The organism is Pseudomonas sp. JS3066, assembly GCF_036328175.1.
Classification (GTDB): domain Bacteria; phylum Pseudomonadota; class Gammaproteobacteria; order Pseudomonadales; family Pseudomonadaceae; genus Metapseudomonas.
The window spans coordinates 4,026,639-4,141,981 of record NZ_CP143312.1 but is presented as its reverse complement, the minus strand read 5'-3'; the positions used below and the strand labels follow the sequence as shown (position 1 = coordinate 4,141,981).

General features: G+C 64.0%; 95 protein-coding genes and 2 tRNA genes (2 of these 97 cut by a window edge). 53 read left to right on the top strand and 44 right to left on the bottom strand.

What is annotated here, in order from left to right; translation table 11 throughout:
• The 9 genes from tolQ to SA496_RS19440 all read left to right on the top strand — a co-directional run.
• Positions 1-31: the final stretch of a protein TolQ gene (gene tolQ / locus SA496_RS19480; protein ID WP_120654948.1), read on the top strand. 665 nt of this gene lie to the left of the window's left edge; only the last 31 of its 696 coding nucleotides appear in the window; its start codon lies beyond the left edge, outside the window; the stop codon is at positions 29-31.
• 34 nt (positions 32-65) lie between these two features.
• A complete protein-coding gene (tolR, locus tag SA496_RS19475; protein WP_120654949.1) occupies positions 66-524 on the top strand; it encodes a protein TolR in 459 nt (152 codons plus the stop codon).
• A complete protein-coding gene (tolA, locus tag SA496_RS19470) occupies positions 524-1,561 on the top strand; it encodes a cell envelope integrity protein TolA (protein ID WP_330114332.1) in 1,038 nt (345 codons plus the stop codon). The genes tolR and tolA overlap by 1 nt, the downstream gene beginning before the upstream one ends.
• Positions 1,558-2,862 (top strand): Tol-Pal system beta propeller repeat protein TolB, encoded by a 1,305-nt coding sequence (gene tolB / locus SA496_RS19465; protein WP_330114331.1) that lies wholly within the window; start codon positions 1,558-1,560, stop codon positions 2,860-2,862. The genes tolA and tolB overlap by 4 nt, the downstream gene beginning before the upstream one ends.
• A gap of 57 nt (positions 2,863-2,919) precedes the next feature.
• On the top strand, positions 2,920-3,417 hold the full coding sequence (gene pal / locus SA496_RS19460) for a peptidoglycan-associated lipoprotein Pal (RefSeq protein ID WP_028627602.1): 498 nt from the start codon (positions 2,920-2,922) through the stop codon (positions 3,415-3,417).
• 6 nt (positions 3,418-3,423) lie between these two features.
• Positions 3,424-4,248 carry a tol-pal system protein YbgF gene (ybgF, locus tag SA496_RS19455; RefSeq protein WP_330114330.1) on the top strand — a complete coding sequence of 275 codons (825 nt, stop codon included), beginning with the start codon at positions 3,424-3,426 and terminating at the stop codon, positions 4,246-4,248.
• 125 nt (positions 4,249-4,373) lie between these two features.
• Complete coding sequence (queE, locus tag SA496_RS19450) at positions 4,374-5,021, top strand: 7-carboxy-7-deazaguanine synthase QueE (RefSeq protein WP_120655375.1); 648 nt, start codon at positions 4,374-4,376, stop codon at positions 5,019-5,021.
• Between the two features lie 70 nt (positions 5,022-5,091).
• The gene (gene queC / locus SA496_RS19445; RefSeq protein WP_330114329.1) at positions 5,092-5,766 is read left to right on the top strand and encodes a 7-cyano-7-deazaguanine synthase QueC; all 675 of its coding nucleotides are present in this window, start codon (positions 5,092-5,094) and stop codon (positions 5,764-5,766) included.
• Between the two features lie 58 nt (positions 5,767-5,824).
• Positions 5,825-5,900: transfer RNA gene (locus tag SA496_RS19440), tRNA-Lys, on the top strand.
• A gap of 136 nt (positions 5,901-6,036) precedes the next feature.
• Here the strand turns inward: SA496_RS19440 and SA496_RS19435 are convergent.
• The 3 genes from SA496_RS19435 to SA496_RS19425 form a co-directional block, all read right to left on the bottom strand.
• Positions 6,037-7,620, bottom strand: coding sequence for an aldehyde dehydrogenase (NADP(+)) (locus tag SA496_RS19435; protein WP_330114328.1), 1,584 nt, complete (start codon positions 7,618-7,620; stop codon positions 6,037-6,039).
• Between the two features lie 185 nt (positions 7,621-7,805).
• Positions 7,806-9,590 (bottom strand): IlvD/Edd family dehydratase, encoded by a 1,785-nt coding sequence (locus tag SA496_RS19430; protein WP_153920896.1) that lies wholly within the window; start codon positions 9,588-9,590, stop codon positions 7,806-7,808.
• 47 nt (positions 9,591-9,637) lie between these two features.
• Positions 9,638-10,819, bottom strand: coding sequence for a fumarylacetoacetate hydrolase family protein (locus SA496_RS19425; protein WP_330114327.1), 1,182 nt, complete (start codon positions 10,817-10,819; stop codon positions 9,638-9,640).
• Between the two features lie 129 nt (positions 10,820-10,948).
• On the opposite strand from SA496_RS19425, the gene SA496_RS19420 reads away from it, so the two are divergent.
• From SA496_RS19420 to nadA, 3 genes are all read left to right on the top strand, one after another.
• Positions 10,949-11,899 (top strand): LysR family transcriptional regulator, encoded by a 951-nt coding sequence (locus SA496_RS19420; RefSeq protein ID WP_120654957.1) that lies wholly within the window; start codon positions 10,949-10,951, stop codon positions 11,897-11,899.
• Positions 11,900-12,141: 242 nt separating this feature from the next.
• Positions 12,142-13,539 (top strand): MFS transporter, encoded by a 1,398-nt coding sequence (locus tag SA496_RS19415; RefSeq protein ID WP_330114326.1) that lies wholly within the window; start codon positions 12,142-12,144, stop codon positions 13,537-13,539.
• A gap of 230 nt (positions 13,540-13,769) precedes the next feature.
• On the top strand, positions 13,770-14,828 hold the full coding sequence (gene nadA, locus SA496_RS19410; RefSeq protein WP_120654959.1) for a quinolinate synthase NadA: 1,059 nt from the start codon (positions 13,770-13,772) through the stop codon (positions 14,826-14,828).
• Between the two features lie 75 nt (positions 14,829-14,903).
• Here nadA and SA496_RS19405 read toward each other — a convergent pair whose 3' ends face one another.
• Positions 14,904-16,337, bottom strand: a complete 1,434-nt coding sequence (locus SA496_RS19405) for a M48 family metalloprotease (protein ID WP_120654960.1) — start codon at positions 16,335-16,337, stop codon at positions 14,904-14,906.
• Positions 16,338-16,493: 156 nt separating this feature from the next.
• Between SA496_RS19405 and SA496_RS19400 the strand changes: the two genes are divergently transcribed.
• The gene (locus tag SA496_RS19400) at positions 16,494-16,745 is read left to right on the top strand and encodes a sulfurtransferase TusA family protein (protein ID WP_120654961.1); all 252 of its coding nucleotides are present in this window, start codon (positions 16,494-16,496) and stop codon (positions 16,743-16,745) included.
• 36 nt (positions 16,746-16,781) lie between these two features.
• Complete coding sequence (locus tag SA496_RS19395) at positions 16,782-17,852, top strand: AI-2E family transporter (protein WP_120654962.1); 1,071 nt, start codon at positions 16,782-16,784, stop codon at positions 17,850-17,852.
• 91 nt (positions 17,853-17,943) lie between these two features.
• On the opposite strand, the gene SA496_RS19390 is transcribed toward SA496_RS19395, so the two are convergent.
• A complete protein-coding gene (locus SA496_RS19390; protein ID WP_153920901.1) occupies positions 17,944-18,417 on the bottom strand; it encodes a peroxiredoxin in 474 nt (157 codons plus the stop codon).
• A 13-nt stretch (positions 18,418-18,430) separates the two neighbouring features.
• The gene (locus SA496_RS19385) at positions 18,431-18,988 is read right to left on the bottom strand and encodes a glycine cleavage system protein R (protein ID WP_120654964.1); all 558 of its coding nucleotides are present in this window, start codon (positions 18,986-18,988) and stop codon (positions 18,431-18,433) included.
• A 178-nt stretch (positions 18,989-19,166) separates the two neighbouring features.
• On the opposite strand from SA496_RS19385, the gene dapA reads away from it, so the two are divergent.
• The 4 genes from dapA (at position 19,167) to SA496_RS19365 (ending at position 22,394) form a co-directional block, all read left to right on the top strand.
• A complete protein-coding gene (dapA, locus tag SA496_RS19380) occupies positions 19,167-20,045 on the top strand; it encodes a 4-hydroxy-tetrahydrodipicolinate synthase (RefSeq protein ID WP_120654965.1) in 879 nt (292 codons plus the stop codon).
• Between the two features lie 18 nt (positions 20,046-20,063).
• A complete protein-coding gene (gene bamC, locus SA496_RS19375; protein ID WP_330114325.1) occupies positions 20,064-21,182 on the top strand; it encodes an outer membrane protein assembly factor BamC in 1,119 nt (372 codons plus the stop codon).
• Between the two features lie 95 nt (positions 21,183-21,277).
• Positions 21,278-22,147: a phosphoribosylaminoimidazolesuccinocarboxamide synthase gene (locus SA496_RS19370; RefSeq protein WP_153920903.1), complete on the top strand. Its 870-nt coding sequence runs from the start codon at positions 21,278-21,280 to the stop codon at positions 22,145-22,147.
• 157 nt (positions 22,148-22,304) lie between these two features.
• Positions 22,305-22,394, top strand: a tRNA-Ser gene (locus SA496_RS19365).
• Positions 22,395-22,515: 121 nt separating this feature from the next.
• Here the strand turns inward: SA496_RS19365 and SA496_RS19360 are convergent.
• The 4 genes from SA496_RS19360 to SA496_RS19350 form a co-directional block, all read right to left on the bottom strand.
• Positions 22,516-25,689 (bottom strand): efflux RND transporter permease subunit, encoded by a 3,174-nt coding sequence (locus SA496_RS19360; RefSeq protein ID WP_330114324.1) that lies wholly within the window; start codon positions 25,687-25,689, stop codon positions 22,516-22,518.
• A 27-nt stretch (positions 25,690-25,716) separates the two neighbouring features.
• On the bottom strand, positions 25,717-26,889 hold the full coding sequence (locus SA496_RS19355) for an efflux RND transporter periplasmic adaptor subunit (protein ID WP_120654982.1): 1,173 nt from the start codon (positions 26,887-26,889) through the stop codon (positions 25,717-25,719).
• A 171-nt stretch (positions 26,890-27,060) separates the two neighbouring features.
• Entirely contained in the window at positions 27,061-27,189 is a 129-nt protein-coding gene (locus tag SA496_RS29305; RefSeq protein ID WP_371924297.1) for a co-regulatory protein PtrA N-terminal domain-containing protein, read from the bottom strand.
• A gap of 175 nt (positions 27,190-27,364) precedes the next feature.
• Positions 27,365-27,805 carry a carboxymuconolactone decarboxylase family protein gene (locus tag SA496_RS19350; RefSeq protein ID WP_120654983.1) on the bottom strand — a complete coding sequence of 147 codons (441 nt, stop codon included), beginning with the start codon at positions 27,803-27,805 and terminating at the stop codon, positions 27,365-27,367.
• Between the two features lie 112 nt (positions 27,806-27,917).
• Here SA496_RS19350 and SA496_RS19345 point away from each other — a divergent pair, with 112 nt between their 5' ends.
• The gene (locus SA496_RS19345; RefSeq protein WP_153920920.1) at positions 27,918-28,832 is read left to right on the top strand and encodes a LysR family transcriptional regulator; all 915 of its coding nucleotides are present in this window, start codon (positions 27,918-27,920) and stop codon (positions 28,830-28,832) included.
• A 95-nt stretch (positions 28,833-28,927) separates the two neighbouring features.
• Here SA496_RS19345 and SA496_RS19340 read toward each other — a convergent pair whose 3' ends face one another.
• Positions 28,928-29,317, bottom strand: a complete 390-nt coding sequence (locus SA496_RS19340) for a hypothetical protein (protein ID WP_120654985.1) — start codon at positions 29,315-29,317, stop codon at positions 28,928-28,930.
• 291 nt (positions 29,318-29,608) lie between these two features.
• On the opposite strand from SA496_RS19340, the gene SA496_RS19335 reads away from it, so the two are divergent.
• Positions 29,609-29,851 (top strand): hypothetical protein, encoded by a 243-nt coding sequence (locus SA496_RS19335; RefSeq protein WP_153920922.1) that lies wholly within the window; start codon positions 29,609-29,611, stop codon positions 29,849-29,851.
• An 18-nt stretch (positions 29,852-29,869) separates the two neighbouring features.
• Here SA496_RS19335 and SA496_RS19330 read toward each other — a convergent pair whose 3' ends face one another.
• Positions 29,870-30,571, bottom strand: a complete 702-nt coding sequence (locus SA496_RS19330; protein ID WP_153920924.1) for an SOS response-associated peptidase — start codon at positions 30,569-30,571, stop codon at positions 29,870-29,872.
• Between the two features lie 283 nt (positions 30,572-30,854).
• Between SA496_RS19330 and SA496_RS19325 the strand changes: the two genes are divergently transcribed.
• The 4 genes from SA496_RS19325 to SA496_RS19310 all read left to right on the top strand — a co-directional run bounded on the left by SA496_RS19325 (position 30,855) and on the right by SA496_RS19310 (position 37,790).
• Entirely contained in the window at positions 30,855-32,468 is a 1,614-nt protein-coding gene (locus SA496_RS19325; protein ID WP_153920926.1) for a M28 family metallopeptidase, read from the top strand.
• Positions 32,469-32,675: 207 nt separating this feature from the next.
• The gene (imuA, locus tag SA496_RS19320; protein ID WP_120654988.1) at positions 32,676-33,290 is read left to right on the top strand and encodes a translesion DNA synthesis-associated protein ImuA; all 615 of its coding nucleotides are present in this window, start codon (positions 32,676-32,678) and stop codon (positions 33,288-33,290) included.
• Between the two features lie 7 nt (positions 33,291-33,297).
• Positions 33,298-34,713, top strand: coding sequence for a Y-family DNA polymerase (locus tag SA496_RS19315; protein WP_330114323.1), 1,416 nt, complete (start codon positions 33,298-33,300; stop codon positions 34,711-34,713).
• Positions 34,710-37,790: an error-prone DNA polymerase gene (locus tag SA496_RS19310; RefSeq protein ID WP_330114322.1), complete on the top strand. Its 3,081-nt coding sequence runs from the start codon at positions 34,710-34,712 to the stop codon at positions 37,788-37,790. Before SA496_RS19315 ends, SA496_RS19310 begins: the two co-directional genes overlap by 4 nt.
• Before the next feature lie 494 nt (positions 37,791-38,284).
• On the opposite strand, the gene SA496_RS19305 is transcribed toward SA496_RS19310, so the two are convergent.
• Both SA496_RS19305 and SA496_RS19300 read right to left on the bottom strand, forming a co-directional pair.
• Positions 38,285-38,689, bottom strand: a complete 405-nt coding sequence (locus tag SA496_RS19305) for a hypothetical protein (RefSeq protein ID WP_330114321.1) — start codon at positions 38,687-38,689, stop codon at positions 38,285-38,287.
• A 29-nt stretch (positions 38,690-38,718) separates the two neighbouring features.
• Positions 38,719-39,201: a GreA/GreB family elongation factor gene (locus SA496_RS19300; protein WP_120654993.1), complete on the bottom strand. Its 483-nt coding sequence runs from the start codon at positions 39,199-39,201 to the stop codon at positions 38,719-38,721.
• 574 nt (positions 39,202-39,775) lie between these two features.
• On the opposite strand from SA496_RS19300, the gene SA496_RS19295 reads away from it, so the two are divergent.
• Positions 39,776-40,186, top strand: coding sequence for a tetratricopeptide repeat protein (locus SA496_RS19295; RefSeq protein ID WP_120654994.1), 411 nt, complete (start codon positions 39,776-39,778; stop codon positions 40,184-40,186).
• 166 nt (positions 40,187-40,352) lie between these two features.
• Positions 40,353-41,717, top strand: a complete 1,365-nt coding sequence (gene rmuC / locus SA496_RS19290; protein ID WP_178123548.1) for a DNA recombination protein RmuC — start codon at positions 40,353-40,355, stop codon at positions 41,715-41,717.
• Between the two features lie 220 nt (positions 41,718-41,937).
• Here rmuC and SA496_RS19285 read toward each other — a convergent pair whose 3' ends face one another.
• Together SA496_RS19285 and SA496_RS19280 are read right to left on the bottom strand one after the other, a co-directional pair.
• Positions 41,938-42,819 carry a metal-dependent hydrolase gene (locus SA496_RS19285; RefSeq protein ID WP_120654996.1) on the bottom strand — a complete coding sequence of 294 codons (882 nt, stop codon included), beginning with the start codon at positions 42,817-42,819 and terminating at the stop codon, positions 41,938-41,940.
• Between the two features lie 10 nt (positions 42,820-42,829).
• Positions 42,830-43,765 (bottom strand): alpha/beta fold hydrolase, encoded by a 936-nt coding sequence (locus SA496_RS19280; RefSeq protein WP_153920934.1) that lies wholly within the window; start codon positions 43,763-43,765, stop codon positions 42,830-42,832.
• A gap of 323 nt (positions 43,766-44,088) precedes the next feature.
• Between SA496_RS19280 and SA496_RS19275 the strand changes: the two genes are divergently transcribed.
• Positions 44,089-44,898 (top strand): MerR family transcriptional regulator, encoded by an 810-nt coding sequence (locus SA496_RS19275; RefSeq protein WP_153920936.1) that lies wholly within the window; start codon positions 44,089-44,091, stop codon positions 44,896-44,898.
• A 4-nt stretch (positions 44,899-44,902) separates the two neighbouring features.
• Here SA496_RS19275 and SA496_RS19270 read toward each other — a convergent pair whose 3' ends face one another.
• On the bottom strand, positions 44,903-46,159 hold the full coding sequence (locus SA496_RS19270) for an MgtC/SapB family protein (protein WP_153920938.1): 1,257 nt from the start codon (positions 46,157-46,159) through the stop codon (positions 44,903-44,905).
• A 62-nt stretch (positions 46,160-46,221) separates the two neighbouring features.
• Here SA496_RS19270 and SA496_RS19265 point away from each other — a divergent pair, with 62 nt between their 5' ends.
• Complete coding sequence (locus SA496_RS19265; RefSeq protein ID WP_330115658.1) at positions 46,222-46,746, top strand: aldehyde dehydrogenase family protein; 525 nt, start codon at positions 46,222-46,224, stop codon at positions 46,744-46,746.
• A gap of 4 nt (positions 46,747-46,750) precedes the next feature.
• On the opposite strand, the gene SA496_RS19260 is transcribed toward SA496_RS19265, so the two are convergent.
• On the bottom strand, positions 46,751-48,022 hold the full coding sequence (locus tag SA496_RS19260) for an MFS transporter (protein ID WP_330114320.1): 1,272 nt from the start codon (positions 48,020-48,022) through the stop codon (positions 46,751-46,753).
• 193 nt (positions 48,023-48,215) lie between these two features.
• On the opposite strand from SA496_RS19260, the gene SA496_RS19255 reads away from it, so the two are divergent.
• Entirely contained in the window at positions 48,216-49,268 is a 1,053-nt protein-coding gene (locus tag SA496_RS19255) for an aldo/keto reductase (protein WP_120655000.1), read from the top strand.
• An 18-nt stretch (positions 49,269-49,286) separates the two neighbouring features.
• Complete coding sequence (locus SA496_RS19250; RefSeq protein WP_330114319.1) at positions 49,287-50,273, top strand: quinone oxidoreductase family protein; 987 nt, start codon at positions 49,287-49,289, stop codon at positions 50,271-50,273.
• A gap of 95 nt (positions 50,274-50,368) precedes the next feature.
• Here SA496_RS19250 and ppnN read toward each other — a convergent pair whose 3' ends face one another.
• From ppnN to SA496_RS19235, 3 genes are all read right to left on the bottom strand, one after another.
• Positions 50,369-51,766, bottom strand: coding sequence for a nucleotide 5'-monophosphate nucleosidase PpnN (gene ppnN, locus SA496_RS19245; RefSeq protein ID WP_120655002.1), 1,398 nt, complete (start codon positions 51,764-51,766; stop codon positions 50,369-50,371).
• Positions 51,767-52,019: 253 nt separating this feature from the next.
• Positions 52,020-53,066, bottom strand: coding sequence for a class I SAM-dependent methyltransferase (locus SA496_RS19240; RefSeq protein WP_120655003.1), 1,047 nt, complete (start codon positions 53,064-53,066; stop codon positions 52,020-52,022).
• A 221-nt stretch (positions 53,067-53,287) separates the two neighbouring features.
• On the bottom strand, positions 53,288-53,791 hold the full coding sequence (locus SA496_RS19235) for a hypothetical protein (RefSeq protein ID WP_120655004.1): 504 nt from the start codon (positions 53,789-53,791) through the stop codon (positions 53,288-53,290).
• A 207-nt stretch (positions 53,792-53,998) separates the two neighbouring features.
• Between SA496_RS19235 and SA496_RS19230 the strand changes: the two genes are divergently transcribed.
• Positions 53,999-58,396 carry a DEAD/DEAH box helicase gene (locus SA496_RS19230; RefSeq protein WP_330114318.1) on the top strand — a complete coding sequence of 1,466 codons (4,398 nt, stop codon included), beginning with the start codon at positions 53,999-54,001 and terminating at the stop codon, positions 58,394-58,396.
• Between the two features lie 227 nt (positions 58,397-58,623).
• Here the strand turns inward: SA496_RS19230 and SA496_RS19225 are convergent, their stop codons facing one another.
• A complete protein-coding gene (locus SA496_RS19225; protein WP_120655006.1) occupies positions 58,624-59,382 on the bottom strand; it encodes a Mut7-C RNAse domain-containing protein in 759 nt (252 codons plus the stop codon).
• Between the two features lie 54 nt (positions 59,383-59,436).
• Complete coding sequence (locus SA496_RS19220; RefSeq protein ID WP_120655007.1) at positions 59,437-60,090, bottom strand: peroxiredoxin; 654 nt, start codon at positions 60,088-60,090, stop codon at positions 59,437-59,439.
• 317 nt (positions 60,091-60,407) lie between these two features.
• Here SA496_RS19220 and SA496_RS19215 point away from each other — a divergent pair, with 317 nt between their 5' ends.
• Positions 60,408-60,695: a GYD domain-containing protein gene (locus tag SA496_RS19215; protein ID WP_120655008.1), complete on the top strand. Its 288-nt coding sequence runs from the start codon at positions 60,408-60,410 to the stop codon at positions 60,693-60,695.
• A gap of 51 nt (positions 60,696-60,746) precedes the next feature.
• Here SA496_RS19215 and SA496_RS19210 read toward each other — a convergent pair whose 3' ends face one another.
• On the bottom strand, positions 60,747-61,466 hold the full coding sequence (locus SA496_RS19210; protein WP_330114317.1) for an EthD domain-containing protein: 720 nt from the start codon (positions 61,464-61,466) through the stop codon (positions 60,747-60,749).
• A 271-nt stretch (positions 61,467-61,737) separates the two neighbouring features.
• On the opposite strand from SA496_RS19210, the gene fusA reads away from it, so the two are divergent.
• Complete coding sequence (gene fusA / locus SA496_RS19205; RefSeq protein ID WP_330114316.1) at positions 61,738-63,840, top strand: elongation factor G; 2,103 nt, start codon at positions 61,738-61,740, stop codon at positions 63,838-63,840.
• A gap of 182 nt (positions 63,841-64,022) precedes the next feature.
• On the opposite strand, the gene SA496_RS19200 is transcribed toward fusA, so the two are convergent.
• Positions 64,023-65,150, bottom strand: a complete 1,128-nt coding sequence (locus tag SA496_RS19200; RefSeq protein ID WP_120655011.1) for an LLM class flavin-dependent oxidoreductase — start codon at positions 65,148-65,150, stop codon at positions 64,023-64,025.
• 217 nt (positions 65,151-65,367) lie between these two features.
• Complete coding sequence (locus SA496_RS19195) at positions 65,368-66,552, bottom strand: flavin-dependent monooxygenase (RefSeq protein WP_120655012.1); 1,185 nt, start codon at positions 66,550-66,552, stop codon at positions 65,368-65,370.
• Between the two features lie 267 nt (positions 66,553-66,819).
• Between SA496_RS19195 and SA496_RS19190 the strand changes: the two genes are divergently transcribed.
• From SA496_RS19190 to SA496_RS19165, 6 genes are all read left to right on the top strand, one after another.
• Entirely contained in the window at positions 66,820-67,326 is a 507-nt protein-coding gene (locus SA496_RS19190; RefSeq protein WP_120655013.1) for a flavin reductase family protein, read from the top strand.
• A gap of 9 nt (positions 67,327-67,335) precedes the next feature.
• Entirely contained in the window at positions 67,336-69,012 is a 1,677-nt protein-coding gene (locus SA496_RS19185) for an FAD-binding protein (RefSeq protein WP_120655014.1), read from the top strand.
• Positions 69,009-69,767: a glucose 1-dehydrogenase gene (locus SA496_RS19180; RefSeq protein WP_153920951.1), complete on the top strand. Its 759-nt coding sequence runs from the start codon at positions 69,009-69,011 to the stop codon at positions 69,765-69,767. Before SA496_RS19185 ends, SA496_RS19180 begins: the two co-directional genes overlap by 4 nt.
• 13 nt (positions 69,768-69,780) lie before the next feature.
• Entirely contained in the window at positions 69,781-70,839 is a 1,059-nt protein-coding gene (locus SA496_RS19175) for a ferredoxin--NADP reductase (RefSeq protein ID WP_120655016.1), read from the top strand.
• A gap of 282 nt (positions 70,840-71,121) precedes the next feature.
• Positions 71,122-71,895 (top strand): SDR family NAD(P)-dependent oxidoreductase, encoded by a 774-nt coding sequence (locus SA496_RS19170; protein WP_120655017.1) that lies wholly within the window; start codon positions 71,122-71,124, stop codon positions 71,893-71,895.
• Between the two features lie 65 nt (positions 71,896-71,960).
• A complete protein-coding gene (locus SA496_RS19165; protein ID WP_330114315.1) occupies positions 71,961-73,529 on the top strand; it encodes a FadD3 family acyl-CoA ligase in 1,569 nt (522 codons plus the stop codon).
• 141 nt (positions 73,530-73,670) lie between these two features.
• Here SA496_RS19165 and SA496_RS19160 read toward each other — a convergent pair whose 3' ends face one another.
• From SA496_RS19160 to SA496_RS19145, 4 genes are all read right to left on the bottom strand, one after another.
• Positions 73,671-74,834: a helix-turn-helix transcriptional regulator gene (locus SA496_RS19160; protein ID WP_330114314.1), complete on the bottom strand. Its 1,164-nt coding sequence runs from the start codon at positions 74,832-74,834 to the stop codon at positions 73,671-73,673.
• Between the two features lie 224 nt (positions 74,835-75,058).
• Entirely contained in the window at positions 75,059-76,933 is a 1,875-nt protein-coding gene (cysN, locus tag SA496_RS19155) for a sulfate adenylyltransferase subunit CysN (RefSeq protein ID WP_330114313.1), read from the bottom strand.
• A complete protein-coding gene (gene cysD / locus SA496_RS19150) occupies positions 76,933-77,862 on the bottom strand; it encodes a sulfate adenylyltransferase subunit CysD (RefSeq protein ID WP_330114312.1) in 930 nt (309 codons plus the stop codon). Before cysD ends, cysN begins: the two co-directional genes overlap by 1 nt.
• 70 nt (positions 77,863-77,932) lie before the next feature.
• Positions 77,933-78,403 carry an SRPBCC domain-containing protein gene (locus SA496_RS19145; protein ID WP_120655022.1) on the bottom strand — a complete coding sequence of 157 codons (471 nt, stop codon included), beginning with the start codon at positions 78,401-78,403 and terminating at the stop codon, positions 77,933-77,935.
• 258 nt (positions 78,404-78,661) lie between these two features.
• On the opposite strand from SA496_RS19145, the gene SA496_RS19140 reads away from it, so the two are divergent.
• The 4 genes from SA496_RS19140 (at position 78,662) to SA496_RS19125 (ending at position 82,851) form a co-directional block, all read left to right on the top strand.
• A complete protein-coding gene (locus SA496_RS19140) occupies positions 78,662-79,774 on the top strand; it encodes a DUF1214 domain-containing protein (RefSeq protein ID WP_330114311.1) in 1,113 nt (370 codons plus the stop codon).
• Entirely contained in the window at positions 79,771-80,952 is a 1,182-nt protein-coding gene (locus tag SA496_RS19135; protein ID WP_330114310.1) for a sulfotransferase family protein, read from the top strand. Before SA496_RS19140 ends, SA496_RS19135 begins: the two co-directional genes overlap by 4 nt.
• 119 nt (positions 80,953-81,071) lie before the next feature.
• Positions 81,072-81,860 carry an SDR family oxidoreductase gene (locus SA496_RS19130; protein ID WP_120655025.1) on the top strand — a complete coding sequence of 263 codons (789 nt, stop codon included), beginning with the start codon at positions 81,072-81,074 and terminating at the stop codon, positions 81,858-81,860.
• Positions 81,861-81,876: 16 nt separating this feature from the next.
• The gene (locus SA496_RS19125; RefSeq protein WP_120655026.1) at positions 81,877-82,851 is read left to right on the top strand and encodes an acetyltransferase; all 975 of its coding nucleotides are present in this window, start codon (positions 81,877-81,879) and stop codon (positions 82,849-82,851) included.
• Positions 82,852-82,934: 83 nt separating this feature from the next.
• Here SA496_RS19125 and SA496_RS19120 read toward each other — a convergent pair whose 3' ends face one another.
• The 5 genes from SA496_RS19120 to SA496_RS19100 form a co-directional block, all read right to left on the bottom strand.
• Positions 82,935-83,633: a transglutaminase-like cysteine peptidase gene (locus tag SA496_RS19120; RefSeq protein WP_330114309.1), complete on the bottom strand. Its 699-nt coding sequence runs from the start codon at positions 83,631-83,633 to the stop codon at positions 82,935-82,937.
• A gap of 298 nt (positions 83,634-83,931) precedes the next feature.
• A complete protein-coding gene (locus SA496_RS19115; protein WP_120655028.1) occupies positions 83,932-84,231 on the bottom strand; it encodes a hypothetical protein in 300 nt (99 codons plus the stop codon).
• 499 nt (positions 84,232-84,730) lie between these two features.
• Positions 84,731-86,164, bottom strand: a complete 1,434-nt coding sequence (locus SA496_RS19110; protein WP_330114308.1) for an AdeC/AdeK/OprM family multidrug efflux complex outer membrane factor — start codon at positions 86,162-86,164, stop codon at positions 84,731-84,733.
• Positions 86,161-89,295, bottom strand: a complete 3,135-nt coding sequence (locus SA496_RS19105) for an efflux RND transporter permease subunit (RefSeq protein ID WP_153920965.1) — start codon at positions 89,293-89,295, stop codon at positions 86,161-86,163. Before SA496_RS19105 ends, SA496_RS19110 begins: the two co-directional genes overlap by 4 nt.
• 11 nt (positions 89,296-89,306) lie before the next feature.
• On the bottom strand, positions 89,307-90,449 hold the full coding sequence (locus SA496_RS19100; RefSeq protein ID WP_120655031.1) for an efflux RND transporter periplasmic adaptor subunit: 1,143 nt from the start codon (positions 90,447-90,449) through the stop codon (positions 89,307-89,309).
• 204 nt (positions 90,450-90,653) lie between these two features.
• On the opposite strand from SA496_RS19100, the gene SA496_RS19095 reads away from it, so the two are divergent.
• The 4 genes from SA496_RS19095 to SA496_RS19080 all read left to right on the top strand — a co-directional run bounded on the left by SA496_RS19095 (position 90,654) and on the right by SA496_RS19080 (position 96,087).
• Complete coding sequence (locus SA496_RS19095; protein ID WP_153920966.1) at positions 90,654-91,295, top strand: TetR family transcriptional regulator; 642 nt, start codon at positions 90,654-90,656, stop codon at positions 91,293-91,295.
• A gap of 345 nt (positions 91,296-91,640) precedes the next feature.
• On the top strand, positions 91,641-93,377 hold the full coding sequence (locus SA496_RS19090) for a type I secretion system permease/ATPase (protein WP_120655033.1): 1,737 nt from the start codon (positions 91,641-91,643) through the stop codon (positions 93,375-93,377).
• 6 nt (positions 93,378-93,383) lie between these two features.
• A complete protein-coding gene (locus tag SA496_RS19085; RefSeq protein WP_330114307.1) occupies positions 93,384-94,727 on the top strand; it encodes an HlyD family type I secretion periplasmic adaptor subunit in 1,344 nt (447 codons plus the stop codon).
• A 1-nt stretch (position 94,728) separates the two neighbouring features.
• Positions 94,729-96,087 (top strand): TolC family outer membrane protein, encoded by a 1,359-nt coding sequence (locus SA496_RS19080; protein ID WP_330114306.1) that lies wholly within the window; start codon positions 94,729-94,731, stop codon positions 96,085-96,087.
• Positions 96,088-96,174: 87 nt separating this feature from the next.
• Here SA496_RS19080 and metR read toward each other — a convergent pair whose 3' ends face one another.
• The 9 genes from metR to SA496_RS19035 all read right to left on the bottom strand — a co-directional run bounded on the left by metR (position 96,175) and on the right by SA496_RS19035 (position 108,838).
• Positions 96,175-97,092 carry a transcriptional regulator MetR gene (metR, locus tag SA496_RS19075; protein WP_120655036.1) on the bottom strand — a complete coding sequence of 306 codons (918 nt, stop codon included), beginning with the start codon at positions 97,090-97,092 and terminating at the stop codon, positions 96,175-96,177.
• A gap of 538 nt (positions 97,093-97,630) precedes the next feature.
• Positions 97,631-98,605, bottom strand: coding sequence for a lipoyl synthase (lipA, locus tag SA496_RS19070; RefSeq protein ID WP_330114305.1), 975 nt, complete (start codon positions 98,603-98,605; stop codon positions 97,631-97,633).
• 104 nt (positions 98,606-98,709) lie between these two features.
• Positions 98,710-99,828 carry a glycine cleavage system aminomethyltransferase GcvT gene (gcvT, locus tag SA496_RS19065; protein ID WP_330114304.1) on the bottom strand — a complete coding sequence of 373 codons (1,119 nt, stop codon included), beginning with the start codon at positions 99,826-99,828 and terminating at the stop codon, positions 98,710-98,712.
• A gap of 127 nt (positions 99,829-99,955) precedes the next feature.
• Positions 99,956-101,332: an L-serine ammonia-lyase gene (locus SA496_RS19060; protein WP_330114303.1), complete on the bottom strand. Its 1,377-nt coding sequence runs from the start codon at positions 101,330-101,332 to the stop codon at positions 99,956-99,958.
• 22 nt (positions 101,333-101,354) lie between these two features.
• Positions 101,355-102,608, bottom strand: a complete 1,254-nt coding sequence (gene glyA / locus SA496_RS19055) for a serine hydroxymethyltransferase (protein ID WP_330114302.1) — start codon at positions 102,606-102,608, stop codon at positions 101,355-101,357.
• Between the two features lie 135 nt (positions 102,609-102,743).
• Positions 102,744-105,608 (bottom strand): aminomethyl-transferring glycine dehydrogenase, encoded by a 2,865-nt coding sequence (gcvP, locus tag SA496_RS19050; protein WP_330114301.1) that lies wholly within the window; start codon positions 105,606-105,608, stop codon positions 102,744-102,746.
• Between the two features lie 13 nt (positions 105,609-105,621).
• A complete protein-coding gene (gene gcvH / locus SA496_RS19045) occupies positions 105,622-105,999 on the bottom strand; it encodes a glycine cleavage system protein GcvH (RefSeq protein WP_120655042.1) in 378 nt (125 codons plus the stop codon).
• A gap of 369 nt (positions 106,000-106,368) precedes the next feature.
• Positions 106,369-107,904: a sigma-54-dependent transcriptional regulator gene (locus SA496_RS19040; protein ID WP_330114300.1), complete on the bottom strand. Its 1,536-nt coding sequence runs from the start codon at positions 107,902-107,904 to the stop codon at positions 106,369-106,371.
• A gap of 22 nt (positions 107,905-107,926) precedes the next feature.
• Positions 107,927-108,838: a LysR family transcriptional regulator gene (locus SA496_RS19035; protein WP_120655044.1), complete on the bottom strand. Its 912-nt coding sequence runs from the start codon at positions 108,836-108,838 to the stop codon at positions 107,927-107,929.
• A 154-nt stretch (positions 108,839-108,992) separates the two neighbouring features.
• Here SA496_RS19035 and speB point away from each other — a divergent pair, with 154 nt between their 5' ends.
• The 6 genes from speB to SA496_RS19005 all read left to right on the top strand — a co-directional run.
• Positions 108,993-109,964: an agmatinase gene (gene speB / locus SA496_RS19030; protein ID WP_120655045.1), complete on the top strand. Its 972-nt coding sequence runs from the start codon at positions 108,993-108,995 to the stop codon at positions 109,962-109,964.
• A 20-nt stretch (positions 109,965-109,984) separates the two neighbouring features.
• Positions 109,985-111,493, top strand: coding sequence for an aldehyde dehydrogenase family protein (locus tag SA496_RS19025; RefSeq protein ID WP_120655046.1), 1,509 nt, complete (start codon positions 109,985-109,987; stop codon positions 111,491-111,493).
• A 98-nt stretch (positions 111,494-111,591) separates the two neighbouring features.
• A complete protein-coding gene (locus SA496_RS19020) occupies positions 111,592-111,765 on the top strand; it encodes a hypothetical protein (RefSeq protein WP_162945877.1) in 174 nt (57 codons plus the stop codon).
• Positions 111,766-111,768: 3 nt separating this feature from the next.
• The gene (locus SA496_RS19015; RefSeq protein WP_330114299.1) at positions 111,769-113,250 is read left to right on the top strand and encodes a purine-cytosine permease family protein; all 1,482 of its coding nucleotides are present in this window, start codon (positions 111,769-111,771) and stop codon (positions 113,248-113,250) included.
• Positions 113,243-114,928, top strand: coding sequence for a choline dehydrogenase (betA, locus tag SA496_RS19010; protein WP_120655048.1), 1,686 nt, complete (start codon positions 113,243-113,245; stop codon positions 114,926-114,928). The genes SA496_RS19015 and betA overlap by 8 nt, the downstream gene beginning before the upstream one ends.
• Positions 114,929-115,198: 270 nt before the next feature.
• Positions 115,199-115,343, top strand: partial view of an alpha/beta fold hydrolase gene (locus tag SA496_RS19005; RefSeq protein WP_153918843.1) — the 5' end (the start) only. Its footprint extends 854 nt past the window's final position; 145 of the gene's 999 nt are visible here — the first part of the coding sequence; the start codon lies at positions 115,199-115,201; its stop codon lies off the right edge, out of view.

The following is a 115,343-nucleotide window of genomic DNA, read 5'->3' as shown; positions in this document are numbered from 1 at the left end:
GCACCGCAAAGTGCACACCAGCGACGAGTAAGTCGCCGGGTCCCTGATAGGAAAGGTTTCAAGTCATGGCCAGAGTCCGCCACAAACGCAAACCGGTCGCCGAGATGAACGTCGTGCCTTACATCGACGTCATGCTCGTGTTGCTGGTGATTTTCATGGTCACCGCGCCCATGCTCAACCAGGGCGTAAAGGTCGACCTGCCGAAGGTTTCCAGCGAGGCCCTGCCGCAGGACAACAATGCCCGTGTCCTGACGATCTCGATCAAGGCCGACAAGTCCTACTACTGGAACATGGGCGAAGAAGTACAGACCGACCAGACCCGCAAGAGCGAGACCTCGGTCTCTCTGGATGCTCTGGTTCAGGCAGCCTCCGGCATCATGGCCGAGAACAGCCGCCAGGGTAAGACGGTCCAGGTATTCGTCCGTGGCGACAAAACGGTCGACTACGGCGCCGTGATGGCCGTGATGGGCGGCCTGCAGAAGGCCGGCGTGGCCAACGTCGGGCTGATCACCGAGGCGCCCTGATGCAGCAGCAGAGCGAACGCTCCTCCTCGGAAAGTTACTTCTGGCCGACCGTCTGGGCTGTGTCTCTGCACGTCCTGATGTTCGGCATGTTGTTCGTCAGCTTCGCCTTCACTCCGGAACTGCCTCCGTCCCGTCCGATTGTCCAGGCCACTCTGTACCAGCTCAAATCCCAGAGTCAGGCCACTACCCAGACCAACCAGAAGATCGCCGGCGAGGCCAAAAAGACTTCTGCGCCGCAGTTCGAAGCCGAGCAGATGGAGCAGAAGAAGGCCGAGGAGCAGAAGGTAGCGGCGGCCAAGGCCGCGGAACAAAAGAAAGCTGACGAAGCTCGAAAGGCCGAAGAGGCGGAACAGAAAGCTGAGGAAGCCAAGCAGGCGGCCGAAGCCAAGAAGGCTGATGAAGCGAAGAAGGCCGAAGAGAAGAAACAGGCCGATTTCGCCAAGAAAAAAGCCGAAGAGGAAGCCAAGAAAAAGGCGGCCGAAGAAGCGAAGAAGAAAGCCGCTGAAGAGGCCAAGAAAAAGGCTGCGGAAGAGGCGAAGAAGAAGGCGGCAGCCGAGGCAGCGAAGAAGAAGGCCGCCGAGGATGCCAAGAAGAAAGCGACCGCTGACGCCGCGAAGAAGAAAGCGGCCGAGGAAGCCAAACGCAAGGCCACCGAGGACAAGAAGGCCGCCGCTCTGGCCGAGTTGTTGTCCGAGGAAGTGGGCCGCCAGCAAGCGTTGGCCGACGAAGTCGGCGACCAGGTAGCAGGCAGCCTCGACGATTTGATCATCAAACTGGTCAGTGAGCAGTGGCGCCGTCCGCCATCGGCACGTAACGGCATGAGCGTAGAGGTACTGATCGAGATGCTGCCCGATGGCACCATTACCAACGCCAGCGTCACCCGCTCCAGCGGTGATTCGCCCTTTGACAGCTCGGCCGTGAGTGCGGTGCGCAGCGTGGGGCGCATCCCCGAGATGCAACAATTGGATCGCGCTACCTTTGACCAGATGTACAGGCAGCGCCGCATCATCTTCAAACCGGAGGATTTAGGTCTGTGAATACCCTCATTCGTATCGTCCTGGTCGGGGTGGCCATGCTGGTCGGCTCCGTCCAGGCCGCCGACCCGCTGGTAATCACCAGTGGTACCGACCGGGCGACCCCGATTGCCGTAGTACCCTTTGGCTGGCAGGGCGGTACCGTGCTACCCACTGAAATCTCAGAGGTGGTCGGCAACGACCTGCGCAACTCGGGCTATTTCGAGCCGATCCCGCGCCAGAACATGATCAGCCTGCCGACCCAGGCCAGCGAAGTGATCTACCGCGACTGGAAGGCCCTTGGCGCCCAGTACGTGCTGGTAGGCAGCGTCGTCCCGTCCGGCGGCCGTCTGCAGGTGCAGTTCGCCCTGTTCAACGTAACCACCGAGCAACAGGTCATGGCCGGCAACGTCAGCGGCTCGACCGACCAGCTGCGTGACATGGCGCACTACATCGCCGACCAGTCGTTCGAGAAACTCACCGGCATCAAGGGTGCGTTCTCCACCCGCATGCTCTACGTGACCGCCGAGCGTTTCTCGGTGAACAACACCCGCTACACCCTGCAGCGTTCCGACTACGACGGCCAGCGTGCGGTGACCCTGCTGCAGTCCCGCGAGCCCATCCTGTCGCCGCGCTATGCGCCTGATGGTCGCCGTATCGCCTACGTGTCCTTCGAGCAGCGTCGTCCGCGTATCTTCGTCCAGCACATCGACACCGGTCGCCGCGAGCAGATCACCAACTTCGAAGGCCTGAACGGTGCGCCTGCATGGTCTCCTGAGGGCAGTCGCCTGGCGTTCGTGCTGTCCCGCGATGGCAACCCGGAGATCTACGTGATGGACCTTGGCAGTCGCCAGATGCGTCGCGTGACCAACAACATGGCCATCGACACCGAACCGTTCTGGGGCGCGGACGGCCAGACCATCTATTTCACCTCGGATCGCGCCGGCAAGCCGCAGATCTACAAGGCCAACATCAATGGCGGCGAACCGCAGCGCGTGACCTTCGTGGGCAACTACAACGCCAACCCGAAGCTCTCGGCTGACGAGAAGATGCTAGTGATGATCCATCGTCAGGATGGCTTCACCAACTTCAAGGTGGCTGCCCAGGATCTGACCCGCTCGGGCAGTGCTCCGCGCATCCTTTCCGGCACCACGCTGGACGACTCGCCCACTGTTGCGCCTAATGGCACCATGCTAATCTACGCAACTCGCCAGCAGGGGGGCGGCGTGCTGATGCTCGTGTCTACAAACGGGCGCGTACGAGTCCCGATTCCCACAGTTCAGGGCGACATTCGCGAACCTTCTTGGTCGCCGTACCTGAACTGAAGCGGTCTTTAAAAATACCTTTGCTAAACACACCTGGGGTTCATTAGGAGTTACATGATGGAAATGCTGAAATTCGGCAAATTTGCCGCTCTCGCTCTGGCCATGGCCGTAGCTGTTGGTTGCTCGTCCAAAGGCGGCGAAGGCACCGGTGAAGGCGCTGTTGACCCGAACGCTGGCTACAACGCCGGTGGCAGCGGTGTAGACGGCAGCATGAGCGAAGAAGCCGCTCTGCGCGCTATCACCACCTTCTACTTCGAGTACGACAGCTCCGACCTGAAGCCGGAAGCCATGCGCGCTCTGGACGTACACGCCAAGGACCTGAAAGCCAACGGCAACCGCGTTGTCCTTGAAGGCCACACCGACGAGCGCGGTACCCGCGAGTACAACATGGCTCTGGGTGAGCGTCGTGCCAAGGCCGTTCAGCGCTACCTGGTTCTGCAGGGCGTTTCCCCGGCTCAGGCTGAGCTGGTTTCCTACGGCGAAGAGCGTCCGGTTGCCACTGGCAACGACGAGCAGTCCTGGGCGCAAAACCGCCGCGTAGAACTGCGTAAGTAATTCGCTATGCGCAAGTCCAGTCGTGCTCTGACCATCCTGGCCCTCTCCAGCCTGCCGTTCGCGGCTCTGGCTGAGGTTCCCGTTGTGGATAACGACGCCGGTTACGGTGGCAGTTACCCTCCGGCCGGTTACGGCACGACTGGTGCCGCCTACGCAGGGACCGGGGCCCCCGCGGCCCCTGTCTCTGCGCAGGGCGAGCTGTTCATGCAGCTGCAGCAAATGCAGGAAGAGATCGCTCGCCTGCGCGGCATGCTCGAAGAGCAGCAGTACGAAATCCAGCGCCTGAAACAGGAAAGCCTGGAGCGATACCAGGATCTTGATCGCCGTCTTTCCGGTGGTGCCGCAGCCGGCGCGCCGGTATCTCCGAATTCCCCTGCCGCTGGCGCACCTGCAGCCAACGGCGCCCCAGCCGCCCCGCCGCAGCAACCGGCTGCCAGCAGCGAACCGGGCGACCCTGCGAAGGAAAAGCTCTACTACGACGCTGCCTTCGACCTGATCAAAGCAAAGGATTTCGACAAGGCCAGCCAGGCCTTCACCGCTTTCCTGCGCAAGTATCCGAACAGCCAATATGCTGGCAACGCACAGTACTGGCTGGGCGAGGTAAACCTCGCCAAGGGCGACCTGCAAGGCGCTAGCCAGGCTTTTGCCCGCGTTGGCCAGGCTTATCCACAGCACCCGAAAGTGCCGGACTCCATGTATAAGCTGGCGGATGTTGAGCAGCGCCTGGGTAACACCGACAAGGCTAAGACCATTCTCCAGCAGGTCGTCAGCCAGTTCCCTGGCAGCTCGGCCGCCCAGTTGGCCCAGCGCGACCTGCAGCGCCTGCCCTGAGGTTCTGCCTCCGGATCACGAAAACCCGCGCCAGCCGCGGGTTTTTTCGTTAGAATCGCCGCCCCAAACCTTCATTCCCGCAACGGAGGCGGATGGCCTGTTTCGCCGTCACGCCCGTGGCTGATATGCATCAAACCCTGCGAATTACCGAGATTTTCTACTCGTTGCAGGGGGAAACACGTACCGCCGGCTTGCCGACGGTCTTCGTGCGCCTGACCGGCTGCCCCCTGCGTTGTCAGTACTGCGACACCGCCTACGCCTTCAATGGCGGTGAGATCATGACGCTCGACGCCATCCTCGAACGCGTCGCCGCCTACAAGCCGCGCTATATCTGCGTCACCGGTGGTGAGCCGCTTGCCCAGCCGAATTGCATCCCGCTGCTGCAGCATTTGTGCGACGCCGGCTATGAGGTGTCCATCGAGACCAGCGGTGCGCTCGATGTCTCCGCTGTGGATCCTCGAGTGAGCAAGGTCGTTGATCTCAAGACTCCGGGCTCGGCGGAAGTCGGTCGTAACCGCTACGAAAACATTGCCCACCTCACGGCAAATGATCAGGTGAAGTTCGTCATCTGCTCCCGCGAGGACTATGACTGGGCGGTGTCCAAGCTGATCGAGTACCGCCTCGACCAGCGCGCCGGTGAGGTGCTGTTCTCTCCTAGTCACAAGGAGGTGAGTGCCCGCGACCTGGCGGACTGGATCGTCGCCGACAACCTGCCAGTGCGCCTGCAGCTGCAGTTGCACAAAATCCTCTGGAACGACGAACCGGGTCACTGATCCGGCTCCATTGCGCACCTTGCCTCCCAGCGCCTTGCGTGCGGGGTAGGCCGATTTCGAGGGATATCCCATGAGCGAGAAAAAAGCGGTCATCCTGCTGTCCGGGGGCCTGGATTCGGCCACCGTAGTCGCGCTGGCCCGCGCCGAAGGCTATGCCTGTTACACCATGAGCTTCGACTACGGCCAGCGGCATCGCGCCGAGCTGAGCGCAGCCGAGCGCGTCGCCCGCCAGTTGGGCGTGGTGGAGCACAAGGTGATCGGTCTCAATCTGAATGGAATTGGTGGCTCGGCCCTGACGGACGCCTCAATCGACGTGCCTGAAAGCCCGACCGAAGGTATTCCAGTGACCTATGTGCCGGCGCGCAATACCGTGTTCCTGTCGCTGGCACTGGGTTGGGCCGAGGTGCTGGGCGCGCGCGACATCTTCATCGGTGTCAACGCAGTCGACTATTCCGGCTACCCGGATTGCCGCCCCGAATTCGTCGAAGCGTTCGAGCGCATGGCCAACCTGGCCACTAAGGCTGGTGTGGAAGGCAATGGATTCCGAATCCAGGCGCCGCTACAGAACCTGAGCAAGGCCGACATCGTCCGTGCTGGGCTACGTCATGGCGTGGACTACGGGTTAACGGTGTCTTGCTACCAGGCTGACGACGACGGCCGCGCCTGCGGCAAGTGCGACAGCTGCCGGCTGCGTGCGGCAGGCTTCACCGCTGCCGGTGTTGAGGATCCGACCCGCTACCAGTAATTTTTTTCACGAGGGGTGTTGAATTCCTGAATAAAATCAGTATCATGCGCCTCGCGTTGGGTCGTTAGCTCAGTCGGTAGAGCAGTTGGCTTTTAACCAATTGGTCGTAGGTTCGAATCCTACACGACCCACCATCTCCAAAAGCCCGCCTTGAAAAAGGCGGGCTTTTACGTTTCCGCCTCCCAGTATTCGCCCCCGCCCATTGCTCTCGTTCGCTCCCGGCGGCACCGATGCCGCGCCGTTGCCAGCGCGGCATAGAGCAGCAAGGGCTTAGTTCAGCGCGTCGCGGCTGTAGACGCCATCCACCAGGCGCAGGATGCCCAGCGGGTTGGCGTCCCGCAGGGCCTCGGGCAGGACATCGTCCGGATAGTTCTGGTAGCACACCGGGCGCAGGAATCGGTTGATTGCCAAGGTACCCACCGAGGTGCCACGGGCATCCGAAGTCGCCGGGTAGGGGCCACCATGCACCATCGCGTCGCAGACCTCGACACCGGTCGGGTAGCCGTTGAGCAGTACGCGCCCGGCCTTCTCTTCCAGCAAGCCGATCAGCTCGCGGTAGGCCAGCAGGTCGTCCCGTTCGGCGATCAGGGTGGCTGTTAGTTGCCCGTGCATGCTCCGCAGCGCGCGGGTCAGTTCGTCGCGGTCGGCGACCTCCACCACAATGGTGGTCGGGCCGAACACCTCCTCCTGCAGCAGGGGGTCGCCGCGCAGCAGCATGTCCACATCCGCCTTGAACAGTTGGGGTACGCCCTGTTGGCCGTTCTGCTCGGTACCGGCCAGATGGCTGACCTGTGCGTTGGCGTGCAGGCGGGCGACGCCGGCGGCGTAGCTGCGCAGGGTGCCGGGGTTGAGCATGGTCTGCGCCGGTTGCGTGGCGATGGCGTCCCCCAGTTGGGCCAGGAAGTCGCTGAACGCCGCCGAGCGGATGCCCAGGACCAGGCCGGGGTTGGTGCAGAACTGGCCGCAGCCTAGCGCCACCGAAGCCGCCAGTTCCCTGGCCACGGTCGCGCCGCGTGCCTGCAGCGCGCCGGGCAGTACCACCACCGGGTTGACGCTGGACATCTCCGCGAACACCGGGATCGGTTGCGGGCGTGCGGCCGCCAGATCGCACAAGGCCCGGCCACCTTTGAGCGAGCCAGTGAAGCCGACGGCCTGGATGGCCGGATGCCGGACCAGCGCTTCGCCCACGCCGGAGCCGAAAATCATGTTGAACACACCTTTCGGCATATCAGTCTTTTGCGCCGCGCGAATGATGGCATCGGCAACGCATTCGGCGGTCGCCATGTGCCCACTGTGCGCCTTGAACACCACCGGGCAACCGGCGGCCAGGGCCGAAGCGGTGTCGCCGCCGGCAGTGGAGAAGGCCAGGGGGAAGTTGCTCGCGCCGAACACGGCGACCGGACCAACGCCGATCTGATACTGGCGCAAGTCCGGACGGGGCAGTGGCTGACGCTCGGGCTGCGCGCGGTCAATACGCGCCCCGAGGAAGTCGCCGCGCCTTAGCACCTTGGCGAACAGACGCATCTGGCCACTGGTGCGGCCACGCTCACCCAGGATACGCGCCGTCGACAGTGCGGTTTCGCGGGTCACCAGGGCGATGAACTCGTCGCCCAGGGCGTCCAGCTCGTCAGCGATGGCGTCGAGGAATTCGGCGCGGCGCACTGCCGACAGATTGCGGAACCTCGGATAGGCGGCCGCCGCAGCCTCGGCGGCGGCGTCAACTTCCTCCGGGGTGGCCTGGATGAAGCGGTAGGGCAGCGCCTGGCCGGTGCCCGCGTCGAGGCTATGGTGGGTGATGTCGCCTGCGGCTCGGCGGGCACCGCCGATGTAGTTGTGGCCAATCAGATTGAGCATGGGGTTCTCCTGCCCGGGGGCGAGGTTGGGATCGAAGGGAGGCCCCGGCCGTGTGGGCCGAGGCATGGCAGCCGTCGAATGCGGCGCCCAGACTAGTCCAGATGAAAAAGCGCCCGTCCCCCTCGTAGGGGGAGGGGCGTGCCTGCGGTTGGTCGGGTGCGAGAGGGAGGGGTTGCCTCCCGACCTCAATGGGAGTGACGCGGTTCGCCGTTGCTGGTGATCACCTTCATGTACAGGGTCGCCGGCTCCAGGCAGCCGCCGGTGGACAGCTGGCCGACCATCTGCCGGTAGATCTCCTGCCAGGGCGTTTGCGACGGCGGCATGCTGGGTTTGCTGTTCTGCCGACGACGCTCCAGTTCACCCGCGTCCACCAGCAGTTCGACCCGGCGGGCGTTGAGGTCGATGTGCAGTCGGTCGTCGGTTTGCAGCAGGGCGAGGCCGCCGCCGACCGCCGCTTCCGGCGACATGTTGAGGATCGAGGGGCTGGCCGAGGTACCGCTCTGACGTCCGTCGCCCAGGCAGGGCAGGGAGGTGACGCCGCGTTTGATCAGTTCTGCCGGCGGATCCATGTTGACCACCTCGGCGCTGCCGGGGTAGCCCACTGTGCCGGCGCCGCGGATCACCAGGATGCAGCGCTCGTCGATGTCCAGGGCCGGGTCGTCGATGCGCGCGTGGTAGTCCTCCGGTCCTTCGAAGACGATGGCCCGCGCCTCGAAGCTGTTCTCCGCGCCGGGGGTGGACAGGTAGGTCTTTCGGAACGCCTCGCCCACCACCGACATTTTCATGATGGCGTTATCGAAGAAGTTGCCGCCCAGCACGATGAAGCCGGCGCCGTGCTTGAGGGGCGCCTCGTAGGGCAGGATCACGTCGGCGTTGCTGGTGGCGGCGTCGCGGACTATCTCACCGATGCGCTTGCCGCTGACCGTGTTGCAGGCCTCATGCAGGCGTCCGGCTTTCTGCAATTCGTGCATCACCGCCGGCACGCCACCGGCGCGGTGGAAGCCTTCGCCCAGGTACTTACCCGCCGGCATGCAGTTGACCAGTAGCGGCACATCGACGCCGACGCGTTGCCAGTCATCCAGCGTCAGCTCCACACCCATATGTCGCGCGATGGCGATCAGGTGCGGCGGGCAGTTGCTCGAGGCGCCCAGGGCCGAGGCCACGGCTATGGCGTTCTCGAAAGCTTCGCGGGTCATGATCTGCGACGGTCGCACGTCCTGCAGGACCAGGTCACAGATGCGCTTGCCGGTGGCGTAGGCCATCTGCCCACGCTCGCGATAGGGTGCCGGGATGCTGGCGCAACCAGGTAGCGACATGCCCAAGGCCTCGGCCAGGGCGTTCATCGACAGGGCCGTGCCCATGGTGTTGCAGTGCCCCACCGAGGGGGACGCCGCGGTGGTCATTTCCATGAAACCTTCGTAGTCGATTTCCCCCGCCGCCAGCAGCTTGCGGGCATGCCAGAGCACGGTGCCCGAGCCGATCAGCTCGCCCTTGTGGTGGCCGTCGAGCATAGGGCCGCCGGAGAGCACGATGGCCGGCAGGTCGGTGGTGGCCGCCGCCATCAGGCAGGCTGGGGTGGTCTTGTCGCAACCGGTGGTCAGCACCACACCGTCCAGTGGGTAGCCGTGGAGGATTTCCACCAGGCCCAGGTAGGCCAGGTTGCGGTCCAGGGCCGCGGTTGGCCGGCGGCTCTGCTCGGCGATCGGATGCACCGGGAATTCCATGGGAATGCCGCCCGCATCGCGGATGCCGGCCTTGACCCGCTGCGCCAGCTCCAGGTGGTGGCGGTTGCAGGGCGCCAGGTCGCTGCCGGTCTGGGCGATGCCGATGATTGGGCGGCCGGACTGCAGCTCGTCACGGGTCAGCCCGTAGTTCATGTAGCGCTCGACGTAGAGCGCGGTCATATCGGCGTGGGCCGGGTCGTCGAACCATTGCTGGCTGCGCAGGCGGCGTACGGTAGTCGATGTCATGGGCGTTGCTCTCTTGTTCTGGTGGGGCGGCCGGCGCGGAGCTGGGATCAGCGTGGCAGCAGTCCGCGTGCGGTCAGGTTGCGCATCAGGGCGCCGAGGCCGAAGGTCCAGGGCCGGGCTGCGTCGCTGTGGGTCACTTCGTTGTGCAGTCCGCCCAGCAGCGGGCTGCTGATGCTGACGCGGTCACCGGGCTTGTGGGTGAAGCCGGCGCCAGGGTGGTCACGGTCCTCGGTGGGTGCGAACAGCGTGCCGAGGAACAGCATGAAGCCGTCAGGATACTGGTGATTGCGATTCACGGTCTGCGCCACCAGCTCCAGCGGATCGCGGCTGATCTGCTCCATCGAGCTGGAACCGCGCAGCTGATAACCATCGAGCCCCTGGACTTCCAGGTCCACCACACAGCGGCGCACCGCATCCAGGTCGAAACCTTCGTCGAACAGGCGGATGAAGGGCCCGATGGCGCAGGAGGCGTTGTTGTCCTTGGCCTTGCTCAACAGCAGGGCGCTACGTCCCTCGAAGTCCCGCAGGTTGACATCGTTGCCCAGGGTGGCGCCGTGGATCTGGCCACGGCTGTTGACCGCCAGTACCACCTCGGGTTCCGGGTTGTTCCATTGCGAATGCGGGTGGACGCCGATCAGGCTGGCGCTGCCCACGGCGGCGAGGACAGGCGCCTTGGTGAAAATCTCGGCGTCCGGGCCGATGCCGACTTCCAGGTACTGCGACCACATGCCCCGCTCGATGAGCACTTCCTTCAGGCGTTGCGCCTGCTCGGAGCCTGGCCGGATCGAACGCAGGTTGTCGCCGATCACCTCGCGCACCACCGCCCGCACCCCTTCGGCCAGGGCCGCATCGCCACCGGCTTTTTCCTCGATCACCCGTTCCACCATGCTGGCGGCGAAGGTCACGCCGGCGGCCTTGATCACCTGCAGATCCAGAGGGGCCAGCAGGTGGGGTTTTTCCGGGTCGGCATCCGCGCCGCTATTGGCCAACAGCTCCTCGATGCTGGTCAGGAAGGTGCCGGGGGTCTGGCGCAATGCCTGCAGCGGTACGTCCAGCTCCAGCAGCTCGCTGAGGGTGGCGAAACGTCCGGACAGGTCGAAGACGCCATCGGCGCGCAGCACGATGGGCGAGGGGCCTGGCACCGGACCGGGAATCCAGGCGCGGCCAACCAGGGTGGCGGACAGGCCATCGACGGGCAGGGTGTTCGCAGGCGTGAGGCGGATCGACATGGTGAAAGCTTCCTGATGCGTGAAGCCTGCACGCTAGGTGGTGGCGTAGATAAACTCCAATGGCATATTCTCAATATTCGATAACCGTTGGTTATTGGGTAGTCCCATTCATCCCATCGTGGAAGCACCATGTCGGACCTGTCGTTCTCGACCTTCTGCAGCTGGCTCAAGTTCAGGCACCTGGTGCTCATCGATACCCTGGGTCGGACCCGCAACATGCACCTGGCCGCCCAGCAGATGAGCCTCAGCCAGCCGGCCCTGAGCAAGATGCTCAAGGAAATCGAAAGCCTGCTGGGCTTCGCCGTCTTCGAGCGCCAGCCGCGCAGCATGACGCCCACCGCGCTGGGCGAGCAGGTGCTGCGCTACGCCCAGCTGGCGTTGAACGACGCTCGCAGCTTCGTCGAGCAGATCAACAACCTGAGTTCCGGCGGCCACGGCCACCTGAAGGTCGGGGCCATCTTCGCCGCCACCGCAGTGGTGCTGCCGGAGGCCATAGTGCAGATCAAACAGCGCTGGCCCCTGCTGGCGATAGAAGTGGTGGAGCAGACCAGCGATCACCTGATGGAAATGCTCGAGGAGCACACCCTGGACCTGGCCATCGGTCGGTTCACCGAGCAGGGCCAGCAGCGGCGCTACGATTTCCGCGCCCTGGCGCCGGAGCCGTTCTCCATCGTGGTCAACAGCCGCCATCCGCTCTGCGAGGCTGGGCCCATGTCCCTGCAGGAGCTGGTGGAATGGCCCTGGATTCTCTATCCCAAGGGCACGCCGATCCGTGGGCGCATGGAGGATGCCTTCGCCAAGGCCCAGGTCGCCGAGCCGCGCAACACCATCGAAACCATCTCCATGCAGACCTTCCTCCAGGTCCTGCAGAGCGGCCCGATGATCGGCATGTTGCCCCGCGTGATGGTGGAGCCGCACCTCAGGAGCGGTTCGTTGAAAACCCTGGACACTCCGCTGTACCTGGCGCCCCAGGATTACGGCATTCTCACCCGCAAGGGCGAGCCGCTGGTGGGGCGCGCCCTGGAGTTCGCCGAGATCCTGCTGGAGAACGCCCGCCGTACGCAGGTAGCCCAAGACTAAAATCAATAACCCTGCGTTATCGATTAATCCAAAAATGCCATTGGGATTGCATCGATCGGTCACCTAGATTAGCGGCCATCGCTTTCGATTGGTCAGAACGCCCGCCTGTCCACGCCGTCCGCTGCACGCCACGCCTCCCGTGGGCAGGGCAGCGCCAGGGCGATCAGCGCAGGTGAAATGCGCAATCGGCGACCCTGTTAATAACAACAATCAGGCATGTCACGTGCCTAAGGGTTAGCACAATGCAAAGAGTCCCAGAACACTCGCACGCCCCCGTTGGCGCTCCTGACCTCGCCAGCGAGGACCGGCTCTATCGCAAGGTCATCCTGCGTACGCTGCCCATCCTGCTGTTGTGCTACATCGCGGCCTATCTCGATCGGGTCAATATCGGATTCGCCAAGCTCGACATGCTCGGCGACCTGCAATTCAGCAATACCGTCTATGCCCTCGGCGCCAGCGTGTTCTTCTGGGGCTATTTCATCTTCGAAGTTCCCAGCAACCTGCTGCTGCATCGCTTCGGCGCGCGCTTCTGGATCACCCGGATCATGATTACGTGGGCCGTGGTGTCGATGGCCGTGGCCTTCACAGCGCCCCTGGCGGCGTTCTTCCACGTCGAGGCCAGCACCATGTTCTATGTGCTGCGCTTCCTGCTCGGTATCTGCGAAGCCGGCTTCTTCCCCGGGGTCATCCTCTATCTCAACTACTGGTTCCCGACCCACCGGCAGAGCCGGGTGATGTCCGGCTTCCTGATCGCCCTGCCCATCAGCCTGACCCTGGGCGGCGTGCTATCGGGCTGGCTGATGACCTCCATGAATGGTGTGCACGGCCTGTCCGGTTGGCAGTGGATGCTGCTCATAGAAGGCCTGCCGTCGATCGTCATGGCCGTGGTGGTGTTCACCTTCCTCTGCGACGGTATCGATTCGGCCAAGTGGCTGTCGGCCGCCGAAAAGGCCGTGCTCAAGGCCAACCTCAAGCAGGACGACCAGGGCAAGGCCTCACGCCTGGGCGAGGTGTTCTTCAACCCGCGCGTCTGGCTGCTGGTACTGATCCTGCTGACCTTCAATACCGGCTTCTACGGCTTGGCGTTCTGGATGCCGTCGATCATCAAGAGCACCGGCGTTGCCAACACCCTGCACATCGGCCTGCTTACCGCCATTCCCTATGGTGTGGCGCTGGTGGCGATGCTGCTCAACGCCCGGCACTCCAACCGCACCGGCGAGCGCCGGCTGCACGCGGCGATTCCGGCCTTCATCGGCGGCACCGGGCTGATCCTCAGCGCCGTGTTCGCCCACAGCCCGGTGCTCTCGGTGCTGTTCCTCACCGTGGCCGCCTCGGGCATCCTCAGCCTGATGCCGATCTACTGGACCTTGCCGGGCAGCGTGCTTTCCGGTGTCGCCGCAGCCGCCGGCATCGGCATGATCAACGCCTTCGGCAACCTGTCCGGCTTCACCGGCTCGATGATCACCGCCATGGCGGAATCCCTGACCGGCGACATCAACAACGGCACCTACGTCCTGGCCCTGTGCCTGTTCGTCAGCGGTGGCCTGATCCTGGCGATTCCCGCCAGCATGCTCGGCAGGTCCGCCGAACGCCGGCCCGCATGCCAGACGGAAGGGGATATGGCGGTGAGCCAAGCATGAGCCCTGGGGCTCGCCACTGACCACAAGGCCCGCCTCCAGGCGGGCCTTTGCGTTTCTCCAGGGGGGCGGCTGTCCGCCCAGGGCCGGCTACGACAGACAGACGGCGCTTGCCAGCGTTGTGCCGACGCCGCCAAATCTGCGTTATTATCCGCCGCCCTCCCGTGGCCCTTTGGCTGTATAGGCGGATGTATAATTGTTTTCGCGCCATCGCGCTCGCAGGTTCAGCTCCCATGACACAGCTTTCCGAACGCTTTCTGGTCCAGGCCCATCTTGCCGCCAAGCAGCCCAAGCCGCTGACGGCCGAGGAGGAGGCGCACTACCGTGCCGCCATTGCTGCTGAGCTGAAGGCCAGGGACGCGGTACTGGTCGCGCACTATTACTGCGATCCGGTGATCCAGGCGCTGGCTGAGGAAACCGGTGGTTGCGTCTCCGACTCCCTGGAGATGGCCCGCTTCGGCAACCAGCATTCGGCGCAGACCGTGGTGGTTGCCGGCGTGCGCTTCATGGGCGAGACCGCGAAGATTCTCAACCCGGAAAAACGCGTGCTGATGCCGACCCTGGAGGCCACCTGCTCCCTCGACCTGGGTTGCCCGGTGGACGAGTTCTCGGCGTTCTGTGACCAGCATCCCGAGCGCACCGTGGTGGTCTACGCCAATACCTCGGCCGCGGTGAAGGCACGTGCCGATTGGGTGGTGACTTCCAGTTGTGCGCTGGAGATCGTCGAGAGCCTGATGGACAACGGCGAAACGATCATTTGGGCACCGGACCAGCACCTGGGCCGATACATACAGCGTGAAACCGGTGCCGACATGCTGCTCTGGGATGGTGCCTGTATCGTTCACGAAGAGTTCAAGGCCAAGCAGCTACAGGATATGAAGGCGCTGTATCCGGATGCAGCGGTGCTGGTGCACCCTGAATCCCCTGAAGCGGTGATCGAGCTGGCCGACGCGGTCGGTTCCACCAGCCAACTGATCAAAGCGGCGCAGACCCTGCCGAACAAGATGTTCATCGTCGCAACCGATCGCGGCATCTTCTACAAGATGCAGCAGCTGTGCCCGGACAAGCAGTTCATCGAGGCCCCCACAGCTGGCAATGGCGCGGCCTGCCGCAGTTGCGCCCACTGCCCGTGGATGGCCATGAACACCCTGGAGCGCACCCTGCAATGCCTGCGCGAAGGCACGAACGAAATCTTCGTCGATCCGGCCTTGGTTCCGAAGGCGATCAAACCGCTCAAGCGAATGTTGGACTTCACCCAGGCTGCACGAATGAAACAGGCCGGTAACGCCTGATTCCTCTCCATGAAAAAGCCCGGACTCGTCCGGGCTTTTTTGTATCTGGGCTGAGCCTGGGGCTTGATGCGGCGATCAGCGCATCATCTGTTTAAGCATCCTCTGTTGCTCAGCCAGTTCCTGCTGGCGGGCGTCTATGCGTGCGGCAAGCGGGAAGTTGCCACTGGCGCGACGCTTGGCGAAGTCCAACTGCTCGATCGCCTGATCGTAGTCGCCCACCAGGGCGAAGAATTCGGCGCGGGCCTGGTGCAGGCCAATGGTATTGCCGGCCAGGCCACGCACTTCCGCCACCTGGTACCACACATCCGGATCGTTCGGCCGGCTCTTGAGCAGGCCGTCGAGCACCTTCTCGGCGTCCTTCGGTTTGTTCTGCTTGATCAGCAGGTCGCTACGCATCTGTTTCAGCGGGTAGTTATTGGGGTATTGCGCGAGCAGGCGGTCGACGCGCTGTTGGGCATCAGGCAATCGATTGGCGGTGATGTCGAGGTCGACCTGAGCCAGGTTGTAGACGATCTCGTTCGGCGCCTTGGCCAGGAGCGGCGCCAGGTTGTCGCGAGCCTGATTGAGCTGTCCACCCTTGATCTGGGCGATCGCCAGGCCGTAGCGGGCTGCGTCCAGCTTCGGGTCTTCGTCGAGCTGGGCGCGGAAGCGCTTGGCAGCGATGCCCGGGGTCTCCTCGAACATGAGTTGCACGCGAGCGCGCATCAGCTGGTAGCGCAGGCTGTTCTCGACGCCCCCCGGCGGCAACTGTTCGGCGCGGTTGCGCGTGTCGGCGATACGATTCTCGGTCACCGGGTGGGTGAGGAGGAATTCCGGCGGTTTGGCGTCATAGCGGTACTGACGCATCAGGCGTTCGAACATGCGTGGCATGGCGCGCGGGTCGTAGCCAGCCTTTTCCAGATTGAGCAGACCGATGCGGTCGGCCTCCTGTTCGTTCTGCCGGGAGAAGCGGCGTTGTTCCTGAATGGCAGCGGCCTGTGTGCCCATGATCGCGGCCATGCCGGCATCGCCAGCGCCGGCTGCGGCGGCAACGATGCCCGCGAGCATCGCAGCCATCACCGGAATCTGCATGCGCTGTTGGGCCTCTACGCCACGGGCGAAGTGGCGTTGCGACAAGTGCGCCAATTCGTGCGCCAGTACCGAGGCGTACTCGGCTTCGGTAGGGGCGTAGAGGAAGAGACCGCCGTTGACACCGATGATCCCGCCGGGGGCGGCGAAGGCGTTCAACTGCGGGCTATTGAGCAGGACGAACTCCAGGCGGCGGTCCTGCAACTGGCTGGTTTCGGCCAGGCGATAGACGCTGGTCTCCACGTAGTCTTTAAGCTGCGGGTCATTGAGTTGCGGCACTTGGCCACGCAGCAGACTCAGCCAGGCGCGGCCGAGTTGATGTTCCTGTTCCGGAGAGACGATCGAAGAGCTGGAGTCCCCCAGCGACGGCAGGTCGTCGGCCATGAGGGGGGGAGCGAGAAAACAGGCAAGCGTCAGCAGAGTGGGGCGCAGAAGATTCATGCACTGGGCTCGTTGGCGGCAAAGGCCTAACTGTAGCCTCCGGCGCTGCTGGCTGGCCAGCGGAGCTCTGCCTTCTGTATCCTAACCGCCCGCTCAAGTATTCCCGCCCCGCGACCTTCCCGAGCGACCCGCCAGGCGCCCTTCCGGAGACTCACCATGACTGACGCTGCCAGTCGAACCGATGATTTCGACGTCGAACTGGATGCCAGTGGCCTGAACTGCCCCTTGCCCCTGCTCAAGGCCAAGCTCGAGCTCAATCGCCTGAACAGCGGAGCGGTGCTCAAGGTGATCGCTACCGACGCTGGTTCCCAGCGCGATTTCCGCGCCTTCGCACAATTGGCCGGGCACCAGTTGCTGCGTGAAGAGGTCGAAGACGGCGTATTCCGCTACTGGTTGCGCAAGGCCTGACCACGGCTTGTCGAGTGGGTCTTTCAAGGATTTTTGATGCTCAAGGTGCTTCGCGATTGGGTCCAGCGCTACTTCTCTGATGAAGAAGCCGTGGTGCTGGCTGTGGTCCTCGTTCTCGGCTTCACGATCGTTCTGACTCTTGGCAACATGCTGGCGCCTGTGTTGGCGGGCATGGTCCTGGCGTTCCTCATGCAGGGGCTGGTCAACCTATTGGAGCGTCTGCGACTGCCGCAAACGCTGGCGGTCTGGATCGTCTTCGCGCTGTTCATCGGTGCCCTGGCCTTGATTCTCGGCGTGCTGGTGCCGTTGCTCTGGCAACAGTTGAGCAAGTTGTTCCAGGAGCTGCCAGGCATGCTTGGCGAATGGCAGTCGTTGCTGCTGCTCCTGCCCGAGCGCTATCCGCATCTGGTGACCGATGAGCAGGTACTGAAGGCCATCGAGGTGACCCGCAGTGAAGTCGCCAAGTTCGGCCAGTGGGCACTGACCTTCTCCCTGTCCAGCCTGCCGCTGCTGGTCAACATCATGATCTACCTGGTCCTGGTGCCGATCCTGGTGTTCTTCTTCCTCAAGGACAGGGTGATGATCGGGCGCTGGATCAGCGGCTACCTGCCACGCGAACGCGGATTGATGACGCAGGTCTGGGACGAAGTGAACATCCAGATCGCCAATTACATTCGAGGCAAGGTGATCGAGATCGTCATCTGCGGATCGGTGACCTATGTGGCATTCGTCTGGCTTGGCCTGAACTATGCGGCGCTGCTGGCCCTGCTGGTGGGGCTCTCGGTGGTCGTGCCCTACATCGGCGCCGTGGTGGTAACCGTGCCGGTCGCCCTGATTGCCCTGTTCCAGTGGGGCTGGAGCGACCAGTTCATCTACCTGATGGTGGTCTACACCGTGATCCAGACCCTGGACGGCAATGTCCTCGTGCCGTTGCTGTTCTCCGAAGCAGTGAACCTGCACCCGGTGGCGATCATCTGCGCCGTGCTCCTGTTCGGCGGACTCTGGGGCTTCTGGGGGGTGTTCTTCGCCATTCCCCTGGCTACCTTGTTCAAGGCTGTACTGGATGCCTGGCCGCGAGCCGACCCGAGAAATGCCATGGCGCAGTAAATGGGTCTGGAAAGCGCATTTCCATGCGCACATCCCTTGATCGGATAAACGAAAAAGGCCGCGATTGCGGCCTTTTCTCATTGGGGCAGGGTCAGCCCTTGTTTAACGCCTCGGCAGCGGCGAGCACCGCATCCACGTGACCGGGTACCTTCACGCCGCGCCACTCCTGGCGTAGTACACCGTCCTTGTCGATCAGGAAGGTGCTGCGGTCCACGCCCATGTACTCCTTGCCATAGAGCTTCTTCAGCTTGATCACGTCGAAAAGCTGGCAGAGCGATTCATCCTTGTCGGAGATCAGCTCGAAGGGGAACTCCTGCTTGCACTTGAAGTTCTCGTGAGACTTCATGCCATCGCGGGAGATGCCGAAAATGGCGGTGTTCGCAGCCAGGAAGGCGGCATGCCGGTCACGAAAACCCTGGCCTTCGGTGGTGCAGCCGGGGGTGCTGTCCTTCGGGTAGAAATAGAGCACTACCTGCTTGCCCTTGAGCGCGGACAGGCTGACCTCCAGGCCGCTGGTGGCCTGGGCGGTGAAGTCGGCGACGGGTTGGTTCAGGGAAACGGCCATGTCTGCTTGCTCCTCAGGGGTGTTGCGGGCGCCAGGGTTCGATCAGGGCGTCCAGGTTCAGTGCATCGGCGAAGTCAAGGAACTGGTCGCGCAGCCAGCTGATTTGGGTGCCGGCGGGCAGAGTCACGGTAATCGTGGCGTTGAGCATGGTGCCGCCAGTCTGCGGTGCCTGGTAGGTATCGCAGGTGAGGTTTTCCAGCTCGACACGGTGATCGATGAAAAACTGGCACAGCTCGTTGAGGATGTCCGGGCGATAGGCTGCGCTGATGTAGGCCACGTAGGGCAGTGCCTGGGGGCGAGTTTCCATGGCGCTGCTGCGGGTCATGTTGGCGGTAAAGCCATGGCGCTTGGCCAATGCCGCCACACCTGACTCCAGGCGCGCCAGGCCATCCCAACTACCGGAAACTTGCAGCACCAGGGCGCTGAACTCGCCGTGGCGGGTCAGGCGGCTGCTGACCACGGCGCAGCGGTTTTCCTGGCTGGCGCGGCACAGCACGTTGGTCAGCTCCATCGGGTTGCGGCCCAGGGCACTGATCAAAAGGAATTGTTCGCGGGGCGGGGTGGTGGACATGCAGCATTCCTAGAGCGAGGGGAGGGCGGCCGAGGCCACACTGTTCAAACGGGGAAGGTTAGCGAAAAGCGTCGCCGAGGGAAATGCTGTAACCGCCTGACGGCGCTTGCGTTCACCTTGTGCAAGGCCAGAGCCGACAGTACCATTACGGCTCACTTTTTCCGGCAGGAGCGGTTGCATGATTGCGGGCAGTATGGTGGCACTGGTTACGCCCATGGATGCGCAGGGTCAATTGGACTGGGACAGCCTTTCCAAACTCGTTGACTTCCATCTTCAAGAGGGCACCAACGCCATAGTCGCCGTCGGCACCACGGGCGAGTCCGCCACACTCGACGTCAACGAGCACGTCGAAGTGATCCGCCGCGTCGTCGACCAGGTCAATGGCCGCATCCCGGTAATCGCCGGCACCGGTGGCAATTCCACTCGTGAGTCGGTCGAACTGACCGCTGCTGCCAAGCAAGTCGGCGCCGATGCCTGCCTACTGGTGACCCCTTACTACAACAAGCCGACGCAGGAAGGCCTGTACCAGCACTTCCGCCATATCGCCGAAGCCGTGGCCATTCCGCAGATTCTCTACAACGTTCCCGGCCGTACCGTATGCGACATGCTTCCGGAAACCGTTGAGCGCCTGTCGAAGATCGGCAACATCATCGGCATCAAGGAAGCCACTGGCGACCTGCAGCGCGGCCAGGAAGTACTGAACCGAGTCAGCAAGGATTTCCTCGTTTATTCCGGTGACGACGCTACTGCCGTCGAACTGATGCTGATGGGCGGCAAGGGCAATATCTCGGTTACCGCCAACGTTGCCCCGCGCGCCATGGCTGATCTCTGCGCTGCCGCCATGCGTGGCGAAGCCGAAGCCGCTCGCGCCATCAATGACAAGCTGATGCCGCTGCACAAGGCTCTTTTCATCGAATCGAACCCGATCCCGGTGAAATTCGCCCTGCACGAAATGGGTCTGATTCCCGACGGCATTCGCCTGCCGTTGACCTGGCTCAGCCCGCGTTGCCATGAGCCTCTGCGCCAAGCCATGCGCCAGTCCGGCCTACTTGCCTAATCCAAGGAAACATTCCGCATGAAGCGACTGGCCGGACTCTCCGCTCTCGCCCTGATCATTTCCAGCACCAGCGGTTGCGGCTGGCTCTGGGGCCAAGATGGCTATTTCCGTGATCGCGGTAGCGATTACCTGGAAGCACGCCAGACGGCCCCCATGCAGCTTCCGCCGGACGTTGATTCCAAGCTGCTCGACCCGTTGCTCCCGGTACCGATGAACGTTGCCGACAGCCGCGCTGAAGGTGAATACGAGGTACCGCGCCCTCAGGCCCTGCAGGGCAAGGGTGAAGTCAGCGACTACAGCCTGCAGAAGAGCGGTGACTCCCGTTGGGTGGTTGCCCAGCGCGTACCGGCCGAAGTCTGGCCTGTAGCCCGCCAGTTCTTCGAGAACGGTGGTTTCCGCATTGCCGACGAGCGTCCGCAGACCGGCGAGTTCAGCACTGACTGGCAGCGCCTCGACCAGCTCTCCGGTCCCCTGGCCCGTCGCCTGGGTAGCCGTGTCAGCGGAGTCGAGCCGGACAGCGAAGTCCGTGCTCGCGTACGTATCGAGCCGGGTGTTCAGCGCAACACCAGCGAAATCTTCGTTACCACTGTCAGCCGTCCAGCTGGCAGCACTGCCGACACCGGTTGGCCCAGCCGTTCCGACAACGCGAGCCTGGAAGCCGCGCTGCTGGATGAAATGCTGGCCAGCATGGCCCGCAGTTCCGAACAGGGCGGATCCGTGTCGTTGCTCGCCGCCCGCGACTTCGATGCGCCGAGCCGCGTGACCCTTTCCGAAGATGGCAACGGCAACCCCATGCTCAGCCTAGGCGCCGACTTCGATCGTTCCTGGTCCAGCGTCGGTCGTGCCCTGGAAACCGGCGACGTCCGCGTCGACGACATCAACCGCAGCCTGGGTGTCTACTACATCAACCTCGCCGAAGGCGCCGAGAAGAAAGACGAGAAGCCCGGCTTCTTTAGCAGCCTTTGGGGTAGCGACGCCAGCGAGGAAGAAATCGAAGCCCGCGCCGAACGCTACCAGGTCCGCCTGACCCGCGTTGGCGATAGCGTTCAGGTAACCGTGGAGAAGGACATCAACACCGTGGCCCCCGCCGATGTGGCGCGCCGCGTGCTGACCCTGATTCAGGAAAACCTCGGCTAAGAGCAAAAGGTGCGCCGCGTAGCGGCGGATCGTGGAAACAAGAAGGCGAAACCCCCGGGTTTCGCCTGTTTCGTTTGATAAAGGCGGAAAACGACATGAGCACACCCACCACCCTCAGCCTGAAGAAGATCTACTCGGGGAAGGTTCGCGACCTCTACGAAATCGACGACAAGCGCATGCTGATGGTCGCCACTGACCGCCTTTCCGCGTTCGACGTGATCCTCGACCAGCCCATTCCAGAGAAAGGCAAGATCCTTACTGCCATCTCCAACTTCTGGTTCGACAAGCTATCCGACGTCGTTCCCAACCACTTCACCGGTGACAAGGTCGAAGACGTCGTTCCCGCCGCCGAATTGCCCTTGGTGGAAGGCCGCGCGGTAGTAGCCAAGCGCCTTAAGCCCGTTGCTGTCGAAGCCATCGTGCGCGGCTACATCGTTGGCTCCGGCTGGAAGGAGTACCAGAAGAGCGGCACCGTCTGCGGCATCCAGCTGCCGGCCGGCCTGAAGGAAGCTTCCAAGCTGCCGCAACCCATCTTCACCCCCTCGACCAAGGCTGCCGTCGGCGACCACGACGAGAACATCTCTTTCGAGCAGTGCGAAGCCATCATCGGCAAGGAACTGGCCGCCAAGGTCCGTGACACCGCCATCGCCCTGTACAGCACCGCCGTCGAGTACGCCGCCACCCGCGGCATCATCATCGCCGACACCAAGTTCGAGTTCGGCATCGACGAAGACGGTACCTTGACCCTGATGGACGAAGTGCTGACTCCCGATTCCAGCCGCTTCTGGCCGGTGGAAAGCTACGTCGAAGGCAAGAACCCGCCGAGCTTCGACAAACAGTTCGTGCGCGACTGGCTGGAGTCTACCGGCTGGAACAAGGAGCCGCCGGCACCTGCCGTACCCGCCGACGTCGCCCAGAAGACCGCTGACAAGTACCGCGAAGCGCTGACCAAGCTGACTTCCTGATCCATGCGTACCCCTCTCACTGTGGGAGAGGGGCTGCGGTGAGGGGTTGCCCGCACCTCGAATTTCCCCTCATTACCGCAACCATCTGAAACCACGCGAAAAAATCTCGCCACGGGCTTCGCCAATGGCCGATGAACTGGTATGATGCGCGCCGTTCGGGAAGATGCCGGAGTGGCCGAACGGGACGGATTCGAAATCCGTTGTGTCAGCAATGGCACCTAGGGTTCAAATCCCTATCTTCCCGCCATACATAGAAAGCGCAAAGCCCCTGATTTCATAGAAGAAATCAGGGGCTTTGTGTTTTAGGGCGCGGAATTTGGGCTCCTACATCCCGCTGCTACTGCTGCCTTCTCCCATGGATCACCCGGTTAGCGGTGAGCCGCAAAGATTGGCGCGTTCTCCTCTTCGGTGCGTGCGAGTGATTCTCCGGACAATTTTCGTATGACCACATAAAAAATGGGGGTCAGGAAGAGTCCGAAGAACGTAACCCCCAGCATGCCGGCGAAGACCGTTACTCCGGTTGCCAGCCGAATCTCTCCGCCTGCACCCTGGCCCAGCAGCAGAGGCACGGAGCCAGCGATGAACGCAATCGACGTCATGATGATGGGGCGCAGACGCAGGCGACATGCCTCGATGGTGGCGTCGATGGTCGCGCGCCCCTGCATTTCAAGCTCGCGTGCGAACTCCACGATCAGGATGGCGTTCTTGCAGGCGAGTCCCATCAGGACGACAAGGCCGACCTGCACGAAAATGTTGTTGTCGCCGCCGGTCATCCAGACGCCGAACAGGGCCGAGAAGATCGAGGCTGGGACGATCAGGATCACCGAGAAGGGCAATATCCAGCTTTCGTACAGCACGGCCAGCGTGACGAAGACCAGCAGGATCGCAACCGGGAAGACGATGATGGCGGAGTTGCTCTGGGTGACCTCCTGATAACTGAGGTCTGTCCATTCCAGTTCGATCCCTTGCGGCAGCACCTTCGCGGCAATCTCGGTGATCTTTTCGATTGCCTGGGATGACGACAGGATGCTCGGGTTCGTTCCTCCGATGAGGTCGGCAGCGGGGTAGCCGTTGTAGCGGATGACCGGGTCCGGTCCGAAGCTCTGTTCAACGCGCACTACCGAGGAGATGGGCACCATTGCGCCGCTGGTGTTCCTCACGCGCAGGTTCTCGATGTCGCTGATCTGCTGCCGGTGCGCGGCATCCGCCTGGACCATGACTCGGTACACGCGACCAAATTTGTTGAAGTCGTTGACATACACCGCACCGAGATAGGTCTGCAGCGTCTCGAATATCTCCTTGACCGAAACGCCCTGGACCTTGGCTTTCACGCGGTCCACGACCACTTCAAGCTGCGGGATGTTGGCCTGGTAGGACGTCACCGGATAGGACATCCCGGGCGTCGCGGCGATCGCCGCCTGAAGCTTGGTCAAGGCGTCGTTGAGGGCGGGATATCCGAGGCCCCCACGGTCTTTCAGATACAGCGAGTAGCCCGAACCGTTGCCAAGCCCCTGGATTGGTGGCGGCATCAAGGCGTAGGTGTAACCACCTTTGATCTTCGAGAATTTCTCGTTCAACTCTGCATTTATCGCTTCTGCGCTCCTGGTTCGCTCTGCGAAGGGTTTCAGCACCACGTAAGAAGCGGAGACATTGGGCGTGTTTACCGTTTGCAGTGCGTTGAAGCCAATGTAGTCGGAGACTAGTTCGACCCCTTCGGTGGAGCGGGCAGCATCGCTCATCTGCCGAGCAACCTCCGCTGTCCTGGAAAGGGATGCGCCACCTGGGAGCTGGGCGCCACTGAACAGGTAGAGCTTGTCCTGGGTAGGAATGAAGCCGCTGGGAACCTGGTTGAACAGCAGCGCCGTGCCGCCCAGGAGTACGACGTAGAACGCCATGAACATGCCGCGCCGCCCCAGCGATCTGCCCACCGCGGAACCGTAGCCGTTGGAGCTTTTCAGGAAGAAGCGGTTGAAGGGGGTGAACAGCCAGCCGAAGCAGCCGGCGAGCAATCTTTCGAACCGGTCCTTGGGCGCGGAGTGGGGGACGAGCAGCTTGGCCGCCAGGGCGGGAGAAAGGGTGAGGGAGTTGATCGCGGAGATCACAGTGGAGATGGCGATGGTCACTGCGAACTGCTTGTAGAACTCGCCCGTGATCCCCGAGAGGAAGGCCATCGGCACGAAAACGGCGCACAGGACCAGTGCAATGGCGATGATCGGCCCGGAAACCTCCTGCATGGCCTTGTGCGCGGCCGCTTTAGGGGGCAGCCCTTCGGCGATGTAACGTTCCACGTTCTCCACGACCACGATGGCGTCATCGACCACGATGCCGATCGCCAGCACCAGACCGAAGAGGGTCAGGGTGTTGATGGAGTAGCCGAGCAGAAGCAGGAATACGAAGGTACCCACGACGGAGACCGGTACCGCCGCAAGCGGGATGAGCGAGGCCCGCCAGGTTTGCAGGAAAAGAATGACGACCAGTATGACCAGGACAACCGCTTCGATCAGGGTGGCCTTGACCGAACTGATCGAATCCCGGACGAACGTCGTGGGGTCCCAGACGGCTTGATACTTGACCCCTTCGGGGAAGTCGGCGGACAACCTGTCGAGCTTTTCATAAACCGCATCGGCCACATCCAGGGCGTTGGCTCCTGGCGAAAGGAACACACCGATGGTCGTCGCATTCTGTCCATTCTTCTGGACGCGCATGGTGTAGTCGCCGGAGCCAAGCTCGATCCTGGCCACATCCGCAAGCGTCACGACCTGGCCCTGCTCACCGACCTTGAGCACGATCTCCTTGAATTCGTCCTCGGTTTTCAGGCGACCGCGCACGCTGATAGGGATCAGGAAATTCGTCGATTTGGGGGACGGTTCCGCACCCAGTTGACCGGCAGATGCTTGCGCGTTCTGCTCCCTGATCGCACTCACCACATCGGCGACCGCGAGCCCGCGCGAAGCCAGCTTGTCCGGATCCAGCCATACCCGCATGGCGTAATCGCCCGCACCGTACAACCCCACATCCCCGATGCCTTGGATTCTCGACAGTTCGTCTTTGACGTTCAGCGTCAGGTAGTTCCTCAGGTACAGCGAGTCGTACTTCGGGTCCTCGGAATACAGGCTCACGTACATCAATGGGGTGGGCGACTGCTTTTGCGTCGTCACGCCGTACTGACGCACTTCTTCCGGCAGACGGCTCAGTGCCTGGTTGACCCGGTTCTGCACCCTTACCGCTGCGGTGTCAGGGTCCACCGAAGGTTGAAAGGTGGCGATGATCTGCAAGGTACCGTCCGAGCCTGAAACGGACTTCATGTACATGATCCCTTCCACGCCATTGATGGCTTCCTCCAGCGGTGTTGCCACGGTCTCGGCGATTTCTTTCGGGTTGGCGCCCGAATAGACGGCACGTACGACGACGCTCGGAGGTACCACTTCCGGGTACTCGCCGACCGGCAGCAGTGGAATGGATACCAGGCCAAGTGCGAAGATCACCAGGGAAAGCACGATTGCGTATATGGGCTTTTCAATAAAAATCTTTGAGAAGTTCATCTTTCTGACCACCGTTCTTTCTGTGGTTTACATGGTGACTTCAACGGGTGTAACGACTGCACCCGGGCTGGATCTGTGCAAGCCGTTGACTACGATGCGGTCATCTTTAGAAAGCCCTTTCGCAACGATACGAAGCCCTTCTTCTGTAAGTTTTCCGAGAACGATATCTTTCCGGCTGACCGTATTGTCCGTTGCCAGCACATAGACATATTTCTTGTTCTGATCAGTCAGGATCGCCTTGTCGTCAATAAGAATGGCATCCGTCTTTTCATTGTTTGCCAATTGAACTCTTGCAAAGAGGCCTGGAGTGAACTTTCGGTGGGAGTTATCCAGCGTTGCGCGTGCGCGGATTGTGCCCGTCTGCGGATCGAGGACGTTGTCCAGGAAGTCGGCTGTGCCCGAGTGGGGAAAGCCTTCCTCGTTGGCCAGGCCAATACGCACAGGAAAACTCGTCTTGTGTGTTTCCTGACTCTTTTGTGTGTAGTTAAGGAAACTCTTTTCATCCGGGTCGAAGTAAACATAAATGGGGTTGATTGAGACGACTCTGGTCAGCACCGACTGATCTGCAATGGCAAGGTTTCCGAGTGTCAGCAATGCATTGCTTACTTTGCCATCGATCGGGGCTCGGACCTTGGTGAATTCCACATTCAGCTTCGCCACGGCAACCGCGGCCTTCGCTTCCCTTACCAAGGCTTCACTTTGAACCCGGGCAGCACGTTTGGTATCGGCGGCATCCCGGGAAATGGCGCTTGTCGGCAGCAATCGCTGAGCGCGCTTGTCCTGGGCCTGGGCCAGTGTCAGTGCCGCCTGGGCCTGTTCCAGGCGCGCCAGCGCACTGTTCAATTCAGCCTCGAAGGGACGTGGATCAATTTCAAACAGCAAGTCGCCCCGCTTGACTTCACTTCCTTCTTCAAACGCGATCTGGCGGATATAGCCACTTACCCGAGGGCGGATTTCAACAGCGTCGGTGGCTGCGATTCGCCCGTTGAATTCATTCCATTGCTGAGTTTCCTTATGCACGACTCGCGCGACATCAACGGTGGGTGCCGCGCTTGGCACCGCTGTATCTGCTGCGCCTTCCTTGCAAGCGCCGAGCACGAGCGACATTGCTGCAATCAACGCCAAGGCCGGGGCCTTATCGCCGGTAAATGAGCGAATTGCCCGGTCCGAGATTCTTCTGTAGTGGGGGAGAGTGATCATGATAATTCTCCGCCCGCATCTTTCCTGCGGGGTCGGTAGTGGTTACAGGCAAGTTTCTGCTCATCGAACTGCGATAAAAGCGCCCAGCGAATTTTCCTGATGCTTGGAACCGTCCATGGCGTTGGCGTTTCCGAGTGATTTGACGGCCGTCGCAATCTTTGCCGATTCCGTCTAGTTGCGAGTGGCAGCAGAGTGGAGAGAGTCGATTCGTTCAATCAGTCGATCACTGCCTCCTTCTGCAAAAACAGGTGCTGAAACTCCAACTACTGCGCAAAGAAAAACAAGCTTGAGAAATTTCATGACGATCTCCAGGCAAAAGGTGGCCAAGCAGCAATCTTCCTCGGATGTTTGCCACTCGGAATGCACTTGTAGTGAGTTGAGTTCGGTTAACTTTTAACTGTTGCCGGCGAAACCTGTACTTGCTTCTCCAACTGGCCCAATAAACCTATGGCCAGAAAAGCCGGTTTCATGGCGTTCACTCCGGTTGCATGGCGAAGCCAACGCCAAACCGATTCCAGGCATTGATGGCGGCGATGACGAAGGTCAGTTCGGCCAACTCCTGGTCGCTGAACACGGCGGCCACTTTTTCGTAGATGTCGTCCGGCGCATGCGTGGCTGCAACCAGGGTCAGTGTTTCGGTCCACAGCAGGGCGGCGCGTTCGCGTTCGTCGAAGAACGGCGTTTCCTTCCATGTGCTGACCGCCATCAGGCGCCGAAGGGTTTCGCCTTCCTTGCTCGCATCAGTGGTGTGCATATCGACGCAGTAGGCGCAGCCGTTGATCTGCGAAGCTCGGATACGCACCAACTCGCGCAGGGAGCGCGGGAGGATCGATTCGGAAGCGGCTTTCTCGAGGCCAAGCATGGCTTTCATGGCTTGAGGAGCGGCTTGGTAGTAATTGAGGCGTTTCGAGCTCATTTTTCACTCTCCAGGTAACCGAAGAATTTCGGCCGTGGAGTCACTTTATTGGGTGATGGTGCATGGATAAATTGGGTAATATCGTTTTCATTGTGCGTAAAGTCGGACAGTCATGGCTTTTGATCGATTAGAGGCAATGCGCGCGTTCTGCCGCATTGTCGAAGTGGGAAGCTTCACCGGTGCAGCGGAGTCGCTGAGCGTGGCGAAGACAACGATTTCCGGGCAGATCCAGGGGCTTGAATCGCTACTGGGCGTGAAGCTGCTGCACAGAACCACCCGAAGGGTGACCCCGACCACTGATGGCGCCGCCTACTATGAGCGCGCACGTGCGGTACTGGATGACCTCGATGAACTTGAAGCCTCGGTTGCGCAAAGTCGCAGCGTGGCGCGGGGGAGGGTGAGGGTCGAGATGCCTTCGCCGGTCGGTGCATGCCTCATCATCCCGTCGCTGCCTGACTTCGCGACGCTCCATCCGCAAATCCAACTGGACATAGGTTGCAGCGAGCGCGTGGTCGACCTCGTGCAGGAAGGCATCGACTGCGCGTTCCGGGGCGGGCCGGTCGCGGATCAGGGGCTGGTGTGTCGTCCCGTTGGGCAAATGCGGTTTTGCCTTTGTGCATCGCCGGCTTATCTAAGCGACTCGGTGCCGATACTTGAGCCGGGCGATTTGCTGCAGCACCGGTATCTCGGTTTCACCTTTCCGGGCTCAGGCAAGCAGATGACCCCCGTGCTCCGGCGGGGCGATGAAAGCTTCACGGTCGACCAGTTGCCAGCGATGCGTTTCAACAATGGTGGTGCGTACATAACGGCGGGCCTGGCAGGGCTTGGCATCGTTTCAGTCCCGCTTGCCGAAGCCAGTCCGCACCTTCAGACAGGGAAGCTGGTTGAGGTGTTGTCTGGCTGGGCACTGGGCAGCATGCCGATCAGTCTCGTGTACCCATACTCACGACACCTGTCGGCCAGGGTACGGGTATTCGCCGATTGGGCGGCGGCGCTGATGGCAAGCGACCCGCTCTGGAAGTTGTAGGCCTGAACCTTCGGTCGCTATATGAAAACCCCCGCAGACCATTGGCCTGCGGGGGTTCTCCTCTTCAGCTTCTCAAGCAAGAAAGCGCATGAGTCTCAGGCGCTGGAGCACATCCGCGCGGCATTGATCAGCCTGCCTTTGTCCTGCCAGGCGTTGCGTTGATACACGGAGTACTGTGTCGGGCCCTGGCCACTGGAGAGCTCGACCAGGCCGGAGGCCTTGGCCGGGTCGGTATCGCCAACGAACAGCAGTGTCTTGCCGTTTTCTTCCGAGGTAAAGGTCCGGACATCCTGACGGATTTCGCCTTTCACGCAGTTCAGGTAATCCGGATTTGCCTGGCTGGTGACGCCGGATGTCCCGTCGCGGCTGGATCGTATGTCGGGGTTGTGAGTGCTACAGCCTGTTGCGATCAGCAGGGTGGAGAGAATCAGGATACTGCCGTTGCGAAGGGATGCTGAAGAGAGGCCAGGGTGAGTGTGGTTCATGGCTGTTGCTCCAGGCTGGGGCGGGTGGCCAGCCGGCATTTGCTGGCTGGTCGTTGAGGCAGGGCGCCTGGAGCGGAGGCCACGACAGGAGGGGGCATCCTTTGCCCAGGTGGCCACTGCCTGTCCCGGATAAGTGTATTCCCGTTTTTCCTTAGGCGACGGGGAGAAGGAGAGGCCGATTCGAAGAATGTGGTTCTCCGTCAGAATTTTGCCAGTTCCCTGGAACATTGATGTCGGGTGCGCTATCGCTAATTAGGTGCATCTGGCTATGTGATGCACCAGGAGCGATTCGTGATCGAACCGGTTTACTGGGCGGAGCTGCGTCAGCTCTCGCTCAACGTATCTGCCGCGCACATCGCCATGGTGGCCTTCCTGGAAGAAGCAGCAGTCCCATGGTCGGATGACCAGATGGCGGAATTCACGCGGCTCATTCTGTGCGAGCGCATTGCGATCAGTGCGTACGCGACTCTCTATTCGTACATCGACAGCCGACTACCGGCCCCCGTGCGATTGCGGCTGGTAGCTGGCGAATAGGCTCGGGCTGTCTCCAGCTCAGGATTCGGGTTCGGCAATCGCCTCGATCAACTGCTCATCATCGTTCTGTGCACTGTTCACACGTGTGGAAACCGCGTGCCCGGTGAAATCTCCGCGCGCCTGGCCGATGGCTTGGTGAACTTGTTCCTCCTTGGTGCCGGGGCTGAGCCACGGACTGAACTGCTCCTGGGGAAGTATTACGGGCATGCGGTTGTGAATGGCGCTGATGGAGGGCGCTGCATCCCGGGTGAGAAGGGCGCAGGAGATGACTTCCTGTCCGTCCGGGCCTGTCCAGGAGGCCCAGATGGCGGCAATCGCCAGCATCGGGTCGTTCGGGCTGTAGAGGTAGTAGGGCTGATGTACCAGGCGGCCGCGGGCATTGCGTACTTGCTCCTGGGGGTTCCATTCATACCAGCCCTGGGCGGGCATCAGGCAGCGCTGGCTGCGCAAGCCCTGGCGCCACAGCGGCTTGCTGGCGGCTTCTTCACTGCGAGCGAAGACGGCATGCAGTGGAGGCTTTTCCTCTGTCCACCAGGACGGTATCAGTCCCCAGCGTGCGGGAATCAGCTCCAGTTCGCCTTGCCGGTCAAGGCGCAATAAGGGCACTTGGGTAGTGGGCGCAACATTGAAGCTCTGGATCCAGCGTCCCGAGTCCCGGGCACCGATATGCCAGTAGTCTTCGATGGCACGCTCGGAGGGGCTGACATAGCGTCCACACATGTGCGGGGTCCTGTCGCGGGCAGTGGTTACAGCATAGAGCCTGTGCATTCCCCGAAGTTTGAGTGATGCGAGGTGGCCATCCGTTTGCTGGCTAATTGATGGCGTATCTCCTGCGATCTTCCTCGTAAAAGGCGACAAACTGCACGTTTTTTACACGCACTCGGAAGAACCGAATGACCTTGCGCCAGTCTGTTCTCCTAGGTCTGCCCCCGAGGAAGCCGTACAGGACAGTGGCGCAATGCCATGGCAGGCCACCTACAACAACTTCAAAAGGATTGAAGTCATGACCCACAAGTACAACGTCAGACGTGTTGTTGGTTCCCTGTTTCTTGCCGCTTCAACTTCCACCCTTGCTGCGCCGGCTGCCGATGGCGATGCCTTCGGCGAATTCTGGAGTCCCGGCAAACCCAACCCCGCCATTTGCAAATCGCCTTTGCTGGTCGGTACGCCCTTGGGCCTGCCGCGTTGTCTGGAGGCGGGTAATGTGATGCACCGCCTGCAGCAGTTGCAGGACATCGCCACGCTCAACGATGGCAACCGCGCGGCCGGCCTGCCGGGCTACCAGGCTTCGATCGATTACGTGAAGAAGACGCTGGAACACGCCGGCTACCAGGTGCGGGTTCAACCCTTCCCCTTCACCGCCTTCTTCCCGAAGGGACCGGGCACCCTGCAGGCACTGGTGCCGCAGCCGGCCGACTACGTCTGGGAGGAGGACTTCAACTACCTGTCGCAGACCGACCCCGGTGATGTCAGCGCGCCGGTCGTGGCGGTGGACCTGTCCCTCGGGGCCGGCAATACCTCCACCAGCGGCTGCGAGGCGGAAGATTTCGCTGGCTTTCCCAGCGGCGCCATCGCTCTGGTCCAACGCGGCAGCTGCAACTTCGAGCTGAAGGCGGAGAATGCCGCGGCTGCAGGTGCGGCGGGCGTGATCATCTTCAACCAGGGCAACACCGAGGACCGCAAGGGCCTTGAGAACGTCACCCTGGGAGACACCTACGAGGGTGGCATCCCGGTGCTGTTCGCCACCTATGACAACGGCGTGGCCTGGTCCCAGACTCCTGGCCTGCAATTGCGCATGGTCGCGGATGTGATTCGCGAGAAGACACAAACCTTCAACCTGGTGGCGGAGACCCGGCGTGGCGATCCGAAGAACGTGGTGATGGCCGGCGCGCACCTGGACTCGGTGTTCGAGGGGCCAGGTATCAACGACAACGGCTCGGGCAGCGCGGCCTTGCTGGAAATGGCCGTACTGCTGCGCAAGGCGCACCCGCAGAACAAGGTGCGTTTCGCCTGGTGGGGCGCCGAGGAGTCGGGGCTGGTGGGCTCGACGTTCTACGTCAACAGCCTGAGCGATGAGGAGCGGAAGAAGATCAAGGCCTACCTGAACTTCGACATGATCGGTTCGCCGAACTTCGGCAACTTCATCTATGACGGCGACGGTTCCTCCTTTGGCCTGCCGGGTCCGGCAGGTTCTGCTGCCATCGAGCGCTTGTTCGAGGCCTACTTCAAGCTTCGCAGCGAGCCCTTCGAAGGTACCCAGATCGATTTCCGCTCCGACTATGCACAGTTCTTCGAGGTGGGCATCCCCTTCGGTGGCCTGTTCACGGGCGCCGAAGATATCAAGAGCGAGGAGCAGGCACAGAAGTATGGCGGCGCTGCCGGCCAGCCCTTCGATCCGTGCTACCACCAGGGTTGCGACACCACCGCCAACATCGACCTGAACGCCCTGGAGATCAACGGCGACGCCATGGCGTTCGCCACCAGTTGGCTGTCACTGTCGACGAAGATCATCGACGACGAGATCGCCGCGGCCGCCGAACAGGCGAAAGGTGCCACCACCCTGCGTCAGCAGTCGGTGCGCCAGGCCGAGCGCTGGGGTAATCACTACGTGAAATGACGGGAAGGGCATCTGGCCTGCGGGAAGTTCGTGCTTTCGCAGGCCTTCTGTCTTTTCCGAATTGACCGTGGGAAGTCTCTGCGATTTACTGTATATAAATACAGTATTCGTAGGATTTCCCCCAATGGCCTTGATGATTGTTCCTGGCCCTTTCGGCAGCCCCGCCCCGGGGCTGCCGTTTTTCTCTTCTGCCAGTGAGTGGAGCTGATGGGCGCTGTCGTTGCCCTCGATGCCCTGCTCAATGAGCGGCGGGTCTGGAAAGGCCAGCCCGGCGCGTTGCTGTCCGGCAGCTGCCAGCCCACCGGCCTGGCCGCCCTGGATCGGGTCCTGCCCGGCGGTGGCTGGCCCGAAGCCGCACTCAGCGAAATCCTCACTCCAGCCACGGGCCTGGGTGAGTTGCGCCTGCTCTGGCCCACCTTGGCGCGGCTGACCGCCAGTGCCGAGCGCGTGGTGCTGGTGGCGCCACCGCATATTCCTTATCCACAGGCCTGGCAGGCGGCAGGCGTGGACCTGCGCTGGCTGGCACTGGTGGAGGCGAGCGGGCGCGATGCCCTCTGGGCGGCCGAGCAATGCCTGCGTTCCGGCAGTTGCGGTGCGGTGCTCTGCTGGCCGCAGCAGGTCGATGATCGCGCCCTGCGCCGTTTGCAGGTGGCCGCGGAAACCGGCCAGACGCTGGCCTTCGCCTATCGCCCCCTGGAGGCCGCCCTGAACCCCTCGCCGGCGGCCTTGCGCATCGCCGTCGACGGATGGCCGGCGCAATTGCGGGTGCTCAAGTGCCGGGGCGGCCTTCCATCGGCGACCCCCATCGCCCTGGCTCGATGACGCGGCCATGCGCTGGGCTTGCATATTGCTGCCGCAGTTGGCGCTGGATGGCGTGCTGCGCGGCCATCCCGACCCCGAAGCGCCCCTGGCGCTGGTGACCGGCACGCCACAGCGCCGCATGCTGCGTGCACTCAATCCGGCGGCCAGGGCACTGGGGTTGCGCCCTGGCCAGTCGCTCACCGCTGCGCATGTCCTGACCCGTGATTTCGCTCTGGTCGAGTACGACCCGACTGAGGTTGAGCGCTGGCAGCAGTTGCTCGCTGCCTGGGCCTATCGCTTCAGTTCCCAGGTCAGCCTGCGCTACCCGCGTTGCCTGCTGCTGGAGGTGGAATCCAGCTTCGCCCTGTTCGGTCCCTGGCCACGGTTCGAGGCACGGCTACGGCGGGAACTGGAGGCTCTAGGTTTTCGTCATCGCATCGTCGCTGCGCCCAATCCGGCGGCGGCGCGGATGCTTGCCAATGCCTACGATGGCCTGGCGGTAACGAGCCAGAATGATCTGCGCGAGGCGCTTGGGCGCATGCCGGTGGATCGCGCGGGGCTGACGCGGGAAACCGCCACCGCCTTCGCCCGCATGGGCCTGCGCAATCTGGAACAGGTGCTGGCGCTACCACGGGATACCGTGGCCCGACGCTTTCCTGTCGATGTGTTGCAGCACGTCGACACCCTGCTCGGCGATCGTCCGCTGGCGTTGGAGTATTACCGGCCGCCGGATGAGTTCGACCTGCGCATCGAACTGAACTTCGAAGTGGAGTCCCATCAGGCGCTGCTCTTCCCCCTGCGCCGCCTCACTGCCGACCTGGCTGCTTTCCTCGCCGGGCGCGACAGCGGCGTGCAGCGCTTCACGCTCTATCTGGAACACCGTGATCTCGCCGATACCCCGGTGCCGGTGGGGCTGCTCAGTGCCGAACGTGAGGCGGCCATGCTCTTCGAGCTGGCGCGTGGGCGCCTGGAGCAGTTGCAGGTGCCTGCACCGGTGCGCGCCTTCCGCCTGCAGGCACAGGACTTGCCGGCTTTCGTGCCGGAACGGCGTGAGCTGTTCGACGAGCGCCCGCAGCAATCCCTGCCCTGGGAGCAACTGCGCGAACGCCTGCGCGCACGCCTGGGGGACGAAGCGGTGCATAGCCTGGCGGCCCGTGCCGATCACCGTCCCGAATGCGCCTGGCAACTGGGCGCCGAAGCACTGCAGGCACCGCTCCTGCCCGGTCCACCGCGCCCCGGCTGGCTGCTGCGCGAGCCCGTGGCCTTGCGGGAGTCGTCCGTGCGCATTCTCGCCGGCCCCGAGCGGATCGAGTCCGGCTGGTGGGATGGTGGCGATATACGCCGCGACTACTACCTGGTGGAAACCCGCAACGGCCAGCGCGGCTGGGCCTTCCGCCTGGTGAACGGGGAGGGACCGCTGCTGCTGCAGGGTTGGTTCGCATGAGCGCCTACGCCGAGCTGCATTGCCTGTCCAACTTCAGTTTCCAGCGCGGGGCTTCCAGTGCCAGCGAGCTGTTCCAGCGCGCCAAGGATCATGGCTATGAGGCGTTGGCGATCACCGACGAGTGCACCCTGGCCGGCATCGTGCGTGCCTGGCAGGCATCCAGGGAAACCGGAGTGCCCCTGGTGATCGGCAGCGAAGTGCGCGTCGAAGGCGGGCCCAGGCTGGTGCTGCTGGTGGAAGACCTGACGGGCTACCAGCACCTCTGCCGTCTCATCACCCAGGCCCGGCGACGGGCGAAGAAGGGTGAGTACCAACTGCTGCGTGGTGACTTGGCTACACCCATGGACGGCCTGCTGGCCCTCTGGATACCCGAGCGGGAAAACGACGATTCCGAAGGCCTCTGGCTGCGCCAGTGCTTCCCCGGACGCCTGTGGCTGGCAGTGGAGCTGCACCAGGGCGCGGACGACGCCAGCCGCCTGACGGGCCTGTTGGCCCTGGCCGAGCGCCTTGGCATCCCACCCGTGGCAACCGGCGATGTGCATATGCATGCCCGAGGCCGCAGGGCCTTGCAGGATTGCATGACCGCCGTGCGCCATCACTGTACGGTGGCGGATGCCGGCTACCGGCTCTTTCCCAATGGCGAACGGCACCTGCGCCGCCGCGAGGTGCTGGCCAGCCTGTACCCGGCCCACCTGCTGGCCGAATCGGTACGCATCGCCCACCGCTGTGCTTTCAACCTCGGACAACTGAACTATCAGTATCCCCGCGAGCTGGTGCCGGAAGGTCACAGCCCGGGCAGTTGGCTGCGCAACGAAACGGAGAGAGGTTTACTCAAGCGCTGGCCGGACGGTGTGCCGCCGAAGGCGCGGGCGCTGGTGGAGAAGGAGCTCGCGCTGATCGGCGAGCTGGGTTACGAGAGCTACTTCCTCACGGTGTACGACATCGTCGAGTTCGCCCGCAGTCGGCACATTCTCTGCCAGGGGCGAGGCTCGGCGGCCAACTCGGTGGTGTGCTTCGCCCTGGGGATAACCGAGCTGGACCCCTGTGGTTTCACCGAACTCCTGTTCGAGCGCTTCATGTCCCGGGAACGCAACGAGCCGCCGGATATCGACGTCGACTTCGAGCACGAGCGCCGCGAAGAGGTCATCCAGTACCTGTTCCGCCGCTATGGCCGGGGCAGGGCGGCGCTCACCGCCGTGGTCAACACCTACCACGGTGCCGGTGCCGTGCGTGATGTAGCCAAGGCCCTCGGCCTGCCGCCGGACCAGGTCAATGCGCTGGCCGACTGCTGTGGCAGCTGGAGCGATAAGGCGCCCTCGGCGGAGCGTCTGTGCGAGGTGGGTTTCGACCCTGAGAGCCCGGTGTTGCGTCGGGTGCTGGCGCTGACCAGTGACCTGATCGGCTTTCCTCGCCACTTGTCGCAGCATCCCGGCGGCTTCGTGATTTCCGAAGCGCCGCTGGACTGCCTGGTCCCGGTGGAGAACGCCAGCATGGCCGAACGCACCGTGATCCAGTGGGACAAGGACGACCTCGACCTGGTCGGGCTGCTCAAGGTTGATGTGCTGGCGCTGGGCATGCTCAGTGCCCTGCGCCGTTGCTTCGGCCTGATCGAACACTACCGCGGCACCCGCTGGACCCTGGCCACCTTGCCCAAGGAAGACACCGCCACCTACGAGATGATCGGTCGCGCCGACACCATCGGCGTATTCCAGATCGAGTCGCGGGCACAGATGTCCATGCTGCCGCGCCTGAAGCCGAGGACCTTCTACGACCTGGTGATCCAGGTCGCCATCGTCCGGCCGGGGCCCATCCAGGGCAACATGGTCCATCCCTACTTACGCAGGCGTAATGGGTTGGAGGAGGTGAAGTACCCATCCAGGGAACTGGTTCCTGTATTCCAGCGCACCCTGGGCGTGCCGTTGTTCCAGGAACAGGTGATGCAACTGGCCATGGTCGCCGCCGACTACAGCCCAGGCGAGGCCGACGAGCTGCGTCGCAACATGGCGGCCTGGAAGCGTCACGGCGGCCTGGAGCACCACCGCCAGCGCCTGACGTCGCGAATGCGTGCCAAGGGCTATGAACAGGAGTTCATCGACCAGATCTTCGAGCAGATCAAAGGCTTCGGCAGCTATGGCTTCCCCGAATCCCACGCCGCCAGCTTCGCTCTGCTCACCTACGCCAGTTGCTGGCTGAAATGCCATGAGCCGGCTGCCTATGCCTGCGCCCTGATCAACAGCTGGCCCATGGGCTTCTACAGCCCCGATCAGGTGCTGCAGGATGCCCGTCGGCATGGCCTCGAAGTGCGTCCGGTGGATGTGCGGCATTCCCAATGGGACTGCTCCCTGGAACCCCTGGAGCAGGGGAGCGATCTGGCCATCCGCCTTGGGTTGCGCATGGTGCGAGGATTTCGTGAGGACGACGCACGACGTATCGAGGAGGCACGGCAGGCGAGTCCGTTCAGTAGCGTTGGCGACCTCATCCAGCGCGTCCGTCTGGATGCCCGCGCCCGCGAACTGCTGGCCGATTCCGGTGCCCTGCGTAGCCTGGCCGGGCACCGTCACCGGGCGCGCTGGGCGGTGGCCGGGGTGGAGGTGCAGGCGCCGCTCTTCGCCGACCTTCCGGAGCAGGAGGAAACACAGGTGCCCTTGCCGCTGCCCAGCGTGAGTGAGGACATGCTGACCGACTACGCCACGCTGGGCACCACCCTTGGGCCGCATCCGATGGCCATGCTACGCGGCGAACTGCGTAAGCGACGTTGCCGCAGCTCGCGGGAACTGCTGACACTGGAGCACGGACGGAACGCCAGCGTTGCCGGCCTGGTGGTCGGCCGCCAGCGCCCGCAGACAGCCAGCGGGGTGATCTTCGTGACCCTGGAAGACGAGTTCGGCATGGTCAATGTGGTGGTCTGGCACGACCTGGCCGAGCGCCAGCGCCGCGTGCTGGTCGGTTCACAGCTGCTGCAAGTGGATGGCCGTCTGGAGTCGGTGGAGGGGGTGCGTCATCTCATCGCCCGGCGCCTTGGCGACCTGACGCCACTGCTCAGCGGTCTCGATGTGAGAAGCCGGGATTTCCACTAGATCGGTGCAGATCGCGACTATCTGTCGAGTGGATATCGCTTTTCATGTCCGCAATGCGCCAGGAAAACCTTCGATGGAGCGGCGAAGATCACCGTGCGATGCACGACATTTGTGGGAGCGAATTCATTCGCGAATGAATTCGCTCCCACAAGGTTGCCGTCAGGTGATTGCGGACTTGTTGTCAGTGCGGAGTAACCGGTGCGTGCTTCGCCTTGTGCCGCCGGAACGAACGGGCTGAGTGGGGCGGCGAAGGCCGGCCGTGATGGTGGTGATGGTGGTGATGGTGGGAGATTCTGAGCATGGCCCAGAGCAACGCGACCGCTGCCAGCAGCCAACCCATGATCATCAGGGCTATGAAGATTTCGGGACCCATTGCAAACCGCCTCTGGCGCCAAAGTGGAAAGCGCACGCCCTGAGTCTAGCCGCGCCATTGTGACGACCACTTGAAGCCGGCTGCCTTTGGTCGGCTGGCACGATGGAATCTGACGAGACGCCTATCCGCACTCCTGATCCATGTTGCGCTTGGCCTTCTCGGTCGGTGCATTGCGGTACTGCTCGGTCCAGAACTGGCACTTGGCGTCGTCCAGTCGGCGTTGATCCTCCAGCCGTTCCAGGCGTTCGTTGTCCGCACGCTGGGTGGCATTGTAGTTCTCTTCGTACTTCTGCAGACGCTCTTCGCCCGGGCCTGGCGGTACTGGCGCAGGTGCCGGCTGTGGTGGAGCAGGGGGCGGGGTGAAGACCTGGGCTGTCGGCGCCTCGTTATCGGCCATGTAGAGCCGGTAGCCGAGGTAGGTGGTCAGGCCGATGGCGATGAAACCGAGCCATACGCCCAAGGCGACACTGAGGGTCAGGACCAGGGGATTGAAGCTGATGCGCAGGATGCGACGTGGGCGATCCATGGAGCCTCCGAAGCGTTGGGCGGCAGGATTCAGTTTACCTCCAGCACCTCGAAGGTCTGCTGGCTATTGCCGATTGTGAGTGTCACCTCGGCGCCTTCGACCTTGCCAAGCAAGGCCTGGCCCAGCGGGGAACGAGGGCTGATCACGGTGATTTCCTCACCCGCGTCCACCACCTTCAGGCCAGCGGCCTCAGGACCGAGGAACAGCCGTTGCTCGCTACCGTCCTCCGCCGCCAGCAGCACAAGGGCGCTGAGCTGGATGCCGCGTGCCGGGTCGAAAGGGCGCAGGCTGAGGTTTTCGAACAGACCCAGCGCATGTTTGATCTCGGCGGCACGACGCGCCTGGCCGGTGGCCAGGTACGAGGCTTCCAGGCCAAGGGTGTCGTACTTGTTCTCGGCGATGTTTTCCTCGTGGGTCGCCGCCTCGTAGGCGGCCTGCGCCGCTCGCTGCAGCAGTTGCAGGTCGACGGCGAGCTTGTCGAGGATCAGGCGATGGATGCGGGTCTTGTCCATGGGCAGACGCGTTCGATGGGGAGGCCGAGCATTCTAAGAGCCTTCATGGGGTTGCGGGAAAGGGATCCGTACAAGACGTGGGCAAACTTGTGCACAGAGTTGGCGCAGAAGTACGTTCGTGCCAGCTTCAGGAGGGGCTCCACAGACCCTTTTACTTGCCATTCGTCGCAGTCTGGAACGCCCGTGCAACACAGGTTCCAGGCGCTTTTCGGAGGTAAATGCCCTTTAACAGGGCGCGTTAGGTCTTGACAGCTTGAAGTTGTGCACAGTTGGGAAGCAGGCTCGCAAAACGCGCACGAAAAGCTCCGTAAGCGCTTGATTCTCAGTGACCTGTACGTAACTGCATGAAAAATAAGGAATTTTATAATTGGTGAAAAAATCGTCAGTTTGAGCGCAGGCCACGATCCATGAGCACTTGGTGACGTTTCGAGCATCTTCTTAACAGAGTTATCCACAGGTTCTGTGGATTGTCCCGAGCACTTGCTCTAGAACGCGACCTGCGGCAATTGCAAGACTTTACCTGTCAAAAAAAAGGAGTAGAGTTGCGCGCCTTTCCGGCTACCTGCCCCGTTTCATGAAGTATCGCGTCCCCGCCCAGTCCGTTGCCAACCCGCAAACCCTGCCGACCCGAGTCGCTCTCTGGCTGCTGGACAACCCGCGCCTGGGCCAGGCACCAAGCGTGAAGCGCATCGCCGGCAACCTGCTCAAGCAACCGGCGCGAGAAGGCGTGGTCGCGGCACAAAGCCGCCTGGGGCAAATGCTCTGCCGCGATTGCGGCAACCAGCGTGACCGCCGCATCGGCCTGGACATGCTGCGCCAGGCCGCCCGCGCCGGCGACCGTCGTGCGCAACTCGAACTGGGTCGCCTGTGCAGCCAGCCGCGCATCAACGAGCCGGAACAGGCCCGGCACTGGCTGGAACAGGCCGCCGCCCAGGGTTCCCACGAAGCCGAACGTCTGCTCAACGGACTCTCGCTGCAATCCTGATCGCGCCGCGCGCCGCTGGGTATACTCCCGGCATTCCAGCGCGGAGCCGCTCATGCCCCTAGATATCCCCAACCTGTTGATCGGCCTGCTGGCCGCCGCCGTACCCCTGCTGGGCCTGGCCTGGCAACAGCAGCGCAAACTCACCACCCTGCAAACCGAACAGACCCTGCTCGAAGAGCGCCTGGCCAATGCCCAGCTGGCCCAGGATGGCCTGGCCGTGCAACTGGACGACAGCCGCGACGAGAACCGCGAACTCAGCCAGCTCAATGCCGCCCAGCAGGCCGAGCTGGCCGCCCTGCGACGTGAGGCCGAATTGCTCGGCGTGGAACGCCAGAGTGCCCGCGAAGCCTTGCTGGCCTGGAACCAGGAACGCGAGCGCAAGGATGCCGAACTGCGTCGCCTGGACGCCGACCGTGCTGGCCTGGAAGCCGAACTGCGCGAGCAGCGCGAGGCGCACGAACAGCGCCTTGGCGACTTGCAGGCAGCCCGTGATGATCTGCGTGCGCAATTCGCGGAACTGGCCGGGAAGATCTTCGACGAGCGCGAGCAGCGTTTCGCCGAAACCAGCCAGCAGCGCCTCGGCCAGTTGCTCGACCCGCTCAAGGAGCGCATCCAGGCCTTCGAGAAGCGGGTAGAGGAAAGCTATCAACAGGAAGCGCGCGAGCGTTTCTCCCTCGGCAAGGAACTGGAGCGCCTGCAACAGCTCAACCAGCGCCTGGGTGACGAAGCCACCAACCTAACTCGTGCCCTGAAGGGCCAGAAGACCCAGGGCAACTGGGGCGAGCTTGTGCTGGAACGGGTACTGGAACACGCCGGTCTGGAAAAGGGGCGGGAATACCAGACCCAGGTCAGCCTGAAGAGCGCCGAGGGCGAACGCTTCCAGCCCGACGTGCTGATCCAGCTTCCCGGGGACAAGCAGGTGGTGGTGGACGCCAAGGTCAGCCTCACTGCCTATCAGACGCTGATCGCCGCCGATGATGAGGCCACCCGCAGCCAGGCCCTGAAGCAGCATGTACTGTCCCTGCGCAGTCACCTGAAAGGTCTGTCGGTGAAGGACTACCAGCGTCTGGAAGGGCTACACAGCCTGGATTTCGTATTGCTCTTCGTGCCCATCGAGGCTGCCTTCGCCGCGGCTCTCCAGGCCGATCCGGGCCTGTTCCAGGAAGCCTTCGAGCAGCACATCGTGATCGTCAGCCCAACCACTCTGTTGGCTACCCTGCGGGTGATCGACAGCCTGTGGCGCCAGGAACGGCAGAGCCAGAACGCCCGCGAGATCGCCGAACGCGCCGGTGCGCTCTATGACAAGTTCGTCGCCTTCGTCCAGGACCTGGACGAGATGGGCAGCCGCCTGCAACAACTCGACAAGGCCTACGCCAACGCGCGCAACAAGCTGGTGGAAGGTCGCGGCAACCTGATCAGCCGTGTGGAAAACCTCAAGCTCCTGGGCGCTCGTGCGAGCAAGAGTATTCCCAATGACCTGCTCGAGCGGGCAGCCGGTTTGCCGCTGCTGGATGAGCAGATAGAGGGTTGAGGTCCCGCAGGTTGAGCCCGATCGCTGGGCATCGCACGCTCGGCACCAACCTACGGCAGCCCTGCGGGCCGCATCGCGAATGAATTCGCTCCTACAGGATGATCACCCGGCCAGAGGCATGCGCGTGCAGCCCCCTCTCCCTCTAGGAGAGGGTTGGGGTGAGGGCGATTACTCACAGCCGCTGTGCCACTCGCATCGCGAATGAATTGGTCCCTATAGTTCAGCCCGCCTCCGCCGCCGCACGTTGTGCGGCCGGTGAACTGGCCAGGTAATCCAGCGCCACTTGCAGGTCACCTTCGGTACGGGGGTGGAAGTCCGGCCTGAAGTACCGCAATACCGCCACGCCAATGCTACCCATCGGCGGAAGCATGTCGCGCTTGCCCAGGGCATGCCACAAGCGCAGGAAGCCACGGTGGTTGCGAGTGGCCGGGTCCTGGCGCATCAACGTGCGCATGGAGCGGCTGAACAGGAAGATCAGCGCGCCGCTGGCCACCAGCATGTAGAACCAGCGCATCAGCAGGCTGCCCTTGAGATGCACGTGCAGGTCGTGAGCCACGCAGCGGTGTTCCACTTCCTCGGCACCATGCCAGCGCAACAGGTCGAGCATGACCGGGTCGGCATCGTCCAGGCTCCGAGTGGTGATGATCCAGTTGCCCAGCACACAGGTGAAATGCTCCACAGCGGCGATCAGTCCGACCCTCTGGCGCAACCACCAGGGTTGCAGCCAGCGGGTGATGGCGCTTTCGCCCAATGGGTAGTCGCACAGCACTTTCTCGAACAGCCAGTAGATGCCTCGGGTGAACGGCGAGGGATCGATGCCATGGCGTTCCAGATAAGGCGCCAGCGCACTGTCATGGGCGCGGGCGTGCTGCGCTTCCTGGCGCACGAACCCGCGCACGTCCTCGCGCAGGTGCTCATCGGTGATCAGTGGCAAGGCCTTGTTGTACACCCGGCAAAACCAGAACTCTCCCGCCGGCAGAATCAGGTGCAGGGTATTCATGATGTGCGAGGCCTCCGGCTCGCCCGGCACCCAGTGCAGCGGCGTGTCGGCGAAGTCGAAGCGCACCTTGCGCTGTTCGAGGCGGTGATGCTGTTGGTTCACGGGAGGTTCCTCAGACGGGCAGACCCAGCCGCACGACGCGGCTGGCGTCATCACTTTCCAGGTGGCTGACGAATTCACGGAGCCAACCCGCCAGGCGCGCGGGATCGGCCATCAGTTGCCAGTGCCCGGCGGCCACTTCGCGGCGCCACAGGCGTGGAGCCCAATGCTGCAGGTCCTGGAAAAGCTGCGGACGTACGAAACGGTCGCGTGTAGGGACGATCAGCTGTACCGGCACATCGGTGCGACGCAGGCGCGGACGGAACAGGCTGGTGATGAAGTTGGCGCGGTAGAGCTTGACCCCGTGCTGGCCATCGGATGCCTGAGTCGGGTTGGGACGCGCTTCGCGTACCCCTTCCATCCGCTGCAGCAGGGCCGGCCAGGCGCGTGCAAGTCCGGCGCGCCAGAGCAGCTCCGGCACCAGCGGAGTGTGGAAGAAACCGATGTACCAGGAACTGACCAACTGCCCGAGCACGCGGCCGAGCGCACTCACGCGCTTCTCTTTCAGGCGGGCGCGCATCCAGTGGCCCACATGGTCGAGGCAGGGGCCGGAGATCGTCGTGTAGGAGGCCAGCAGCGGCTGGATTCGGGGTTCGGTGACCGCTTCCCATGACTGGATCGAGCCCCAGTCATGTGCCACCAGATGCACCGGGCGATCCGGGCTGGCGGCCCTGACTACCGCTTCCAGGTCATTGGCCAGCCTGGCCAGGCGGTAATCGTGGGTCTTGCGAGGGATGTCCGAGGCGCCGGCGCCGCGCACGTCATAGGCGATGATCTGGTGGTCTGCAGCCAGCTCGCGGATCAGCGGCAGCCAAACGGCGTGATTGTCCGGGTAGCCATGTACCAGTAGCAGGGTCGGGCCGTTAGCGTTGCCCCAGCGGTAAGCGGCCAGTTCGACGCCATCTCCCATTACGGCAAAGCGTTGGGGCTCCAGCAGGGGGGCGTTCATGCGCTCACCTGCCTGTGCTGCTGGAAGGGCTCGGCGCGGTCTTGGGTAATGGGGGTTGGCATGTGGATCTCCGTGTCGTGACTGTTACATCACTCGATGTCACAGTCATTCTTGAACAGGAAATCCGGCCCTGGCCATATCTTCGCCGTACTCGCCGAAACGGCTGTTACCGCGTTACCTGACGCTGTAAAGCCCCGGATCAGAGCGGTTCCGAATGGTTCCAGGCGCTACACGGTGCAGCGTGGCATGACAAGTCCAGCCAATGGTTGGGCCATTCCGGGCGCTGTTGTTGGTGGAAGAGAGGCGGCGATATGATCCGGCCCATGAAAAATATCCCCTCTTTTCTGGCCAGGCTCCTCACCCAGTCCGCCGAGGCCAATGGCGCGCCAGACGCCGAGTACACGGTGGATGAGCTTGCCGCCGAGGCCGGCACCACTGTGCGCAATCTGCGCGCCTATCAGGATCGCGGCCTGCTGCCGCCGCCGGAGCGCCGCGGTCGGGTGGGCATCTACAACGGCGAGCATCTGGCGCGGTTGAGGCTGATTGGCCAGTTGCTGGAGCGCGGCTACAGCATCGCCAGCATCCGCGAACTGCTGGACGCCTGGGAGCAGGGTCGGGATCTCGCCCACGTGCTGGGGCTGGAGCAGGCCATCGTTGGCGCCTGGAACCTGGTGGAGCCAACGCGACTGGGATTCGACGAAGTGCAGGCGCTGTTCGGTGCCGACCTCACCGACGACAACATGGACCGCGCCCGCGAATTGGGCCTGATCGAGTTCGCCGGTGACCACTTGCGGGTGCTCAACCCACGAGTATTCGGCGCTGGCGTGCAGCTCTACCGCTCTGGTATTCCGCTGGATGTACTGTTGGATCAGTTCGCCGCCATCCGCCGCCAGGTTGAGCCGGTATCGGCCGGCATCGTGCGGATGATCGTCGAGCATCTGGTCAACCCGCTGCTTTCCACCAGCCTGCCCCATGTCAGCGAACTGGACGACCTCAATCGGCAGCTGCTGGCATTGCGTCCGCTGGTGGAACAGGTGGTGGACAGCGAGCTGGCGAGAGGGCTGCAACTCTCGGCCAATCAGGAGTTGGGCGAGCGGGTCGGCGAGCTGTTGAAGGGGTTCCTGAAGCGGTGAATCCCTAGAACATCAGCAAGGCCACCGTACCCGCCAACAGGCCTCCACCGATAAAGGGAAAGGTGCGCAGCGCCAATGCCTTGCCGCCGATCACCGCAATCAATCCGGCCTTTACCAGGCTGTTGCTCAGCACGGCCAGGAAAATGCCGCGCACGGCGACCTCCGCCCCCAGCTCCCGGTTGGCGCCTCGCGCCAGGGATAGAGTGATGGCATCCACGTCAGTCAGGCCCGAGAGCAGCGAGACCAGGTAGACGCCTACATCGCCCAGGTAGCGGCGTGCCGCTTCCACCAGGAACAGGATCAGCGCCAGCAGCGCGGCGAAGCGCAGGGCAGGGCCCAGCTCGAAGGGGTTTTTCAAAGGTGGTTCGGCATTGGGGGATTCGGCATTGGCCGCCATTCTCCAGAAGAAGAAGGCGCCGGCCGCATAGACCAGCGCGGCCAGCCCCAGCGGCCAGGCCAGATGGATCAACAAGGCGGAGTTCACCACGCCGACTTCCAGCAGGACGCGGGGAAACATCAACGCTGACGTGGCCAGCAGCCCCGCGGCCAGCAACGGACGTAGGGCGCGATGCTCCTGCAGATGGGAGAGGGTAATGGTCATGGCGGTGGATGACACGGTGCCACCCAGCAGGGCGGTCAGCAGCAAACCACGCTGCGTCCCCACCAGGCGGATGGCGAAGTAGGCAGCAAAGCCCAGAGCTGCGATCAGCACCACCATCCACCAGGTGGCATAGGGGTTGAACACTTCCCAGGGACCGTAGCCCTTGTTCGGCAGGATCGGCAGCATCACCACCGAGATGAACAGCAGCTTCAGAGCTGCCGAGAGTTCCGCCTCCTGCAGACGAAAGAGCGCTTTGTGCAACTCATCCTTGAGGCTCAGCAGTAGCGCAACGACCACCGCCCCGGACGCGGATAGCGTGTGATAGCCAGCCACTGCCAGGCTGCCGAGAAGAAAGGTGATGAGCAGGGTCAATTCGCTGGAGAGTCCCAGGTCGCCCACATAGAAGAGTTCGCCGAAGTACGAGGCGATCACCAGCACCGCGAAGCAGACGAAGATCGCTACCCAGACTGCGGTGCCGAACTGTTCGCCGAGGAAGGCGGCGAACCCGCCGAGCAGACCCGTGAGACCGAAGGAGCGGATGCCCGCGACCAGCCGTAGCGCCTCCTTGTTGCGCTCACGCCAGCCGCGTTCCGCGCCTATCAACAGGCCGACGGCGAGGGCACTGGCGAAATCGAGCAGGACTTCCGTGGCGTCAGGCATGGCGCTTCCTTTCGGTGGGAATGGAAGCAGTCTAGACGGCGGAAAATCCTTGAGGAGCATCCATACCCCACGGGAACGCCGCGAGGGTCATCTCTGCCAGCCGGCGCGACCAGGTCCTGGGCATGGTGAACGGCGCGCTGGAGGAAGGCGCCCGTCTGTTGGCCGGTGGGCGGGTTCCGCAGGGCAGCGGATTCGAACAGGGTTTTTGGCTTGAGCCCACCCTGCTGGGCAACGTGCGGGCGTCCATGCGCATCGCCCGCGAGGAAATCTTCGGTCCGGTGATCACCGTGGAGCGCTTCGAGGGCGAAGCCGAGGCTCTGCAACTGGCCAACGACACGCCCTTTGGTCTCGCCGCCGGGGTCTGGACCCGCGATCTCGCCAAGGCCCATCGCGTGGCCCGTCGGCTACGGGCCGGCACGGTGTGGATCAACGATTACAACGCTGCCTTTCCCCAGGCGTCCTGGAGTGGCTACAAGTCCAGCGGGATCGGTCGCGAGCTGTCGCGGGCCGGGCTGGAGGAGTTCAGCGAGCTCAAGCATTTCTACCTGAACACCAGCCCGGCGGCGTTGAACTGGTTCGGCGTCTAAGGCCTCAGCCGGCCAGCGCTGCGCGTCGCCCGCGCTCCAGGCGAACGCTGGCCAGAAGCAACAGGCCGATCACGAAATAGCTGCCGGTAATCAACATGGCCAGCCGGTGGTCGCCGCCGGATAGCCAGTTGGCCAGGCCGTAGGTCATCGGGCCGAGGATGGCGGCAAGTTTCACCGCCTGGCCCCAGAGCCCATAGAACTCCGCCAGCCGCGTGGGTGGAGCGAGCACTCCGATGATGGCGCGCCCCGCCGACTGGCTGGCGCCCATGCACAGGCCGGCGATGTTGGCGGCGGCCCAGAACATTGCCGGGCCGCTGGCCAGCCAGATCATGCCGACCATGGCCAGCCAGCCCAGCAAGGTCAGCGCCAAGGTGGGGCGATGGCCGATGCGATCCTGCAGCCAGCCGAACAGCATCGCGCCGATCGAGGCCGTGATGTTGACGACGAAGATCAGCAGCAGGGTGTCCTGCGTGGTGAACCCCATCACCTGGTTGGCGTAGATGGCGGCCAGGCTGATCACTGCGGCGATACCCGCCTGGTAACAGACCGTGCAGGCCAGGAAACGCACCAGGTCACGGTAGCGTCCTGCCTCGCGCATCGTTCGGGCAAAGCGTGTCCATGCCCCGCCTGCCGAGGTTGGCTGCGGCCTGCTGCGTTCCTTCAGGTAAAGGAAAGTCGGCGTACTGGCGAGGGCAAAGAGCAGGGCGGTGATGATCACGCACACTGGCACGAACTGCACCGCCGTCTGGCCTTGTCCCTGGGCCCAGCTGACGTAGCCGAGGCAGGCACCCAGGCTGACCAGTCCGCCGATGTAGCCAAGGCCCCAGCCCCAGCCGGAAACCCGGCCCAGCGCATCGTCACGGGCGAGCTCCGGGAGGAAGGCGGCGATCAGGTTTTCCCCGGTACCGAAGCAGAAGTTCGACAGGACCACGAACAACACCGCCAGGGCCAGGGCACCGGGTCCGGCGAGCGCCAACGCTGAGGTGAACACCACGCAGCCGAGGGTGCTGAACAGGAGCAGGCGCTTCTTGCGCGCAGTGGCGTCGGCGTACGCGCCGATCAGCGGTGCGGTGAGAATGACCAGGGCGTAGGAGATGGCGAGGGTGGTCGTCCAGGCCAGGGTGCCCCAGGGTTCACCTTGCGCCACCACCGCGACGAAGTAGGCGTTGAAAACGGCGGTGATGATCACCGTTGTGTAGCCGGAATTGGCGAAGTCGAACATCGCCCAGGCCCAGATTTCACGGCGTGACACGCCGTTGGCGAGGCTGGATCGCATGGCGCTTTTCCCCCTGTCGAGCGTCCCGGAGAGCCTAGCCCCGAGCGCGCCATCCCGCGACCGGGATGGATTGCCTGTGCGTTCGCGACCGATAGCCATCGTCTATCCGGTTGATCGACTAACGTGAGTTGTCAGGTTGGTTTTTTCCAATATGATGGCCATCATTCAAAACAACTCACGGCAGGAGATCGCCATGCGCTACACCACATTCGGCCGCCGCACCGGCCTTCGCGTTTCCGAACTGGCACTGGGCACCGGCAACTTCGGTACAGGTTGGGGGCATGGCGCGGAGCGGGACGAAGCGAAGAAGATTTTCGACGGCTATGTGGAGGCGGGCGGCAACTTCTTCGACACCGCCAATGGCTACCAGGCGGGGCAGGCCGAAGTGCTGCTGGGCGAGTTCATCGCCTCCCAGCGCGATGATTTCGTCGTCGCTACCAAGTACACCCTGGGCACTACTCCGGGGGACGGCATCGCCCGTACTGGCAACAACCGCAAGAACATGGTCCGCGCTGTGGAGGAAAGCCTGAAGCGCCTGAAGACCGACCATATCGACCTGCTCTGGGCACATATCACCGACGGCATGACGCCGATGGACGAAATCCTGCGCGGCTTCGATGATCTGGTCAGCGCCGGCAAGATCCACTACGCAGGCCTTTCCAACTTCCCCGCCTGGCGCATCGCCCGTGCCGACCTGCTGGCTGAAATTCGTGGCTGGGCGCCCCTGGCCGGCATCCAGCTGGAGTACAGCCTGGCCGAACGCACCGCCGACCGTGAGCTGCTGCCAATGGCAGAGGCGCTGGGACTGGCTGTTACCCAGTGGTCGCCCCTGGGCGGTGGTTTCCTGACTGGCAAGTACCGTTCCGGCTCCGATGACTCCCGTGCCGCCAAACTGGGCATGCTGGTGCATGCCGAGAAGAGCGCCCGCGAAACCGCCATCCTCGATGCACTGTTCGCCGTGGCCACCGAGCAGGGCGCCAGCCCGACCGAGGTCGCCGTCGCCTGGCTGCTGCACAAGGCGCGCCGCGCCAGCACCGCGATGATCCCGATCCTCGGCTCGCGTACCCGTGCCCAGTTCGATGCGACCCTCGGTGCCCTCAAGGTTGAACTCAGCGAAGAGCAGTTCGCGCGCCTCAGCGCCGCCAGCACTGTCGAGCTGGGTGTTCCCCACCAGCAGGCGAGCGAGATGCTGCCTGCGCTGTCCGGCGGTCGCGATCTTCGCTTGCCCGCCCTCCCGGTCGTTTGATCCATGCAGGAACCAATCATGAAAGCCGTACGTTTCCATCAGACCGGCGGGCCGGAGCAACTGGTGTATGAGGATGTTCCCACCCCGCAACCGGGGCCGGGCGAAGTGCTGCTGCGGGTCGAGGCGGTCGGGGTGAACTACGCCGATGTAATGCGTCGACGTGGTGACAACTACCCGCAGCCAAGCCCGCTGCCGTTTACCCTCGGCTACGAGATAGTCGGTGTGGTCGAGGCCCATGGCGAAGGCGTCAGCAGTCCCGAAGTGGGCGCTCTGGTGTTCGCCGCCTCCGGGGGCGGCGGTTATGCGCAGTACGCGGCGGTACCGGCTGCAGGGCTGGTGCCGGTGCCACCCGGCCTGTCGCCGGAGCAGATGACTGCAATGTTCGTCCAGGGCATCACCGCCTTGCGCAGTCTGAAGGATGCCGCTCGACTGCAGCCCGGCGAAACCATCCTGGTCGAAGGTGCGGCCGGTGGCGTTGGTTCGCTGATCGTGCAACTGGCAAAGATCATGGGTGCCGGCAAGGTGATCGCCGCCGCCAGTACGCCGGAGAAGCGCCAACTGGCGCTGGACCTGGGGGCCGATGCGGCGGTCGACTACACCGCGCCGAACTGGGAAGAAGAGGTACGCGCGCTCACCGGTGGGCGGGGCGTGGATATCGTGATGGAGATGGTGGGAGGAAATGTCCTGGCTTCAGCGCTGAAGAGCCTCGCGCCGTTCGGCCGCATGGTGGTATTCGGCGGTGCCGGTAGCCATCTCAGTCAGTTGGATACCGGTGACCTGGTCTTCTCCAACCGCAGCATCCAGGGCTTCACAATCACCCAGTACTTCGAGCGTCCGGACATCCTTGCCGAGACGGTGGGCGAACTGATCGGTCTGGTACTTGGCAATCGCCTGCAACTGCAGATCGGCCAGGTGCTGCCGCTGTCGCAGGCTGCCGAAGCGCATCGCCTGCTGGAGTCACGCAAGACCTCCGGCAAGGTCGTGCTCAAGCCCTGGGTGGAGTGATCTTCGGAAGCGGAACCTGCGGGAGCGATTTCAATCGCGAATTCGGAGCGGGCTGCTGCCCGCTCTCGCGAAAAAACCACAGTAATTGCCGGCCTTCAGCCCGCCAGTTCTTCCATGCGGCTCTGCACCACCCGGTAGCAGGGCACATAGGCCGCGCCGCCGGGGAGTTTCATCCGGTGCTGGCGGACGAAGGCGTTGAGCAACTCGTCCAGCGGTCGCATCACCGCGGCGTCGCCGTGGATCTCATAGGGGCCGTACTGCTCGATCAGGCGAATGCCCTTGTCTTTCACGTTGCCGGCGACGATGCCGGAGAATGCCCGACGCAAGTTGGCGGCCAGCTCGTGGGGCGGCAGGTCGCGGCGCAGCTCGAGGCTGGCCATATTCTCGTGGGTGGGTTCGAACGGGTGCTGGAAGCGTTCGTCAATCTTCAGCAACCAGTTGTAGTGGAAGGCATCGTTGCGCTCGCGGCGGAACTGCTTGACCGCCTTCAGGCCTTGGGCCATCTCGATGGAGACCGCAGTCGGGTCGTCGATGATGATCTTGTAGCGGCTCTGCGCCGCTTCGCCCAGGGTGGCCCCGACGAAGGCGTTTAGCTGCTCCAGGTAGGCGGCGGCGCTCCTCGGCCCGGTGAGCACGAGCGGGAAAGGCAGATCCCGGTTGTCCGGGTGCATCAGGATGCCCAGCAGGTAAAGGAATTCTTCCGCCGTACCGGCGCCGCCCGGGAAGATGATGATGCCGTGGCCGACGCGAACGAAGGCTTCCAGACGCTTCTCGATGTCCGGCAGGATCACCAGTTCGTTGACGATGGGGTTGGGCGCTTCGGCGGCGATGATGCCGGGCTCGGTCAGTCCCAGGTAGCGACCGCCGTGGGTGCGCTGCTTGGCGTGTCCGATGGTGGCGCCCTTCATCGGACCCTTCATCACGCCCGGGCCGCAGCCGGTGCAGACGTCAAGGTGGCGCAGGCCCAGCTCGTGGCCGACTTTCTTGGTGTACTTGTACTCCTCGGTGCTGATGGAGTGGCCGCCCCAGCACACGACGATCTTCGGCTCCACGCCGGCGCGCAGGGTGCGTGCGTTGCGCAGCAGATGGAAAACGTAGTCGGTAATGCCTTCGGAGCTGTCCAGGTCGAAGCGGCGGCTCTTCAGTTCGTTCTCGGTATGGACGATGTCGCGCAGGGCGCTGAACAGCATCTCGCGGGTGTTGGTGATCATCTCGCCATCGACGAAGGCGTCGGCCGGGGCGTTGATCAGCTCCAGGCGTACGCCGCGGTCCTGCTGGTGGATGCGTACTTCGAAGTCCTTGTAGGCGTCGAGGATGGTCTTGGCGTTGTCGCTATGCGCACCGGTATTGAGGATGGCCAGGGCGCATTGGCGGAAGAGCTGGTACATGCGGCCGGAACCGGCTTCGCTGAGCTGATGCACTTCCAGTTGGGAGAGGGTGTCAAGGGCGCCCTTGGGGCTGACCTGAGCATTGATGACTTGTCTTCTGGGCATTCGGAATTTCCTTGCAACGATGCCGGAAGGCCGGTCGGCCGACGCGGCGGAATGCGGGGCGCCGTGATCCATGGCGCAGGTTGAGGCGGTGTTTCTTATCTGGGCACTACGACGTTACGGATTTATTGCGGGACAGATTCGGCAGTCATGATTCAGCGTAATAGCGAGATTACTGTCTGTCTGACAAGGACTTTCTTGGAGATGTTCCGGTTTGGCCGGCGGTGGACGGCTGGAGCGCCGTCCACCGCGTGCCTCATTTGCGGGCTTCCAGGATCAGGTTAAAGGGCGTTTCCGTGGCCCGGCGGAACTGGGTGAAGCCGGCTTCTTCGAACACCTTGCGCAGGCGTGCCTCGCCGGCCTGGGCACCAAGGCCGAGGCCCACTTCCTGGGACAGCGAATTGGGCGTGCAGATGAAGGTGGAGGCCGAGTAGAACAGCCGGCCCACCGGGGTCGCGTTGTCGTCGAGCTGGTCGTTCGCATAGGGCTCGACCAGCAGCACGGTGCCGTCGGGCTTCAATGTCTGCCAGGCGTGCCTGGCCGCGCCCACCGGGTCGCCCATGTCGTGCAGGCAGTCGAAATAGCAGATCAGGTCGAAGCCATCGCCCGGATAGTCCTTGGCGCTGGCCTGGACGAAGGTGGCACGGTCGGCAACGCCCCCGTCCCTGGCACGCTGGGTAGCGGTTTCGATGGACGGGCCGTGGTAGTCGTAGCCGACGAAGCGCGAGGCTGGAAATGCCTGCGCCAGGATCACGGTGGAGGCACCGTGGCCGCAGCCGACGTCGGCCACCTTGGCACCGGCCTTGAGTTTGTCGACGACGCCGTCCAGCGCCGGCAGCCATTCGGCCACCAGATGCGCACGGTAGCCAGGCCGGAAGAAACGCTCGGTGCCGCTGAACATGCAGGGATGGTGATCGCCCCAGGGCAGTCCGCCATCGCCGCGCATGGCTTTTACCACCTTGTCCTTGTCGTGGAAGAGGGCTGCGATGACCGAAGCGCCGCCGGCCACGTACACCGGCGAGTCCTCCACCGCCAGGGCCAGTGCCTGTTCCTCGGGAAGGCGGAAGCGCCCGCTGTCATGTTCCATGTAGCCGGACGCGGCATGGGCGCTCAGCCATTCGCGCAGCAGGCGGGCGTTACAGCCGGTTCTGGCGGCAAGTTCTTCCGGGCTGACCGGCTGGCTGTCGGCCATGGCGCGATAGAGGCCGAGTTCGTCGCCGAGGATGATGTTGGCGAGCATCGCCGCGCCACCCATGTCGGCTACCAGCTTACCCATGAAGTCGTTGAGTCTGGATTCGTCCATCACCTGTCCTCCTCTGGCAAGTGGGCAACCATCTGGCCGGAGCGACAGCGATATGCGGCGACGGGAGCCGTGATAGCAATGGAAGGAGCCGCGGCAGCCGGGTCATTATTGACTGGAGAGGCCCCTTCCGTGTCCCGCAATCGCAGGACAATTTGAGTCTAGTGGCCAGCCGATGGTCCATTGCCGACTGAGGGGGTGCAGCCGATAAGCGGCGTGCCCGCTCAGACGTAGATGCTGACCCCGCCCTTGGCCTGCAACCAGTCGCGGTAGGTGGTCAGGGATGTGGTCTGCTTGTCGCCGTCGTAACCGATGAAGCCGATGCCGCTGTCTTTTTCGTCGAAGCCGGCATCGATCAGTTTCTGCACCTTGTCTTTGAGTTTCAGCGCATCGTCGCGGTCCAGTTCCGACACGTCGGGAAGCTGGATCCTGTTGGCGTCGGCGTTCGGCTGCGTCGTGTCCGCAGGACGGGTACTGCCGGTCTGGCTGCCGCTGATGGCGCTGCCGCCGCCACTCATGGCGCGGAACAGGCCGCCGCGGCTCTGGGCAATCAGGGTGTTGGCATAGCGACGAAGCTCAGCGATATGGTCCTGGGGCGTCGTCGACTTTTCCTCGGTCTTGCCGGTGCTGGTGCCGGTGGTAGCGGTGTTGGCCGTATTGCTGGCATTGCTCCTGGAGGCGAGACCCAGATAGTTGGCCAGGGCCGAGTTATTGGAAATGGTGGTCATGGCAGTTCCTCTGCGCGATCTGACCGCCTGTTCAGCATTATTCGGGCCAGTTCGCGGGAAGGCCCGTCGTTTCTGGGCTTTAGAGTACTGGTGTACCAATCCTGCGGCAGGGGCTTGCCGCCGGCAGGCAATGGCCTGCCGGACCTGGCGGCGACCATCGGTCCGGCGTCCTTGAGCCACTGACGGGCGCCGACCATAGTGGGTGCCATGACCTCGACTCGCCAATCCACATCGGCCGCGCTGGAGGGATTCCACCCCGCCGTCGCCGCCTGGTTCCGCGCCAGCTTCCCCGCTCCGACGGCGGCCCAGGCCCTCGCCTGGCCAGCCATCCAGGCAGGGGCAAGCACCCTGGTGGCGGCGCCTACCGGCTCGGGCAAGACCCTCACCGCGTTCCTCTCGGCCATTGACGAACTGGTTCACGAAGGACTGGAACAGGGCGGCCTGCCGGATCGCTGCACGGTGGTCTACGTCTCGCCGTTGAAGGCGTTGTCCAACGACATCCGCATCAACCTGGAGGAACCCCTGGCCGGTATCCGTGCCGAACTGGCATGTCAGGGCCTGGCAGATGTGGATATCCGCACCGCCGTGCGCACCGGCGATACGCCCCAGGCCGAGCGCGACGCCATGCGCAAGCGCCCGCCGCATATCCTGGTCACCACACCGGAGTCGCTCTACATCCTCCTGGGCTCGGAATCTGGCCGCGCCATGCTGACCGGGTGTCGCAGCCTGATCATCGACGAAATCCACGCCATCGCCGGAAGCAAGCGCGGCAGCCATCTGATGCTCAGCGCCGAGCGCCTGGAGTCGCTGTGCGGGCGCAGCTTGCAGCGCATCGGCCTGTCGGCCACGCAGAAACCCATCGAGCGGGTGGCGGCCTTTCTCATGGGCCTTGGACGCGACGCCTGCACCCTGGTGGATGTGGGCTACAGCCGCGAGCGCGACCTCGCCATCGAAGTACCTCCCGTACCGCTGGAAGCGGTGCTGAGCAATGAAGCCTGGGAGAAGGTCTACGACCGGCTGGCCGAACTGGTGGCCGAGCACCGCACCACCCTGGTGTTCGTCAACACCCGACGGCTGGCCGAGCGCGCCAGCCGCCACCTCTCCGAGCGCCTCGGTAATGCCGCGGTCGCCGCCCACCACGGGAGCCTGGCGCGGGAGCTCAGGCTGGACGCCGAACAGCGCCTCAAGCGCGGCGATCTCAAGGTGCTGGTGGCAACGGCGTCGCTGGAACTGGGCATCGATATCGGCGATGTGGAACTGGTCTGCCAGCTCGGCTCGCCACGCAGCATCGCCGCCTTCCTGCAGCGCGTCGGCCGCTCCGGCCACAGCGTCGGCGGCACGCCCAAGGGGCGGTTGTTCCCGCAGTCACGGGACGACCTGATCGAGTGTGCGGCGCTGCTGGATTGCGTTCGCCGTGATGAACTGGATGCCCTGGTGATTCCCCATGCTCCGCTGGATGTGCTGGCGCAGCAGATGGTGGCTGAAGTGGCGAGTCAGGAATGGGGCGAGGACGAACTGTATCGGCTGATGACCCGCGCCATGCCCTACGCAGGCCTGGCGCGGAGGCAGTTCGACGCTTTGGTGAAGATGCTTTCCGAGGGCTACAACGGCCGACAGGGCGTGCGGGGCGCCTATCTGCACCGCGATGCGGTGAATCGCCGTCTGCGGGGTCGCCGTTCAGCACGCCTGACCGCCATCACCTCCGGGGGCGCCATTCCCGAAACCGCCGACTACGCCGTGGTGCTGGAGCCCCAGGGCGTGCCGGTCGGCAGCGTGCATGAAGATTTCGCCGTGGAAAGCCTGGCGGGTGATGTCTTCCAGCTGGGCAACCAGGCCTACCGCATCCTCCGGGTAGAGCCCGGCCGGGTAAGGGTGGAGGACGCCCAGGGCCAGCCGCCGAACATCCCCTTCTGGCTGGGAGAGGCGCCGGGACGCACGGATGAGCTGTCGGCGGGGGTGGCGCGGCTGCGGGGGATGGTGGAGGACTTGTTGGTGGCGTCCGAGCCGGATCAGGACACCCTCACCCCCGACCCCTCTTCCCAAGGGAGAGGGGAGAAAAGCGCGGTCGAGCACGCGGTGGTGGCCTTGTGCGAGAGCATCGATCTCAGCGAGGCGGCGGCGCGGCAGATTGTCGAGTACCTGGCGCGGGCACGGGCTGCGCTGGGGGCCTTGCCGACTCAGCAGCGGCTGGTGATGGAGCGCTTCTTCGACGAATCCGGTGGCATGCAACTGATCATCCATTCACCCTTTGGCAGCCGGCTCAACCGTGCCTGGGGGTTGGCGTTGCGCAAGCGCTTCTGCCGCAGTTTCAACTTCGAACTACAGGCGGCGGCCACGGAGGATGCGCTGATCCTTTCGCTCGCCACCAGCCACAGCTTTGCGCTGGAAGAAGTCTGGCGCTATCTGCATTCCAACAGCGCCGAACACATCCTGGTCCAGGCCATTCTCGATGCGCCGTTGTTCGGCGTGCGCTGGCGCTGGAACGCTTCTGCGGCCCTGGCCCTGCCGCGCTACTCAGGCGGCCGCAAGGTGGCACCACAGATCCAGCGCATGCGCAGTGAAGACCTGCTGGCCAGCGTTTTTCCCGATCAGGTGGCCTGCCAGGAAAACCTCGTGGGCGAGCGCGAGATTCCCGACCATCCGCTGGTGGCCCAGACCCTCGATGACTGCCTGCACGAGGCAATGGATGCCGATGGCTGGCTGGCCCTGCTGCGACGCATGGAGCGAGGCGAGGTCCAACTGGTTTCCCGCGACCTGCCGGCACCTTCATCCCTGGCGGCAGAAATCCTTGGGGCGCGGCCCTACGCCTTCCTCGATGACGCGCCGCTGGAAGAGCGTCGAACCCAGGCCGTGCAGCAACGACGCTGGAGCGATCCGGAGTCCGCCGACGATCTGGGCGCACTGGACATGGAGGCCATTGCGGCCGTGGCCGAAGAAGCCTGGCCGCAGGTGCGCGATGCCGATGAGATGCATGAAGCGCTGCTCGCCCTGGCCTGTATCACCCAGGCTGAGGTGCAAGCCAACGACGGTTGGGCTGGCTGGCTGGCACAACTGGCCAAGGCCCGCCGGGCTGCCTGCCTGCAACTGGATGGCAAGGCTTCCCTGTGGTTGGCGGCCGAGCGTGTGGAACAGTTCCGCGCCCTCTATCCCGAGGCCGTACTCAAGCCAGCCATTGTCGCGCCAGAGGGATTCACATCGGTGTGGGAAACCGAGGCGGCGCTGGTGGAAGTCGTGCGCGCGCGCATGGGTGGTTTCGGCCCGTTGTCGCTAGGTCGGCTGACCAGGGACCTGCTCCAGGCGCCGGCAGCGCTCAGCATTGCCCTGGCAAGCCTGGAGCGCGAAGGGCAGTTGCTGCGCGGTCGTTTCACGCCAGGCACGGTGGAAGAGGAGTGGTGCGAGCGCCATCTGCTGGCGCGCATTCATCGCTACACGGTCAAGCGCCTGCGCCGCGAGATCGAGCCGGTGGAGCGGGCCGATTTCATGCGTTTCCTGTTCGACTGGCAGCGTGTTGCCCCGGCCTCCCAAGTGCGTGGTGCCGAAGCCCTGGCGACTGTGCTTGGACAACTGGAAGGATTCGAGGCAGCGGCCGCGGCCTGGGAAAGCGAGATTCTTCCCAGCCGCGTGGCTGACTACGGGATCAACTGGCTCGACGACCTCTGTCGCGCCGGCCGGGTGGTCTGGTGCCGCCTGGGTGGGCGCGGCAAAGCTGCAGGGCCAGTGCGTGGCACGCCCATCCTGTTGCTGCCGCGCAAGAACCTGGCGCTCTGGCGCGCGTGCCTGCAGGACACGCCGACGCCCGAACCGTCCCCGCGTGCAGAGCGGGTGCGCCAGGTGCTGGCTGGCCAGGGTGCGCTGTTCTTCGATGAACTGATGGATGAGGCCCATCTGCTGCGCAGTGAGCTGGAGGACTGCCTTGGTGAACTGGTGGCCCTGGGCCTGGCCAATGCCGACAGCTTCGCCGGTCTGCGCTCACTGTTGCTGCCGGCGGCACGGCGCAGCCGGCATGACCGCCGGGCACGCCTGGCCTTGGCCAATATGCAGGACGCCGGACGCTGGGCGTTGCTGCGCGGCAAGGCCGAGGAAGGTAATGGCAAGGTTCCTGTCGACGCCTTGGAGCATGTGGCCCGCACGCTGCTGCGCCGCTATGGCGTGGTGGGCTGGCGCCTGCTGGAGCGCGAGGCTGCCTGGATGCCGCCCTGGCGAGATCTGCTGCGGGTCTATCACCGACTGGAGGCACGCGGCGAGATTCGCGGCGGGCGATTCGTGGCGGGAGTCTCCGGCGAACAGTTCGCCCTGCCGGAGGCGGTGGGGCTGCTCCGCGAAGTACGCAAGCGTCCACTGGACGGACAGCTGATCAGCCTTGCCGCCTGCGATCCGCTGAACCTGCTGGGGACCTTGCTCAACGGCACCAAGGTGCCGGCGGTGTCGGGCAATCGCCTGTTGCTGCGCGATGGCGTGCCCGTCGCGACGCTGGTGGCGGGCAAAGTGGCGCTACTGCAAGAGGTGGACGTGGCGACCGCCAATGAGTGGCGCGCGGCGCTGATTCGCCAGCCGGCGGCAACCCCCATTGGGCAACAGTCGAGACGGGCGCGAATGCCGGGGTAAGGGGGGGACACACGGCGACAAGCCCGTGGCACAAATAGCCCCCTCTGCGTCTGTGAGAGGGTCGGGGGGAGGGCAGCATCAGCCTGCTGGGACATGATCATGGTCTAACCGCTTGTAATAGCTCAGAAATTGACCCAACCCAAGGGGCCCCCGCCAGATCTGGCGCCTGGCCATCTCCCGACAGCTTATCCACAGTTTCATCCACCGTTTTTGTGGGTATGCGTCGATCAGTCTTCGCTGGACTTATCCACCGTCAGCAAGGGCGCGAGCAGGGTGCACATGCTGCGCCAATGGGAACCTTCCCAGTACAGACGGTCGCAGGCATTGCAACTTAGAAAGCGCGAATAGAGGGCGCCAACCCTTGGCGGCAGGCGAGGGCGGGCCATTTCCGGGGCGATTTCCTGGAGCGGATGGTTGCAGTGCAGGCAGAGGCTGAAGGGATTGGCGCTGCGGGCCAGGTCCAGCCGCTCGAACAGCTCGCGCAATTGCAACGAGGGTTTCAGCGCATGTACGTAGCAGCCGTGGGTGATGATGCGGCGCTTGAGCAGCTCGCGGTCGCGGGTGAGCACGATGCGCCCTTCATGGGCGGATATCTCGGCGATCTGGCCGTCCTCGAAGCCGTTGTCGTAGAGGGTATCGAAGCCGCACATGCGAAGCAGGCTGGCGAGCCCGCCCAGATGGGCATCGGCGACGAAGCGCAGCACCCGCAATGGGCGCGAGCGGACCTTGAGCAGGGGGCTGATGTCCAGCGCCTCGAACTTGGGATAGACCGCCACCCGGTCGCCATCGAGTATCACTCGTTCGAATCCGACCGACTCGCCATTGAGCAGGACCAGTTCCACCTCGGTGTGCGGCACGCCCAGCGCCTCGATCATGTGCTTGACCGTGGCCGCCCGCGCGCAGGCACAGGTGAAGGCCTGCCGGCGCCGCTCGGCGGGCAGGAAGTCATTGAGCTCTTCGTAGAATCGAAACGTTGCCCTGACCATGCAGGAGAGTATGGCAGCCCGTGGCGCGTCCTCCGTGGGAGGGCGCGCGACCGGTCATTTCGGCTGGGCGACTACGCGCAGGTACGGCTTCAGTGTCTTGTAGCCGTCCGGGTACTTCTTCTTCGCGTCTTCGTCGGAGACCGAGGTGGGGATGATCACGTCTTCACCGGGGCGCCAGTTCACCGGCGTCGCCACCGTGTGCTTGGCGTTGAGTTGCAGCGAATCCAGCAGGCGCAGCACTTCGTCGAAGTTCCGGCCGGCGCTCATCGGGTAGATCAGCATCGCCTTGACCTTCTTGTCCGGGCCGATGATGAACACCGAACGCACCGTGGCGTTGTCCACCGCTGTGCGCGGGCCAGCGCTGGCATTTGGGTGGATCATGTCGTAGAGCTTGGCCACCACCAGGTTCTCGTCGCCGATCATTGGGTAGTTGACCGCGTGGCCCTGGGTTTCCTCGATATCACCGACCCACTTGCGGTGGTCGCTGACCGGGTCCACGGACAGGCCGATCACCTTGGTATTGCGCTTGTCGAATTCGGGCTTGAGCTTGGCCATGTAGCCCAGCTCGGTGGTGCAGACCGGCGTGAAGTCCTTCGGGTGGGAGAACAGGATGGCCCACTGGTCACCGATCCACTGGTGGAAATTGATAGTGCCTTCTGTGCTGTCCACGGTGAAGTCGGGCGCTTCGTCACCAATGCGGATTGCCATGTAGGTCCTCCTTTCTGTCTGGCTGGAAGGGGCCGCCAACGCTTGGCGGCTATCGCGGCAGGCCCACGGGCTTGCCGGGTGTGAAAGTATAGGTCGGCCTCCCGAGCCTGCCCGGCGGGCAGTGGATCAGTGGTCATGCACCCCGGCCCGGGGGTGCTATTCCTACCTTGTGGAGGTCGTCGGAAACTCGCTGTCGACAGGGCCCGTGGCGCATTGCGCCGAATGGGCATGCATGGCGGGAAGAGTGGCGGCCTTCTTCCGGTGCACTGATCTCCGCAATCCTGACCGTCGCCCTGCAATCCAACAGGAGCGAAAGCATGGCTACGTTCATCACGCTGGCGAGCTTCACCGATCAAGGTATTCGCAGCGTCAAGGATTCCCCGGATCGGTTCGTCGCCTTCAAAGGGCTGGCCGAGCAGCTTGGCCTTTCGGTCAAGACCGTCTACTGGACGGTAGGCAGCTATGACCTGGTGCTGATAGTCGAGGGGGACGAGGAAGCGGCGACCACCCTGCTGCTCAAGACGGGTCAGTTGGGCAATGTCAGGACACAGACATTACGCGGTTACTCCGAGCAAGAGTTCCGGCGCCTGCTCAGCGGCCTGTAGCACGTCCTGCCCACGAATGGGGAGCAGCACCGGTGGCCGCTCCCCTTGGGCTCAAAGCGCGGAAGCTGCCTTGAGCAGGTACTGGCTGGTGGGCAGCACGTCGAGCTTGTCGAAGTCGATGAAGCGGTTGCAGCTGTCCATCATCGCCGCCAGGTTTTTCTGGAATTTTCCTTCATCGCCCGCTGCATCGAAGAACGCCATGGGGTCGGTCATGGCGGCCGGCGGGAAGGCTTCCTCGACTATTGCGTCCACTGGCGCGGCCCCGTGGGTCAGGGCGCGCACCACCAGGTTCTGCACGTAGAGGAAGTTGTCCTGGGTGTCGATGGCCACGCGCGTGTGGTGATTACGCCAGATATCCAGCCAGGCATCGCGCGTAAGGCGCGGCGGACAGCAGAGGAAAGCGACTTGCGAAAAGCCGTGGGTGCGCTGGCCAGGGTGGGCCGGGAAGCGGGTGTTGCGAATCGCCACTGACTCGCACACCAGGTAGGCCGCGAGTCGGCTGGAGACCGCGTTGAGGACGTCATCGAACGGGCGGCGGACCTCGTTGTTGGCACTGTCGGCCCAGAGCGACAACGTGGCGTCCGGCAACGGCCGGTTGTTCTCCTGCCGCAGGCCGGCTGCAGGGGTGACGTCGGCATCGGCCAGATTCACCTGCAGGCCCCGGGCCCCCAGCGTGAACAGCTGCTCGGCGACCACGCCGCGCAATTTCTGGGAGAAGCTTTCGACGCTGTCCTGCGGGGTACGCCACAAGGTGTAGATGATCTTTTCCACGGCAAGGTCCTTCGCGTTTTTATGAATGTGTCCAGACCATGCGGCCTGGGCACGGGGCCCTGCATCGTCCGCCCGGACTAGCGGATGAGTGGCCGGTGGCATGGTCGAGGCGGTGCTAGCGTTAGTGGAGGGGACGTGCGGCCTTGGGGGCTGTGCCATTCCCTTGCAAGGCCATTCGCCCACAACCCTTGTACTCGAACCCGGTGCCGGTGGCACCGCCGGAGTGCGTGCGGCCCTGCCATAACCCATAACCCGCACGGAGGTGATAGCCATGGCCCGTACAACCCCTATCAGCCATTACCGCAACATCGGCATAGTGGCCCACGTGGATGCCGGCAAGACCACCACCACCGAACGGGTTCTCTATTACACCGGGGTCAACCACAAGATGGGCGAGGTGCACGATGGCGCCGCGACCATGGACTGGATGGTCCAGGAGCAGGAGCGCGGCATCACCATCACCTCGGCGGCCACCACGGCGTTCTGGAGCGGCTCGCGCAAACAGCTCGACAAGTTCCGCATCAACATCATCGACACCCCCGGCCACGTCGACTTCACCATCGAAGTGGAGCGCTCACTGCGCGTGCTGGATGGTGCGGTGGTGGTGTTCAGCGGCGCCGATGGCGTGGAGCCGCAATCCGAAACGGTCTGGCGCCAGGCCGACAAATACCACGTGCCGCGCATTGCCTACGTGAACAAGATGGACCGCGCCGGCGCCGACTTCCTGCGCGTGGTGGAGCAGATCAAGAAGCGCCTCGGCCACACCCCTGTGCCGATCCAGCTGCCCATCGGCCAGGAAGAGAACTTCAACGGGCAGATCGACCTGATCCGTATGAAGGCCATCTACTGGAACGACGCCGACCAGGGTGCCAGCTTCCGCGAGGAGGAGATTCCCGCCGAGTTGCGGGAGACGGCCGAACACTGGCGCAACGTGATGCTGGAAGCGGCGGCCGAGGCCAATGAGGAACTGATGACCAAGTACCTCGACGGGGGCGAACTTTCCGAAGAGGAAATCAAGACCGGCCTGCGCATCCGCACCCTGTCATGCGACGTGGTCCCGGCGGTGTGCGGTTCGTCCTTCAAGAACAAGGGGGTGCCCCTGGTGCTGGATGCCGTGGTCGAGTTGTTGCCGGCGCCCACCGAGATCCCCTCGATCCGCGGCACCCATCCGGACGACCCGGAGAAGGAAGACGAACGTCATGCCGATGACACCGAGCCCTTCTCGTCCCTCGCCTTCAAGATCGCCACCGACCCCTTCGTCGGCACCCTGACCTTCGTTCGCGTCTATTCCGGCGTGCTGAGCTCGGGGGATGCCGTGCTCAATTCGGTGAAGGGCAAGAAGGAGCGCGTTGGCCGCATGGTACAGATGCACGCCAACCACCGCGCCGAGATCAAGGAAGTCCGCGCCGGTGACATCGCCGCGTTGATCGGCATGAAGGACGTCACCACCGGCGACACCCTCTGCGACTTGAACAAACCGATCATCCTCGAGCGCATGGACTTCCCCGAGCCGGTGATTTCCATCGCCGTGGAACCCAAGACCAAGGCTGACCAGGAAAAGATGGGCATCGCCCTCGGCAGGCTGGCCCAGGAAGACCCGTCGTTCCGGGTCAAGACAGACGAAGAAACCGGACAGACCATCATCTCCGGCATGGGCGAGTTGCACCTGGACATCATCGTCGACCGCATGAAGCGCGAGTTCAACGTCGAGGCCAATACCGGCAAGCCCCAGGTGGCGTACCGCGAGACGATCCGCAAGACCTGCGAGATCGAAGGCAAGTTCGTTCGCCAGTCCGGCGGTCGCGGCCAGTACGGCCACTGCTGGATTCGCTTCGCGCCAGCGGACGAAGGGCAGGAGGGGCTGGACTTCATCAACGAGGTGGTAGGTGGCGTCGTTCCCCGCGAGTTCGTCCCGGCCATCCAGAAAGGCATCGAGGAGCAGATGAAGAACGGCGTGCTCGCCGGCTATCCGCTGATCGGCCTGAAGGCCGCTGTGTTCGACGGTTCCTACCACGACGTGGACTCCAGCGAGATGGCGTTCAAGATCGCTGCCTCCATGGCCACCAAGCAGCTCTCTCAGAAAGGCGGCGCAGTGTTGCTGGAACCTGTGATGAAGCTGGAAGTGGTGACGCCGGAGGATTACATGGGTGACATCATGGGCGACCTCAACCGCCGCCGCGGCCTGATCCATGGCATGGACGACGGCGTCTCCGGCAAGATCATCCGCGCCGAAGTGCCCTTGGGCGAGATGTTCGGTTACGCCACCGATGTGCGTTCCATGTCCCAGGGCCGGGCCAGTTTCTCCATGGAGTTCGCCCGCTATGCCGAGGTGCCGGCGAGCATTGCCGAGGCGATCGTGAAGAAATCGGGTTGATGGGGCGGCTGTACCTTGTAGGAGCGAATTCATTCGCGAATGGCCGCGACGCGGCCCCTGAGTCCACTGGGCGAGCCTTCGGCCCGCTTTCGCGAATGAATTCGCTCCCACAGGGTTCATTGCCAGACAAAAGAAAAACGGGCCGGAAGGCCCGTTTTTCATTCCTCACTCCGCTGCTCAGGTCAGTCCTTCTGTTTGCGGAAGTAGGGAATCACGTGTTCGCCGATGTTCTTCAGCGTCTCGATCTGCGCCCACTGCGGCACGGTGCCCATCTGGCAGATGAAGAGGATTTCGTCGGCGCCGGCGTCGATCAGGCGCTGCACGTAGCCGATGCAGTCCTTCACGGTGCCGTAGGCATGGTTGGGGTTCATCATCGCCATGGTCGGGTCGGAGAAGTCCACGGTGACTTCCTCGGAGGCGAAGCGCGACTTGATCACCGCCTGGCCGTTGCCGTCGACGAAGGTGTCTTCCTTCCATTTCTCCGGGTCCGGGCGCTCGCCGCCGGCGTACCAGTAGGCCAGGGATTCCATGAAGTAACGCTGGCCACGGATGCCGATGTGGCGAGCCTTCTCGTTGTCGTCCAGGACGATGGCCGGGCACAGGGCGGCGATGTGGCGGTTGGGGCGGAAACCCACCTGGTTCTTCTCGTCGCGGTTGTCCCAGGCTTCGTGGTACACGGCCACTTTCTTGGCGATCTCCTCGGGGCCGCCGAAGCCCAGCACCAGGGCGCCCATGCCACGGCCGCCGGCGTTCTTCAGCGACTCGGTGTTGGTGCAGGCCAGGTACATCGGCGGGTGCGGGTCCTGGTAGGGCTTGGGATGGATCGGGCGTTTCGGGATCTTCACGAAGTCGCCGTTATGTTCGATCTCGTCCTGCACGAACATCTTCGGGATCAGGTACATGGCCTCGTCGATCTGCGGCTGCAGGGTCGCCAGATCGTAGCCAAAGGTGCCGGCCTCCTGCTGGGTACCGCCCTTGCCCACGCCGAAGTGCACACGGCCCTTGGACAGCAGGTCGAGGGTGGCGATGCGCTCGGCCACCTTTACCGGGTGGTTCATGGCCGGCGGCAGGCAGACCACGCCATGGCCGATACCAATGCGCTCGGTCTTGCCGGCGACGAAGGCGAGCATGGTTTCCGGCGCCGACATGTGGGAGTAGTTGGTCAGCGCGGTGTGTTCCACGCACCAGAAAGTGTCGAAACCGAGTTTGTCGGCGAGCACTGCCTGCTCGACGGTTTCGTCGAAGATGCGACGGTCGCCTTCGCGGGTGGAATCGATCGTCTGTGCCTCGTAGATCAGGGAGAATTTCATGCGCTTGGCCCTTCTTGTTCTTCGTTCGGTCAACCCGCAGATGCCGGGTCTTGAGCGCATGGTGTGGGATCGAAAAACGGCCTGAATCCCCCAAAGGGACTAGTCATCTTGGTGCCCCGCAAAGCACGACGCCCGCGCGGGGCGGGCGTCGTGGCGAGGCGGGTTCGCCAGCAAGCTGGCGCCTACGTAGGAGCCGGCTTGCTGGCGGATCGCGATTTCAGAGGAAGAAGTCGGTGCTATCGAGCCCCATCCCCACGCCGCCCAGGTTGAGGGCGTACTTGCCCGGGCAGTTGGCCACGTGGGCGCGCCCGGTATGGATATCGCGGAAGGCGCGGTTGATGCCGTGCTGGCGGAAGATGGTGGACGCGCCGCTGTTGTACATCAGGGCTTCCACCGCCTGGGCGCATTTGTCCGGGACTATCGCCGAGTCGTAGCGCATCTTCACCCGCTCGGCCATGGTCAGCGCCTCGCCCGCCCTGGCGCGCTGCATCATCAGGTCGAAGTTGCGCAACAGCACTGTGCGGCACTCATCCACCGTGACCATGGCATTGGCCAGCGCGGTCTGCGCGCCTGGGTCCTGGATGATCTTGCGCCCGTCGTTCACCCCGACGCGGCCCTTGTTGGCCTCGATGAACAGGTCGATGGCCCCTTGCAGCGCGCCGATGGTGGAAGAGGACACCGCACGCACGAAGATCTGCCCGAAGGGCAGGCGGAACAGCGGGTCGGTGTTCACCGCGTTGCCTGGGCTGTTTTGCAGGAAGCCATCGATGGAACGGTGGGTGCGGTGCTCGGGTACGAACACGTCCTCCACCAGTACGTCATGCGAGCCGGTGGCTTCCAGGCCCATCACGTCCCAGTTGTCGACGATGTTGTAGTCCTGGCGCGGGACCAGGAAGGTGCGGTAGTCCGGTCCGTCGCCTTCCTTTTCCGGCGGCACCATGGCGCCGAGGAAAGCCCACTGGCAGTGCTTGCTGCCCGAAGAGAAGCCCCAGCGGCCGCTAAGGCGGAAGCCGCCGTCGATGCGGGTGACCTTGCCCACCGGCATGTACGAGGAGGAGATCAGTACGCTCGAATCCTGGCCCCAGACATCCTGCGCGGCACGGTCGTCGAACAGCGCCAGCTGCCAGTTGTGGATGGCCACCACCCCCAGAACCCAGGCGGACGACATGCAGCCTTCGGCGAGGGTCATCTGCACCTCGAAGAAATCACGCGGCTCCAGTTCGTAGCCCTCCCAGCGTGCGGGCTGGAGGATGCGGAAGAAGCCCGCTTCCTGGAAGTCACGGATGGTCTCCTCGGGGAGCTGGCCGCTCTTCGCGGCCAGTGGCGCGCGTTCGCGCAGCACCGGCACCAGCTCTCGGGCACGTTGTTTCAGGCGTTGGCGGATCAGGTCGTGGTCGAGCATGTTGTTGTTCTCCTGTTGAAGGCTTTTCCACCTATCGCCGGGCATTCAAACAACGGGCAAGTGGGCGGGCATCCCTCAAACGGACCATATGCACGAGCTCGGAGCTGCCTGATTGCACGGACTGCTCTTCTGTAGGGGCGAATCAATTTGCCCCTACAGGGAGTTCGCCTGGCGGGCCCTCGCTTTGCCTAGTCCCCTCGGACGATGTTGCCCGCCCGGCCCTGGCGAAGAATCGGCTCCACTTGAGAACAACAAGAGGGCAGTGCGATGAGCCAGGCCGATCTGAAAGGCGAGATGCTCCAGGCGATGCGTCGTCTGGCCAAGTCCGTGACCATCATCACCACCAGCAACGGGCAGGAGCGGTTCGCCATGTCCGCCACGGCGGTGGATTCGCTTTCAACCGAGCCGCCGTCGCTGCTCATCTGCGTGAACAAGACCGCCTCCCTGCACAACGTGCTGGATGCCGGTGCGGACTTCTGCGTGAACATCCTCGGCCTGGAGCAGGAGGAGCTGTCCCACCTGTGCAGCGGCCCGGTGAAGGGCGAGGCGCGCTTCCAGCAGGGCGACTGGCGCAGCAGTGTAGGCGGCATTCCCTACCTGGGCGATGCCCAGTCCGCCATCCTCTGCCGGCAGGACGGCAAGTTCAGCTACGGCACCCACACCATCTTCATCGGTCGCATCGTGGAGATTCACAACAGCGCTGAAATCAGTCCGCTGGTCTATCTCAACGGCGCCTACACCACCACGGCATCGTCCCTGGCTGTAGCGAACTGAGGACTGCCCATGACCGCCATGGAGCAGAGTCCTGAAGCGCCGCTGCGGGTGCGTGACGCCACGCAGCTGGCCTGGAATGACAGCGCCGACCTGCTGGTGGTCGGCTTCGGTGGCGCCGGCGTCTGTGCCGCCATCGAGGCGGCCAGCCAGGGCGTTGCAGTCCTGGCCCTGGAGCGCTTCGCCGGCGGTGGCGCCACAGCGCGTAGTGGTGGCGTGGTCTACGCCGGAGGCGGTACACCGCAGCAGGCCGAGGCGGGCGTGGAGGACTCTCCCGAAGCCATGTACGACTACCTGCGCCAGGAAGTGGGCGACGCTGTGTCCGCCGATACGCTGCGGGGGTTTTGTAACGACAGCCGCGTCAACCTGGCCTGGCTGGAGCGCCATGGCGCTGCCTTCCAGGGTAGCGTGCCACCGCTGAAAACCTCCTACCCCAGCGACCAGTATTTCCTCTACTACTCCGGCAACGAGGCGGTGCCGAGCTACGCCGCCAAGGCGCGTCCGGCACCTCGAGGTCACCGCGCCCTGGGCTCGGGGATGTCCGGTATCAATCTGTTCCGTCCGCTGGCGGCCAGCGCGCAGCGCCTGGGTGTGCGCGTGCAACGCCAATGCGAGGTCCGGCGGTTGGTGGTGGACGACTCCGGTGCCGTGCTCGGCGTCGAAGCCTGGGGCCTGCCGCTGGACAGTGGCGCCGCGAAAAAGCATGCACGCCTCAGTCGCTGGACCGATGCCATTCATCCTTATGCTCCAGCGCTTGCCGATCGCCTGCGACGCAAATTGCGTGCGCTGGAGCTGGCTCATGCCGAGCGCCGACTGATCCGCGCCCGGCAAGGTGTGCTACTCAGTGCCGGTGGTTTTGTATTCAACCGCGCGATGCTCACGGTACACGCGCCGCGCTACCTCGACGGCCTGCCGCTGGGGACCAGTGGTTGCGATGGCAGCGGCATCCGTCTCGGCCAGAGTGCCGGCGGGCGCACCGCGCGCATGGAGCGGGCCAGCGCCTGGCGCTTCATCAACCCGCCGCTGGCCTGGGCCCGTGGCCTGATCGTCAATGCCGAAGGCCGCCGCTACTGCAACGAAGAGGTCTACGGTGCCAGGCTCGGGCATGCCATGGTGGAGGAGCAGGGCGGTCGCGCCATCCTCATTCTCAACCGGGCGCTGATCAAAGAAGCCTACGCCCAGGTCGGACCGGGCAAGGTCTGGGCCTTCCAGCGCTTGCCGGCGGTGCTCAACATGCTGTGCAACGCCCGTCGTGGCCGTAGCCTCGCCGAACTGGCGGAGCGCAGCGGGCTGCCGCCGGCGAACCTCGAACGCACCGTCGCCGCGTACAACGCCGCAGCGAGGGGGGATCGCGAAGACGAACTGGGTAAGTCGAGGGCGTTCCTGGCCCCGCTGGACGAAGGACCCTGGTACGCCCTGGACCTCTCTTTCGACAGCAAGCTCTTCCCCTGTCCGGTGATCACCCTCGGCGGCCTCACCGTGTGCGAACGCAGTGGCCAGGTGCTGGGGAATGACGGCTATCCCGTCCCCGGCCTGTTCAGCGCCGGCCGCAATGCGGTGGGTGTCGCATCCAATTTCTATGTGTCCGGCCTGTCCCTGGCCGACTGCGTCCACTCCGGACGACGGGTCGGTGCGCATGTGGCGGGCCTGGTTCGTGCCGCTCTGGCTTCCCAAGGAGAACAACAATGAAACGAGTCGAAGGCAAGGTCTGCATCGTCACTGGCGCCGCCAGCGGGGTAGGGCGCGAAGACGCGCTGCTGCTGGCCAGCGAAGGAGCGAAGGTGGTGCTCACCGACCTCAATGAAGAAGCCGGCCGCCAGGTGGCCGCCGAGATCGGCGCCAATGCGCTGTTCGTTCGCCAGGACATCGCCAGCGAAGCCGACTGGCAGAACGTCATCAAGCTGACCCTGGAGCAGTTCGGCCGCCTCGACGTACTGGTGAACAACGCCGCGATCCTCGCCATGGCCAGTGTCGAGGACACCAGCCTGGAGCTCTGGCAGAAGGTCCAGCGCATCAACAGCGACGGCTACTTCCTCGGCTGCAAGTACGCCATTTCGGCAATGAAGGACAGTGGCGGCGGTTCCATCGTCAACATGTCCTCGGTCGCGGCCCTGGGCGGCATGCCGGCCTTCTGCGCCTACTCCGCTTCCAAGGGTGCAGTGGCAGCGCTGACCCGCTCCGTAGCGCTGCACTGCAAGGAGCAGGGCTACCGCATCCGCTGCAACAGCGTGCACCCGGACGGCATCAACACCCCCATGACACAGGCCCTGACCGGTGGCCAGGCGATTCCCCAGGACGTGCTGGACCAGAATCCGAAGAACCGGATGTGCGCACCGCGTGATATCGCCAACCTGGTGCTCTTCCTCGCGTCCGATGAATCGCGCTTCATCAATGGCAGCGAGATGCGCATCGACAACGCGCAGACCGTCAGCGGCCTGCTTTGATCCGGAGATAGCGATGGGCAGCGTGCAGCCACTTGTGATCGAGCCGCAGCAGTCCGGCGCCTTCCAGCTGGAAGTGGCCGAGGTGATCAGCGAGACCCACGACAGCCGTTCGCTGGTGCTGCGGATTCCCGCCGGCCTGGAAACGCGCTTCCACTACAAGGCGGGACAGTATCTGGGCTTTCGCGTGGTGCTCGGTGGCAAACGGCTGACGCGCTGCTATTCCATGTCCAGCTCGCCGGATTGCGACACCTTGCCCAAGGTCACGATCAAGCGAGTCGACGGTGGCCGGGTGTCCAACTGGTTCAACGACCAGGTGCGCCCCGGCGACCTGCTGGAGGTGCTGCCGCCCGCGGGGCATTTCCATCTGCGTCCCGGTACGCATGACCTGGTGCTGTTTGGCGGAGGATCGGGGATCACGCCGGTGTTCTCCATCCTCAAGTCGGCGCTGAAGACCAGCGGTCGCCGCATCAAGCTGGTGTACGCCAATCGCGACGAGGCATCGGTGATATTCCGCGATGAGCTCAAGGCGCTGGCCAAGGCCCATGTGGAGCAGCTGGAAGTGGTTCACGTGCTGGACTCGGTGCAGGGATTCCTGAGCCAGGGCGAGGTACGCCAGCTGGTGCGTGGTCATTCCGGTGCGGAGTTCTACATCTGTGGCCCCGGCCCCTTCATGGATACCGTGGAGAACGCGCTTCTGGGGCTGGGCGAGGCGCGCGAGCGCATCCATGTGGAGCGTTTCGTCTCGCCGCCCGATCCAGATGCGCAGGTAGCAGTGCCGGCTGCAGTTGGCGTCGAAGCGGAGCAGCTGCTGGTGGAGCTCGACGGCCAGCTCAGCGAAGTGCCCGTGCAATCTGGCGAGACCCTGCTGCAGAGCATGCGCAATGCAGGTCTCGATGCGCCTTACTCCTGCGAGGAAGGCTTCTGTGGCGCCTGCATGTGCAAGGTCGAAGAGGGCGATGTTGTGCTCTCGCGCAACGATATTCTCAGTCCTGCGGAACTCGCCGAAGGCTGGACCCTGGCGTGCCAGGGCCGTCCGGGCAGCGCGCGGCTGAAACTGAAGTTTCCGGGGTGACAGCCGGGGGCTACCGCCCTAAGTGGTGGTATTGAGCGTGTATGTCTGTGCCTTTACACCCGGCTTCGGCCGGGTTTTTTATTTGTACGGCACGGGCTGAGTGTAGGAGCGAGCTTGCTCGCGAAAGACCGGATCCAGGAGGTTCCCGAGCAAGCTCGCTCCTGCAGGTGCGGTGCCCCCTCAAGGGAACGAGGCGTAGTCCCAACGGACGATCACTCCTGCCCGTACCAGCGGTAGACTCCGCCGAAAGCCCCATTCCAAGAACAAGCAACGAGGTTTCCCATGGCACGTCTGTCTAGCAAGGTTGCGGTCATCACCGGAGCTGCATCAGGTATCGGTCTGGCCTGTGTTCGTCGTTTCGCCGCCGAAGGCGCACAGGTAGTCGGACTGGATGTGGGCGAGCCCCGCGCGGATGTCGCCGCAAGCCTGGAAGGGCTAAGCCCGGCGCCGGTGTTCATGAGCCTCGATGTGCGCGACGAAGCACGGGTGCAAGCGGTAATGGATGAGGTGGCGAAACGCTTCGGGCGCATCGACGCCCTGGTCAATGCCGCCGGCATCGCCAGCCGTGGCAGCATCACCGAGACCACGACCGAGGAATGGCGCCGCGTCCTGGATATCCACCTGACCGGCTCCATGCTCACCAGCCGCTACGCATTGCCGCAGATGCTTGCCCAGCGCAGTGGCTCGATCATCAATTTCGGCTCGATCTTCGGTCTGCAGGGCTGCGACGGCAACGCTGCGTACAACACCGCCAAGGGCGGTATCACCCAGCTGACGCGCTCCATGGCCATCGACTACGGCCACGCGAACATCCGCGTCAACGGATTGTGCCCGGGGCTGATCGATACACCCATGACCCAGATGGTGAAAGAGCAGAAGGAATTCCATGCCTACTTCGCCTCGCAGCACATGCTCTGCCGTGCCGGCCAGCCGGACGAAGTGGCCAGCGTGGCGCTGTTCCTCGCGTCTGACGACGCCTCCTTCGTCAGCGGCCAGATGATCGCGGTGGACGGCGGCTTCTCCGCCGGACGTCGCTTCGCCCCGCCACAAGCCTGACTTCATTGCCTTGACCACGGCCGGGTTCTCCCGGCCGCTGCCCCGTCTCGCCCCGAGAAAAGCCCATGACCGACCTGGAAAGCGCCCTGACCATCCCTGAACTGCTGGCCGCCGCCGCGAGCCGCTACGGCGAGTCCATGGCCATCGAGGACGATGGCACCCGCCTCAGTTATCACCAGCTCGACCAACTGCGTCGCCAGGCCGCCCGCGCCTTGCTGGCGCTGGAGGTGCAGGCCGGCGAGCGCGTGGCGATCTGGGCGCCGAACATCCACGAATGGATCGTCGCGGCTATTGCCCTGCAGAGCGTGGGCGCGGTGCTGGTACCGCTGAATACGCGGATGAAGGGCAGCGAGGCGGGTTTCATCCTGCGTGAGAGCGGCGCCAGCCTGTTGCTGGTGGTTGGCGAGTTCCTCGGTACCCGCTATCCGGCGCTGCTGGACGACGAGTCTCTCCCGGCGCTGCGTACGCGCATCTGCCTGCGTGGCGAGGCACCGGGTTGCCTGGGCTGGGACGAGTTTCTCGCTTTGGCCGCCGAGGTTTCACCGGCAGAGCTGGCGGTGCGCGAAAACCAGGTGCAGCCGCAGAGCCTGTCGGACCTGCTGTTCACCTCAGGCACCACCGGCAAGCCCAAGGGGGTGATGACCGCCCACGGCCAGAACCTGCGCATCGTGCGTGACTGGAGTGCGATGGTCGGACTACGTCCGGGTGATCGCTACCTGATCGTCAACCCGTTCTTCCACAGCTTCGGCTACAAGGCCGGCTGGCTGGCGGCGCTGATGCGGGGTTGCTGCATCCTGCCGCAACAGGTGTTCGACGTGCCGGTAATGCTGGAGCGCGTCGCTCGCGAACGGGTGAACGTGTTGCCCGGTCCACCCACGCTCTATCAGTCGATCCTGGCCTTCCCCGAGCGCGAGCGCTTCGATCTTTCCAGCCTGCGGGTGGCGGTGACCGGCGCAGCCTCGGTGCCTGTGGAAATGGTCCGGCGCATGCGCAGCGAACTGGGCTTCGAGACCATCGTCACCGCCTACGGCCTGACCGAGGCCTGTGGCTTTGTCACCATCTGCCGTCCGGGCGATTCCGCCGAACGGGTGGCCACCACCTCAGGCCGCGCGTTCCCGGACGTGGAAGTGCGCTGCGTGGACGCTGCCGGCAATCCGGTCGCGCCGGGCGAGCCCGGTGAGCTGCTGGTGCGCGGCTACAACCTGATGCAGGGCTACTTCAACAACCCCGAGGCGACGGCCGAAGCCATAGATGCCGACGGCTGGCTGCACACGGGTGATGTCGGTGTACTCGACGAGCACGGCTACCTGCGCATCACCGACCGCATCAAGGACATGTTCATCACCGGTGGCTTCAACGTGTACCCGGCGGAAATCGAGCAGGTGATCCTGCGCTATCCGGGGGTGGCCCAGGCGGCGGTGATTGGCATTCCCGACGAGCGTCTGGGGGAAGTGGCCATGGCCTTCCTGTTGCCGGCTACTGGCCAGGCGCTGGATACCGGAGACTTCCTCATCTGGTGCCGCGAGCAGATGGCCAACTACAAGGTCCCGCGCCGCGCCCAGGTGGTGGAGGCGATGCCGTTGAATGCGGCGGGCAAGGTGACCAAGGACGCGCTGCGAAATTTGGCCTCATAGGGACTCCGGGGGGAAGTTGCAGGAAGCGAGCTTGCTCGCGAACCGCCCGAGCGCGATCTTTCGCGAGCAAGAACTCGGTGTCCCCCTCGCTCCTACACAAGACCGTGTCGGGATCCAGGCGCGAGGGGATTACCGCCTCTTTCAAGCCAGCGAAGCCACGCTGTTCAGCAAGGTCTTCACCAGTTGCGCCTGGCGCGTGGCGCCGGTCTTGGCGAACACGCCGCGCAGGTGCGCGCGCACGGTGTTGCGCGATACGCCAAGCCGCTCGGCGCTTTCGTCGAGAGTCAGGCCATCCATCATCAGCATCGCCACTTCGCTTTCCGTGCGTGTCAGTTGGAACAGGCTGCGCAGCAGGCAGCGCGAAGCCTGCGGGGAGTCGCCCGGATTGCGGATGAACACGGCCACGGCCGGCCGTCGGGCGTTGCCCTGGCCTTCGTAGTTCAGGGCAATGGGCCGTAACAGCAGGTTGAGCGGAACCTCACCCGTAGGGCGCGCCAGGGTCAATACCTCGATGCAGTCATCCCGGCCGTGCTGGTGGTGCTGCAGCATGCTCTGGATGGTCCGCTGCAGATTGCGGTTGTCCTGTCCGGCGAAGGCCCGCAGCTTGTCCTGATTGCACTCGAGGCCATCCTGGGCGGCGAACAGGCGCTGGGCGGCCTGGTTGCTGCGCATCACCTTGCCGGTCTGGTCGAGGATGGCGGTGCCCACCAGCAGACGGTCGATAGTGGCGGCATAGAGGCGGCGTTCGGAGTCCAGTTGGTCGACCGTCGAGTGGAGGTCCACGGCCTGTTGCAGGTGTGGCAGCAGCAGACGCACCAGGGCCTTTTCCGCGGTGTCGAAATCCCGTCCAGCATGCCCCCGGCAGGCGAACAGGGCGCAGTGCATGCCAGCCGCCGTCTGCATATTGGCCACGAGCACGTAGCGCAGGTCGAGCGGGTGCAGGTAGCCCTGGTAGAAGTCGTGAGCCAGCCAGTGTCCGGTCCCCAGCACCTGATCGGCGCTGACCACCTGGTCCGCGGGCCAGTCCAGGAAGGGGCAGATGGCGTAGTAATGCTCGCTGTAGGAGGGCTCGCCGGGCAGGTGCGGCCCGTGGATCGAGGCGTTGACGATCAACCCCGGCCGCTCATGGGCGGGATTGCGCAGGACCAGGGTCAGGTAGCTGGCGTCTAAGCGTCGGCGCAGCGCGTCCAGCAGGCTGGCCCAAGGCGTGGGTTCCAGCGGGCCGCGGTAGTTCAGCGCCAGTAGCTCGCTGAGTTCTGGGGCACTGATGCCCGCAAGCTCATGGGCATATCGAAGATCGTCCATCCTCGCCTCGCTTGTTGTGGTTGTCGGGCTGGATCGGCTGAGTATTGGCGGCACGGGCTGTGGACAAATCGTCCGTTCGGCCTAGTGGCGGCGAGGATCGATTCGGTTGGCTGGGAAATGTAGGAGCGAGCTTTGCTCGCGAACATCCGAGCACAGGACATTCGCAAGCAAGAACTCGGCGTCCCCCTCGCTCCTACAGGCCAAGGCCCATCAAGCGCGCGAGCTTAGAGCGACAGTAGGTACTCGACGATGCGCTCGGCGGCCGCTTCCGCTGATTCGCTTGCCGTGTCGATGCGGATGTCCGGCGCCAGTGGTGGCTCGTAGGGCGAGTCGATGCCGGTGAAGTTCTTCAGCTCGCCGCGCCGGGCCTTCTGGTAAAGGCCTTTGGGGTCCCGGCTCTCGGCCAGCTCCAGCGATGCGTCGATGAAGATCTCCAGGAACGCTCCTTCGCCTGCAAGACCACGTGCCAGTTCGCGTTCGGCGCGGAAGGGCGAGATGAACGAAACCAGTGTGAACAGTCCCGCGTCCAGCATCAGCCGCGCCACTTCGCCCACCCTGCGGATGTTCTCCACACGGTCGGCTTCGCTGAAGCCAAGGTCGCGATTCAGGCCGTGACGCACGTTGTCGCCGTCCAGCAGGTAGGTGTGCCGACCCAGTGCATGGAGCCTGCGCTCCACCAGGTTGGCAATGGTGGATTTACCTGCCCCGGAAAGGCCCGTGAACCACAGGATACGTGGCGTCTGCCCCTTCAGTGCGGCACGGGCCGGGCCATTCACGTCGACAGCTTGCCAGTGCACGTTCTGTGCGCGGCGCAGGGCGAAGTGCAGCATGCCGGCGCCAACGGTCTGGTTATTCAGCCGGTCGATGATGATGAACCCCCCGGTATCGCGGTTCTCCACATAGGGATCGAAGGCGATCGACTGGTCCAGGCTCAGGTTGCACACCCCGATCTCGTTGAGTTCCAGGGTCCTGGCCGCGAGTTGCTCGAGGTTGTTGACGTTGACCTTGTGCTTGAGGGTGGCGCAGCTCATGCCGAGCGTGCGGCAGCCGATCTTCATCAGGTAGGGACGGCCGGGCAGCATGGCCTCCTCACCCATCCAGACCAGGGTGGCTTCGAACTGGTCAGCCACGGCGGACGGCGCATCGGCGCGGACGATCAGGTCGCCACGGCTGATGTCGATCTCGTCTTCCAGGGTCAGGGTCACGGCCTGGCCGCAACTAGCTTCCTCTTGTGCGCCGGCCATGCCGAGGATACCGGCAACGCGGCTCTGCTGGCCGGAGGGCAGGACGCGGACGCGCTCGCCAACGCGGATGGCTCCCGCCGCGACGTTGCCGGCGAATCCGCGAAAGTCGAGGTTCGGCCGGTTCACCCATTGCACCGGCAGACGGAAGTCGGCACCGGGGCGGGCTGCTTCAAGGGGGGCGTTCTCCAGGTGCTGGAGTAGGGTCGGCCCTTGGTACCAGGGCATGTTGGTACTGGTCTCCAGGAGGTTATCCCCCTTGAGAGCCGACATCGGGATGCACTGGATATCGGTCAAGCCGAGTTGTGCGGCGAAGGCGCGGTAGTCGGCCTCGATGCGGGCGAAGACGTCCTCCGAATAAGCCATCAGGTCCATCTTGTTCACCGCCACCAGGACCTGGCGAATGCCCAGTAGAGACACCAGGTAGCTGTGCCGGCGGGTCTGCTGCAGCAGGCCCTGGCGGGCGTCGATGAGGATCACTGCCAGGTCGGCGGTAGACGCGCCGGTGACCATGTTGCGGGTGTACTGCTCATGGCCGGGGGTGTCTGCGACGATGAACTTGCGTTTGTCGGTGGCGAAGAAGCGATAGGCCACGTCGATGGTGATGCCTTGCTCGCGCTCAGCGGCCAGACCGTCCACCAGCAGGGCGAAGTCCAGCTCGCCGCCTTGGGTGCCGAGCTTTTTCGAGTCCACCTCCAGTTGGCCGAGCTGGTCTTCGAAGAGCACCTTGGTTTCGTACAGCAGCCGGCCGATCAAGGTGCTCTTGCCATCGTCGACGCTGCCGCAGGTGATGAAGCGCAGCAGGTCCTTGTGTTGTTGCTGCTCAAGGTACTGGTCGAGCTCGATTTTGGCGTTCATCAGAAATACCCCTCTTGTTTTTTCTTCTCCATGGAGCCGGCCGAGTCGCTGTCGATCAGGCGACCCTGGCGCTCGGAGGTACGGCTCACCAGCATTTCCTGGATGATCGCCGGCAGGTTGTCGGCCTCGCTGTCGATGGCGCCGGTCAATGGGTAGCAGCCGAGGGTGCGGAAGCGCACCTTGCGCAGCTCGGGGGATTCGCCGGGGAGAAGCGGCAGGCGCTCATCATCGACCATGATCAGGGTGCCGTCGCGGCGCACCACTGGGCGCTCCTGGGCGAAGTAGAGCGGCACGATGGGAATACCTTCGAGGTAGATGTATTGCCAGATATCCAGCTCGGTCCAGTTGGACAACGGGAACACCCGCAGGCTTTCGCCCTTGCGTTTGCGGGTGTTGTACAGGCGCCAGAGTTCGGGACGCTGCTGCTTCGGGTCCCAGCGGTGCTGCTCGGAGCGGATCGAGAACACGCGCTCCTTGGCCCGCGACTTTTCCTCGTCACGCCTGGCACCACCGAAGGCCGCGTCGAATCCATGCAGGTCCAGCGCCTGCTTCAGCCCCTGGGTCTTCCAGACATCGGTGTGCAGTGCCGAGCCGTGGGTGAAGGGGTTGATCCCTCGTTCCTGGCCCTCCGGGTTGATGTGCACCAGCAGCTCCAGGCCCAGGTTCCGTGCGGTCTGGTCGCGGAAGGCGATCATTTCGCGGAACTTCCACGTGGTGTCCACGTGCAGCAGGGGAAAGGGCGGTTTGCCCGGTGCGAAGGCCTTCATCGCCAGGTGCAGCATGACTGCGCTGTCCTTGCCGATGGAGTAGAGCATCACCGGGTTTTCACACTCGGCGACCACTTCGCGAATGATCTGGACGCTTTCGGCTTCCAGGCGTTGCAGGTGAGTCAGCATCGCTTGCCTCCTTGGGTGGCGCCGGCTCCACATGGTGCGAGCCGGCTTTTTTCCACGGTAGGGAATGCGTCGCCGGGGGTTCTTCGTCTGAGCGGACGAAGTTTCAGCGCTCCGTTGCGAACAGCGATTCGGCGCGCGCCTTGACCGCCAGGGCCACCGCATCGAAGCCCTGCTTGACCCAGGGACCGTGCAGCGCCATCACCTGGTCGGCGGTCGGGCCGAGGAACAGGTCGGTGGTGTGGTAGCGGCAGCTCTCCTTTCCGGTGGCCTCGATCACCTGCTCGCGGCGCGCGGCATCGGGATTGCTCGCGCTGGCGTGCATCTCCCAGGCCAGCAGGCGCGGCGGTTCGAAGCTGGCGAGCTGCTCGATCACGCGCAGTAGCTCGCCGGGGCGTGCGGGGTCGGGCAGGTACAGGTTCACTGGCTCGCCGAGCAGCAGGCTGGACTCCACTTTCACGGTGAAGGGGTTCCATTCGGGGTAGCGGTCAAGATCTACCAGGACCGACCAGACCAGTTCGGCGGGGGCGGCGATGTCCACGGTCAGCGATCTCACCAGGTTCTTTTCATCAGGCATCGGGGACTCCTCGGAATACAGGCACCGCACCGTGCGGCGCCGATCTGGCCGATGCTCCGCGCCCGCTGTCTCCAGTTCCTCGTCCGGGTGGACTAGCTGGTGCTGAACTGCAGGAGCGAGCTTGCTCGCGAAACCAACCCGCATTCGCCAGCAAGCGGGCTCCTACGTTATTAGTCCGCCCAGACGAAGAATCCTCGATTCCGCTCTCCCTAAGGTTTGTCCCGTGGCGGGTGTGCCGCCGGACCAGAGGAGAGCGAGATGGCCACAGATGGAATCGAACAGCAGGTAGTGAGCGGACAGGTCTGGAACGACTTCTGCGATCAGCTCAGGCGTGCCGGCGAGCAGGTTCTGCGGGCCGAGGCGCCGGCTGACGCACAGACCCGCGCGGAGGGCTTTCGTTACCTGACCCGCCTGTTGCGCATCGCCCTGGAGATGCATCTTGAGTTCGCCGACCCGGACTTTCCCGGCTTCTTCTCGCCCTCCCACGAGACGGCCAAGATCGGCGCCGACAACCCGGACAACCTCTACCAGTACGCGCGCCTCAATGGTGAGCGTCAGTACCGGGTCAGCGGCAACCGGGGCAGCGTTTCCTACCTCAGCTTCGGTACCCAGAAGGGCGGCTACGAAAGCGACGGCAAGATGATCCAGACGGGCTTCATCGATGCCAGCCAGCTGCAACTCGAGGCCGACGGCAGCTTCGAGATCATCCTCGGCCAGGAACCCGCGCAAGGAGGCAACTGGTTGCGCCTGGAGCCCGAGAGCAATGCACTGATCGTTCGTCAGACTTTCCTCGACCGTGCCAGCGAGCAGCTTGCGCAGCTGCGCATCGAGCGTCTGGACAGCCAGCAGAAGCCTGAACCGCTGGGCGCCGAGCGTTTGCAGCAGAGCCTGGGACGCGTCGCCAGCTTCGTCGAGAACACCGCGCGCCTGTTCGCCGACTGGGCCCAGGGTTACCAGACCCATGCCAACCAGCTGCCGCCGGCGGACCAGAAACTGTGCCAGGCGGTGGGCGGCGACCCGAACATCTTCTACTACCACGGCTACTGGTCATTGGCGGATGACGAGGCCCTGCTGATCGAGGTCGACCGCTTGCCGGACTGCGACTTCTGGAATCTGCAGATCAACAACTACTGGATGGAGTCCCTCGACTACCGCCACCACCGCATCTGCCTGAACAAGCATTCCGCGCAAGCCGACGCACGCGACGGGCTGCGCATGGTGCTGAGCCACCGCGACCCCGGCCTGCCCAACTGGCTGGAAACCGCCGGCCACGCAGAGGGTACGTTCTGCATGCGCTGGGTCGGCGCCAGCCAGCCCGTCCATCCCACCACGCGGGTGGTCAAGCTCGACCACCTCAAGGAGTTGCAATGACCAGCCTCATTCCCGCAGGTGACGATTTCTCCCTGGACAGCCTGCTGGCCGAAGCCAGCAGTCGTGCCGGGGGGCTCGATGACTTCGGCCCGGGTAACTACCGCGAGGCGCTCCAGGTGCTGGAGGATGCCTTGCACAACGAGGCCCGGCTGTCGGCGCAAGGCAAGGCGTTGCTTCGGGAAAAGCTGGTGGCGCAGCTGGCGAATCGACTGGTGATCGAGGATCACTGCAAGCGCTATCCAGAGATCCTCCAGCAACCCATCGACGACCCGCTGGTGATCGTCGGCCTGCCGCGCACTGGCACCACGCTGTTGCAGCGCCTGCTGTCGGTGGACCCCCAGTTCAGCAAGGCGCAGTGGTGGGAGACCCGCTACCCGGCACCGCTGGGCGGCGAAACCCTGGAGCAGCCGCGAGTGCGAATCGAGCGGGCCCGCGCCGAGGTCGCCGCGATGATCGAGTTCGTGCCGCAGATCCTGGCGATCCATCCGCTGGACGCCGAGCAGCCGGATGAAGAGTTCATGCTCATGGAGCATTCATTCCTCTGCGCAATGGATTCCTACGTCAATGTGCCGGCCTACACAGCCTGGCTCGACCGCCAGGACCAGACTCAGGTCTACGCGTACTTGAAGAAGATGCTGCAGTTCCTGCAATGGCAGCAGGCGCGCCGCGGTATAGCACCGGGGCGCCGCTGGCTGCTGAAGAGCCCACAGCACCTGCACACCCTTGAAATCCTGTTGAAAGTCTTCCCGCGAGCGCAGGTGATCCTCACCCACAGGGACCCGGGCAAGACCGTTCCATCGCTGGCGAGCTTCATCCACACCCTTTGGCAGATATACAGCGACCAGGCTGACCCGGCCGAGGTCGGCGAGCAGTGGAACAGCCGCATGGCCCGAGCTCTGCGCCACAGCATGACGGTGCGCGAAAACCACCCTGCCAGTGCGTTCTTCGACCTGCACTTCGAAGACACGGTGGCCGACCCGCTGGGCGTGGCCGAACGCATCTATCGATTCGCAGGCCTGGAGCTGACGCCTGTGGTGCGCGCTGCGATGGTGGACTGGCTCTCGCGCAATGGTCGCGAACAACGTGCGGCGCACCAGTACGACCCGGCGACTTTCGGCCTCGATGAGGCGCGCCTGCAACGCGACTACGGCGACTACCGCGCCCGCCACCTCGCCTGAACAGGCCGGTGCCGGTTCTTGTGTGTAGGAGCGAGCTTGCTCGCGAAGCAGCCTCCGAATTCGCGAGCAAGCTCGCTCCTACGAAAAAAGCAGATCGATAACAACAAAAGGACACGAACATGCTGCTGAACGACAAGGTTGTAATGATCTCCGGGATCGGCCCGGGAATGGGCATCAAGCTCGCGCTCGAATCGGCGCGTGAAGGTGCTCGCGCCGTGGCGATCTGCGCCCGCAATGAAGCGCGCCTGCGCGAGGCGGAGCAACGCATCCGCGCTTTGGGTACCGATTGCCAGGTGCTGTGGATGTGCACCGACGTGATTGATCCCGACGCCTGTCGCAGATTCGCCGAGGCAACGGTGGAGCGCTTCGGACGCATCGATGCCCTGGTCAATAGCGCTTATGCCCATGGTGGTTTCGAGTCCCTGGAAGGCTGTACCGACCAACTGCTCCAGGAAGCCCTGGATGTGAACCTGTTCGGCTCGCTGCACCTGACTCGGGCGGTGCTACCGCACATGAAGGCGCAAGGAACCGGTGCCATCGTCATGGTCAGCACTCTGGGCGTATTCAAGCCCTACGCAGGCGGCGGCGCCTATGCGATTTCCAAGGGCAGCCTGGCGGTGGCGGTGCGTTATCTGGCCTCCGAGCTGGCTGGGCACGGCCTGAGGGTGAATGGCCTGGCCTGTGGCTGGATGTGGGGTGAGCCGGTGCAGGCCCATGTGCGCACGGCCGCAGCAGCGCGTGGTGTCAGCGAAGAACAGGTGCGAGCGGAGTTCAGTGCGGGTATTCCCGGCGGGCGCATGCCGGGCGACGAGGAGTGCGCCCGCGCGGCCCTGTTCCTTGTCTCCGACTACGCCAGCGCCATCAATGGCGCGCAGCTGGATTCCAACGGCGGCGAGCTGATGCGCTGAGCACGGGGAGAGGAAGATGCTCGATCACTGTGCCTTCAACGGCGACGCCGACGGGCTCTGCGCCCTGCAGCAGTTGCGCCTGGCGGGTGAACTGGATGCGGATGTGCGCCTGGTCAGTGGTGTGAAACGTGACATCCGCCTGCTCGACCGGGTGCCGCCCAGTCCGGGTGGGCGGGTCACGGTGCTGGACATCTCCCATGAGCAGAATCGCGCGGATGTCCTGCGCCTGCTCGGTGCTGGTGCGCGCATCCGCTACTTCGACCACCACTTCGCCGGTGAGCTGCCCGCGCACCCGGCGTTCGAGTCTTTCATCGACACGGCGACCGACGTCTGTACTGGCCTGCTGGTGAATCGCTTCCTCGCGGGGCGCTTCCATCGCTGGGCGGTGGTGGCGGCTTTCGGTGACGGCATGAGTGGACCGGCCAGGGCCCTGGCCGGGCTCCACGGCCTGGAACCGGCGGAAATCAGCGCACTGGAAGAGCTGGGTTTGCTGCTGAACTACAACGCTTATGGCGACAGTCTGGACGACCTGCATTTCGATCCGCTGATGCTGGCGGCGGAGCTGGCGCCCTATGAAGACCCACTGGACTTCATTCGGCTCGGCGCCAGCTTCGCCCGCTTGCGTGACGGCTACGCGGTTGATATGGCGGCGGCTGCCCGACTCGACCCCTGGTATGCCGGGAATGGCGCGACGCTTTACCGCTTGCCGGAGGAACCCTGGGCGCGACGGGTAAGCGGGGTGCTGGCTAACCAGCTGGCATCGCGGGACCCGCAGCGCGCACTTGGCCTGTTGAGCGCGCGGGCCGACGGGGATTGGACATTCAGCCTGCGAGTACCCGCCGGAGCCAGCCTGGAAGCGGATGCCTTCTGCCGGGGCTTCGATGGTGGAGGGGGGCGCAAGCGCGCCGCTGGCATCAACCGTCTGCCAGCCGGGACGTTGCAGCAGTTCGCTGATGTCTTCCTTGGCAGCTTTCCTGGCGCGGCGCGGTAGCTTGGCGTGCATGCGAATCGCGGGATGGGCATCGTGCGACGTTCCGCCAACGATGCGCGGCGGCGACTTCGGAGACGCGCTGTCTACAGCGCGAAACCGTCCCGCTCCATCCTTGCCAACAGGCCCTGCCAGAAGGGAAGTTCGGCGGTGTTGCCGACGCGTCTGAGTGCGCCGCCCTTCATCGCATAGAGCCCGTCGGCATCAAAGGCGTAGCGCAGGGCCAGGTCCTTGCGTCGGGAGGAGGTGAGGATGTCGTCCACCAGGTTGTCCAGCACCAGCGGCTCGGCATCCGGGGTTTCGTAGTAGGTCACCACCATGTGCGCCTGGTTCAGCTCCAGGGCTCGCGCATAAGTGATGCGCAGCTTGCTTGGGTCAACGCCCAGCTGCAGCAGGGTGAAGTACTTGGCCAGGGCGAAGTCCTCGCAGTCCCCGGCGCCTTTGGCCAGGGTTTCCACGGGCGTGGCCCAGTAGTCGCGACGCTGCCAGAGAGCGCTGTCGTCGGTGAAGCGCACCTGGCGATTGATCTGCCGGTTGACGGCTTCAAGCTGCTGTCGCTCGGTCAGGCGGTGGCCGGTTTCCAGCAGGTCGCGCCAGGCGTGCAGGCGGTCCTTGGCCGGACCGCTGCGGCCGAAGCGTTTTTCCGCCTTGCGCAGCACCGGGTCGACACTCCAGGCGGCCCTGGCGTCGCCAGCACCCAACAGCAGGGCGCCGCTGAAAACGGCGAGCGTGAGTAATTGCCAGGACAGGGGTACGCCGAAGCGGCGAGGAGCGGGCTTCTGCAACGGTTTGACTCTCCAGGGGAAAGCGGCCGGAGCCGGGTTCTGCGGTGGATCAATCCGTTGAACGAATCACCGGCATAGGGAACATCCTCCGCCGGTTCAGGGATGTGGGAACACTAGGATCAGTGCGGTCGGTGCCGCAAGCGGCAGGGGATGCACGGCACGTGCTGCGGGAGCGTGAAGCGGGAAGGACAGCTCTGGAACGGGATCTGGCGCCCAGTGCCGGTTGTCGGAAAGCGGGATGTCCTTCTGCCCGTCGGGGGCGCAGGGCGTGCGCGCATCCGACGGGCGGTGAGTCCGGTTATTTACCGAACTCGACTCGTTGCTGATGAATCAGCGACTGGTATTTGGGCATCTGCCGTCCGCTGGAGCGCATGCCGTCGTCCTGGTAACTCGGGCCGGACGCGGTGGGTTCTTCCTGGACCATTCTGGTGAAACTCTCGCTGGAATCCTCCCTCATTTGCAGGAGTTGCTGGTTGCGTATCCGGTAGTCGTCCAGGCGGTCGCTTCCATTCTCCGCGAGGACCGTAACCGGTCCCGTTGTCACCGCCAGGGCCAGAAGCAGGCCGCTGAGGGTCGTTGTGCTGAATGTCGATTTCATCGTCGTGTCCTCTTGTTTCCAACTCGTCCCCCACGTGTTGGACGGACAGCATCGCCTTTTATTACAACGCGCGGAGAAACCCGGATAGGTGGTTGGAAAATGGACCGGTGGGCTTTTGCAAGGCTTTGATTGGCATGGGGATTTCCGGAGTTTATGCCCGTTTTTGAACCTTGCCCCCGGCGCCTCTCCCGCAGGCGGGCGAGGGGTGACTCGAGCCGGTGAGTACAAGCCATCCGGAGGCACACACTGGCCTGACCCCTGGCGGAAACGTCAGGAGGGAGCCCTTTTGGCATCTTTTGGGTGGAGCGGCATTCCGACGACTGCCAAAAGAGACGCGCCGGGAGGCGAAACCAGAAACTTCTGCAGCACTCGGTAAGCAGCTTGGCTCAGGACTTTCTGGCAACACTTAACGGCGAGAGAGCCAAAAAAATACGCCCCCGCCAAGAAGGACAGGGGCGCCGCGTGGATTCCTCGTCCGTGAGGATTGGGGAGTCGCGGATCAAGCGTTCGGGGAATGTTCCCCATGCTCTTTCCAGCCGCCGCCAAGGGCCTTGTAGAGGTTCACTTCGCTGGCCAGCTGGTTGAGGCGGTCGCCGATCAGTTGCTGACGGGCGTTGAACAGCTGACGCTGTGCATCCAGCAGGGTCAGGTAGCTGTCTACGCCAGTGCGGTAGCGGCGTTCGGCGAGGCGGTAGTACTCCTCGGTGGTCTTCACCAGGGCGCGCTGGGAGTCCAGTTGCTGGTGGTAGGTGGTACGTGCGGCGAGACCGTCGGCGACTTCCTGGAAGGCGACCTGGATGGCCTTCTCGTACTGCGCCACCTGGATGTCCTTCTGCAGCTCGGTGTAATCGAGATTCGCCTTGAGTCGACCGGCGGTGAAGATCGGCAGGCTGATGCTCGGCTGGAACAGCCAGCTGCCCGAGCCGGCATCGAACAGGCCGGACAACTCGTTGCTCATGGTGCCGGCGTTGGCGGTCAGGCTGACGCTGGGGAAGAACGCCGCGCGTGCCGCACCGATGTTGGCGTTGGCCGATTTGAGCAGGTGCTCGGCCTGGACCACGTCCGGACGGCGTTGCAGCAGGTCGGACGGCAATCCCGGCGGTACTTCGGCCAGCAGGTCGGCGTCCAGCGCGAGGCCCTTGGGCAGGTCCGCCGGAATGCCGGTACCCACCAGTTGGGTCAGTGCGTTGCGGTCCTGGGCCACCAGGCGGGTGTACTGCGCCAGGCTGACCTGGGTGCTTTCCACGGCGGTGCGGGCCTGGCTCAGCGCGAGGGCATCGGCAACGCCCACGTCGAAGCTGCGCTTGGTGAGGGCGTAGCTTTTCTCGTAGGTCTTCAGGGTGTCCCGGGTCAGTTGCAGCAGGGCCTGGTCGGCTTGCCAGTCGAGGTAGGCGGTAGCCACCGAGGCCACCAGGCTGATCTGGGTGCTGCGGCGGGCCTGTTCGGTGGCGAAGTACTGTTCCAGCGCCTGTTCGTTGAGGCTGCGCAGGCGGCCGAAGAAGTCCAGCTCCCAGGCATTGGTGCCGAGGGTGGCGCTGTACTGGCCGCTGGTGGTGGCCTCACCGCTCTGGCTCAGAGAGCCGGGCAGGCGCTGGCGGGTGCCGCCGCCGTCAGCCGAGATGCTCGGGAACAGCTCGGAACGCTGGATGCGGTAGAGCGCACGATAGGCCTCGACGTTCAGCGCGGCGGTGCGCAGGTCGCGGTTGTTGTCCAGGGCGAGCTGCACCAGTTGGCGCAGTGCAGGGTCCTGGAAGAACTCGTTCCAGTCCAGATCGGCCGCGGCGGTGCTCACCTGGGCCTCGCCCTGGCTGTACGCCTCGCCCTCGGGCCAGGCGTTCTCTACCGGCGCCTCCGGGCGCTGGTAGTCGGGGATCATGGAGCAGCCACCGAGCAGGGTCGCGGCGATGGCCAGGGAAATCAGGGAACGCCTCACTGCAGGGCCTCCTTCTTGATCGCAGCCTTGCTCGCCTTGTCCTTGAACAGCGAGCAGACCAGCACGTAGAACAACGGCACCCAGAAAATGGCCAGGACGGTCGCGGTGAGCATGCCGCCGATCACGCCGGTACCAATGGCGTGCTGGCTGCCGGAGCCGGCACCGTTGGAGATGGCCAGGGGCACCACGCCGAGGATGAACGCCAGCGAGGTCATGATGATCGGGCGCAGGCGCATGCGGCAGGCTTCCACGGCGGCGTCGAACAGGCTCTTGCCCTGTTCGTGCAGCTCCTTGGCGAACTCGACGATGAGGATCGCGTTCTTCGCCGAGAGACCGATGGTGGTGAGCAGGCCCACCTGGAAGAACACGTCGTTGGACAGGCCACGCATGCTGGTGAACATCAGTGCACCGATCACACCCAGCGGCACTACGAGCATCACCGAGAACGGAATCGACCAGCTCTCGTAGAGCGCCGCCAGGCAAAGGAACACCACCAGCAACGACAACGCGTAGAGGGCCGGGGCCTGGGAGCCGGACAGGCGTTCCTCGTAGGAGAGACCGGTCCAGGAGTAGCCGACACCCGCCGGCAGCTGCTTGGCGATCTCTTCCACGGCGGCCATGGCTTCACCCGAGCTGTGGCCCGGAGCGGCCTCGCCGAGGATTTCCACCGCCGGCACGCCGTTGTAGCGGGCCAGCTTGGGCGCGCCGTAGGTCCATTCACCACTGGCGAAGGCGCTGAACGGCACCATCTGGCCCTGATCGTTGCGCACGAACCACTTGTTCAGGTCTTCCGGATTCATCCGTGCTTCGGGTTCGCCCTGCAGGTAGACCTTCTTCACCCGACCACGGTCGATGAAGTCGTTTACGTAGCTGGCACCCCAGGCGATGGATACGGTGTTGTTGATGTCGGACAGGGAAATCCCGTGGGCACGGGCCTTTTCGTCGTCGATCAGCAGCTGGTACTGGGGCTCGTCGCGCAGGCCGTTGGCGCGCACGCGGTTGAGTACCGGGTCCTTCGCCGCCAGTTCGAGGAACTGGTCACGGGCCGCGTTGAGCGCCTCATGGCCGACGCCGGCGCGGTCCTGCAGGAACAGGTTGAAGCCGGTGGCGTTGCCAAGCTCCATCACTGCCGGCGGGGCGAAGGCGAAGACCATCGCATCGCGGAAGCTGAAGAAGTGTTGCTGCGCACGTTGGGCCAGGTCGAACACGCTCTGGCCTTCCGAAGTTCGCTCTTCCCACGGCTTGAGCATGATGAAGGCCATGCCCGAGCTCTGGCCGCGACCGGCGAAGTTGAAACCGGTGACGGTGAACACGGACTTCACGGTGTCCTTCTCGTTCTCCAGCAGGTATTCGCGCATCTGGTCCACGACCACCTGGGTACGCTCGGCGCTGGCGCCGGACGGCGTCTGCACCTGGGCGAAGAGCACGCCCTGGTCTTCCTCGGGGAGGAAGGCGGTAGGGATGCGGGTGAACAGCCAGCCCATGGCGACCAGGATCACCACGTAGAGCATCAGGTAGGGCGCCTTGCGCTTGAGCACGCCACGCACGCCGCGCTCGTAGCTCTGCACACTGCGGTCGAAGCTGCGGTTGAACCAGCCGAAGAAGCCGCGCTTCTCATGGTGGCCCTTGGCGATGGGCTTGAGCAGGGTGGCGCACAGGGCCGGGGTGAAGATCAGTGCGACCAGCACCGACAGGGCCATGGCCGAGACGATGGTGATGGAGAACTGTCGGTAGATCACGCCCGTGGAGCCACCGAAGAAGGCCATCGGCAGGAACACCGCCGAGAGCACCAGGGCAATACCCACCAGCGCACCCTGGATCTGGCCCATGGATTTGCGCGTGGCTTCCAGCGGCGACAGGCCTTCCTCGGCCATCACCCGCTCGACGTTTTCCACCACCACGATGGCGTCATCCACCAGCAGGCCGATGGCGAGCACCATGGCGAACATGGTCAGGGTGTTGATGGTGAAACCGAACATCGCCAGCACACCGAAGGTGCCGAGCAGCACCACCGGCACCGCGAGGGTCGGGATGATGGTGGCGCGGAAGTTCTGCAGGAACAGGAACATCACCAGGAACACCAGGACGATGGCTTCGCCCAAGGTGTGGATAACGCCCTCGATGGAGGCGGAAACCACCGGGGTGGTGTCATAGGGGAAGACCACTTTCATCCCGGCGGGGAAGAAGGGTTCCAGCTCCTTGATGGTGGCGCGGATAGCCTTGGCGGTATCCAGGGCGTTGGCGCCTGTAGCCAGCTTGATGGCCATGCCGGAGGCCGGTTTGCCGTTGAACTGGGCACTGATGCTGTAGTTCTCGCCGCCCAGTTCGATCTTCGCCACGTCCTGCAGGCGCACCTGGGAGCCGTCGCGGTTCACCTTCAGCAGGATGTTGCCGAACTGCTCGGGAGTCTGCAGGCGGGTCTTGCCGATGATGGTGGCGTTCAGCTGGGTCCCGGGGGAGGCGGGCAGGCCGCCGAGCTGGCCGGAGGAGATCTGTACGTTCTGCGCCTGGATGGCGGTCTTCACATCCACCGGCGTCAGCTGGTAGTTGTTCAGTCGTGCCGGGTCCAGCCAGATGCGCATGGCGTACTGGGCGCCGAACACCTGGAAGTCACCCACGCCCTTGGTCCGCGAAATCGGGTCCTGGATGTTGGAGACGATGTAGTTGGCCAGGTCGTTCTTGTCCATGCTGCCGTCTTCGGACACGACGCCGATGACCAGCAGGAAGTTCTTCACCGCCTTGGTCACGCGGATGCCCTGCTGCTGCACTTCCTGCGGAAGCAGCGGGGTGGCCAGCTGGAGCTTGTTCTGCACCTGCACCTGGGCGATGTCAGGGTTGGTGCCCTGCTCGAAGGTGGCGGTGATGGTCATGCTGCCGTCGGAGTTGCTCTCCGAGGAGATGTAGCGCAGGCCGTCGATGCCATTGAGCTGCTGCTCGATGATCTGCACCACGGTGTCCTGCACCGTCTGCGCCGAGGCACCGGGGTAGCTGACCTGGATACCGACCGCAGGCGCGGCGATGCTGGGGTACTGGTTGATCGGCAACTTGAGGATGGACAGGCCGCCGGCGAGCATGATCACCAGCGCGATCACCCAGGCGAAGATCGGGCGATCGATGAAGAATCTCGACATCTATGGGCTCCTCAGTGGCTCTTGGCCAGGTTGTCACCCGCGGGTTGCTGGGCAGCCACGTTGGTCGCCGGCGCAGCATTCACTTCGACGCCCGGGCGCACGAACTGCAGGCCTTCGGTGATCAGGCGATCGCCGGGGTTGAGTCCATCGCTGACCAGCCAGCGGTCACCGACAGTGCGTTCGGCCTTGAGGTGGCGCAGTTCGACCTTGTTCTCGGCGTTCACCACCATGGCAGTGGCCTGTCCCTTGAGGTCGCGGGTCACGCCTTGCTGCGGCGCGAGGATGGCTTCCTGCTTCACCGCCGAGCCGAGGCGGGCGTGGACGAACATGCCAGGCAACAGGTTGTGCTCCGGGTTGGGGAAGACTGCGCGCAGGGTCACCGAGCCGGTACCTTCGTCCACCGAGACTTCGGAGAACTCCAGGCTGCCCTTGTGCGGGTACTCGCTGCCGTCTTCGAGCAGCAGGGACACCTTGGCGCCGCTGGCACCGGCCTTCTCCAGTTGGCCTTCGGCCATTTCCCGGCGCAGGCGCAGCAGGTCCTTGGTGGACTGGGTCACGTCGACGTAGATCGGGTCGAGCTGCTGGATGGTGGCCATGGCCAGGGTCTGGCCATTGCTCACCAACGCGCCTTCAGTGACCGCCGAGCGGCCGACACGTCCGGAAATGGGGGCCAGCACCTTGGTGTAGCGCAAGTCGATCTTCGCCTTCTCCAGCGCAGCCTCGGCCTGCAGGCGAGCGGCCTGGGACTCGTCGTAGGCCTGCTTGCTCACGGCCTGGTCGCTGACCAGGTCCTTGTAACGATCCGCCAGGGACTGTGCCGAGGCGAGGCTCGCCTGGGCACTCTTGAAGGTGGCGGAGTAGACGGACGGGTCGATCTGATAGAGCTGCTGCCCGGCCTTGACCTCGCTGCCTTCGGTGAACAGGCGCTTCTGGATGATGCCGTCGACCTGCGGACGCACTTCGGCGATGCGGTAGGCGCTGGTGCGGCCGGGGAGTTCGGTGGTCAGGGTGAAGCTCTGGGGCTGTAGGGTGACGACGCCGACCTTGGGCGTCTGGGCGGGCGGGGGAGCCGAGGCTTCCTGGCAGCCGGTCAGGGCGAGCGTGGCCAGTGCGATGGCGGAAACCAAGGCGGCAAAGGCTGGCTTCATGGGCATCTGAAGGGACCTCATTTTTTCTGGGGTTCAGCTTTCGGAAGGAAAGCTAGGCGCAGGGCAGGTTCTGGATTCTTGCGAAGGTGTATGAATATACTTACATGCGTGAATGTTTGTAAATTGAATCTTCTGTTGCCGATGTCAGAATTTATTACTGCGGTAAGAGGATTTTTCTTTTGTTAGCAATCAGATAGGTACCAGTGGCGAATGGCCAGACGCACCAAAGAAGAAGCCGAAGAAACCCGCGTGCAGATACTCGACGCCACCGAGCGGGTATTTCACGAAAAGGGTGTTTCCCGCGCTTCGCTGGCGGAAATCGCTGCTGCTGCCGGTGTGAGTCGAGGCGCCATCTACTGGCACTTCGAGAACAAGAACGACCTGTTCCAGGCCATGCTCGAACGCATCCACACGCCCCTGGAGCAACTCGCCCGCGCCAGTGAGAGCGAAGACGAACCCGACCCGCTGGGGCGCATGCACCAGTTGCTGGTGCGCTTGCTCAAACGCGTGGAGCTGGACCCGCAGAGCCGGCGCATCCACGAGATCCTCCGTTTCAAGGTGGAATACACCGAGGAACTGGGCGACCTGCGCCAGCAGATGCAGGACCTCAGCGCGGAGTGTGACGAGCGGATCGCCAAGGCACTGCGCAACGCAGTGAGTCGAGGCCAGTTGCCCAGTGACCTGGACTGCCGCCGTGCCGCCGTCAGCGTGCATGCCTATATCGAAGGCATCCAGACCAACTGGCTGTTGGTGCCCAACGGCTATTCCCTGGCGGACGAGGCGGAAAGCCTGGTTAACAGCCTGATGGACATGCTGACTTTCAGCCCGGCGCTGCGGGTCAGAAGCGCCTGAAATCTCGCCTTTACCCTTCTGTGTCATTTATCCGGCGCCAGTTTCGCTTTCCTGGCGTCTTCTTCGCCCCTCCGCACTTTCCCCAAAAGTGGGTAAAGCCGCTCTAGAACAAGGCTTTCGACCTTGATGAGAAGCGCTCTCGCCAGAGTGCCCCATGTCGTCGGTCGGGGTTAATCCCGCAACCGTCCGGCAGGAGGGGTTCCAGGCTGGCGGTGCGTCAGAGTCTTGGCTAAGGATGTGTGTAGGCTTCTGTGGGGGCAGCGCCGTTTTCGCTCCAGGGGCTCGAATTATAAAAAGGCGGCCGCACCAGGGCCGAACCCATCACTCCTTCAATGGAGCGCCGAGATGAAGAATTTCTCGCAGCCCCGTACAGAACTGTCCGAAGCCCTGAATCGCCTGCGCCACACTTTCTATGTGATCGGCGGGTTCAGCGGCGTCATCAACCTGATGATGCTGGCGCCGGCGCTCTACATGCTGCAGGTCTACGACCGTGTGCTTGCGAGCAGCAACATCACTACCCTGGTGATGCTGACGGTGCTGATGCTCGGGCTCTACGTGCTCATGTCATTGCTGGAAGTGGTGCGTTCTACCGTGCTCATCCGCCTTGGCAACCGGCTGGACATGAGTCTGAACAAGCGCATCTTCAACGCCTCCTTCGAACGCAACCTGCGCCGCGCCGGTGGCAATCCGGCCCAGGCTCTCCAGGACCTGTCCCAGGTTCGCCAATTCCTTACCGGCAATGGCCTGTTCGCTTTCTTCGACGCGCCCTGGACGCCCATCTACCTGCTGGTGATCTTCCTCGTGCACCCCTTGCTGGGCATCGTCACCCTGGTCGGCTCGGTCATTCTCTTCGGCCTGGCGCTGCTCACCGAGGTGGTCACCCGTGGCCCGTTGATGGAAGCCAACCAGGCCTCGATGGCCTCCGGTTCCTTCGCCAACAACAACCTGCGCAATACCGAGGTGATCGAGGCAATGGGCATGCTGCCGGCGATCCGCGAGCGCTGGTACAGCAGCCATCAGCGCATCCTGGAGAAGCAGACTCTGGCCTCGGACCGCGCCGCCTATATCAACGGTGCCAGCCGCTTCGTGCGGATCACCCTGCAGTCGCTGATCCTGGGCGCCGGCGCGCTGTTGGCGATCAAGGGCGAGATCACCGCGGGGATGATGATCGCCAGTTCGGTGCTTAGCGGTCGCGCCATGGCACCGGTGGAGCAGGCCATCGGCGTATGGAAGCAGTTGCTCTCCGCTCGCGCCTCCTGGGAGCGGCTGTCCAAGCTGCTGGCGGACTTCCCCGCCCGCAAGGACGCCATGGCACTGCCCAAACCCATGGGTGCGCTGTCGGTGGAACAGGCCATGTCCACGGCGCCCGGCGGCACCACCACCATCTTGCGTGGGGTCAATTTCGGCCTGGCTCCGGGTGAAGCGCTCGGCATCATCGGCCCGTCGGCCGCCGGCAAATCGACCCTGGCCCGGTTGCTGGTTGGTGTCTGGCCGGCGCAAGCGGGGACGGTGCGCCTGGACGGTGCCGATATCTTCCAGTGGAACAAGGCAGAGCTTGGTCCCTGGATCGGCTACCTGCCTCAGGATGTGGAATTGTTCGAGGGCACCATTGCCGACAACATCGCCCGTTTCGGCGAGGTGAACAGCGAAGAGGTGATCCTGGCGGCCAAGCGTGCCGGGGTACACGAGATGATCCTGCGCTTCGACAAGGGTTACGACACGACCCTTGGCCTCGACGGCAGCCCGCTCTCCGGCGGACAGAAGCAGCGCATCGCCCTGGCCCGGGCCATTTATGGCGATCCGTCGATGATCGTGCTCGACGAGCCCAACGCCAACCTCGACGACGTGGGCGAAGCAGCGCTGGTTGAAGCCATCCTCGACCTGAAGAAGCGCGGCAAGACGCTGATCCTGATTTCCCATCGCCCCAGCGTGCTCAGCACGGTGGACAAGGTCCTGCTGCTGCGCGACGGCGGCATGCAGATGTTCGGTCCTCGTGACGAGGTCTTCTCAGCACTGCGCCAGGCCAGCGTCATGCCCTCCGTGGGCACGCCAAACCTCGCGTCCATGCGCGCCAAGGAGTAATCGATCATGCAAGCGGCAAGCGAAAGCAAGGCCCTGGTACCGGTCGAACAACCGACACAGGTGGACATGGATGACAGTCGACCGGCCCGTTGGGGTGTCTGGATGGTGCTGGCCGGATTCGGCGGCTTCCTGGTGTGGGCCGTGCTGGCCCCGCTGGACGCCGGCGTCGTGGCCAACGCCACGGTCAACGTCACCAATGCGCGCAAGACGGTACAGCACCTCACCGGCGGCGAGGTGGACGCCATCCTCGTGCGCGAAGGCGACAAGGTGCGCGCCGGCCAGGAACTGGTGCGCCTGGACCCGACCCAGGCGATCGCCGAGCAGGGCGCCCTGAGCTCCCAGTACATCGTCGCCAAGACCGTGGAAGATCGCCTGGTCGCTGAGCGCGATGGCGCCGACACCGTGACCTTCGCCCCGGAACTGCTGGAGCGCTACGCCGGCGACCCACGCCTGATGGAATCCATCGCTCTGCAGCAGCGGCTGTTCCAGACCCGGCGCAGGGCGCTGCTGGGTGAGATCGGCATCCTCCACGAGAACCTCAACGGTGCCGAAGAGCAGCTCAAGGGCCTGCGCCAGGTCCAGGCCACCCGTGCCAGTCAGTCGAGCCTGCTGGGTCAGGAGCTGGAAGGTGTGCGCAGCCTGGCCGCCGAAGGTTACATCCCGCGCAACCGCATGCTCGAACTGGAACGCAATGCTTCGGAGCTGAATGGCTCCATGGCGCAGAACATTGCCGACATCGGTCGCACCCGGAACCAGATCGCCGAACTCAAGCTGCGCATCCTCCAACGCGAGCAGGACTTCCAGAAGGAAGTGGAATCCCAGCTGACCGACGTGCAGAAGGAAGCCACCTCCCTGGGCGAGCGCCTGCGTTCGGTGGACTACCAGGTGGAAAACACGGTTATCCGTTCGCCCATCGACGGCATCGTCCTGGGCCTGGACATCGCCACCGTGGGGGGCATCATTCAACCCGGTGCGCGGATCATGGACGTGATACCGGACAAGGAACCCCTGCAGGTGGACGCCCAGGTACCGGTGCAGGCCATCGACAAGATGGTGCCGGGGCTTGCGGTGGACATCACCTTCCCGGCCTTCAACCACGCGCAGACCCCGAACATTCCAGGACGGGTAATGACAGTCGCCGCTGACCGTCTGGTGGACGAAGCCAGCAAACAGCCCTATTACTTGACCCAGGTGGAAGTGACCGAAGAGGGCATGCGGATGCTTGGGCCAAACAATATCCGGGCAGGCATGCCGGCCACCGTGACCATCAAGACCGGTGAACGCAGCCTGATGAGTTACCTGATGAAACCGCTGCTGGGTCGTGTCGGAAGCGCATTCAAGGAGCAGTGAAATGAGAGCCCGGATGGCCATTGCCGGTTTGCTCGGAGCCGTCGCCATGCCCGCGACGGCCATGGACCTCAGCGAAGCCTGGGGCGTCTACCAGACCCAGGGACCGACCTATCTGGCATCGGTGCATGAACGCCAGGCCGGCCAGGAATACAAGGAACTGGGCAAGGCCGGCCTGCTGCCGAACATCAGCAGTACCGCCTACTGGAAACGGGTGGACGGCACCAGCGAGCAGGACAACTTCCTGGGCAACTCCGTGGAGAGCGACCTGGAGTACGACTCAAAGGGGGCGGTGGTGGAGTTGCGCCAACCGTTGTTCAACAAGCAGCGGATGGCCGAGTACCGCCAGGGCAAGCAACGCACCCTGTTCAGTGATGCGGTATTCGACGCCAAGACCCAGGAGTCGGCGGTCAGCCTGGCCAGCCGTTATTTCGCCGTGCTGCTGGCGCTGGAAACCATCGATCTGGCCGAGGTCAAGCTGAAGAACCTGGAGAACCAGGTGAAGGCCGCCAAGCGACGTTTCGAACTGGGCGACGGTACCGTGATCGACGTCGACCAGGCGTCTGCCAGACGCGACCTGGCCAAGGCCGAGCTGATCGAAGCCGAAGATAACCTGCTGGTGGCGCGACGCCTGCTGCAGGAGCTGCTCGGCGTGCTGCCAGAGGATATGTCCACCCTGCGTACCGAGTTCCCCACGCCGCCGCTGGAGCCACCGACCCTGCAGGACTGGATCAACGATGCGCGGGCCAACAACCCAACCATCATCGCCCGCAGCCGTAGCCTGGATATCGCGGTCGACGAGGTGGATCGGGCCAGAGCGGGACACTGGCCGACCCTGGATTTCGTCGCCGCCTACAACGACACGGAAAGCGACTCGGTTTCGACCCAGAACCAGACCAACAAATACGGTTCTGTCGGGGTGGAGTTACGTATCCCGATCTTCACCGGCGGCGCCACCAGCGCCCAGGTGCGCCAGGCTTCGGCTAACCGCGAGCTGGCCAACGACCAGCTGAACTCCAGCCGCGAGGAAGTGCTGTCCGGAACTACCCGCGAGTTCCGTGGGGTACAGAGTGGCGAGCAACGGGTACGCGCCCTGGAGACCGCGGTGGTGTCCAGCGAGCGGGCCCAGGAGTCCGCACGCAAGGGCTTCCAGGCCGGTACCAGTACCAACCTGGACATCCTCAATGCCGAGGAACAGGCCTTCATCGCCCGTCGGGACCTCCTGGAGGCGAAGCTGCGCTATCTATTGTCGCGCTTGCGCCTGGCGGCGTCGGTGGGGTCGCTGGGCGAGGACGATATCCAGCAGGCCAATGCCTATCTGGGCCCGGCTATTCCGGTGCATCCGACCGTTCCAAGCGAGTAACACATAGCCCGGATGCAATCCGGGGAAACCGGGCGGGGTGCCCGGATTTCATCCGGGCTATGGCTTGAAAGACCTCAATCTCACTCATCAACGCGCCGCGCTTACCCCTTCCAGGGTGGCGAACGACGTGTCCTTGGCCGTCAGCAGGAAGTCGCGCATGAACGGGGCGTCCAGCATGTCGGCGCGGATCGCCGCGAACAGCGTGCAGTACAAACCCTTCTCACCCAGGCGTTTGGCCGTTACATAGCCCCGTGAGCTGTATTCGTGCAGCGCCCAGTTGGGCAGGCAGCAGACACCACGGCCGCTGGCCACCAGTTGCATCATCATCACCGTGAGCTCCGACGTGCGCACTTGAGCGGGTTCCACATCCGCCGGTTCCAGGAAGCGCGTGAAGATGTCCAGGCGATCGCGCTCCACCGGGTAGGTGATCAGGGTCAGGCTGGCCAGGTCCTCGGGGACGATGAACGGCTTGCTCGCCAGGGCATGCTGGTTGTCCACGGCCAGCAGGGCCTCGTAGGTGAAAAGCGGCACATAGGTGATGCCGGCGAGGTCCACCGGATCGGAGGTCACCACCAGGTCCAGGTCACCGCGGGCCAGGGCGGGCAGGGGGGCGAAAGAGAACCCGGACGCCAGGTCCAGCTCCACTTCCGGCCAGGCATCGCGAAACTGGTCGATGGTGGGCATCAGCCACTGGAAGCAGCTGTGGCACTCGATGGCCATGTGCAGTCGGCCGGCGGTTCCTCCAGCCAGACGCGCCAGGTCACGCTCGGCACTGCGCAGTTGCGGCAACAGACTGTCGGCCAGTTGCAGTAGACGAAGGCCGGCGCTGGTGAAGCGAACCGGTTTGGTCTTGCGCACGAACAGCTGCATGCCCAGGCGCTCTTCCAGTTCCTTGAACTGGTGGGAGAGGGCGGACTGGGTGAGGTGCAGGCGTTCTGCGGCTTCCACCAGGCTGTCGGCCTCGCGCAAGGCGTGCAGGGTCTTGAGGTGGCGAAGCTCGAGCATGGCGGCCTCCATGAGTGGAATTTGAGAGAAACGCGAAGTTGTTGAGTTTGTCTCAAGTTGCGGGGGCTGTCGACAGCCGTCTTTGGTGTTGCTGCTGCAATTCGAGCCAGGTTGCTGATCCAGTTCTGCGGAGGCTTTCTGTTTCGCCTTGCCGGGCGATTCCCTTTTCCAATCGTCGAAAAGGAACCAAAAAACTTGCCCCTGCATCCGGAACTCGGCGTCCCCGTTTGCCTTCGCCAAACTCCCCTCACTCCAGCCTTGCTCCAGGGGCACGGCGCGAGGGGCCATCCATGGCCCCACACGCCTCTCGCGGCATCCATGCCGTTCGTCCCCTCTGCAACGATTCCGCTCGGCCTGCTGAAGGCGCAGGGTCGCTGCCCCACCTTCGTTACTCAATGTCAGGCCGCTGGTGGATTCAGAGGGGTTTGTCCCTCATCGGCGCGAGTCACCCCTCGCCCGCCTGCGGGAGAGGGGCCGGGGGAGAGGGCCGCATCAGGTGGCGCAGCGTTTGGAACACTTGTCCTGGAGAGCTGCAGGATCAGTTGATCTTCCTGCCATGCACCTGCTGGTCGGCGTGGTACGAGGAACGAACCAGCGGGCCGGATGCCACGTTCGCAAACCCCATCTCAGCGCCCTTTTCGGCGAACCAGGCGAAAGTGTCGGGATGGACGAATCGCTGCACCGGCAAGTGGTTGCGGGACGGTTGCAGGTACTGACCAAGGGTGAGCATGTCGATCTCGTGTTCACGCATACGCTGCATGACTTCAATCACTTCGTCGTCGGTCTCGCCCAGGCCGAGCATCAGGCCGGACTTGGTCGGAACACGGGGCACCCGTTGCTTGAACTTCTGCAGCAGGTCCAGCGACCACTCGAAATCCGACCCCGGACGCGAAGAGCGATAGAGGCGCGGTACGGTTTCCAGGTTGTGGTTGAACACATCCGGCGGTTCGGTGGCGGTGATTTCCAGGGCTATGTCCATGCGGCCACGGTAGTCCGGCACCAGGGTTTCCAGCTGGATGCCCGGCGACAGCTTGCGGATCTCGCGCAGGCAATCGGCGAAGTGCCGGGCACCGCCGTCGCGCAGGTCGTCGCGGTCTACCGAAGTGATCACTACGTATTTCAGGCGCAGGTCGGCGATGGCGATGGCGAGGTTCTTCGGCTCGTCGGCATCCAGCGGCTTCGGCCGGCCATGACCGACGTCGCAGAAGGGGCAGCGACGGGTACAGATGTCGCCCATGATCATGAAAGTGGCGGTGCCGCCGGAGAAGCACTCGCCCAGGTTCGGGCAGGACGCTTCCTCGCAAACGCTGTGCAGCTTGTGCTTGCGCAGCAATTGCTTGATGCGTGCGACCTCGGGCGAGGCGCTGATGGGCACGCGAATCCAGTCGGGTTTGCGCGGCACCTCCTCGGTGGGAATGATCTTCACCGGAATGCGCGCGACCTTCTCGGCGCCGCGCAGCTTCACGCCGGTTTGCAAGGGCTGTGGACGAGGAGGGATCTGGGTTTCGGTCATGCTCTTGCTCCGAAGGCTCGGGCGATTTTCGTAGGAGCGAGCTTGCTCGCGAAGCTGTTCGCGAGCAGAGCTCGCTCCTACCCGTTCAAGGAAGGCACCAGCCTTCAGCCGCGGTAGTAACGCTGCGGCACGAAGGGCGTCTTGGCCACTTTCATCGCCACGCGCTTGCCGCGCACCAGGGCCCAGACCTCGCTGTCCACGGCGGCATGGCTGGTGCTCACGTAGCCCATGGCGACCGGGGCGCCCAGGCTGGGGCCGAAGCCACCGCTGGAAACGCGGCCGATCACCGTGCCGTCGGCGTCGACGATCTCGGCGCCTTCGCGCACCGGCACACGTTCCTGCGGCAGCAGACCGACGCGCTTGCTCGGCACGCCATCGCGCTGCTGGGCGAAGACCCGACCGGCGCCAGGGAAATTGCCGGCGCGCAGGCCGTCGGCGCGGCGGGCCTTGGAGATGGCCCAGAGCAGGCTGGCTTCCACCGGGGTGGTGGCGGGGCTCATGTCATGGCCGTAGAGGCACAGGCCGGCTTCCAGGCGCAGCGAGTCGCGCGCGCCAAGGCCGATCGGCTGGACTTCCGGCTGGGCCAGCAGGGTGCGTGCCAGGGCTTCGGCCTGGGCCACGGGCACGGAAATCTCGTAGCCGTCCTCGCCGGTGTAGCCGGAGCGGCTGACGTAGCACTCGACGCCCTCCAGGCGCACGCTGCCGAACTGCATGAAGGTCATCTTCTGCACTTCCGGGGCGAGGCGGCCGAGTACCGCGGCGGCCGCCGGACCTTGCAGGGCGAGCAGGGCGCGGGAGTCGAACAGCGATTCGATTTCGCACTGCTCGGCGAGGTGTTGCTTGAGGTGCGCCAGGTCCTGTTCCTTGCAGGCGGCGTTGACCACCAGGAACAGGGTGTCGTCCGCCAGGCGGGCGACCATCAGGTCGTCGAGGATGCCGCCGTTCTCGTCGGTGAACATCGCGTAGCGCTGGGTGCCCACCGGCAGGTCGAGGATGTCCACCGGCACCAGGCTCTCCAGGGCGCGGGCGGCGTTGTCGCCACGCAGGATGACCTGGCCCATGTGCGAGACGTCGAACAGGCCGGCCTGCTCGCGGGTGTGCAGGTGTTCCTTGAGCACGCCGAGGGGGTATTGCACCGGCATGTCGTAGCCGGCGAAGGGCACCATGCGGGCGCCGAGTTCGAGGTGCAGGGCGTGCAGCGGGGTCTTGGCGAGGTCGGTCATGTAAGGCTCCAAAGCAAAAGTCGGTGCGGGTTGGGGCAGCCCTCTCCCCCGGCCCCTCTCCCTGAAGGGCGGGGGGAGACAAGCTCCCTCTCCCGCGTGCGGGAGAGGGCTGGGGAGAAGGTGCTCTTCAGCATTCGATGATGTTCACGGCGAGGCCGCCGCGGGCGGTTTCCTTGTACTTGCTCTTCATGTCGGCACCGGTCTGGCGCATGGTGCGGATCACCTTGTCGAGCGAAATGAAGTGCTGGCCGTCACCGCGCAAGGCCATGCGCGCGGCGTTGATGGCCTTCACCGAACCCATGGCGTTGCGTTCGATGCAGGGCACCTGGACCAGGCCGCCGACCGGGTCGCAGGTCAGCCCGAGGTTGTGCTCCATGCCGATCTCGGCGGCGTTCTCCACCTGCTGCGGGGTGCCGCCGAGGACTTCGCAGAGGGCGCCGGCGGCCATCGAGCAGGCCACGCCGACCTCGCCCTGGCAGCCGACTTCGGCACCGGAGATGGAGGCGTTCTCCTTGTAGAGGATGCCGATGGCGGCGGCGGTGAGCAGGAAGCGCTCGACGCCGTCGTCGTTGGCGCCGGGCACGAAGCGGCTGTAGTAGTGCAGCACCGCCGGGACGATGCCGGCCGCGCCGTTGGTGGGCGCGGTGACCACGCGGCCGCCGGTGGCGTTTTCCTCGTTCACCGCGAGGGCATAGAGGTTGACCCAGTCGAGCACCGAGAGGCTGTCCTTGAGGCTGGCCTCCGGGTGTTCGCTGAGCTGGCGGTAGAGCGCGGCGGCGCGGCGCTTGACCTTGAGTCCGCCGGGCATGATGCCTTCCTTGCGGCAGCCGGTGGTGACGCAGTCCTGCATCACCTGCCAGATCTTCATCAGCCCGGCGCTGGTTTCCTCGGGGGTGCGCCAGGCCTTCTCGTTCTCGCGCATCAGGCCACTGACGGCGAGCCCGCTGGCGCTGCACTGGGCGAGCATGTCGCGCCCGGTCTTGAACGGATAGGGCAGCGGCGTGCGGTCCTCGACGATGCGATCCAGGCCGGCGGCTTCCTCATCGACGACGAAGCCGCCGCCCACCGAGTAGTACTCGCGGGCGCGGATCTGGATGCCGGCGGCATCGAAGGCGCGGAAGATCATGCCGTTGGGGTGGTAGGGGAGCGGCTTGCGGATCAGCGCCAGGTGTTCCTTTTCCACGAAGTGGATGGGTTTCTCGCCCCCCAGACGCAGTTCGCCGCGCTGGCGAATGGCCGCGAGGCGCTCGTCCACTCGTTCGGTATCGACGGTGTCCGGCTGTTCGCCTTCCAGGCCGAGCAGCACGGCCTTGTCGCTGCCGTGGCCCTTGCCGGTGGCGCCGAGGGAGCCGTACAGCTCGGCTCGCACGGTTGCTACCTGGCCCATCAGCCGGTCCGATTCAAGACCGAGGATAAAGCGTTCGGCGGCACGCATCGGCCCCACCGTGTGGGAGCTGGAGGGGCCGATACCCACTTTGAACAGATCGAAGACACTCAGCGACATGGGGCGTTTCTCGAAAAGGGGGTCAGGCCGGGTACACCGGGAAGCGTGCGCAGAGTGCCGCTGCCTGGCGTGCCACCTGGGCCTCGACATCGGCATCGCCGAGGTGGTCGAGGATGTCGCAGATCCAGCCCGCGAGCGCTCGGCATTCCGCCACCTGGAAGCCGCGGGTGGTCACCGCCGGGGTGCCGATGCGCAAGCCCGACGTCACGAAGGGCGACTGCGGGTCGTTCGGTACGGCGTTCTTGTTCACGGTGATATGGGCGCGGCCGAGGGCGGCGTCGGCGTCTTTGCCGGTGATGCCCTGGCGAATCAGGCTGACCAGGAACAGGTGGTTGTCAGTACCGCCGGACACCACGTCGTAGCCGCGATCGATGAACACCTTGGCCATGGCCTGGGCGTTGTTGATCACCTGGGCCTGGTAATCCTTGAAGCCGGGTTCCAGCGCTTCCTTGAAGCACACGGCCTTGGCGGCGATCACGTGCATCAGCGGGCCGCCCTGGGCGCCGGGGAATACGGCGGAGTTCAGCTTCTTCTCGATCTCTTCGTTGGACTTGGCCAGGATCAGGCCGCCACGCGGACCGCGCAGGGTCTTGTGGGTGGTGGTGGTAACCACATCGGCGTAGGGCAGCGGGTTGGGATACAGGCCGGCGGCGACCAGGCCAGCAACGTGGGCCATGTCGACGAACAGCAGCGCACCCACCTTGTCGGCGATGGTGCGGAAGCGTGGGAAGTCGAGGGTCTTGGAGTAGGCGGAGAAGCCGGCGACGATCATCTTCGGCTTGTGTTCCACGGCCAGGCGCTCGACCTGGTCGTAGTCAATCAGGCCATTGCCATCGATGCCGTACTGCACCGCGTTGTACAGCTTGCCTGAGGACGACACCTTGGCACCGTGGGTCAGGTGGCCGCCATGGGCCAGGCTCATACCGAGAATGGTGTCGCCAGCGTTCAGCAAGGCCAGGTAGACGGCGCTGTTGGCCTGGGAACCGGAGTGCGGCTGGACGTTGGCGTAGTCGGCGCCGAACAGCTGCTTGGCTCTGTCTATCGCAAGCTGCTCGACCTTGTCGACGAACTCGCAACCACCGTAGTAGCGCTTGCCCGGATAGCCCTCGGCGTACTTGTTGGTCAGCTCGCTGCCCTGGGCTTGCATCACCTGCGGGCTGGTGTAGTTCTCCGAAGCGATCAGCTCGATATGGTCTTCCTGGCGCTGGGCCTCGCGGCGGATGGCGTCGAAGAGGGTGGGGTCGAAATCGGAGAGGGTCAGGCTCTTGTGGAACATGGTCGTTTTCCTTCTTGTCAGGTCGGGCTGTGGGAGCGAATTCATCCGCGAAGGGCTGCGCAGCAGCCCCCCTGGACGTTCGATCGCGAATGAATTCGCTCCTACAAGGATTTATTCCCACGGGAGGTGGTTGGGTCAGGCGTCCTGGTAGGCCTCGATGGACGGGCAGGCGCAGACCAGGTTGCGGTCGCCGTAGACGTTGTCCACGCGGCCCACCGGCGGCCAGTACTTGCCGTCCACCAGGCTGGCGCTGGGGTACACGGCGAGTTCGCGGCTGTAGCGGTGGGTCCACTCGCCGACCAGTTCCTGGGCGGTGTGCGGGGCGTTCTTCAGCGGGTTGTCGTCCTTGTCCAGTTCGCCGTTCTCCACCGCGCGGATTTCCTCGCGGATGCGGATCATGGCGTCGCAGAAGCGGTCCAGCTCTTCCTTCGACTCGCTTTCGGTGGGCTCGATCATCAGCGTGCCGGGCACCGGGAAGGACATGGTCGGGGCGTGGAAGCCGTAGTCGATCAGGCGCTTGGCGACGTCGTCGACGCTGATGCCGCTGGTTTCCTTGAGCGGACGCAGGTCGAGGATGCACTCGTGGGCCACCAGGCCGTTGCTGCCGGTGTAGAGCACCGGGTAGTGCTCTTCCAGGCGGCGGGCGATGTAGTTGGCGTTGAGGATCGCCATCTGGGTGGCGCGGCGCAGGCCTTCGCCGCCCATCATGCGGATGTACATCCAGGTGATCGGCAGGATGCTGGCGCTGCCGAACGGCGCGGCGCTGACCGCGCCGTCCTTGCGTGCCATGTGCGCGTGGCCGGGCAGGAAGGGCGCCAGGTGGGCCTTCACGCCGATCGGGCCGACGCCGGGGCCGCCGCCGCCGTGGGGGATGCAGAAGGTCTTGTGCAGGTTCAGGTGCGAGACGTCGCCGCCGAACTGGCCCGGGGCGCAGAGGCCGACCATGGCGTTCATGTTGGCGCCGTCGATGTACACCTGGCCGCCGTTGGCGTGGATGATGTCGCAGATTTCGCGGATGCCTTCCTCGAACACGCCGTGGGTCGACGGGTAGGTGATCATCAGCGCGGCGAGGCGCTCCTGGTGCTCCTCGGCCTTGGCCTTGAGGTCGGCGATATCGACGTTGCCGCGGGCGTCGCAGGCGGTCACCACCACGCGCATGCCGACCATGCTGGCGGTGGCCGGGTTGGTGCCGTGGGCCGACTGCGGGATCAGGCAGATGTCGCGCTGGTCGTCGCCACGGCTGAGGTGGTAGGCGCGGATCGCCAGCAGGCCGGCGTACTCGCCCTGGGAGCCGGCGTTGGGCTGCAGGGACACGGCGTCATAGCCGGTGGCCTGGCAGAGCATGGCTTCCAGCTCGCGGGTCAGTTCCAGGTAGCCCTGGGACTGTTCGGCCGGGGCGAAGGGGTGCAGGGCGCCGAACTCGGCCCAGGTCACCGGGATCATTTCGCTGGCGGCGTTCAGCTTCATGGTGCAGGAGCCCAGCGGGATCATGCTGCGGTCCAGCGCCAGGTCCTTGTCGGCGAGCTTGCGCAGGTAGCGCATCAGCTCGGTTTCCGAGTGGTAGCGGTTGAATACCGGGTGGCTGAGGATCGCGCTCTGGCGCAGCAGGGCGGCCGGCAGGCGGCTGGCGACCGTGGCGGCCAGTTCGGCGAAGACCGGCAGGGCCTGGCCGTCGGCGAAGAGTGCCCAGAGCTGCTCGACGTCGGCCTGGGTGGTGGTCTCGTCAAGGGACAGGCCGAGGCGCACGGCATCCACTTCACGCAGGTTGAGGTGCTGGGCGCGGGCCTGGGCGTGCCGGTCGGCGGTCTTGGCGCCGGTGGCCAGGGTCAGGGTGTCGAAGAAGGCTTCCTGCTCGACGGCAACCCCCAGCTGGGTCAGGCCGGCGGCGAGGATGGCGGTCAGCTGGTGCACGCGCCGGGCGATGCGGGTCAGGCCCTGCGGACCGTGGTAGACGGCGTACATGCTGGCGATGTTGGCCAGCAGCACCTGCGCGGTGCAGATGTTGCTGGTGGCCTTCTCGCGGCGGATGTGCTGTTCGCGGGTCTGCATGGCCAGGCGCAGGGCCGGCTTACCGTGGCGGTCGATGGAGACGCCGACCAGGCGGCCCGGCATGTCGCGCTTGAAGTTGTCGCGGGTGGCGAAGTAGGCCGCGTGCGGGCCGCCGAAGCCCAGCGGCACGCCGAAGCGCTGGGCGCTGCCGAGGGCGACGTCGGCACCGAACTCGCCGGGCGGGGTGAGCAGGGTCAGGGCCAGCAGGTCGGCGGCGACGGCGACCAGGGCGCCGGCGGCGTGGAAGCGCGCCACCAGCTCGCGGTAGTCGAAGAGGTCGCCGTTGGCGGCGGGGTACTGCAGCAGGGCGCCGAAGTAGGCGCTGGCGTCGCTGAGCTCACGCTCGTCGCCGATCACCACTTCGATGCCCAGCGGCTCGGCGCGGGTGCGCAGCACGTCGAGGGTCTGCGGGTGGCAGTGCTGGGAGGCGAAGAAGGCGTTGCTGGCCTTGTTCTTCGCCAGGCGCTTGCAGAAGGTCATGGCTTCGGCGGCGGCGGTGCCTTCGTCGAGCAAGGAGGCGTTGGCCACCGGCAGGCCGGCGAGGTCGCTGACCAGGGTCTGGAAGTTCAGCAGGGCTTCCAGGCGGCCCTGGGAGATTTCCGGCTGGTAGGGGGTGTAGGCGGTGTACCAGGCGGGGTTTTCCAGCAGGTTGCGGAGGATCGGGCTGGGGGTGTGGCAAGGGTAGTAGCCCTGGCCGATGTAGCTCTTGAACAGCTGGTTCTTCGCGGCGATGGCCCTGATCGCGGCGAGCGCTTCGGCCTCGCCCTGGCCGGCCGGCAGGTCGAGCACGCTGGTGCCCTTGATGCTGTCGGGCACCACACTGGCGATCAGCGCTTCCAGGCTGTCGAAACCAAGCAGCTGCAGCATGGACTGGATATCAACATTGCGCGGGCCGATATGGCGCGGGACGAACTCGTTGCGCGTGTCCAGGGGGTATTGGGCGAGGCTCATGGCGGCTCCTCCGTCAGGCTTGGTCGGCGAGGAACGCGTCGTAACCGGCCTGATCCATCAGGTTGGCGACGGCTTCGGGATCGTTCGGACGGATGCGGAAGAACCAGCCATCGTCCAGGGGGGCTTCGTTGACCAGTTCGGGGTTTTCGGCCAGAGCCTGGTTCACTTCGACCACTTCGCCGTCGAGCGGCATGGTGATATTGCTGGCGGCCTTCACCGATTCCAGTACGGCGACTTCGGCGCCCTGCTCATAGCGTCCCGCGTCGGGCAACTGCACGAACACCACGTCACCCAGGGCTTCCTGGGCATAGCTGGTGATGCCGACAGTCACTTCGCCGTTGGCTTCGACACGCAGCCATTCGTGCTCGGGAGTAAAACGCAGAGTGGTCATGGAACGTCCTCTTGTTATCAGGTTGGGTCCCGAGCGCTTGGCTCGGCTGATGGAACAAGAGCAATTGAGGTGCCAACTACTTAAAAGGCTTATATATCAATGGATTGATGGGTTTTTTCGTTCCCGGCTGATTATTTTTGGAGCGATATCGCTCCACTCCGAAAAGCGTCTTTCAATCGCCCTGAGCGAGGAAAGCCCCGGAAACCGGGGCTTGAGGAGGAGTGGAGCGAAATCGCTCCAGTGGAATGGATTCGAACCGGGGATGAACTGTAGGAGCGAGCTTGCTCGCGAAAGATCGTGGTCGGACCGTTCGCGAGCAAGCTCGCTCCCACAATCGCGAATGAATTCGCTCCTACAAAAGAGCAGTCCTTATCGGGAAATACCGTACTTGCGCAGCCGCTGCCCGATGGCGGTGTGGGAGGTACTCAGCCTGGTCGCCAACTGCCGCGTGGACGGGTAGACGGCATAGAGCTGTTGCAGCAGGTTCTTCTCGAAGCCTTGCACCGCGTCTTCCAGGCTGGTGACCTCCAGAGAATCGACCTGCTGGGGGCTGAGGGCGGTGCCGGCGAGCTCGAGGTCGTCGCAGTCGATCAGGTCGCCTTCGCTGACGGCGGCAGCGCGGAAGATCACGTTCTGCAACTGGCGCACGTTGCCCGACCAGCGATTGCCCAGCAGCAGGGGGTAGGTGGTCGGGGCCAACTGGCAGGGCGGCCGCTGGATCTGCGCGCAGGCCTGGTCGAGGAAATGCCCGGCAAGCAGGAGGATGTCCTGGCCACGGTCGCGCAGGGGCGGGACGTCCAGGTTCAGCACGTTGAGGCGGTAGAACAGATCCTCACGGAAGCTGCCGGCGCCGACCATGGCCTCCAGGTCCCGGTGGGTGGCGCCGAGGACGCGGACGTTCACATGCACTTCGCGGTCGCCGCCAACCCGGCGGAAGCAGCCATCGCTGAGAAAGCGCAACAGTTTGGCTTGCAGGTAGGGAGACATCTCGCCGACTTCATCGAGGAACACCGTGCCGCCGTCGGCCATTTCCAATAGACCGGGCTTGCCGCCGCGCTGGGCGCCGGTAAAGGCGCCCGCCGAGTAACCGAAGAGTTCGCTTTCGGCCAGGCTTTCCGGCAGTGCCGCGCAGTTCAACGCCAGGAATGGCGCGTCGCGTCGCTCGCTCAGGGTGTGGCAGGCGCGGGCCACCAGTTCCTTGCCGGTGCCAGTCTCGCCGCGGATCAGCAGGTGCGCGTCCAGACCGGCGACCTTGCGCAGACGTGCCTTGAGCTGCTTCAGCGGCGGCGACTTGCCGAGCAGTGCTTCCATGCCTTCGCCGCCGTCATGGCGCAGAGAGGCCAGACGCTCGCCGATACGACTCGGTGGATAGAGGGTGAGCAGGCCCCCGGCCAGGTCACCCGGTCCGCCATCCGCGGCGCTGCTGATTGGTGTGGCGTCCAGCAGCAGTGCCTGTCCCTTGAAGGCCACTTCGCACATGGGCAGGCGAAAGCCACGGTCGATCAGGGTTTGCGCCAGCGCGGGATCATCGAACAGGTTCGACAGTGGCTCCCCGGCAGGCTCGCGACCGTAGAGGTTGGTCAGCGAGGGGTTGGCCAGCAGTACATGGCCGCTGTCGTCCACCGCCAGTACCGGGTCGCTGACTGCCGCCAGCAGGGCGTCGAGCTGCAGGCGGCGGCGCTGGCCGGGAAGAATGTCGACCACGGTCACCGCCTGCACGCCTTGTAAGCCGTGCAGGGCTTCACGCAGTTCTTCCAGCACTTCCGGACCGAGGCTGGGGGCGTCGATGTACACGTTCGGCGGAATCATCTCCACCGCTTCCAGGTTGAGGTTGCGGCCACCGAGCAAGGCCAGGACTTCCTGGGTGATGCCGACGCGGTCGATGAAGGTGACGTGGATGCGCATGGGAGGGTCGCCTGCGAATGGCTCAAGTTCTGCCCGTGCCGCTGGAGCACTGGGTCAGGTCTTCGAGGAAGGCATGGAGGATCGGTGGCATCGCCCCGCGACGGGTGATCACGTCGAACGGCGATTCGAGTTGCGAATCGGTGATGGGCAAGCGGCGCATTTCGCCGGTGCGTACCCATTGTTCGGCGACATGCATCGGCAGCAGGCCGAGGTAGGCGCCGGAAATGATCAGGATGGCCAGCGCCTCGATATTGTCCACAGTGGCCGCGGCCTTGCTCACGCCCAGTACGTCGAGATCGTACTGCTGCATGTAGCCGCGCACCACGATGCGGCTGGCGCCAATGGCCTTGCCCAGCTCGGCCCCTTCCAGCCCGGTCTCGAACAGTGGGTGGTGGCGCCCGCAATAAAGTCCCAGTGCCTCGTGGTAAAGCGGCGAGTAGTGGATGCCTGGGATGCGCACAGGGAAGTGACCGATGGCCAGGTGCAGGCGATTGTCCAGGACCCGCTCTTCCAATTCGGCGGGTGTCCCGACGTAGACGCTCAGGTGCACGTCGTGCCCTCGGGAGACGAAACGCTGAGTGGCGCGGGGCAGGGGAGAGTCGCGGTCGGTGATGGTGCTGTCGATGATGCCGAGGTTGAGCTTGCCGCTGATGCGTTGCTTGAGCACATCGGCGTCCATGCAGAAGGTCTCCACCGCCGAAAGCAGCCGCTGGGTCGCCTCATGGATGGCCACGCCCTGTTCGGTCAGGCGGAAACCACTGCGGCCGCGCTGGCAGAGCTTGACCCCCAGTCGCGTCTCCAGGTGGTTCATCTGTTCGCTGATGGTGGACTGGCCTGCATTCAGTGCGGCCTGAGCGGCAGAGAAACCGCCGCATTTGACGATGGTGGCGAAGACCCTGAGCAGTTTCAGGTCCACATCATGCAACTGGATCACGCGAACCTCCCAGTCGATCGTTACTTCGGAATCAACGATATGAGCATCTGATGTTTTGCATTTTTACAAAATAATCCTGCGCCCATAGTGCCTGCAACGGCGAATTCCAAGCCGGTTCGCCGACCACTGAAAACAAGAAGCGAGGCGCACGACGATGTCGAAGAATGCTTATGAGTCCGGACGGTTGAACCTGCCTTTCGTAGGTCACTGCACGTTTGCCAAGTCCCCGATCTGCACCGATTGGGATGCCATCAACGCGGACGTCGCCGTGCTCGGTGCGCCCAACGACATGGGCACCCAGTGGCGCTCCGGGGCACGCTTCGGACCACGCAGCATTCGCGAAGCTTCCACGCTGTTTTCCTTTGGCCATTCCGGCGCCTACGACCATGAGGACGACGCCCTCTATCTCACCCAGGACCAGGTGACCATGGTGGATGTCGGCGATGCGGACATCGTCCACACCGACATGGCTTCCAGTAACGACAACATCGAATTCGCCGTACGCAAGATTCTCGAATCCGGTGCCATGCCGGTGGTGCTGGGTGGTGACCATTCGATCCACGCCCCGGTGATCAAGGCCTTCGAGGGCCACGCCCCCATTCATATCGTGCATTTCGATGCGCACCTGGACTTCGTCGACGAGCGCCACGGTGTGCGCTACGGCCATGGCAACCCGCTGCGCCGCGCCTCCGAATTGGACCACATCGTCGGAATGACCCAGATGGGCATTCGCAACGTGTCTTCCTCCAACCGCGATGACTACGACGCCGCCCGCGCCGCCGGCTCGCAGATTCTTTCGGTACGCGATGTACGCCGGCTGGGGACCGAAGGCGTCATGGCGAAGATCCCGGAAGGCCTGGACTACTACATCACCATCGACATCGACGGCTTCGACCCGTCCATCGCTCCCGGCACCGGCACGCCCAGCCACGGCGGCTTCCTCTACTACGAGGTGCTGGAAATCATCCAGGCGCTGGCCAAACGCAGCCAGGGCCGGGTCGTCGGCATCGACCTGGTGGAGGTTGCACCGGCCTATGACCCCACCGGCGCCACCTCGATTCTCGCGGCGCAACTGCTGATGAACAGCATCGGCTTCATCTTCCACGAACGCGCCCGCAACCGCTGACAGGCCAGGAGGAACAGAGCGTGGACATCAAGGTAAAAGACTATCTGCAGCAGTTCGGCGTATCCGAAGCGACCCAGCGCTTCCTCGGCAAGACGCAGAAAATGTTCGTGGGCGGCGCCTGGCTGGAGCCTGCCGATGGCGCCAGTGCCGAGGTGATCGAGCCTTCCACCGGTGCAGTGCTCACCCGCATTCCCATGGGTGCGCCTGAGGACCTGGACCGTGCGGTGCAGGCCGCGCGTGCGCAATTCGACGGTGGCGCCTGGAGCCAGCTCAAGCCGCTGGAGCGTGAGCGCCTGCTGCATGGCCTGGCCGACCTGATCGAGGCCAATGCCGATGAGCTGGCAGAAATAGAATCCATTGACATGGGCAAGTCGGTCGCCCAGGCGCGGGCCGTGGATATCCAGGGCACCATCGACACCTTCCGCTACTTCGCCGGCTGGGCCAGCAAAATCCATGGCCGCACCGTCGAACCCTCGCTGCCGGGCAACTACCTGGCCTATACGCGCAAGGAGCCGGTGGGTGTGGTGGGCGTCATCGTGCCCTGGAACTTCCCGCTGCAGACCATGGCCTGGAAGCTTGGCGCGGCACTGGCGGTGGGTTGCACCGTGGTGGTAAAGCCGGCGGAGCTGACCTCCCTTTCGGCCCTGCGTTTCGCCGAGCTGGTACAGGAAGCCGGCATCCCCGATGGCGTGGTGAATATCGTCACCGGTCGCGGCAGCGTGGTCGGAGCAGCCATGTCCTGCCATCCGGGAATCGACAAGCTGAGCTTCACCGGCTCGACCCCAGTCGGCTGCGGCGTGGGCAAGGCGGCCATGGACCAGATGAAGCGCCTGACCCTGGAGCTGGGCGGCAAGTCGCCGGTGATCGTCTTCGCCGACGCCGATATCAAGGCCGCGGCCCAGGCGGTGGCCAACGGGGTGTTCTTCAACTCCGGACAGGTTTGCGACGCGGGTACCCGTGCTTACGTCCATCGCAGCGTTTACGCCGAGTTCCTGCGCGAACTGGCCAGCTACACCGCAACGCTGAAGATCGCTCCCGGACTGGACCCGGACTGCTTCATCAGCCCGATGGTTTCGCGTCAGCAACAGCAGCGGGTGCTTGAGTACATCGAGGCCGGCAAGGCGGAGGGCGCGGAGCTGTATTACGGCGGCGAACCGGTCGAAGGCCCCGGCTATTTCGTCCAGCCAACCGTCTTCGCCAACTGCCGCAACGACATGCGCATCGTCCAGGAGGAAATCTTCGGCCCGGTGCTGGTCACTGCCGCCTTCGATACCGAGGAAGAAGCCCTGGCGCTGGCCAACGATTCGCTCTTCGGCCTGGCCGCGGCGCTCTACTCGAACGACCTCGGGCGGGTCCACAACCTGATCCCGCGCCTGCGTGCGGGCACCGTCTACGTCAACGCCCACAGCACCCTCGATCCCTCGATGCCCTTCGGCGGCTACAAGCAGTCGGGCTACGGCAAGGACCTCGGGTCGGAGCAACTGGAATACCTGCTGGAAACCAAAGCCGTGTGGATCACACTGCCCTGAGGAGCTGGGCGGAAGTAGCCGTCGCCTTCGGGCGACGGTCCTGATTGGCCGGGATGCATCGAATTTCAAGAACAAGAACCCATTGAGGTGATGCCCAGATGAACAGCCAACCCGATATCGAGCGTGCACAAGAGTTGGAAAGGCGCATACGCGTCTATGAGCAGTTGGAAGCAAGCAAGAAGTGGCCGGGGGCGTTGAACGCCGTCGACTACATCGCAACCATCCTGATGACGCTGGTCCTGGTCGTCGGCTTCTACCTCTGGGGGTACTGAGCCATGACCCACCACGAACCCGTCAATCACAGCCTGGAAGCCGAGCGGGGCGATACGCCGCTCCTCCCCTCGGAACGCATGTGGGGCTTCTGGGAGTTCACCTACGCGAACTCCGCCCTGGCCATCGCCACCTGGGCCTTCCTCATCGGCGGTGCCACGGCCCTGTTCGTCGGGCCGCAGCAGGGCATCGCCGCCATCGTCATCGGCAACATCCTCGGGGTGCTGCTGACCACCTTCGCTACCTGCGTACCCTGCGGCAAGTACGGCACCGAGCAGTTCACCTTCCTGCGCAGCATGTTCGGCGGCAACGGCAGCCGGCTGGTCTACGTGCTGGCGGTGGTGCTCCTCACCATGGGCTGGCTGGCGGTCCTGGGGCTGATGTTCGGCCGCTCCATCGACGGCCTTGCCGGACTGGTGTCGGAGCACAAGACCGATGCCAGTGGCTGGCTGGTCCTGGGCGCGGGGTTCTTCGCGGTGGTCCTCACCGGCTTCGTGGTCGCCAAGGGACCGACGTCGATCAAGGTGTTCAACACCATCGTGGCGCCGGCTCTGGTGGTGATCATGGGCGTGATGTTCTACATGATCCTCAGCGAGCACGCGTTCTCCGAGCTGATGGCCATGCCCGCGCTGGACGCTCCCTTCGACGACAAGCGGGTGAACTTCATGATCGCCGTCGAGGTGAACATGGCCGCGGGCTTCTCCTGGTGGCCCTATGTGGGCAACCTGGCGCGCCTCTCGAAGAACCAGCGGACTTCGTACTGGCCGAACATCATCGGCATCTTCGCGGCCGCCGCCCTGGGTGAAGTGGTTGGCCTGCTGGCCGCCGCCGCCCTGGGAGACAGCGATCCCACGGTCTGGATGACCCGGATCGGTGGCCTGACCTTCGGTGTCATCGCCCTGGGCTTCGTAGCCTTCGCCAACGTCACCAGCATGGTGAACATCCTCTACACCTCCATCGTCGGCCTGCGCCAGCTTGCCGGCCAGAAGCTGCGGGAATTCAGTTGGGAGTGGCTGGTGGTGCTGTTCTGCCTGGTGCCGGGGTTGATCGTGCTCTTTGCGCCGGGCATCTACGACGGCTTCTTCATCTTCCTGGTCTGGACCTCAGCCCTGAACAGCGCCCTGGCGGGCATCGGCATCGCCGATTACTTCTTCCTCCGCCGCCAGCGCCTGAACCTGCGCCACCTCTACGCCAACGAAGCACATTCGCCATTCCACTTCTGGCGCGGTTTCAACCCCGCGGCCATCGTGGCGCTGGCCGCCGGCTTCGCCATCTACGTGGTGGTGTTCAACCCGCAGACCCTGGCCAATACCAATTTCTTCACCTTCGCCACCGCTTCCCTGCCGTCCTGCCTGCTGGCCGGGCTGGTCCACTACGTGCTGACCCGCGTGCTGGCCACCCGCATGGGCTGGGGCGCCTACCCAAAGGGCAACGAACGCAACACTGAGGCCCTGGGCCTCACCGCAAAGGGCTACAGCAATGAATAAGCGATACGACTACATCATCATCGGCGCCGGCTCGGCTGGCTGCGTCCTGGCCAACCGCCTGACCGAGGATGCCGGCACCTCCGTACTGGTCCTGGAGTTCGGCGGCAGCGATCGCAGTGTGCTGATCCAGATGCCCAGCGCGTTTTCCATCCCGATGAACACGAAGAAGTACAACTGGCGCTACGAGACGGTGGCCGAGCCGCATCTGGACGGACGCCGCCTGCACTGCCCGCGGGGCAAGGTGCTCGGCGGTTCGTCCTCGATCAACGGCCTGGTCTACATCCGTGGCCATGCCTATGACTTCGACGAATGGGAAAGCCTGGGAGCGAAGAACTGGAGCTACCGGAACTGCCTGCCGTACTTCAAGCGTGCGGAGACCTTCAAGTTCGGTGGCGATGATTACCGGGGTGCCAGCGGCCCCCTGGCCACCAACAATGGCAACAACATGCAGAACCCGCTGTATGGCGCCTGGGTGGAGGCGGGTGCCGAGGCCGGATACATCAAGACCGAGGACTGCAACGGCTACATGCAGGAAGGCTTCGGCGCCATGCACATGACCGTGAAGGACGGCGTGCGCTGGTCCACCGCCAACGCCTATCTGCGTCCGGCCATGGAGCGTCCCAACCTGACCGTGATCACCCATGCCATGACCCGGCGCCTGCTTCTCGACGGCAAGCGGGTTGTCGGCGTGGAGTACGACCAGGGCGGCCAGACGCATACCGTGCACTGCAATCGCGAAGTGCTGGTGTCTTCCGGTCCCATTGGTTCGCCGCACCTGTTGCAGCGCTCCGGCATCGGTCCGGCAGCGGTGCTGGAGAAGGCCGGCATCCAGGTCAGGCATGACCTGCCGGGTGTAGGCGAGAACCTGCAGGATCACTCGGAAATCTACATCCAGTACGAATGCAAGGAACCGGTGACGCTGAACAGCAAGATGGGCCTGCTGGCCAAGGCGATGATCGGCCTGCGCTGGCTGCTGTTCAAGGACGGCCTGGGTGCGAGCAACCACTTCGAGGCGGGTGGTTTCATCCGCTCCGAACAGGGTTTGCGCTGGCCGGACATCCAGTTCCATTTCCTCCCGGCGGCGATGCGCTACGACGGCGACAAACCCTTCAAGGGGCATGGCTTCATGGTGCTCACCGGTCCCAACAAGCCAAAGAGTCGTGGACACGTCCGTGCCCTCTCGGCAGACCCGTACCAGCACCCGGAAATTCGCTTCAACTACCTGGAGAGCGAGGAGGACCGCGAAGGCTTCCGCCGCTGTGTGCGCCTGACCCGCGAGATCATCGGCCAGCCGGCGATGGATCGTTACCGGGGCGTCGAACTGGCACCCGGTCCGAACGTGCAGACGGACGAGGAAATCGACGCCTTCGTGCGCGCCAACATGGAAAGCACCATGCACCCCTGCGGCTCCTGCCGCATGGGTGAGGACGACATGGCCGTGGTGGATTCCGAGCTGCGCGTAAGGGGCATCCAGGGGTTGCGGGTGATCGACTCGTCGGTCTTCCCCACCGAGCCCAACGGCAACCTCAACGCACCGACCATCATGCTCGCCGAACGCGCTTCTGACCTGGTGCGTGGCCGTCGGCCGCTGGCGCCTGAAGACGCACCGGTGGGCCTGGCCGCGAACTGGGAAAGCGCCCAGCGCAGCCACGCACCATTGCGCCAGGTGGGGGCCTGAGGCGCAGGGCGAAACAGTTCTGTACCTCCCAAAAACGTGCCCGCTGGCGCACCCCGCACCCCCGCCCACTATCCCGGAGGGCGAGGGGTGACTCGCGCCGGCGAGGCACAGGTCATCCTGATGCTCTCACTGGCCTGAGACGGAGTAGACGAGGCAGGGAAACGACCGTTCGGCGCTCGTCATGAAATTGTCACGGTTCTATGGCAGAGCGAACGACAGGAATTCATCAGAATCGCGTTCAACTGGGGTTTTGCGTTCTGGATTTCCATCATGCGTGTGCTGATCCTGCTCGCCGCGCTCATCTGCGGCCTGCCTTCCTTTGCTATCGCCAACGCTCGCTGCGATGTCGCCGTGCCGACGGAGACCGTCGACCTGGGCGAGGTGCGCCTGGCTTACCAGAGCGTAGGGCGTGAGC

Excerpts from the sequence above, each read along its gene's own strand:
- SA496_RS19345 (WP_153920920.1), top strand. The coding sequence starts at position 27,918 with ATGGCTTTTGATCGATTAGAGGCAATGCGCGCGTTCTGCCGCATTGTC.
- ybgF (WP_330114330.1), top strand. The coding sequence starts at position 3,424 with ATGCGCAAGTCCAGTCGTGCTCTGACCATCCTGGCCCTCTCCAGCCTG.
- SA496_RS19220 (WP_120655007.1), bottom strand. The coding sequence starts at position 60,090 with ATGGCAATCCGCATTGGTGACGAAGCGCCCGACTTCACCGTGGACAGC.
- queE (WP_120655375.1), top strand. The coding sequence starts at position 4,374 with ATGCATCAAACCCTGCGAATTACCGAGATTTTCTACTCGTTGCAGGGG.
- SA496_RS19330 (WP_153920924.1), bottom strand. The coding sequence starts at position 30,571 with ATGTGTGGACGCTATGTCAGCCCCTCCGAGCGTGCCATCGAAGACTAC.
- SA496_RS19145 (WP_120655022.1), bottom strand. The coding sequence starts at position 78,403 with ATGCCTGATGAAAAGAACCTGGTGAGATCGCTGACCGTGGACATCGCC.
- gcvT (WP_330114304.1), bottom strand. The coding sequence starts at position 99,828 with ATGACCGACCTCGCCAAGACCCCGCTGCACGCCCTGCACCTCGAACTC.
- SA496_RS19170 (WP_120655017.1), top strand. The coding sequence starts at position 71,122 with ATGGCACGTCTGTCTAGCAAGGTTGCGGTCATCACCGGAGCTGCATCA.
- SA496_RS19195 (WP_120655012.1), bottom strand. The coding sequence starts at position 66,552 with ATGCTCGACCACGACCTGATCCGCCAACGCCTGAAACAACGTGCCCGA.
- SA496_RS29305 (WP_371924297.1), bottom strand. The coding sequence starts at position 27,189 with ATGAAATTTCTCAAGCTTGTTTTTCTTTGCGCAGTAGTTGGAGTTTCA.
- SA496_RS19125 (WP_120655026.1), top strand. The coding sequence starts at position 81,877 with ATGCTCGATCACTGTGCCTTCAACGGCGACGCCGACGGGCTCTGCGCC.
- SA496_RS19395 (WP_120654962.1), top strand. The coding sequence starts at position 16,782 with ATGCTCAAGGTGCTTCGCGATTGGGTCCAGCGCTACTTCTCTGATGAA.
- SA496_RS19180 (WP_153920951.1), top strand. The coding sequence starts at position 69,009 with ATGAAACGAGTCGAAGGCAAGGTCTGCATCGTCACTGGCGCCGCCAGC.
- betA (WP_120655048.1), top strand. The coding sequence starts at position 113,243 with ATGAATAAGCGATACGACTACATCATCATCGGCGCCGGCTCGGCTGGC.
- SA496_RS19415 (WP_330114326.1), top strand. The coding sequence starts at position 12,142 with ATGCAAAGAGTCCCAGAACACTCGCACGCCCCCGTTGGCGCTCCTGAC.
- SA496_RS19340 (WP_120654985.1), bottom strand. The coding sequence starts at position 29,317 with ATGAACCACACTCACCCTGGCCTCTCTTCAGCATCCCTTCGCAACGGC.
- tolA (WP_330114332.1), top strand. The coding sequence starts at position 524 with ATGCAGCAGCAGAGCGAACGCTCCTCCTCGGAAAGTTACTTCTGGCCG.
- SA496_RS19400 (WP_120654961.1), top strand. The coding sequence starts at position 16,494 with ATGACTGACGCTGCCAGTCGAACCGATGATTTCGACGTCGAACTGGAT.
- tolR (WP_120654949.1), top strand. The coding sequence starts at position 66 with ATGGCCAGAGTCCGCCACAAACGCAAACCGGTCGCCGAGATGAACGTC.
- SA496_RS19300 (WP_120654993.1), bottom strand. The coding sequence starts at position 39,201 with ATGGACAAGACCCGCATCCATCGCCTGATCCTCGACAAGCTCGCCGTC.
- queC (WP_330114329.1), top strand. The coding sequence starts at position 5,092 with ATGAGCGAGAAAAAAGCGGTCATCCTGCTGTCCGGGGGCCTGGATTCG.
- SA496_RS19355 (WP_120654982.1), bottom strand. The coding sequence starts at position 26,889 with ATGATCACTCTCCCCCACTACAGAAGAATCTCGGACCGGGCAATTCGC.
- SA496_RS19280 (WP_153920934.1), bottom strand. The coding sequence starts at position 43,765 with ATGAACGCCCCCCTGCTGGAGCCCCAACGCTTTGCCGTAATGGGAGAT.
- SA496_RS19275 (WP_153920936.1), top strand. The coding sequence starts at position 44,089 with ATGAAAAATATCCCCTCTTTTCTGGCCAGGCTCCTCACCCAGTCCGCC.
- SA496_RS19185 (WP_120655014.1), top strand. The coding sequence starts at position 67,336 with ATGACCGCCATGGAGCAGAGTCCTGAAGCGCCGCTGCGGGTGCGTGAC.
- SA496_RS19230 (WP_330114318.1), top strand. The coding sequence starts at position 53,999 with ATGACCTCGACTCGCCAATCCACATCGGCCGCGCTGGAGGGATTCCAC.
- SA496_RS19360 (WP_330114324.1), bottom strand. The coding sequence starts at position 25,689 with ATGAACTTCTCAAAGATTTTTATTGAAAAGCCCATATACGCAATCGTG.
- SA496_RS19060 (WP_330114303.1), bottom strand. The coding sequence starts at position 101,332 with ATGTCGCTGAGTGTCTTCGATCTGTTCAAAGTGGGTATCGGCCCCTCC.
- SA496_RS19160 (WP_330114314.1), bottom strand. The coding sequence starts at position 74,834 with ATGGACGATCTTCGATATGCCCATGAGCTTGCGGGCATCAGTGCCCCA.
- SA496_RS19240 (WP_120655003.1), bottom strand. The coding sequence starts at position 53,066 with ATGGACGAATCCAGACTCAACGACTTCATGGGTAAGCTGGTAGCCGAC.
- SA496_RS19420 (WP_120654957.1), top strand. The coding sequence starts at position 10,949 with ATGTCGGACCTGTCGTTCTCGACCTTCTGCAGCTGGCTCAAGTTCAGG.
- SA496_RS19085 (WP_330114307.1), top strand. The coding sequence starts at position 93,384 with ATGCAAGCGGCAAGCGAAAGCAAGGCCCTGGTACCGGTCGAACAACCG.
- nadA (WP_120654959.1), top strand. The coding sequence starts at position 13,770 with ATGACACAGCTTTCCGAACGCTTTCTGGTCCAGGCCCATCTTGCCGCC.
- SA496_RS19215 (WP_120655008.1), top strand. The coding sequence starts at position 60,408 with ATGGCTACGTTCATCACGCTGGCGAGCTTCACCGATCAAGGTATTCGC.
- gcvH (WP_120655042.1), bottom strand. The coding sequence starts at position 105,999 with ATGACCACTCTGCGTTTTACTCCCGAGCACGAATGGCTGCGTGTCGAA.
- SA496_RS19080 (WP_330114306.1), top strand. The coding sequence starts at position 94,729 with ATGAGAGCCCGGATGGCCATTGCCGGTTTGCTCGGAGCCGTCGCCATG.
- SA496_RS19260 (WP_330114320.1), bottom strand. The coding sequence starts at position 48,022 with ATGCGATCCAGCCTCGCCAACGGCGTGTCACGCCGTGAAATCTGGGCC.
- SA496_RS19325 (WP_153920926.1), top strand. The coding sequence starts at position 30,855 with ATGACCCACAAGTACAACGTCAGACGTGTTGTTGGTTCCCTGTTTCTT.
- SA496_RS19425 (WP_330114327.1), bottom strand. The coding sequence starts at position 10,819 with ATGTCGATCCGCCTCACGCCTGCGAACACCCTGCCCGTCGATGGCCTG.
- SA496_RS19250 (WP_330114319.1), top strand. The coding sequence starts at position 49,287 with ATGAAAGCCGTACGTTTCCATCAGACCGGCGGGCCGGAGCAACTGGTG.
- imuA (WP_120654988.1), top strand. The coding sequence starts at position 32,676 with ATGGGCGCTGTCGTTGCCCTCGATGCCCTGCTCAATGAGCGGCGGGTC.
- SA496_RS19430 (WP_153920896.1), bottom strand. The coding sequence starts at position 9,590 with ATGACATCGACTACCGTACGCCGCCTGCGCAGCCAGCAATGGTTCGAC.
- SA496_RS19270 (WP_153920938.1), bottom strand. The coding sequence starts at position 46,159 with ATGCCTGACGCCACGGAAGTCCTGCTCGATTTCGCCAGTGCCCTCGCC.
- SA496_RS19200 (WP_120655011.1), bottom strand. The coding sequence starts at position 65,150 with ATGAAATTCTCCCTGATCTACGAGGCACAGACGATCGATTCCACCCGC.
- dapA (WP_120654965.1), top strand. The coding sequence starts at position 19,167 with ATGATTGCGGGCAGTATGGTGGCACTGGTTACGCCCATGGATGCGCAG.
- fusA (WP_330114316.1), top strand. The coding sequence starts at position 61,738 with ATGGCCCGTACAACCCCTATCAGCCATTACCGCAACATCGGCATAGTG.
- SA496_RS19140 (WP_330114311.1), top strand. The coding sequence starts at position 78,662 with ATGGCCACAGATGGAATCGAACAGCAGGTAGTGAGCGGACAGGTCTGG.
- pal (WP_028627602.1), top strand. The coding sequence starts at position 2,920 with ATGGAAATGCTGAAATTCGGCAAATTTGCCGCTCTCGCTCTGGCCATG.
- SA496_RS19350 (WP_120654983.1), bottom strand. The coding sequence starts at position 27,805 with ATGAGCTCGAAACGCCTCAATTACTACCAAGCCGCTCCTCAAGCCATG.
- SA496_RS19115 (WP_120655028.1), bottom strand. The coding sequence starts at position 84,231 with ATGAAATCGACATTCAGCACAACGACCCTCAGCGGCCTGCTTCTGGCC.
- SA496_RS19165 (WP_330114315.1), top strand. The coding sequence starts at position 71,961 with ATGACCGACCTGGAAAGCGCCCTGACCATCCCTGAACTGCTGGCCGCC.
- speB (WP_120655045.1), top strand. The coding sequence starts at position 108,993 with ATGTCGAAGAATGCTTATGAGTCCGGACGGTTGAACCTGCCTTTCGTA.
- SA496_RS19040 (WP_330114300.1), bottom strand. The coding sequence starts at position 107,904 with ATGCGCATCCACGTCACCTTCATCGACCGCGTCGGCATCACCCAGGAA.
- SA496_RS19135 (WP_330114310.1), top strand. The coding sequence starts at position 79,771 with ATGACCAGCCTCATTCCCGCAGGTGACGATTTCTCCCTGGACAGCCTG.
- SA496_RS19090 (WP_120655033.1), top strand. The coding sequence starts at position 91,641 with ATGAAGAATTTCTCGCAGCCCCGTACAGAACTGTCCGAAGCCCTGAAT.
- cysN (WP_330114313.1), bottom strand. The coding sequence starts at position 76,933 with ATGAACGCCAAAATCGAGCTCGACCAGTACCTTGAGCAGCAACAACAC.
- SA496_RS19190 (WP_120655013.1), top strand. The coding sequence starts at position 66,820 with ATGAGCCAGGCCGATCTGAAAGGCGAGATGCTCCAGGCGATGCGTCGT.
- metR (WP_120655036.1), bottom strand. The coding sequence starts at position 97,092 with ATGCTCGAGCTTCGCCACCTCAAGACCCTGCACGCCTTGCGCGAGGCC.
- SA496_RS19130 (WP_120655025.1), top strand. The coding sequence starts at position 81,072 with ATGCTGCTGAACGACAAGGTTGTAATGATCTCCGGGATCGGCCCGGGA.
- lipA (WP_330114305.1), bottom strand. The coding sequence starts at position 98,605 with ATGACCGAAACCCAGATCCCTCCTCGTCCACAGCCCTTGCAAACCGGC.
- SA496_RS19315 (WP_330114323.1), top strand. The coding sequence starts at position 33,298 with ATGCGCTGGGCTTGCATATTGCTGCCGCAGTTGGCGCTGGATGGCGTG.
- SA496_RS19020 (WP_162945877.1), top strand. The coding sequence starts at position 111,592 with ATGAACAGCCAACCCGATATCGAGCGTGCACAAGAGTTGGAAAGGCGC.
- SA496_RS19405 (WP_120654960.1), bottom strand. The coding sequence starts at position 16,337 with ATGAATCTTCTGCGCCCCACTCTGCTGACGCTTGCCTGTTTTCTCGCT.
- SA496_RS19370 (WP_153920903.1), top strand. The coding sequence starts at position 21,278 with ATGAGCACACCCACCACCCTCAGCCTGAAGAAGATCTACTCGGGGAAG.
- SA496_RS19435 (WP_330114328.1), bottom strand. The coding sequence starts at position 7,620 with ATGCTCAATCTGATTGGCCACAACTACATCGGCGGTGCCCGCCGAGCC.
- SA496_RS19095 (WP_153920966.1), top strand. The coding sequence starts at position 90,654 with ATGGCCAGACGCACCAAAGAAGAAGCCGAAGAAACCCGCGTGCAGATA.
- glyA (WP_330114302.1), bottom strand. The coding sequence starts at position 102,608 with ATGTTCCACAAGAGCCTGACCCTCTCCGATTTCGACCCCACCCTCTTC.
- SA496_RS19385 (WP_120654964.1), bottom strand. The coding sequence starts at position 18,988 with ATGTCCACCACCCCGCCCCGCGAACAATTCCTTTTGATCAGTGCCCTG.
- SA496_RS19305 (WP_330114321.1), bottom strand. The coding sequence starts at position 38,689 with ATGGATCGCCCACGTCGCATCCTGCGCATCAGCTTCAATCCCCTGGTC.
- gcvP (WP_330114301.1), bottom strand. The coding sequence starts at position 105,608 with ATGAGCCTCGCCCAATACCCCCTGGACACGCGCAACGAGTTCGTCCCG.
- cysD (WP_330114312.1), bottom strand. The coding sequence starts at position 77,862 with ATGTGGAGCCGGCGCCACCCAAGGAGGCAAGCGATGCTGACTCACCTG.
- SA496_RS19225 (WP_120655006.1), bottom strand. The coding sequence starts at position 59,382 with ATGGTCAGGGCAACGTTTCGATTCTACGAAGAGCTCAATGACTTCCTG.
- SA496_RS19105 (WP_153920965.1), bottom strand. The coding sequence starts at position 89,295 with ATGTCGAGATTCTTCATCGATCGCCCGATCTTCGCCTGGGTGATCGCG.
- SA496_RS19015 (WP_330114299.1), top strand. The coding sequence starts at position 111,769 with ATGACCCACCACGAACCCGTCAATCACAGCCTGGAAGCCGAGCGGGGC.
- SA496_RS19295 (WP_120654994.1), top strand. The coding sequence starts at position 39,776 with ATGAAGTATCGCGTCCCCGCCCAGTCCGTTGCCAACCCGCAAACCCTG.
- SA496_RS19175 (WP_120655016.1), top strand. The coding sequence starts at position 69,781 with ATGGGCAGCGTGCAGCCACTTGTGATCGAGCCGCAGCAGTCCGGCGCC.
- bamC (WP_330114325.1), top strand. The coding sequence starts at position 20,064 with ATGAAGCGACTGGCCGGACTCTCCGCTCTCGCCCTGATCATTTCCAGC.
- SA496_RS19255 (WP_120655000.1), top strand. The coding sequence starts at position 48,216 with ATGCGCTACACCACATTCGGCCGCCGCACCGGCCTTCGCGTTTCCGAA.
- ppnN (WP_120655002.1), bottom strand. The coding sequence starts at position 51,766 with ATGCCCAGAAGACAAGTCATCAATGCTCAGGTCAGCCCCAAGGGCGCC.
- SA496_RS19235 (WP_120655004.1), bottom strand. The coding sequence starts at position 53,791 with ATGACCACCATTTCCAATAACTCGGCCCTGGCCAACTATCTGGGTCTC.
- SA496_RS19100 (WP_120655031.1), bottom strand. The coding sequence starts at position 90,449 with ATGCCCATGAAGCCAGCCTTTGCCGCCTTGGTTTCCGCCATCGCACTG.
- SA496_RS19390 (WP_153920901.1), bottom strand. The coding sequence starts at position 18,417 with ATGGCCGTTTCCCTGAACCAACCCGTCGCCGACTTCACCGCCCAGGCC.
- SA496_RS19310 (WP_330114322.1), top strand. The coding sequence starts at position 34,710 with ATGAGCGCCTACGCCGAGCTGCATTGCCTGTCCAACTTCAGTTTCCAG.